We start from the raw sequence: 107,354 nt of genomic DNA on the forward strand, positions 1-107,354 counted from the left end.
GTGGAGTTCAGCCTCGAGCCGGTGGCATGGCTCAAATCGGACCTCCCGATCCCGCAGCGCCGGGCGGCCGCCGCCCTGCTCGAGCTGCTACTTTTCCATGCTGCCAAGTATCGCCTGGCAGCCAACCTGCACCTTACCGCCACCGAAGCAAACTACCAGGAGCTGCAGCAACAGCATGCGGCGCTGCAGGCTTCGGAAGCACGCTATCGCTTACTCTCCGAATCGCTGCAGGAGCGAGTCGATAGCCAGGTGAGGACGATCCGGGAATCGCAGCAAAAGCTCTACGAGAGCGCCCGGCTGCGTGCTGTCGGCCAATTGGCGGCCGGGATGGCCCATGAAATCAACACTCCCATCGGCTTCATCAGCAGCAATCTGCGCACGGCACAGGAGTATCTTGGCGAAATCACCGAGTCCGCCGAGGCGGAGTCCAACCTCGGGGAACTCATCGAAGACTTTCACAGCCTCCTGGAGGAATCCCTCGACGGGGCCAATCGCATTTCGGGACTCATCCGGGACATCCGACTGTTCGCCAATATCGATCAGACCGATCACCGTCACTTTGACCTCAACGCCCTGATCGAGACGACACTGCGCCTGCTGCAGCCCGATCTGGCAACGCCAGATACCGTTACGCTACGACTCGACCGCCTGCCTCGGATTCCCGGCTATCCCGCCAAGATCGGCCAGGCGATCCACAACGCGCTCACCAATGCGCTGCGCTCACTGGGTGACGAGGGCAAGGTCGTCGTCACCACACGCCCCGTCGACGACATGATCGAACTGACCGTACAGGACAATGGGCATGGCATGAGCCAGGAGGTACGCGAGCGCGCTTTCGAGCCCTTCTACACGACTCGCGAAGTCGGCATGGGGAGTGGACTCGGATTGCCCGTTATCCTCGATGTCGTAACCGCCCATCATGGTCGTCTCAATCTCACCAGCGAAGTAGGGCAAGGCACCTGTCTGACGCTCTGGCTACCGATTGCAGGGCAAGCGTCTTGACACGCCGCTACGGCCCCTTGTTCATGGACGCTTCTCCCCCATCGAGCGAGGGGACCAAGCAGCCAGCCAGGCCCTACCGTCTGCTATTCGTCGACGACGACCCACACATCCTTTCTGCCTTGCGCCGGGTCTTCCATCGAGAGAACTACGAGCTTCGCTTCGCTGAAAACGCCGAAGCGGCGCTGGCCATCCTGGAGTTCGAGGCGGTGGAAGTCGTCATCAGCGATTTCAAGATGCCAGGAATGGATGGGAATGCGTTGCTGCAGCGCGTGCGCGAGCGCTGGCCGCAAATCCTGCGCATCATGGTCACCGGCTACGCCAACTCCGAGGTGGTACTGGGTTCGATGAGAGATGGTGCCGTCTTTCGCTTCAATCTCAAGCCTTGGAATGACGACGATCTGCGCCTGACAGTGGCCATGGCGCTGGAACAGTACGAGGCGCGCCAACGCAGGAACGGTTCGAAACGGACCGCCACACCCACCGAGATGCCGCTGCCCCTGGAAGAGATCGACGTCGCCGAACGCAATGCGCTACCGCGCTTCCTGCATGACCGGGGCTGGCTCAACGCCCGTCAACTGCAACGGCTGCATGGTCAGATGCAGACCTCTCGCCTGCCGGCGGTTCAGCATCTCGTTCGTAATGAGTGGGTCGACCAAGAGCGCCTCTATGCCCTGCTGCGCGACGAGAAGCTGTGTGAAGAGATCGATCTGCGCGAGAGCGAGTTGGATTCGGCACTGTTTTCGTATCTGCCGCTTGCGGCCTGCGAGCGTCATTGGATGCTGCCTTGCCGTCTAGAAAACGGACGGCTGGACCTGGCCATGGCCGACCCGCTCGACACCGGGCTGATCGATAGCCTGGCGGCAGCCACCGGGAACCGAGTGCGCCCCCTGCTATGCCGCATCGATCAACTCCAGGGCAAGCTGAAGGAAGCGACAGAGCTGCATGGCGCCAATGCTGCGGACACACCGGCTCAGGCGGACGAGCCGCCTTACGACGACATCGAGATCGTACTCGATGTCCCCGGGGATACCGAGACGCTTCACGAGATCCTATCCCATTCTGTCGATCCCCCCGCTGTTCGCCTGATCAACGGCTTGCTGCTGGAGGCTATCAACCGGGGAGCTCGGGAGATTCTCATCCAGCCACGGCTCGATACCGTCGCCGTGCGCTACCGCCTTGACGGCACGATGCAGGACATCCTGCAGGTGCCCACCAGCCTACTCATGGCGGTGGTATCGCGGTTCAAGGTCATGACCGACCTGGATGTTACCGAGCGACAAGCCCCCCAGCAGGGCCACATTACGGTCAAAACCTCCATGAGGCTCGTGGACATGGCCATTTCCACGCTGCCGACGACCCATGGCGAGCAGATCCACATCCGGCTCGCTCCGCGTCATACACCGGTTCTTCCCCTCATGGAGCTCGGGCTTTCCGGGGAAGATCTCGAACGGTTGCAACATGCCTTCGCCCAGCCTGGCAGCCTAATTGTCGCCGCCGGTCCGGCCGACAGCGGCCGCTCCATGCTGCTGCACGCCTTGCTCAAGTCCAGCCGCACGACGGACCATCATGTCTCGCTAGAGCGGTCCGTACAGTATGCCAACGATACGGTGGCACAAGTGCAGTTGCCACACGCCCTTCCCATCACAACCGATATGCTGGAAGCGGCCTATGCCCAGCAACCCGAGGCCGTGCTGATCGATGATGATCATCACGATGCCGAGACCATTTGCAACGCGTTACGTACAACAGCTAACGCCAGCCGGTTGCTCACTGCGCTTACGGCAATGTCGATCGCCGATGTCTTCTCGCAACTGTTGGGCACCCCGTTCGATATTCTCGAGATGTCGTCAAGCCTCGGTGCCCTGGTGAGGCAACGCCTGGTACGCCGCCTGTGCATCCACTGCCGTCGACCGGCCCCGCCCGATCCGACCTTGTGCCAGGTACTGGGTGGCCCTTTCATTGAGACGCCGAAGCAGGCCTGGGAAGCCGTGGGCTGTCCCCGATGTCGTCAAGGCTATCAAGGACGAATCGGACTCTACGAAGTCATTGTTATGGACAATGCATTACGCAATGCGATCGTCAGCGGGCGTACCCCCTGGGAGCTGCAATCCTTGATCCGCAAGAACCTGCCGACAGGTTTGCTCGGCGACGCCCATGCCAAGGTAACGCAAGGCTTGACCACACTCGCGGAAGTGCAGAGGGCTCTCGGCCATGGCGAGACACCCATCGAGTAAGAAAAAAACGATCCGATGCCTCTTTTCCCTCAAGCCGCCTCCCGGGGAGCCGATATGTAGAGTCGGCACCTATCGTTTCGCGAGGGAACCGCTGACAGGCAACGGATCCGCGTGATGTCAGCCTGCTAACCGCGCCATGTCGGAAAATACCATGAGCCATACGAAACATTTGCTTCAGGACCTTGCCGAGGTCGACTCGCAATTACTCCAGTCCGAGAAGATGGCCGCCATTGGTCAGCTCGCCGCGGGTGTCGCGCACGAGATCAACAACCCGATCGGCTACGTTTTTTCCAATCTCAAGACCTTGGCGGGTTATGTCGACGACCTGATCGCTATTATTGATGCCACCGACAAGGTGGCCAGCCTGGATGAGCTCAGAAAGGTCAAGGAAAAACTCGAATATCACTATATCCGCGAGGATGTACAAGCGCTGATCAGCGAGTCCGAGGAAGGCATCGGTCGGGTCAAGACGATCATTACTGCGCTCAAGGATTTTTCGCATATCGATGAGGAAACTTTCCGCCCCGCCGACTTGCATCGCGGCCTCGACTCGACTTTGAACCTGGTCGGCAACGAGCTGAAATACAAAGCCAAGGTAGTAAAGGCTTATGGCGATCTGCCGGAAATCGAATGTATACCCTCGCAGCTCAACCAGGTGGCGCTTAACCTGCTGACCAATGCCGCTCACGCGATCGAGAATCAGGGGGTGATCCACTTGAGCACGGGGTGCAAGGATGGCATGGTCTGGTTCGAGGTGCGCGACAACGGCTACGGTATCAAGCCGGAGCATCTCGGTCGCCTGTTCGAGCCATTCTTCACCACCAAGGCGGTAGGAGAAGGCACTGGGCTGGGTCTCGCCTTATCGTCGAGTATCGTGCAAAAGCATGGCGGACGCATCGAAGTGGAAAGCGAAGAGGGACAGGGAAGCCGCTTTCGCGTATGGCTCCCCATCCGCCAATCCGTGTAACCGAGGCGATACAGGGCCAGGCCAGCATGTGTATAGAAACAGCAGAGAACTCAACCGTGGACAGCGCCGATATCAGCGTGCTGCTGGTCGATGATGAACCGAACATACTCCGAGCCCTTCGCCGTGTGTTGCGACGCGAAGATTACCGGTTGCTGACAGCCAATAACGGCGAGGAAGCGCTGGTTGTCATGCAAACCGAGCCCGTCGATCTCGTGGTATCGGATTCGCGTATGCCGGGCATGGATGGGGCCGAGCTGCTCAGCCGAATCCAGCAACACTGGCCTGAATGCCGCCGTTTAATGCTGACAGGCCACGCCGACCTGACCTCGACCATTCGCGCCATCAACGAAGGCCAGATCTATCGTTACATCACCAAGCCATGGAGTGACGACGATTTGCGCCTGACCCTGCGTCAGGCACTGGAGCATCAACAGGCGGAACGTGAGCGACGTCGGCTCGAGGCCCTGACCCAGGAACAGAACCGTGAGCTGGCCCTGCTCAATGCCCACCTCGAGGAGCGTGTACAGGCGCGCACCCGTGAACTTCAGCAGGTGGCCGATATGCTGGAGTTGGCTTACGGCGAGCTGAAGCGCAGCTATGTCACCGCTACCCAGGTCTTCTCCGCCCTGATCAGTCAGCGGCTACCGCGCAACCTGCAGACCAATACCCAGGTGCGCGACTTGGTCAAAGCCTACGCTGACACCCACCACTTCGATGAGGAGCTCAAGCAGAGCCTGATGATGGCCGCGTCGCTCTATAACCTGGGCAAGATGACGTGGAACGATCAACTGCTGGCCACCCCTTCGGACAGGCTCTCGACCCAGGATCGCGAGACGTACCAACGCTATCCGGTAGCCGGCGAAGGCCTGTTGATGGCGCTTGATTACCTGGAAGATACAGCCAGCATTATTCGTCATCATCGTGAACGCTGGAACGGAAGCGGCTATCCCGATCGGCTCAAGGGTGAGGAGATTCCCTATGGAGCACGCTTGCTCGGGTTGGCCGTCGATTTCATCGAACTCCAGCGCGGTTTGGTTCTGCAGCGCCGTCTGCCGCGGGATGATGCCTTGAAGCTGCTCCGCAAGCTAAGCGGCCGAGTCTACGAGCCCGAGATGTGTGAAGCGTTCATTACGTTATGCATCGAACAGGCTCCGGATCTCGGCATGGGAGGCGACCAGGTACGGTCGCTCGACACCCGCCGTCTCGAACCGGGCATGATCCTGGTTCGGGACCTGCACTCGGAGAGCGGCATGTTACTGCTCAATGAGGGTAAGCAGCTGACGCGCGATCTGATCGAGCGGCTGGTTCGTTTCGAGGAAACAGAAGGTACGCGTTACGTGCTGTGGGTGAAGCTGCCTGACGGAGATCCTGAATGACAGCAATCACCACCGATGAGGCCGTAAACAATATGAAGCGGCTCGCCTTGGCGCAACGCGCCTTCATCGTGCTGCTGATGCTCAGTTGCCTCGTGGTGGGCAGCCTTGGCCTGGTTGAGAGCGAATTCTTCCAGGCAAGCTCTCCTGGAACCCAAGTCCTGACACCGCTTAACGCCCTGTCGCTCTTGCTGTTTGGCCTGGCCCTGCTGAGCCGGCTGAACGGAGACACTGGCTGGGGACGTCTGTGGAGTTTATTGCTATTCCTGGCGGGCACGTCCGGCCTGCTTCATACCCTTCCTGCCGACACTACGGGTGCATTCGCCAATACGGCACAGGGCCTGGCCAGCCATATGGCGATCATCTATATGCTCCAGGCGCTTGCCCTTTTCTTGGGCAGCCTGCGCAACCCCATTGCGCGGGGAACGACCATACTGCTGGGTCTGGCGTTGATCGGAGCCGGCACGCTGATTTTCGTTATCGGTTGGCAATCGAACAACACGACTTTACTGCACCATATCTCTCATCATTTTGCGCATCACATGACCAGCAGTGCGGCGAGCCTCTACATCATCGCCTCGGGTCTGGCACTTTTGATGCAACTGCGGCCCCAACCAAGTTACGTTGAAATTCCCGGCCGGCTCACTCTACCTATCGGCATGATAGGTATAATACTCACCTGCTGCGGATGGCTTTTATATACTCAGCAGAGTCTTCAACATTTAGCCAAGGCCAGCGAGGAACACCTTGTTCAGATCCGGTCATTTGTGGAGCGTGAGTTAACCGATCATACCCAACTACTCGAACGACAGGCCAAGCGATGGAGCGCATTGGATACGTTGCCGCCTAATGCCTTATGGCAGCAGGAAGTTGAGAGTTATTTGACCCATTTCCCGGCCATTAACCTAATCGGAGTCTTCGATAACAGTCTTGAGCCCATCGTTCTTCTGTCCCGACAGGACACCTCCTACCGGCTCAACCACTTCTTTTCGCTGGCTGGCGGCTCGGGATGGCTGGGAGAGCTAGGCAACGCTGCGCAAGCCAAGTTAAGCCCCGTTCTCAGACTCGGGGAAAGGCACGCCCTGCTACTTGCCTTTCCTCTGCATTTTACTTCGGGGGCGTCTTACTGGCTTATGGCCAATCTCGACCTGACGACGTTGATGGCGCAGCATGAACATGGCGACAACCCTCTCCAGGTGAAGATATTGCAGGGGAATCAACTGATACATTCTTTTGGCCCTTCTCTAGCCCCGGACGAAGCATCCGAAATTCCCCTAAGTATCGGCCAAGTCGAGCTGCCCAACGGCAGCACCTGGGGCTTGATTGGCCGACTCGACCTGCGGTACGTACAGGCGCACGCCACGCTCCCTCTCCTTCTGCTCATTGCTGGGCTTCTGTTCAGCTACCTCCTCATGGTCAGTCTCAGCTTGCTGAGCCAGACCGAGCGCCGTCGCCGCCGGCTAATCGAGAGCCAGGAGACAACGCAGGCCGCAATGCACCAACGCGATCAGTTCTTTACCCTCTCCCTGGAGCTCTTTTGCCGGGTCGATCTCGATGGACGATTTCTGCAGGTCAACCCCACCTTCGAGCGCTTGCTGGGCTATCCTGTCGACCGTCTCGTCGGGTCTCATTACGGCGACTTGATAAAGCCGGACGACCATGCCGCCTTCGAGAATGCCATCGCCCAGCTGCAGCATGGCCAGGTAATTCGGGGACTGGAAATACAAGCTCGGGACAGTGAAGGGCGCGAGCATTGGCTCGAGGTCAACGCGGCACTTGGCGAAGAGCACGTCATTTATGTAGTGGCGCGCAATGTCACCGAACGCAAGCGCAACGAGGAAGCACTACGGCATAATCAACATCTGTTTCGTATCGTCGGCGAGACTGCGCTCATCGGTGGCTGGTATGTGGACCTTACCGACGGGCGGGCCGTATGGTCCAGCGAAGTAAACTCGATCCATGACGAGCCTGCCGATTTCCAACCGACCCTGGCACAAGCCATCGACTATTATCCGGCCCATTGCCGGGATCGCCTGAAACAGCGACTCGATGCGTGTATTCACCATGGGGTGCCATTCGACGAAGAGTTCGAGGTCGTCACGGGCCGCGGCAGGAAGATCGTGGTGCGGGTGTTGGGACAGGCCGTCAAGGACGATTCCGGCCGTGTCGTCCGCATCCACGGCTCAACCCAGGACATTACCGAGCAGAAGCGTCTGCATGAAGAGGTCTCCCGGCTAACCTCTCGCCTTGCCCGCACCCTGGAAACGATGACGGTAGCTTTTGTCACGCTAGATAAACACTGGCGTTTCAGTTACCTGAATGCAGAAGCTGAGCATTTGCTGGAGAGTTCACGCGATGAGCTTCTGGGCTGCAATATCTGGGAAGTGTTTCCCGAAGCGCAAGGCACCCGCTTCGAGGTAGAGTATCGTCGAGCCCTCGCACAGAATGAACCGGTCACATTCGAAGAGCGTTTCGCGCGGCTCCAGGCTTGGTTCGAAGTCAGCGCCTATCCCTCCGAGGAGGGCCTGGCCATCTATTTTCAGAACATCAGCATGCGCAAGCGCGTCGAGAACCAGTTGCGCCTGCTTGAGCGCAGTGTCGATTCCAGTGTCAATGGCGTGGTTATCGTCGACGCTACCCAGCCCGACCTGCCCATCGTCTACGTCAATCCCGCCTTCGAGCGTATCACGGGATACCGTCGCGATGAGGTACTGGGATTCAATTGCCGCCTGTTACAGGGAGAGGAAACCACCCAGAGCACGCGCGAGGCGCTACGTCACGGTATTGCCGCACACAGCGATGTGCATGTGGTGATCCGAAACTATCGCCGCGACGGCACGCCCTTCTGGAATGATCTCTATATATCCCCCGTACGCGACGAATCCGGAGCCGTGACCCATTTCGTCGGGGTACAGAACGATATCACCACCCAACGAGAGTCCCAGGCACAGCTGGCTCACAGCGCCACGCATGATGCTTTGACCGAACTGCCGAACCGCATCCAGATCGAGAACGCCATTCGCCAGGGTTGCCAGGTCTCCGCTCAAGCGCAACGCTACCTAGCCGTCTTGATTCTCGACCTGGACGATTTCAAACCGATCAACAACACCCTAGGGCATGACACCGGTGACCAGGTACTGATCGAAGTCGCACGCCGCCTGGAGAGGCAGCTTCGCCCTGGCGATAGTGCGGGCCGCTTCGGTGGCGACGAGTTCGTCGTCACCCTGCCGGGCCTGACCGGTACGCAGGAGTGTGTCACCATCATCGAATCACTGCTGGCCGAGATCGCGCTTCCCTACCATATCGAGGTCAACGAACTCTATCTCACCGGTAGCATCGGCGTATCGATCTTCAACGGCGATCTCGACAGCGAAATCGAACCGCAGACGCTGCTGCAGCAGGCCGACTTGGCGATGTACCAGGCCAAGCGACTAGGGCGCAATACCTACCAGTTCTTCACTCCCGACCTCAATGAGAAAGTACGTCACCATTTGGCGCTGCGCAATGAGCTCCAGCGGGCCATCGAGGAGGGGCAGTTCGAATTGCATTACCAACCCCAAGTTCATGGACCCAGTGCCCGCATAATCGGCTTCGAGGCGCTGCTGCGCTGGAAGCATCCCGAGCGGGGCTATGTCTCGCCCGCCGACTTTATCGGCGTGGCCGAGAATACGGGGCAGATCGTACCCATCAGCGACTGGGTATTGGCCACCGCCTGCCGCGACAGCCTGCGGCTGAACGAGCTGGGGCTGGGGCAGTATGTCATGTCGGTCAACGTCTCCCCGCTGCAGTTTCAGCGCAACTGCTTCTTGCCGGATCTGCTGGAAGTGTTGACGAATACCGGGCTCGACCCTTCGTTGCTCGAGCTCGAGCTGACCGAAAACATCTTGATGGGCAATACCGAGACCGTCATCGAGACCCTGCGGGAGATCCGCTCCCATGGTATCGGCATCGCCATTGATGACTTCGGTACCGGTTTCTCCAGCTTGAGCTATCTCAAATACCTGCCTATCACCAAGATCAAGATCGACCGTTCGTTCATTCAGGAAGTGATCAGCGATCACCGCGACGCCGCTATCACGCACGGAATCACCTCGATCGCCAACCAGCTGCAGCTGCAGGTGGTCGCCGAGGGCGTCGAAACGCAAGCCCAATATGCCTATCTGCAGAAACATCTTTGCGAGAGCTTTCAGGGCTATCTCTTCGCCCGCCCGATGCCATTGAAGGAGTTGGCCGACTTCCTCGGCGAACACCACCAGGCCCAGGCCCTCGACCGCGAGCGGCGCGAGGGGGGGCGGGGTGGCCAGACACTCCTGCTACTCGACGACGAGGCCAATATCCTGCGTGCGCTGAAGCGATTGTTGCGCCGGGATGGTTACCATGTACTCACGACGACCAGCGCGCAGGAAGCCTTCGAACTGCTGGCCACCCATGACGTGCAAGTCATCATCAGCGACCAGCGCATGCCCGAGATGAGCGGCACCGAATTTCTGCGCCGTGCCAAGGATCTCTACCCCGGCATGATCCAGATCGTGCTGTCGGGCTATACCGATCTCAAGACCGTGACCGAGGCAATCAACGAAAGCGCCATCTACAAATTCCTAACCAAGCCATGGGACGACGACGAGCTGCGCCTAGTAGTGCAACAGGCCTTTCGTCAATTCGCCAAACAGCAGGTGCAGCGCCGAAATCAGGACGCTTAACTCGTTCTTGTCGCGACGGCCTAGCCGTCGCCATGCCCCGTCTCGTTGCGCTTGCCAGCCGATGCCGAGCGTTTACCTTGAAGACAACGCCCTTCAAGGAGGATCTCTCTCATGGCACGTACCATTACGACCGCCACGCTCGGCTTCGCCACTGTCGCCTTGTCCCTGTCTCCGCTCGCCTTGGCACAATCCAAGGAGTCCGTTCAGACCGAGGCCGGCGCCTTGAGCATCGAAACCGTCGTGGACGGGCTCGTGCATCCGTGGGGAATGGCATTCCTTCCCGACGGACGCATGCTGATTACCGAACGCGAGGGGCGGCTGCGGCTCCTCTCGCAGGATGAGACGCTTTCCGACCCGCTCGAAGGCGTACCCGACGTATTCAACGAGGGCCAGGGAGGGCTGCTGGATGTCGCCCTGCACCCCGATTTCGACTCCAATCGCCAGGTCTACCTCTCCTTCTCCGAGCCCGGCGACGGGGGCGCCACCACCGCGCTGGGTCGCGGTCGCCTGGCAGACGACCGGCTGGAAGATTTCGAGGTGATCTTCCGCATGGAGCCGAGGGTCGAGCACGAGAACCACTTCGGCGGCCGCATCGTCTTCTCCGATGACGAGACGCTCTTTCTCACCTTGGCCGAGCGCTTTCAGTTCGACCCGGCCCAGGACCCAACCAACCATCTGGGTACCATCGTGCGGCTCAAGCACGACGGCACGGCGGCGGATGACAATCCGTTCCTCGGTGACGAAGAGGCCCGCGACGAGATCTGGTCCTACGGCCACCGCAATATCGAGAGCGCAGCCATCCATCCCGAGACGGGCGAGTTGTGGGTGGCCGAGATGGGTCCGATGGGCGGCGACGAGCTCAATCGGCCCGAGGCGGGACGCAACTACGGCTGGCCCGAGGTGAGCTGGGGGCAACACTACGACGGCGAGGACATCCCCGACCCCAGCGACAGCGATGACTATGCCGGTTCGGTGAAGCAGTGGACGCCGGTCATCTCCCCTTCCGGCATGATCTTCTATACCGGCGACACCCTGCCGGAGTGGCAAAGCAGCATGTTGATCGGTGGACTCTCGGAGCAGGGCCTGGTGCGCATTACCCTGGAAGGCAACGAGGTTACCGACGACGAGCGCATCCCGCTTGGCGCTCGCATCCGCGACGTCGAACAGGGACCGGATGGCCTGGTCTACGTCCTCACCGACGAGGCAGACGGCAAATTGATGCGCCTCGAGCCGCTCGAAGACGCCGATGCTTGATACCTGCAGCACAAGGTCACATAAAGCAACCGATGAAAACCGCGCATTGCCCATAGTATTGCTACGTTGAAGTAGCCAGACAATGGAATGACTTGCCAAGCGAAAAGGAGGACACATGAAGATCGAAAGCCCCAAGGACCTGTTTATCCGCCTGCTCTCCGAGGCCAACAGTGCCGAAAAGCAGATGACCCGTTCGCTGCCCAAGATGGCGCGCGCGGCCGACGACGAAAAGCTGGTCGAAGCCTTCAAGGAGCACTTGGAAGAGACGCGTGCCCAGGTCGAGCGCATCGAACAGGTAGTCGACTCAGATGACAGTATCCGCCTCAGGCGCATCAAGAACTACGGGATGGAGAGCCTGATCGACGAGGCACAGGAGTTGATCGACAACAGTGAAAAAGGCCCCGTTCGTGACGCCGGCCTGATCGGCGCCGCCCAGAAGGTCGAGCACCTCGAGATCGCCGCCTATGGCACCCTGGCCACCCTGGCCGACCAGTTGGGCTTCACCCAGGCCAAGCAGTTGCTCGCCGAAACGCTGCAGGAAGAGAAATCCGCCGACGAAAAACTCACCAAACTGGCCAAGAACGACGTGAACCGCAAGGCCGGCTAAGCAAAGTACGCGCTCTCAAGGCAGGCTGGAAGGAACTGGCCTGCCTTCTTCACGCTATCCCGGAATCGGGACCGCTAGTCCTTCACGCCGAAGACGTGTTTGAGATAGCTCACATAGCTCTCGTCGCGTGACATGGTCTTTCCCGGCGAATCCGAAATCTTGGCCACCGGCTGGCCGTTGCACGACACCATCTTGATGACGATATTCATGGGCTTCACTCCCGGCACGTCACAGGTCAGGTTGGTGCCAATGCCGAAGCTGGTCCGGATCCGCCCTTCCAGCGCCGTCTTGATCCGCATGGCCTTGTCGAACGTCAGGCTGTCGCTGAAGATCAGTGTCTTGGTCATCGGGTCGATCCCCAACGCCTCGTAGTGACGAATGCACTTCTCCGAGAACCACAGCGGGTCGCCGCTGTCGTGGCGCAGCCCATCGAAGAGCTTGGCGAAGTAGAGGTCGAAATCGCGCAGGAAGGCGTCGAGGGTAACCGTATCGGTCAGCGCGATACCCAGGTAGCCGCGGTACTCCTGCACCCAGGCCTCCAGTGCGGCCCGCTGGCTGTCCACCAGGCGGCTGCCCAGTTGCTGGTGCGCCATGACCCATTCGTGAGCCATGGTGCCCATCGGGCTGATGTCGTGACGCCGCGCGATGTCTACATTGCTGGTGCCGACGAAATTGCCTGGAAACTCCTCCTCCATGACCGTAACGATTGCCTCCTGCACCGGCTGAGAGAGGCGCCGGCGCGTGCCGAAGTCGGCCAGATTGAAGCTCGCCAGTTGCTCGGATGTATAGGCCTCGCGCAGGTTATCGAGCTTGTGTCGCAGTTGGGCCAGGGCCTGGTCGATCTCGACTTCGGGGTAGAGGGTGCGATTGCGCACCTCGCTGATGATGGCGAGTATCACGATCTCGAACAGGATGCTGTGCGACCACGGCCCGTCGATGACGATACACAGCTCGCTGCCCTGCATGCCGATCTGGACGTATTCCGGCCGGAAGCGGAACAGCTCCAGGAAGCGGATGAAATCAGGTGACATGTAGGCGAAGCTCGCCAGATAGTCCGACTCCTCGCGCGTCAGCTGCAGCGTGGCCAGCCGGTCGATCTGCTCGCGAATCTCGGGGATGTAGCGCTCTAGGGGCTCGGCATCGCGACAGCGGAACTCCCAGGTCACGCTGGCATTGGGGTACTGGTGATGCACCCCCTGCATCATGGTCAGCTTGTACCAGTCGGTATCCAGCAGGGAGCGGATAATCGGCCCTTCGCGGTAGGTCTCGTCCATGTCGCCTTCCGTTTGTGATCGGTAAGCTTGCCTCTGTCTGTCAGGCTAGCGCCCGCTGCCCTTCTCCACCAGCGCCGGCCGCTGCTGGCTTTGGGAGACGGCGGCCAGGAACGAGTCCGCTGCGGCATGAGGCGGCCGGCTCGCCAGGCTGACACCGACGAAGGTAAGGCTCGCGACGATGACGCCCCACACCCCCGCCGGCAGCCCCAGAAAGCGATTGCCGATGGCATAGACGAACAGCACGAAGGCGCTCGTCACCACGACACTCGCCAGCGCACCGGCAGCCGTGCCGCGACGCCAGAAGAAAGCCCCTACCATGGCCGGCACTGCGGCGACGAGCCCGGCCGATGCGGCCACCGAGAGCACCGCAATCAGGCTCAGTTGCAGCTCGGCGAAGCCCAGCGCCAGCAATGCAATGACCGGAATGACCCACTTGCCGACCGCGAGCTGACGTGCCTCGCTGCTGCCCGGTTTCAGGTTGGCGTAAACGTCGCGGGCCACCATCGAGGAAAGCGTCAGCATGATCGAATCGATGGTGGAAACGGCCGCTGCCAGGATGCCGATCATCACGATTACGCCCAGCAGGGGCGGCACGTGCCCGGAGGTCAGCAGCAATGGCGTGGCCAGGTCGGCGTTGTCGAGGCCGGGGAAGGCGACGACAGCCGAGAGCCCCCACAGCACCGACACCAGGGTATAGACGAAGCCGAAAACCAGGAAGCCAAGCAGCATTTGGCGCATCGCCGAGAGTGACGCCGGCATGAACAGACGCTGGCTGACCTGAGGATTGGAAAGACTGAAGAAGAACCACGGCACGGTCAGGCCCAGGAAAGTGGTGAAGGTGAACATCCCCTCGCCCGGCACCACCAGCATCTCGGGGCGCTCCGTAGCCAGCGTGTCGAACAACGCCTGTAAGCCGCCCAGCCCGCGAATGACCAGAAAGGTCACCAGCGTGGAGGCCACGATCATCATGATTGCCTGCAGCGAGTCGGTCCACATCACTGAGCGGATGCCCGCGATGTAGGAAAAGAACAATGCCAGCGCCGTGGCGAGCAGCACGCCGGCGGTGAAAGGCACCGCGCCTTGGGTGGTGCCCTGCAGCAGGTAGCCGATGCCGGCGAGCTGCACCGCGGCGTAGGGAATCAGAAACAGGCAGTTGGAAAGCGCCACCACGATCGCCACCGCCCGGCTGTCGTAGCGCCGGCCCAGCATCTCGCTGGGCGTGACGAAACCGAACGCCTTGCCCACTGCCCAGAAGCGCGGCCCGAATACCGCCACCAGCGAGACCCCGGCGAAGTAGACGATCTCGAACCCCAGCGCACCCACGCCACCGGCGTAGGTCAGCCCCGCCAACCCCACCATCATGAAGGCGCTGTAGGTGGTCGCGCTGTAGCTGAGCGCAGAAACGAAGCCGTTCATCTGCCGGTTGCCGAGAAAATAGCCCGACATGTCCTGCGACTTGCCCTGGCGCGACAGGATGGCAATGACGATGGCAATCAGCAGGTAGCCCGCGATGGCCCACCACACGAGAGAGACGGTCATGTCACCGCCCCTTGAAGCCGCGTGTAATGAAGACGTTCAGCGCAATCACGGCCAGCCCCGCCAGCGTCCAGAACAGAAAACTGCCGTACCACCGCGCCACGTCTGTGAGCAGCGTGTAGGGCACCGCATAGCACAGCACGACCAGGGCCCAGACCAGCCATATCCCTTTGCCCTTCGTTCCCTTGACCTTTCGCATAGGCCTCCCTTCCGCTTCGAATCGGCATCCACATCTTCAGCCTAGATAACGGAGAGCGGTGCGTTCAGAAGTCTCCGGTAAGGTCTAGTGTCATATCGACGGCAGATCGCGCGACGAGGGAGTACGCAGTTTTCGTGTCGCTCACCGGATTCACCCGTCATTCGACACGCCACAGGACCCACCGGATCAGGAAATCAACCGTGGTTCGGACAATCGCAAGCAACAACGCTTCGAACAGCTTCTAGCCAAGCATGGCGTTGAGGTCTTCGTTTCCTCGACTGCGTTTATCGAGTCGATTCCTATGCCGGTTTGAAAACTGTCCTGGTGTTCTGTCAACGTCCTTGCGCACCTCGGCGAAGCCAATCATGTACGAAGGCCAGTTTCTCTAGCGCGGTTTCCGATAGCACGAAAGGATAGAGATCCGAAAGTCCCATGGAGCGATTGACGTGATTGACCCCTACCGCAAGAGAGGCCGCGACATGAATCAGGCGCATAGCATCCGGTTCCGAATAAGGAGCCCATCCCGGGTTCGGCAACTCTGGCGAAGACAACCCCGCCGCTACGAAGCTATCCGTGATATCGGTTAGATGCATCAGGTGCGCCGCAGTCTCGGCCCAGTCTTCGTGCGGATGTGCGGAGGCGTAGGTCGTCAGGTAGCGCTGCCTCCAGTCGGGCGGCGGGCCATCCTGATAATGCCGCTGGAGCGCGGTGGGATAATCCTCGCGTTCATCGCCGAACATGGCACGGAAAGCGTCGAGGAAATCGTCGCGAAGGCTGAGCCGCCACCAGAGCATATGCGAGATTTCGTGGCGCATGTGGCCGATCATGGTGCGGTAGGGTTCGTCCAATGCCTGGCGCCGGGTTGCGCTCAGCACCGGGTCCGCCTCGGCCACGCTGATGGTTACTTTACCGGCAACATGGCCCATGAGCACGGGGGTCGGACCTTCGGCGAGCAGATGGAAAACGGGGCGTGCGCCGGGATCTTCCGGACGGAACCAGTGCCAGCGGCCGAGGTTGTCGATAGCCCAGCGCTTGGCGGCCTCGGTTTGCGCCCAGTTGGAGATGGCACCGGGTATAGAGGGATCCGGGGCCAGCTCCGTCATAGCACAGGACCGACAGAAAGCCCCCTGTTCAGGAGCGATCCAGTTGCAGCCGATGACCTCCCGGTTGGCGCAGAAGGGCGGCATGGGCAGGAAAGCCCGCGCCTGCGGGTCGTAGGCAACGGGGGTGCCGTCGGCGGTGGCTAGATTGTCGAACCACAGCGAACCGGAACCCACTGGGTTGGCAAAGACGCGCATAATTAATGACCTCCGTAACATGCTTCACTGAACGGCAGATAAAATAAATGTCGCCCTCTTTAAGCCGATCGTCAAATTTACTACCCCCTCGCTCCCAAGTTGCTGAAAAACAAGAAAAGCCCGGCTCAAGAAAACTTGGACCGGGCTCTCTATCGCTATGTATCCTTACTTTCAATCACGAGCATCCTGCTCATGCATCCTTGGAAACTTAGAGCCGTCCATGCTCACTCTTCCTTAGAAAGCGTCCTTTGCTCCACATTAGTATAATGACACGCATGCACCGCTTTAGATATGATTTATCCTTATTTATTTTTACAGATACGGAGTCATCAAAGCATGGTTAATTTCTCCAATTATAATAAGCAATGCTTTTATCGCTCAAAAACAAACAGAAAATCCAAGAAAGATTCTCATAGCAAGAGCCCAACTTACGGATATACCTGTTTCATCGTCATGGGCTGGGGATTCGGCAGAGCCAATGCCAGATGGTGCCAGGCGCCATCGAGCGGTACACGGACTTTTCCCGCATCGCACGCAATCATCTCTCCATCCAAGTGGGTTTGCGGGGTGGCAAGGTGACGTTCAGGCGCTTGCATGACATGGATGGTGTAATGGGTGGAAGCCACTTCGATGGTCGCCTCGAAACCCGGCCAGGCGGCGGGTAGACAGGGGGCAATGATCAGGAAGGCGCCTTCGCGGCGAATGCCCAGAATACCTTCGAGTCCCGCCCGATACATCCAGCCGGCCGCTCCCGTGTACCAGGTCCAGCCGCCCCGCCCGGCATGCGGGGCCACGGAGTACACATCGGCAGCAGCGACATAAGGCTCAACCTTGTAGCGCGTAGCTTCGTTCAGCGTGCGGGCATGATTGATGGGATTGAGCAGCGAGAACAGGTCGACGGCTTTATCGCCCTCTCCCAGTTGGGTAAATGCCAGGATGGCCCACATCGCGGCATGACTGTACTGGCCGCCATTTTCGCGAAGCCCGGGAGGGTAACCGCTGATATAACCAGGATCGCGCGCGGGCTGGTCGAAGGGGGGCCAGAACAACAGGGCCAGCCCGGGATCCGCGCGAATTAATTCGCGCTCCAGCGAGCGCATGGCAATTGCGGCCCGCTGCGGATCTGCCGCACCGGAGAGTACCGCCCACGACTGCGCGATTGAGTCGATACGACATTCTGCGCTCTCACGGGTGCCGAGCCAACTGCCGTCATCGTAGGTCGCCCGCCGGTACCACTGGCCATCCCAGGCATGCTGTTCGAGTGACTCTCGCAGCGAGACTGCGTGGGCTCGCCAGCGGTCGGCACGGGCATCTTCGCCGCCGCGCCGTTCGGCGAACGGTACGAACAGATCCAGGGTACGTACCAACAGCCAGCCCAACCACACGCTTTCTCCCTTCCCGGCTTCACCGACCCGGTTCATGCCATCGTTCCAGTCGCCGCCGCCGATCAGCGGCAGGCCATGCTCACCCGTCAATGCCAGGCACTGGTCCAAGCCACGCGCGCAGTGGTCAAACAGCGAGCCGATGTCGTCAGCGATCATCGGTTGGAAAAAGGCATCGTGCTCATCGTCGCCGAGCAAAGCGCCTTCCAGAAAGCTCACCGGCTCATCCAGCACATCGGTGTCTCCCGAGGCGGCAATGTAGAGCGCACTCGCATAGGCCAGCCAGACCCGGTCGTCGGAAATACGAGTCCGCACACCCTGGCCGGAATGGGGAAGCCACCAGTGTTGCACGTCCCCTTCCACGAATTGACGAGAGGCGGCACGCAGCAGATGGTGTCGCGTCGTCTCGGGGCTGGCGAAGGTCAGGGCCATGCCATCCTGTAATTGATCGCGGAATCCGTAGGCGCCACTGGCCTGGTAGAAGGCAGAACGGGCCGTGATCCGGCAGGCCAGGGTCTGGTAGAGCAGCCAGCCGTTGAGCATGATGTCCATGGCGCGATCGGGGGTAGTGACTTGTACGGCACCTAACTGCTTCTGCCAATAGGACGAGACGGCAGCGAGCTCGGCGTCAAGATCGGCCCCGCGATAATGAGCGATGAGATCTCTGGCTTCGTCGGCGGAGCGGCACTGACCGATGAACGCGACAACTTCTATTGTCTCATCGACCGCCAGCTCAACGGTGCACTGCAAGGCTGAACAGGGGTCTAGGCCGGCACCGGTGGCCCCCGAAAGCGGGGTACGGCCGGCCAGGCAAGCGGGAGCTGCATGGCTACCGCCGAGGCCGAGAAATTCAGTACGATCTGCCGTCCAGGTCGTTTGCAGGCCACCCAGGTCGGCGAAGGCAACGCGTCCGGGAAAAGCCATGTTCCAAGGGTTTCGTACCAGCATTGCGCCAGAACCCTCATCCCGATGCGTTATCAGGAACGGACCTGACGAACTTCGAGACAAGCCAAGCGACCATTCCACGTAGCCGGTGACGGAAAGCCGACGAGGTCGCCCCGAGCGGTTCTTGAGAAGCAATCGAGAGATCCGGATGGGATCGTCGAGTGGCACGAAGTGCAGCAGCTCGAGAGCGATGCCGTGAACCTCGTGCTCGAAGCGGCTATAGCCGAAGCCGTGCCGGGCGATATATCGCCCCTCGTTACGAATCGGAAGTGCCGTAGCCGTCCAAACCGTCGAGGTCTCTTCGTCGCGCACATAGATCGCGTCGCTGCTGGGATCCATCACGGGATCGTTCGACCAGGGCGTAAGCGGATTCTCGCGGCTGTTATCGGCCCATAGATAGCCCGAGCCTTCCGCTGATACCTGGAAACCGAACCCGGCGTTGGCCACCACGTTGATCCAAGGGGCCGGCGTGGAACATCCGGCCTCGAGTATCGTCACATACTCCCTCCCCTGCTTGTCGAAGCCTCCCAAGCCATTGAAGAATTCGAGAGCCGGCGGCGCCTCAGCATCCATCGACTCATACCCCTCCCCGAGCTGACTTGCCTCCTTTGGGGCCGGCTCAGGTGGCGAGTGGTGAAGCGCGGGCGGTATCAGCAAGAGCTGATCGGCAATCGGCCCACGGTGTGCCACCAGTGCCACACGGGCGACCGACTGCAGCAGAATACGTGCGTCGAGGCTCATCAAGTCGGCACGCAAGGTGATGACCGAGCCTTGGGCATGGCCCTCGTGCATACGCGGCCGCGACTGGCTACTATGCACCGCGGTCTCGATGGCCTGTTGGAGATCCTGCACATAGGAAGAGGCACGCTCGTTGACGATCACCAGGTCGACGCCGAGACGCTTCATGCGCCAGTAATCATGCGCCCGCAGCAGTTGGCGCACCTGAGCCATGTCCTCGATCGAATCGATGCGCAGCAGGACGATCGGCAGGTCGCCGGAAATGGCGTGCGGCCACAGTACCGATTGCAGGCCCGCACCGCGCGCGATGGCATCACGCGGAGCCCTGAAGCGGGAGTCGGCATACAAGATGGGGGCCGCCAGGCGCTGGAAATCCGCCGCTTCCTCGGGCGTGATGGCCAAGTGGCGAAGCTGAACTTGCGCTTGGGTCCAGGCCAACGTCTTGGCTCGCTCAAAGGCGCTGCGGTCTTGATGCTTGTCGATCAGGTCCAGCAGTGCCTCGCGAGTCTCTGCCACGACGGTCCAGAAAGCGACACGGGTGACTTTGCCCGGGGCGACCCTGAGGCGATAGCGTAATGCAAAGACCGGATCGAGCACCGTGCCGGTGGTATTCGTCAGCGGCTGTTCTCCGGTCAGGGCGGCAGCTGTCGTCAACGTGCGCCCCCGACCGATGAAACGGGCACGATCGGTCTCGTATTGCATTTCGCCCATGCCTTCGCCTTCCACCACAGCGAAGTGGGCGGCCCAGATCTGAGCTTCGTCCGGCCCACGCCGCCGCCGGGTGGCGATTAGCGCATCGAATTCCTCAAGATACTCGGTGACGACGAACAGCTTCGCGAAGGCGGGGTGAGCATTGTCAGTAGCCGGCGAGGTCAGCACCAGTTCCGAATAGGAGGTCACGTCGATACTCCGCTCCCGCCGTCCGCTGCTGGTCAGCGACATGCGCCGCACCTCGCTGTCGTCCTCGCCCGAGACAAGCACATCGAGGTAGGTGACCAGGTCGCCACGGCGATGCGTGAAGCGAGCATAATCTTCGGCAAAGAGCACCTCGTGGCGGCTCTCCTCGGCATCCATTGCTTCACCGGGCATAGGGCCGCTGGCCGACCAGCCATCGGAATTGTGGCTGTCGCGCAAAAAAATGAAGCTGCCCCAGTGATCGCGAGTGGCATCCTCTTGCCAGCGGCTGATGGCCATATGTCCCCAGCGGCTGTACCCCGCTCCCCTCGCCGTCAGCATGACCGAGTAACGTCCGTTCGACAGCAGATGGGTCACCGGTGCCCCTTCGGCCGTTGCCGTGGTACGACGAACCGACTGGCTCTGATTGAACGCCTCGTTCGGTGCCGACTTCACTTCTTCGGCGCGGGGGTGGGCGATGGCCACGTCACGCGGGATGCGTTCCTGCAGCAGGAGTTCGCTGGCATGAATGATCGGCTCACGATGGAAGCGTTCACGCATCTGACCGTCATGCAACGTATTGGCGATCGCCACGAGGGTCATGCCCTGATGGTGGGCCATGAAACTACGCACGATAGCGACGCTCTCCCCCGCAGGAACTCGCGACCGGGTGAAATCAAGCGCTTCGTAGAAACCATAGCGTCCCAGCGCCCCCAGGTCGGCAAGCCGTGCGAAGTTACGACGCGCACTTAGTGGATCGACCATGGTCGCCAGACCGGTTGCATAGGGAGCCACCACGAGGTCGGCAGAGAGACCTCGCTTCAATCCCAGGCCTGGCACGCCGAAGTTGGAATACTGATACGTAAATTCCCTATCGCGAGCATTGTAGGCGGATTCGGAGAGCCCCCAGGGGACCCCCAGCGAAGCGGCGTATCCCACTTGACGCTTGACTACATGGCGATTGCTTTGCTCGAGCAGGCTGCCCGCGGGGGCGCGCATCACCAGCGACGGCATCAAATATTCGAACATCGAACCCGACCAGGAAATCAGCGCCGAGCCACGCTCCAACGGCGTAGCCGTACGTCCGAGGCGAAACCAGTGACGCGTCGGCACATCGCCCTTGGCAATCGCCAATAAACTGGCCAGTCGCGCTTCAGAGGCGAGCAGGTCGTAGCAACTGCTATCCAGGGTGTTGTCTTCCAAGGAGTAACCGATCGACAGTAGCTGGCGTTCGGGAACGAAAAGGAAGGCGAAATCCATCTCCAGCGCCATTCGGCGCGCGGTGTCGCTAATCTGTCCGAATCGGGCCAGGAGACGGTTGCGTGAGTCGACTCTGGCGTTCTGCTTTCGGTCTTGGCAATGCTCGGCTACCGACTGGCGCAAGGCCCCCACCCAGAACAGCACCTCTTCGGCCCAAGGGTTTTCGATGTCCCGCAGGGCATCATGAGCCCTACTCGTGGTTTGATCACTAAGCCGTTTGAGCGCCGGCAACCACGTCTCTCGCGTCGGCTCGACCTGCAGATGCGCCTCTATCCCATCCAGGCCGGCCTTGAGCGATGCGACTTGCGCGCCATGAGCCGTGGGTGTCGCCTGGAAGGCTTCGCGCAACAGATGGAGATGATCCGCAATACCCGGACGAGGATCGCGCAACGGCTCGGTTTCCAACCAGAGTTCACAGGCGTTGGCGACAACCAATAGATGGCCTGCGAGATTGCCACTATCGACCGAGGAGACGTACTTGGGATCCAACGGACAAAGATCCTGGGTGTCGTACCAATTGAAGAAGTGCCCTCGATAGCGCGGCAGGGTCTGCATGACCCTCAGCGTGGCTTCAAGACGCTCGGCACTATTCAAAGCGCCTAGCCAACCAAAATCGCGAGCGGCCAGGATCGATAGAAGATAAAGCCCCATATTGGTCGGAGAGGTACGCCGGGCAATAACGGGTTCGGGCGTTTCTTGGAAGTTGTCCGGAGGCAACCAGTTATCTCGAGCTGTGACGTAAGTCTCGAAGAAGCGCCAGGTACGTCGCGCGATCAGCCGCAGCTCACGCGCCTCGGCTATCGATAGAGAGTGTTGCGGCTCGAGACTCCTAGGCTGACTCACCCGAGCGGCGATAGCCGGCGCGGCCAACCAGAGTAACGCGAAGGGCAACACCACCGGCCAGGCCCTAGGTGCGTAGCCCACCACACCCAACGACACCAACAGCGCCAAGGTGGTCCCCGGCGCCATGCTCCGGTAGAAGCCTGTCAGCAACAGCCTCGGGCGCCCCATCGACTGTGCGGCGGTCGTCCACTCGAGCAAGTGGCGGCGGGTGATCAATACGCGTGTCAGGGTCCTGAGGATGGCGTCCAGCATCCGCCAGGTCTGGTCGGGCAGGAAGGCAACCCACAGCAGGGTCTGGGCCAAGGCCTGCTTCAGTTCGGAAACCCATTGGTGAAAATAGTGGCGCAGGTTGACGCCCGCTCGAGACGGAACCAGCGACGTCAATAGAGGCAACAATGTGGGCGTGGCGATGACCGTAATGACAAACAGCGTGCCTGCCAGAGCCGCCGGCAGCGGCAACAGCCAACTGACAACGAAACAGGCCAGCAGTAACGGTGCCAATAGCGAGCGCCGCAAGTTACCCAGCAGCTTCACGCGCCCGGTCCAGGGCATGGTGCGCGCGAAAATCCATGGCAGCAATTGCCAGTCTCCGCGTGTCCAGCGATGTTGGCGCTTGGCCGCGACATCGTAGCGGGAGGGAAATTCCTCGATGACCTCCACATCCGACGCCAGACCGGCGCGAGCGAAAACCCCTTCGAACAGATCGTGGCTGAGCACGCTGTTCTCTGGGATGCGTCCGCTGAGCGAGGCCTCGAACGCATCGATATGGTAGATGCCCTTGCCGGCGAAGGAGCCCTCTCCGAGAAGATCCTGATAGAGATCCGAGATAGCCGCGGCATAGGGATCGATGCCCCCGGGTGCGGAGAACAGACGTTGATAGATCGAGCCCTGTTGGCCCAGCGGTAGCGAGGGTGTTACACGCGGCTGGAGAATGGCGTACCCCTCCACGACGCGCTGGCGGCTTTCATCGAACCTGGGTTGATTCAGCGGGTGAGCCATTTTACCGATCAAGCGGCTGGCCGCCCCACGAGGCAGGCGGGTATCCGCATCCAGCGTGATGACATAGCGCACATCGCTCGGCAGAGTGGCTGGGTTCCGGAACGTGGTGTCGCGGGCGCCGCGGAGCAGGCGGTTGAGTTCGTGCAGCTTGCCGCGTTTACGTTCCCACCCCATCCAGCAATTTTCACTGTGGTTGAACACCCGCCGACGATGCAGCAGAAAAAAACGCTCGCCCCCCTCATCGGTGCCATAGCGATGATTCAACTGGGCGATTGCCGTGCCAGCAGCCGCGAGCAACGGAACATCCTCGGCGATTTTCTCGTGCTTGGCATCGACCCCGTCGGTCAGCAGAGCGTATACGATAGCGCCATCGCCACTGGCCAGGTGATGGACTTCCAGCCGCTCGATCTGCTCTTGAAGGTCGGCCTTGTTGGTCAATAAGGTCGGTACGGCAACCATTGTACGAAGTGTGGGCGGAACGCCTTCGGAAAGATCGAGGCTCGGCAGGGGCTGCGCATGGACGGTGTAGATGACGAGGCGATTGACCAGTAACGTCGCCAATTCGGTGGCAGGCAGAAGCCCCAGGATGCCCAGAAGCCACAGCCATCCCAAGGGAGATTCCCCTGCGGAAAGCGACAGAGACCATAACGTTCCTATTGCCAGTACCATCAGCCCGGCGGTAACGAGTGCTATCAGCCCGACATAACCGCGCATGCCGAACTTCAGGCAGGTCTGCCGCAAGCGCTCTCGCAGTGAAGGCCGAAAACCGATCGTTTGCTCCAGCAAAGGCCGGCCTGTCGCAATCAGAAAATAGCCGGGATCGCTCACTCGGGCCGTTTCGACGGGCCCGACAGCGTCCTCCATCGCTTCACGTGACGCGGCCAGGGCATATTCCACGACGTCGAGTTCTTCATGCTCAGAGCCCCGGGCCAGTTGTTCCACGGCACTGCGGTAACTATTGCGAGTCGGGAAATCCAGTGTCGCGAATTGGCTACTCTGGTTGAGTCGTGCGTCGACCAGGCTGACGCTTTCGAATAGCTCCGCCCAGTCGATACTCGATACGAAGCGCATGCTGGTAATGACGTTGCGCACGGTGACGTTAGCCGCCCCTTGACGCTGCTGAGCCTGCTGCACCATGCCATCGATGGAGTCGCCTTGGGCAGTGACTCGCTCTTCCAACCAGCCCACCATCGGGTTGGTTCGCGAATCCAGACCTCGCAAGCGCTTGGCCAGTTGGGCGACGAAGGGCTCCGCCAACGGCTTCGTGTAACGGGGTGGTGCTCCGCTGTCCAACGTGGCGCGATGCCCCCCCGGAACGAGCCAACGAGTCGCCAGGGAATCAGCCTCGTTGCGCGCCGCCTGTTCGCTGACGATCTGATCGGCAAGTCGCCTAAGATTCTCGACGAGTACGATTCGCAGCGTAATCGCCACCGCCCATAACTCGCCGATGGAAAGCGGTTGAACACGCTGATAGGCAGCAATGAAGCCGCGCAGGTTATCGAGATCGAGATGACTGTCGGTATGGGCGACAAAGGCCCAGGCCAGCCCGAAGACGCGTGGGTAGCCGACAAACGGCCCATCGGCCAGTTTCGGGAGCTGCCGATAATAGCCGGGAGGCAGATCGCTACGGATCTCGCGGATCTGGGCTTCGATGAGATGATAATTGTCGAGCAACCAGGCCGCGGCTGGCACGATATCGCGTCCCTCGGCTACCTCAACGGCACTGGCGCGATAGGCACTCAGCAGAACCTTGGCATTGTCCTTGAGCCGACTTGCCAGCGGCAAGACACTAGGCGGTTGGTCCGTGACACGCTGAGCCAGCGCGAGGCTGCTGGCATGCTGTTCAAGCCGCTCGACACTGAACAGCTCTTCCCGCACCGGGGCAGTGTCATGCCAAGGTGTCGGCGAAGCCCCGAATGCAATACGGTGAAGAAAGGCCACAAGCACTATCCTGGTCGATGCGCGTTACCCACTGGGGCAAGCGATATTTCATTACCAGTATCATGAGGAAAATTTCCGAATTTGTCGGTTCGCTGGCGCACACTCACACTTGCTGAATCAGGACGGAAAAAAGGCGCTTAAGCGCGCTAGCGCACCGAACTTCCGGACAAGTTGGGGCAATGTTGTTGCGTCGCCGTCATGCATTCGCGGATGACGTCACCGAGGCCATCCCCATGAAAAATCCAATTTATCAGCGCATTACCACCAGCACCCCAAGGGATTTACGCCCCCTCATCTCGCGTCGTCTCGACCGCGATCCGGTCGCTTTCAGTACGTTCAAGTATCTTCATATCGCCCCCTGCGCTGGCCAGAGTATGTCATTGCAAGCGGCTCGTGGGGACGATGAGCTCATGAGCATGGATCCCAACCTAACCCAAGCTTGAAGGACCTGGCGGGTCTATGCCCGCCATTTTCGCCGGAAACGTTGCTTGGATCAGGGCGTGACCCTGCTATAAGGCATTAGGCGATCGCTCTCCTTCTTGACCACGGCGTAACACTCGCAGCTGAGCTGCTCCAATCGAGCCCTGTCGAGTACTGTAATGTGCCCGCGTCGATATTTGATCACACCCAGCTTGTGCAGCTTGCCGGCCGCCTCGGTGACCCCCTCGCGACGCACCCCCAGCATGTTGGCGATCAGTTCCTGGGTCATGTCCAGCTGGTTGCCTGGCAGCCGGTCCAGGGATAGCAGCAGCCAGCGACACAGCTGCTGATCGATCGAGTGGTGACGGTTGCATACCGCCGTTTGTGCCATTTGCGTGATCAGTGCCTGGGTATAGCACAACAGCAAGTGAAGCATTTCCCCATGACGATTGAACTCCTTCTTGAGCTGACTCACCGGCAACCGCAGTGCATGGCCAGCGCCCTGTACGATCGCCCGGCTGGTGGTGCTTTCTCCGCCCATAAAGACGGCGATACCCACCAGACCTTCGTTACCTACTACAGCGATCTCCGCAGATGCTCCGCTCTCGGTCACGTAGAGCAGCGATACGATGGAGTCGATGGGAAAATAGACATGGCTCAGCGCACCGCCCGCCTCGTGCAGTACCTGGCCCAAGGATAAGTGCACCGGCTCAAGGAGCGAGGCTAGCCGTTGCTTGACCTCCCCTGGTAGAGCAGCCAGCAAATGATTTTGCACATGAGAAAGATTCTCCACGCACTTCCCCTTCGACAGTGGCTCCATACAGTACCACCTCCAAGCCTCCTCGATAGTTGCTTATCCAAATATTGGTCGTTTAATTCGCCGTCAGTGCCATTCCCCCAAGCTCAAGGCTATCTGTCAAGCCATCAAGACCCTCCGTCAGCTGCGGGGAAAGCACGACTCATTGAGGATAGCCCACCGACGGCATGCGTCGAGTGATTCGACATAAAAATGAATACGTAACCAAACCTACTACCAAAGTATATTTTCTTTTTTATCATCGAGTTAGAAACGGAATATTGAAGCGATTCAACCCATATGCTTGCATACGTATGCATAGAACTCTACAAAGTTCTATGCATGCGCTGTACGACCTCGACAAACGGCTTCCGCCATCCGTTTCGATGGTACGAGTCGATGGAACAAGGACAAGACGGTCAACGATTTGTTGGCAACGAACTCAGGAGTCACCATGAAAGAATTGCAGCTCGGGAAATTCACGCTTACCACCATCGCCACGTCAGTTGGATTCGCTGTCTCCGCAGGAGCCTTGGCACAAGCCGAGCAAATCATCGACGTGAGCCTTCCCCTTGGCCCTGAATCTCAACAAGGTATCGGGGTGCTCAAGTTCGGAGAGGAGCTGGAACGTCTTTCTGATGGTCGCCTGACGATCGAACCCCATTACGACAATGCCCTAGGTGCCGAGCGTGAGGTCATAGAAAGCATGGGATTCGGTATCATCGATGCCGGCATCGCCTCCACTGGCCCGATGGGCGGCTTTGTCGATCAGTTCCTGCTTTTCGACCTGCCCTACATTTTCGAAAACCACGAACACGCCTACGCCTTTCTGGATAGCGAACACGGCGAACAGCTGGCCCAGTTGGCTGAAGAGCAGATGAACGTCAAGTTCCTGGCGTGGATGGAGAACGGCTTTCGCCACAACACCAACTCGGTGCGCCCACTTGAGCATCCCGGCGACCTGGAAGGCATCAATCATCGTACACAGGAGAGTCGGGTCCAGGTCGACACGTGGGAAGCGCTGGGCGCCAATGCCACACCCATGGCTTGGACCGAAGTGTACACTGCACTCCAGCAGGGCGTGATGGACAGCCAGGAGAATCCTCTAGCCACCATCTACGACGTCAACTTCTACGAGGTTCAGGACTACCTGAACATGACCCAGCACGTCTACTCGCCGGCGCCGCTGATGATGAGCCTGGATCTCTTCAATTCTTTCAGTGAAGAGGACCAGGCCATCATCATGGAAGCGGCCCAGATCGCTCTGCCCGTTCAGCGAGAAGCCAGCCAAGAACTCGAGCAACGCTACCTCGGGGAGCTCGAAGAGCTGGGTATGACGGTGACCCACCCCGACCTGGAACCCTTCCGCGAAGCGGTACGTCCCGTCATCGACGAATGGGGCCCCATCGTCGGTGAAGACCTGGTCGACGCTGCCATCAACTTCGAGTACTGAGCTCCCGTCACCCGCAGGCGGCGAGGCCTCTGCGGGTGCGACGCTGACGCATGAGGCAGCCATGAAAACATACCTATCCCTGGCCAACAGGGCCATCGACCAGTTCAACCGATTGATAGGCTGGGGACTGGCCGCACTCCTGCTGGTGATGACCGTGCTCATTTTCTGGCAAGTCTTCGCCCGATTCGTGGTAGGCAAACCGTTGTTCTTCTCCGACGAGATCGCCCGTTTCGCCATGCTCTGGCTCACCTTCGTCGGGGCCGGCTACGCCTACCGCAAGGGAACGCTGATCTCGGTGGACATCGTGCTGGAGTATGCCGGCAGCAAGTTCGCCTGCCTGCTGCGCATCGCCATCATCCTCTGCTCGGCTCTCTTCGCCTTCATCATGGTCAAGTACGGTCTTGATTTGGTGGAGCGCGTCTCTCGCCAGACCGCACCCAGCACCCGAATCTCGATGATGTGGCCTTACCTGGCGGTACCCGCTGGCGGCATCGTCATCCTGGTCAATAGCCTGGGGCTGCTGCTCGATGAAGCGCTCGGCAAGCCGCCCGTCCCGAAACAGGAGGCGAGCTGATCATGGCCCTGCTTCTGTTCCTGCTGTTGATCTCACTGTTCATCGTTGGTGTTCCCATCGCCTTCTCGCTTGGCCTGGCCTCCGCCGTCACCGTCTGGCATGGCGATCTGATGCCGATGCTGGTCATTGCCCAGCAACTCATCGCCTCGGTGAATTCGTTCCCGCTCATGGCGATTCCCTTCTTCATTCTGGCGGGCTATCTGATGCAGGGAGGCGGCATTTCACAGCGCCTGGTCGACTTCTCCAATACCCTGGTCGGCAGCATGACGGGAGGCCTGGCGATGGTGGCTATCGTCACTTCGCTGTTCTTCGCGGCCATTTCAGGCTCAGGTGCCGCCACCACCGCGGCGATCGGTTCCATTCTGATTCCTGCCATGCTAACCAAGGGTTACCCCGGCAGCTACGCAGCTGCCAACCAAGCCGCCTCCGGGGCTCTTGGCGTGATTATTCCACCCAGTATCCCGCTGATTCTGTATGGCATCGCGGCCAATGTCTCCGTGGGCGACATGTTCATCGCCGGCATTCTGCCCGGCATTCTCGTCACCTTGACCTTGCTGGTCTTCGCCTATTTTTTCGCCAAGGCCAATGGCCTGGGCGGCAACGAAAAGAGTACCTGGAAAGAGGTATTCCAGGCAGGACGCAAGGCCATCTTGGCCATTCTCATGCCGGTCATCATCCTCGGCGGCATCTACGGCGGCGTCTTCACCCCCACCGAAGCTGCGGTCATCGCGGTCGCCTACTCTTTCCTGGTGGGATTCGTGATCTATCGGGAAATCAAGCTGGCCAGCCTGGTCGACATCTTCAAGCAGGCCGCGGTCACCACGGCCGTGGTGCTAAGCATCATCGGCGCCGCTGGGCTCTACGGCCGTATTCTGCAAAGGCTGAGGGTGCCGGACATGATCTCGCAATTCGTGATCTCGGCGATCGACAGCCCGCTGCTGTTCATCGTCCTGGCCAACCTCTTGCTGTTGTTTGCCGGTATGTTCATCGAAGCCGCCGCCGCCATTTTGATCTTCGTGCCGATCCTGCTGCCCATCGCCGTCAGCTTCGGCTTCGACCCCGTTCACTTCGGCATCATTATGGTGGTGAACCTGGCCATGGGTATGTTCACCCCACCGGTCGGCCTCAATCTTTTCGTGGCCTCGCAGATCACTCACATCGGTATCGCGCGCCTCACTTGGGCCGTCCTGCCCTTCGTAGGCATCGTGATGATCAACCTGTTGATCATCAGCCTGCTGCCCTTCCTGTCCACTTGGCTGCCTTCGCTGTAAGTCCTTTTCAAGCCTTTCAAGGAGAGAACCCATGAGTGTCGTAGAAAGCCTGTCGCCACGCCCAGGTCTCCGCGTGCTGGTCACCGCCGGCGCCAATGGCATCGGTTTAGCCATCGCCCGGGCCTTCCAGGAAGCGGGCGCTCGCGTGCATGTCTGCGATATCGATACCCAGGCATTGGCTGTGTTGCCCGACGGCATCACTCACACCGTCGCCGATGTCAGCCGGGAAGCGGACGTCGTACGGCTCTTTCAGGAGGCTGTCCGCCTGGGTGGGCTCGACGTGGTGGTGAATAACGCCGGCATCGCCGGTCCCACCGCCGGCATCGACGAAATCGACGACAAGACCTGGGCCCACACCATCGACATCAACCTCAACGGCCAGTATCGGGTCGCCCACCGCGCCGCACCGCTGCTGCGTGACAGCCAGGGGCTGCTGCTCAACCTGGCCTCGGTGGCCGGCCGCCTGGGCTTCGCCTACCGCACCCCCTACGCCGCCAGCAAGTGGGGCGTGGTGGGCTTGACCAAGAGCCTCGCCTGTGAGCTCGGCCCCGAAGGGGTGCGGGTCAATGCCATTCTGCCCGGCATCGTGCGAGGACCGCGCATCGAGAAGGTCATCGAGGATCGCGCCGCCAAACGCGGGATAAGCTATGCCGAAATGGAGCAGGAAAACCTCGCCAAGGTTTCCATGCGACGCATGGTCGAGCCTACTGATATCGCGGCCATGGCGTTGTTCCTGTCCGCTCCGGGCGGCGCCAACATCTCGGGGCAGGCGCTGAGCGTATGCGCCAATGTCGAGTCCCTGTGACCGGAATAGGAGTGCTCCATGTCAACCAAGATAGGTATCGTCGGCGCCGGCCTGATCGGCCGCGCTTGGGCCATCGTCTTCGCCCGGGCCGGCATGGCCGTTTCCCTCTACGATGTAGACGCCGGTGCCTTGGATAAGGCCCGCGAGGCCATCCGCCAGTCGCTCGTTGATCTAAAGCAGGCCGACCTGATTGAGGACATGGAAGCCACTCTGGCGCTTATCCAGACGGAGAGCGATCTAGCGCAGGCCATGGCAGGCGCAGTGTACGTTCAGGAATGCGGCCCAGAGAATACCGAGGCCAAGCGGCGCATCTATTCCGCCCTGGAGGGGGTAGTGGCCGAAGATAGCGTGCTGGCCAGTTCCACCTCGGGCATCGCGGCCTCGCGCTTTACCGATCACCTGCGCCACCCGGAACGCTGCCTGGTCGCCCATCCGGTCAACCCGCCCTACCTGATCCCGCTGGTTGAGGTTGCCCCCACACCGTTCACCTCGGAGGCGGCCGTGAGCCGCACCGTGCACACCATGCATCAGGCCCAACAGGTACCGATCCTGGTTCGCAAGGAGATTCAGGGGTTTATCCTCAACCGCCTGCAAGGTGCCCTGCTCAACGAGGCGCTGCGCCTGTTTCGCGATGGCTACGTCTCCGCCGAGGACCTGGACAAGACCGTCAGGCACGGGCTGGGGCTGCGCTGGTCTTTCATGGGGCCCTTCGAGACCATCGACCTTAATGCGCCATCGGGCGTGGTCGACTACGGCCAACGCTACGGCCCCCTGTACCGCGACGTCGACCGTCAACGCGGTGACGACGATCCCTGGGATGAGGCGACGCTGACCGCCCTGGATCGGGAGCGCCGCGAGCGGCTCCCCTCCTCCGATCTCGCCGAGCGCCAAGCCTGGCGCGATCGCCGGCTCATGGCGCTGATGGCCCATCAGCGCACTTTTTTCTCTTCCTGAATTCAATCCACTCAGAGAGATTCCCATGGCTACCCAACGCAAAGTCATTATCACCTGCGCCGTGACCGGCGCTATCCACACTCCCTCCATGTCCCCGCACCTGCCGGTCACGCCGGAAGAGATCGCCGAGGCCGGCATCGCCGCCGCCGAGGCGGGTGCCGCCATCTTGCATCTCCACGCCCGCGATCCGAACAACGGCAAGCCCACCCAGGATCCCGCCGTCTTCGAGCGTTTCCTCCCCCGCCTCAAGGCCTCGACCGACGCGATCATCAACCTCACGACCGGGGGCAGCCCGCACATGACCGTGGAGGAGCGCATGCGGCCGGCCATGGAGTTCAAGCCGGAGCTCGCCTCGATGAACATGGGCTCGATCAACTTCGGCCTGTTCCCCATGCTAAACCGCTACGATAGCTTCCAGCACGAGTGGGAGCGTGCCCACCTCGAGAACAGCCGCGACCTGGTGTTCAAAAACACGTTCGCCGACATCGAAACGGCCATGACCCTCGGGGCCAAGAACGGTACCCGCTTCGAATGCGAATGCTACGACATCGGCCATCTCTACAACCTTCGCAATCTGATGGATCGCGGTATCGTAGGTGGGCGTGTGTTCGTGCAGAGCGTGTTCGGCATCCTCGGTGGGATCGGCCCCCATCCGGAGGACGTGGTGCACATGCGCCGCACCGCCGACCGGCTGTTTGGCGATGCTTACGAATGGTCAGTGCTCGGTGCCGGCAGCAACCAGATGCGCATTGCCGCGCAGTCCGCAGCCATGGGCGGCCATGTCCGAGTGGGCCTAGAGGATTCCCTGTGGCTCGCACCGGGCAAGCTAGCCGAGAGCAATGCCAGCCAGGTGGCCAAAGTACGTGACATTCTCGAAGGTCTCTCCTTAGAGATTGCGACCCCCGATGAAGCACGTGACATGTTGCAGCTGAAAGGCGCCGACAAGGTCGGCTTCTAAGGCAAAGATCTATTTGAAACGTGAGGTCACCGTTTGGCCGGGTGCGGTGCTGCGCGGCGACAATGATCCGATCACCGTAGGCGAAGGCAGCCCTTCAGCATGACTGTGTCGTGGATGCCCGCCCAAGTCAGGGATCACCGACGAGAAAGCCCGGTCGGCGCTGGACAACAGCCGCGTCTATGTGAAGAGATCGCCAAGTATCGCTCCCTGGAGCGGATCGAGCCGACATCCTAGACACTACCCAGCCAACTCGACGCTACGAGAATCGATGAAAAGAAAATCCGTTACCTCACGCGATGTCGCCAAGCTGGCCGGCGTCTCGCAATCCGCTGTCAGCCGCACCTTCTCTCCTAACGCCAAGGTCTCGGAGAGGACACGCAAGAAGGTAATGGACGCCTCCCGCGAGCTGGGCTATCGACCGAATACGATAGCCCGCTCGCTCATTACCCGCTCGAGCCGCACCATCGCCGTGGTGACGTATAGTCTGCAGAACCCTTTCTACAGCTCCATGCTGGAGCAGGCCTCACGCTTCTTTCAGCAACAGGGCTACCATCTGCTGCTGTTCTTCGCTCCATCGAGTGGCGACTTCGATGCGGTACTCGACGACATCATCAGAAGCCAGGTGGAGGGCGTGCTCATGCTAGCCCTCACCATGAACGAACAGCAGGCACACCTGGTGGCCGACTTCGGCATTCCCATGGTCATTATCAATCGCACCGTCAACGACTCGGGCATCAGTCAGGTCAGCAGCGACAACTTCCAGGGCGGATACTGGGCCGGCAGATACCTGACTTCGCTGGGGCATCGTCGCATCGCCTATCTGGCAGGGCTGCCTGACTCCTCGACCGAGAAGCAGCGTCGCTCCGGTTTTCTCGAAGGGCTGGCCTCGATGCAAGCCTCATGTCATGCAGTTGACGTTGGCAATTACCGCTACGAGGATGCTTGCCAGGCCACACGTCGGTTGTTCGCCGATTCGCATCCTCCCGACGCCCTCTTCGCGGCTAACGACCTCATGGCTATCGCTGCCATGGAGATCCTCCGCCACGAATACTGCATGAAGATTCCTGAGGACGTTTCGATCATCGGGTTTGACGACGTCCCCATGGCCTCCTGGCCGAGCCACTCCCTTACCACTCTGCAACAGCCCGTGGACACCATGGTCATGCGTGCCACCGAGTTGCTGCTGGAACAGATCGCCCAGCCAGGCACGCCGCCGGAGCACATCACGCTGCCCGTTACGCCAATACTACGTAACAGCACGAGGCGCCAGAGCGATCCCCGGCGATGAAAGGACCAGAGCGCGGCCTGGCTCGCCAGGCCGCCAGCGTACTGCTATGGATTACGGTGACGACTCTAGGGAGGACTGTGCGATGACCCGGCATGAAAGAACCGTGATGGCCTTCGACGAACAAGGCCGCGAGTACATGATCGATATGTTCGTCAACCCCCGCGAGCTCAGCGAAGTGCAGCATGAGGGCGCCGTTCAAGGCACATCCGCCTTACGTACCCACGATGGCCACGACGTAACCTACCTTGGCAACGGCGAGTTCATGGTCATGGTGCCCGGCGAGGAAGGCGGCGTTACCGTCAGGACCGACGATTCCGAGTTCGCTTGAGGCGACATCTACCCGGCCAACGTTATGACCAGGGGCGCTTCAGCGGCGGGAACCGCGCAGCACAGCAGCACCTCGCCTTCCGCGGCCGCCGCCAGCGGCGGCACGGGGTAGTGCACCTCACCGGACACCAGGCGCAGCGCGCAGCTCCCACAACGCCCTACCCGGCAGCTGGACAACGGCGCAAGCCCTGCCTGCTCGGCCAGATCCAGCAAGGTGCCTTGCGTTGGCGTCCATTCGACGACGGCCTGCGCCAGGTGTGATTCATCCTGTCTCGTGGAGGCCGATATAAACGTGACCCGGGCATGCGAAGGCAACGCTTGCTGCGCAGCCGCGGCCAGTGCCTGCGCCTCGGTGGACTCAAGCGAACCGCGCCCGAAGAACTCATGGTGCAGGTACTCACGGGGCATACCGAGCGCCAGCAATGCCGCATACTGTGCTCGCATGAACCCCTCCGACCCACAGAGGTAGACCTGGCTGCGGGTCATGTCCGGCAACCAGGCCGAGAGCGATGCCAGCGTCAATCGTCCTCGCGAATGATACGTCTTGCCCAATACATCCTCCGGCGTGGGGCGCGTGTAGACGATATGCAGGCGCAGCCAGGGATACCTGTCAGCCCACGCCTTCAGCACCTCCGCGAAGGCCTGTTCCCGTCCGGTGCGCGCGCTGTGGATAAAGAACACCTCATCAGGCGGCGCCTCTCCGGCGTCGGCACGCTGCACGATGGTTTCCAGCATGGCGATCATCGGGGTGATGCCCACGCCGGACGACACCAACACGATGGCATTCGAGCGCTCGCGCAGCGTGAAGTCTCCCGCCGGCGGTAGCGCCTCGAGCACATCCCCCACCGTGTACTCGTCATGCAGGAGGCGGGAGACCGTTCCGTACTCTTCGCGCTTGACCGAGATCCGGTAACGCGACGCCCGCTCATGCCATGCGGCGGAGAGGCTGTAACTGCGCGTCAGCTTGGCCTGCCCCGATGGCGAATGCCCGGCCCGGGAGGCAAGGCGCACGGTGAGAAACTGCCCGGCCGTATAGGGCACCAGCGGAAGGTCATCCGTGGCCAGTGGCTCGAGATAGAAAGAGGTAATGACGTCACTCTCCCTGACCTTGTCGGCAATCCGCAGGCGGCGGTAGGCGTTCCCGGGCGCCTCCTTGGGCCAGTTGCCCGTCTGCGCCAGCGAGGGAGAGCGCTCGATCAGCCGCCCTCGCGTGGGCAGGGCGTTTTCGACATACCAGACCTGCTCCGGCACGACATCCACGATGCGCTCGGCCCCCTCGACCAGCGACGCGCGCCGAGGGTCCCAGTCGATCCGCCCGCGGCCTTGCAGCACCAGGGCTTGCCCGGTCTCGAAGTCGGGAATGAAAAGGCTGACCCGCGGGTCCTGCTCGATGTTGCCCAAGGTATTGAAGAAACGATTCCCCCGAAAATCCGGAAACGACAGGCTTCCGTCCGCGTTCAAGTGCAAGAAACCCGGCTTGCCACCGCGATGGGAGATATCCACGCCATGGTGGGAATCCCCCAGTTCGCCTGCCCGGGTGGCGATGAAGAAGGTATCGGCCTGGACCAGCATGGCCCGGCTGGCACGGGAGGCGATCGATACCTGCCGGGCAATGGGAGGCGCATCCTGCCCCGCCTGCCAGTCCACCTCGCGCAGCTGTATGTACTGTGGGCAGTTGCCGAAACTCTGATCGACCGAGACCCGTATGCCCTTGGCATCACGGGAACGCACCGTGCCATTCAACCGATTACGGCGACGGCTGGTCATCTCGAGCCCAAGCAGCCCCAGCCTTGCCCCGGGCTCCAGTGAAAGCTCCAGGGCATCCGCCAGCGGTGGCACTTGGCGAATCAGCAGTTCGCTGGGCGTCGCCGTACACAGCTGCCCCGGGGCACCGAAGGTCACCGCCGCCCACGGCCAGCCCTGCCGGTCCAGCGCCCCCATAAACAGCACCGGCAGCGTGTTAAAGAACTCGACGTGCTGATCGGGCATTGCAGCACGTACGAAGGCAGACACCCGCTGCACATAGGCGTCAGGCACGCCGGCACGCTGCTGTACCCTGCGCTCGCCTTCATGAAAAACCTGCCGGTTCGCTGTCATGGGGTTTTCCTCCAGTCGTCGCCGTTCGGTCAGGCCAGTGCCGGGCTGCGCACCATGCCGACGAAACCGGGCTGCGCCTCGATGCGCTCGAGCCAGGCGAGAATGGCCGGATATTCCTTCAGGCTGACCCCACCCTCCGGGGCGTGGGCGATATAGCTGTAGCCCGCCACGTCCGCCAGGGTGATCGCGCTCCCGGCCAGGTATTCTTGCCCGCCGAGGTGTTTTTCCATGACCGAGAAGAGCGCATGCGCGCGGGCAATCGCCTGCTCGTGATCCAGCGGCACGTTGAAGAGCGTTACCAGGCGAGCGGCACAGGGCCCCGCGGCAATCTCGCCAGCGGCGACGGACAACCAGCGCTGTACCTGCGCGGCCGCGAGCGGCTCCGTGGGCAGCCAGCGGTCGTGCGCGTCATACCGCCGGGCCAGATAAACCAGAATGGCGTTGGAATCGCTGAGAAACTCGCCGTTGTCCTCGATCGCGGGCACCTGGCCGAACGGGCTGATTTTTAGGAACTTGGCCGACTTGTGCGCGCCGTTGGCCATATCGACATCGACCGTCTCATAGGGCAGCTCGAGCAGCGCAAGCATCAGTTCGACGCGATGGCAATGGCCGGACTTGGGGTTGCGAAACAGGCGGATCGGTGCGGCGTCACGTGGAAAGCGCGCATTTACGGTAGTGGGCGTTGGCATCGCAAGACTCCTGCTGGCAATGGCATGACGTGTCGTGAAGAGCCACGACGGCGGAACGTCACCAGACTAATCTTTGCGCCTTTTCACTAGAATCCTCGTGATTTGCAATTCATTATTCCATCAAATGTCACCAATCGACGCCGATCGGAAATCCCTTCATGGACCGCCTCCAGACCCTGCAAGTCTTCGTCGCCGTGGCCGATGCCGGCAGCTTTGCCGCCGGAGGGCGCGCCATCGGCCTGAGCGCCCCCTCGGTGACCCGTGGCATCAATGCGCTGGAAGCACGGCTCGGGGTTCGCCTCTTCACGCGTACCACGCGGCGAGTTCGTCTGACGGAGATCGGAACGCGCTACCTGGAAGACACGCGGCGCATCCTCCAGGAACTGCAGGCGGCCGACGATGCCGTCAGCGGTGCGGCGGCACACCCCACCGGGCTGCTGCGTATCAACTGCCCCAATGAGTTCGGCCGCATCCACGTCATGCCGATCCTGCTGGAATATCTCGACCGCTATCCGGAAATGCGCGCGGAAATCGTAATGGTGGATCGCGTGGTCAACATCATTGAGGAGGGTTTCGACATCGCGGTGCGCATCGGCCCACTGCCCTCCTCCGGCCTTTCCGCCATCAGGGCGGGGAGCGTGCGCCGAGTGGTCTGCGCAGCGCCCGACTATCTCGCCCGGCATGGCACGCCCACTACCCTGGAAGACTTAACGGCGCATCGCATTCTCGCCACCACGACACTGAGCGCCAACAAGGAGTGGCGCTTCGGTAGCGACTACGATCAAGTGGTACGTATCCACCCCCGAGCGACGGTCAGCAGTATCGCGGCCTGTATCGAGGCCGTACGCAACGGCTGGGGCATCACCCGGGTGCTTTCCTACCAAGTCGGGGCGGATCTCGAAGCAGGACGGCTAGAGGCCGTGCTGGAAGCCTACGAACCCCCGCCGTTACCCATTCACCTGGTGCACAGCGAAGGCCGCGGCGCCGTCGCCAAGATACGCACCTTCCTCGATCTGGCAGCGCAGCGTTTGAGAGCCTCGGCGATACTTAATCCTAGCCAGGTGAGCTCCTGACCCAGGCACTCGACAGTTGACAAAGCGATGTTCCTTTTATAGAACGTTCACTATAAGGAACAACGCGAGACCACCTCTCTTGGACAAGCTCTCACTCGGCACCCTGGGCCAGCACTTGCAGACTCTACGCCAAGCGCAAGGCTGGTCACTGTCACAGCTGGCCGCCGCGGCTGGCATCGCCAAGTCGAACCTGTCGCGCCTGGAGCAGGGCAACGGCAACCCCACCCTGGATACCATCTGGCGCCTGGCGGTGCAGCTGAAGGTACCCTTCGGCACTCTGGTGGCGCCTATCGCCGTGCCCTTGGGCGAGGATGGCGTGGAGGTACGCCTACTCGACCAGGGCAAGGACCATCCGCAGATCGACGCCTACTGGATGCGCTGCGCGCCGCATACCTTGCGTCTTGCCGAACCCCACACCCCGGGCGCCCGGGAATCGCTCATATTGATCAGCGGCACCCTGGAGGCCGGGCCGGAGGACAACACCCGTACCCTCTCGGCTGGCGAAACCCTCACTTTCGCCGCCGATCGCCCCCATCTTTACCGCACCGGAGAAGCCTGGGCCACGCTGCTGCTCAGCATCATCTACCACGAGGAACCCACGCCGTGACCCTGCAAGCCGCCTCTTCGCCGACCCGCCCATGGTTGACCGGGATGAGCGAGGCCATCCCGCTACTCGGGGGCTATGTGCCGGTGGCCATCTCCTTCGGATTGATCGCGACCCAGGCCGGTTTCAGCGCCTGGGAGGCCGTCGTTATCTCGACGCTGATTTATGCCGGTGCCTCGCAGTTCCTGTTCGTCGGCATGGTGGCCACCGGCGCACCGCTATGGCTGGTGGTGGCCATGACGCTGTTGATCAACCTGCGCCATGTGGTCTACGCCCCTAATCTGGCCCCTTGGCTGACCTCCAGCCGCCTGTGGCCCTGGTTGATGCACGGCCTCACCGATCAGGTCTTCGCTCTGGCTCACGCCCGCCTGCCCCAACTGCCCGCTGCACAGCGCATCGGCTGGTTCGGCGGCGCCGCCCTTCTGGCCTGGTTGAGTTGGATCGGCGGCACAGCCCTGGGAGCGTTTGCCGGTGGCGAACTGGTCGCCCGCTGGGCCCTGATGGGTGAGATCCTGCCCTTCGCCCTGCCCGCTCTCTTCCTGGTGCTGATAGCGCCCCGCTTCACCTCGCGGCGCTGGAGCCTGGCCCTCGGCCTGACCATCCTGGCCGCCCTGGCGCTGACCGTGACGGGCCTGACCAACCTGGCGATTCCTCTTGCCGCCGCCTGCGGCGCCCTGTGCTTCCAGGTCGTCAAGTTCGGCCACACCCCAAAAAGCGAACACGCGCAAGGAGAACGCCATGAGTAGCGCCCTGTGGTTCGCCGTTTTCGCCTCGGCGCTGGGCACCCTCTTGATACGCGTGCTGCCGCTGTTCTGGATGCAGCGCCGCCTCGAGCGGCAAGGCAACGACGACAACCTGGAAGCAATGCCCCAGTGGCTGAGCTTGCTCGGGCCGGTAATGATCGCCGCCGTGTTCGGCGTATCGCTGATGCCAGTGACGCCCAGCGCCAGCTCATGGCTGGCCACCCTCATCGGCATTCTCGCGACCCTGGCCGTGTGGTGGTACAAGCGCACCCTGGGCTGGCCGGTGGCGGCCGGCGTGGCGGCCTATGGTGTGGTGGTGATGCTGCTTGGGTGAGCCAACGCCCCGGAGTGGGACGGGCTATCCGCCTACCATGGGGCGCTGAAATAATTCGCCATTGGACGATGCTAGCCAGATTCGACCAAATGGCGCGCCTGAGCCTGCTTGAACCTTCGTGGGAAAACCAAACCCTAGTATCCAAGGCGTTGGAACCGACCTCGCGCAACACGTTGAATTACTTGCCATTTGTCGCGAATTCCGGCAGTGCGTTGAAGAAGCGGTTCCTTTAAGTAGCGAACCTAAAACCAGGGGTAATGCAACGCCCTTCAGCCACGTTAAGCCGAACGAACGCAGTTGAAAATCATTCGCATAAAGCTTTTTTCATGCTAGAACACCAAGCTTTGTTCAGGTAGCAAAGATAAATCTTCTTATACCTTAGTCGCATCAATAACTCATTAGCTAACTACAAGAGCCGCGCGGGGCGAGGCTTTGCGCTCGATAGTTCAGTTTTTCTGATTAATTGATCGAATAAAAGCCGTTGTAATTTATCAATCCCATGACTTAAATCAAGGACGGAACACGGAATGAGCCTCAGGCATAAAGAACAAAACGCTGGAGCGAAAATGCAACTCTACATGTCAGCAAATTCTCCGTATGCACGAAAAGCGAGGGTAGTCGCTCATGAGCTTGCCTTGCATAACAGCGTCGAGATGATAGAGGTCAATCCCCGCAACCCATCCACGGGATTCTGGGACATCAATCCTCTCGCCAAGATCCCTGCCCTCGTGACGAACAACGGCGATATCATTTATGACTCACCTGTCATCTGCGAGTACCTGAACGAAGTCGAGGGTGATGGCCACCTGTTGTCACAAGACATTCGAGAGCGTTGGAGAACCCGTACGCTAGTGGCATTGGTAGATGGCATTCTGGATGCAGGTATGGCGGTACGCCTGGAGAACATGCGTCCAGAAGAGGAACGATCTGCGGCCTGGATCGAGAAGCAGTTAGCTACCGCCTGCCGTGGAATGGACACGCTTGAGAAAAACGTCCCCGAGTTCGACAACAAAGTAGATTTGGGAACTATCGGCGTCGCGTGTGCAATCGCTTGGTTGCAACTCCGCCATGGTGATCACGACTGGCTGGGCAAGCGCCCTCAATTGAATGATTGGTACGAACAATTCACGAAGAGAGATTCTTTCCAGGAAACACTGCCTGACCAAACTCGCTAGCGATATGGGAGATCGAATCATCGCTAAATGCATCATCTAGCATACAGACAATAACCAATAATTATATCCCCTAAGCAATTGGAGACGAGACAATGACAAAGAAACAAATGGTTTTAGTCATCAGTTCAGCAACGATATTTGCCACCGGCATGGGAGTCTCACAAGCCCAGGAATCTGTAACGCTATCCATGGTCCATGGTAGTCCCGAGAGCCATGTGATAACCAAACAAGGCGTAGAGCCCTGGATGGCATGCGTCAGTGAAGAAACCGACGACCAGGTTAGCTTCGATTATTACCCTGGCGGGCAAATATCGAAAACGCCTGAGCTGCTGCGCGCCATCCATAGCGGAATTGCTGACATAGCGCCGGTCCCCATTGGTTACGTTAGTGACGAACTCCCTCTGAATGGAGTTTCGATGCTCCCGGGCCTAGGCAGCTCCGCCATGGAAATCGTCACCGGCTACTCCAGCGCCTTGAAAGAGGGCATTCTGAAAGAGGAGTTTACCTCAAGCAACCTAATGCCTCTTATGGTAATGGCCTATCCTCCTTACCAGATAGTGTCCATGGGCGAAAAGATCGATAGCGCCGCTGACTTCGAAGGAAAAGTGCTTCGTTCCGCCGGGGGGGCCATGAATCTGGCCGTTTCCGAATTGGGTGCATCGCCCGCCGAGATCCCGATCGGCGATACCTATATCGCACTTGAGCGTGGCACGGCAGACGGCACTATCTCCGCTTTTGCCAGCATCAAGCCTTTCAGCCTTCACGAACTCATGAAAAGCATGAGCAGCAATGGCGCATTCGGCACGTTTACCAATGTACTCAGCATGTCACTGGACGATTTAAACGCCATGTCGAGTGATCTTCAGGAGACGCTCATTAGCTGTGGCTCACGCACTGAAGAAGCCATGGCCAGCTACTTGGATGCAGAGGTCGAAGAACTGTCACAAGAATTCACCGAACTCGGTATTGATGTCTATGAGTTTTCACCAGACGAACTCGACAAGATAAATGACAAGCTCGCTAAAGTTCAGGAAGATTGGGTACAACGTCTGGATAGCCGAGGGCTGGCGGCCGCTCAGGGCCTGGAAGAATACAATAGTGCGTTGAATGGCCAGTAAAGAAGCCTGGGCAAACGAGGAGGGGGAGAGGCATGTTTTTTTCACTACATGAGCGTATCGATCGTGCGCTGAGCTGGATAGAGAACGTTGCTGCCATCATTGCAGGGTGTGCCGCATTAATTACCATGGTGCTGGTAACCTTCGATGCCGTTTTGCGTCATCTGTTCAGCTCACCTCTCACCTTCCAACATCACCTGACGCAGTATTACCTGCTGGTGATGGTGACCATGCTAGCTCTGTCCTGGGGCTACCGCACCGGAGGGGCTATCCAGATCCAGCTGCTTATTGACCGGCTGCCTGCAGCAGTAGTTGGCCCCCTGGTTCGCATCGGGCTGCTTGCCTCCGCGGGTTACATCGCCGCCATGACCTGGCGTAGCTATATCGAATTCCTAGATGCCTGGGAAAAGGGAAAGCTGATCATGGGCGTCATCGATTGGCCGGTTGCCTGGTCCTGGGTCTGGATTCCGCTCGGCTGTGGCTTACTCGCACTACGCCTGCTACTCGATGCGACCGCCCCCCGTCTGCGTGCCATTGGTTCCTCTCACTGATCTCATCCTGGATGCGACGCAATGGATATTTTGCTCGGAATAGGGCTACTGCTCCTATTGATTGTGGTTGGCGTGCCAGTCGGTTTTGCCCTCGGCCTCGCCGGGACTCTCAGCCTGACCTTGATCATAAACCCGTCCATCGTTGCCGGCCTGCTTGGCCAGGTCGTTCATCATACGGCATCGAATTATGTACTGCTGACCATACCGATGTTCGTGTTGATGGCGGAGTTTCTCGGCGCCAGCGGCATTGCCAAGGACATGATGATTTCATGCAGCCGCCTGATGCATCGGGTCAAGGGTGGCTTGGCCATGGCCTGTGTACTGGCCGGCTCCATTCTCGCCTCGGCTTCGGGTAGCAGTACCGCCTCGGTCGCTTCGATCTCGAGCGCAGCTTTTCCCACGATGAAAACGTTGGGATACAACGAAGGCTTCTCTATCGGCACCATGGCGATTGCCGGCACTTTGGCCATCATGATTCCGCCATCGATTGCGTTCATCGTCTACGGCATCATTACCGAGGAGTCGATCGGTAGATTGTTCATGGCCGGTCTGATTCCCGGCGTCCTGACGGCGCTAGGCTACATTGCGACAATTGCTATTGCAGTGCGCGTATGGCCAAGCTGGGCGCCGGACCCCAAGCTGGTTAAATCTCAAATTCTTCAAGCTGATAGTAATAGCGCAGCGGCGGGTGAACTTCGCCAGTCTGGTCGCGTTTGGCCGGTACTCGCGCTGGTTTTCATCGTCCTGGGTGCCCTCTACTCAGGCATCGCCACCCCGACCGAAGTCGGTGCTATCGGGGCTTTCGGAGCGTTGGTCATCAGCCTCATGTTGCGTCGCATGACGTGGGGTTCCTTTTACATGGCTGTCGGCAAGACGCTGCGCACCACCGCCATGATCGTGGCCATTATCTTTGGGGCGCTACTGTTCGGTTATTTCATGGCATACACCAAAGTGACCACCAGTATGATCGAATGGATCGCACTCGCGGATCTGTCGCCATATACGGTATTACTCCTGGTGGTATTCATTTATCTCATTCTCGGTATGTTCATGGATCAGTTTGCCATTATCGTACTGACCGTACCTATTACCTATGCAGTCCTGACAGGCCTGGGATTCGATGGCATCTGGCTAGGTATCGTTCTCGTAAAGACCGCGGAGATCGGCCTGGTCTCACCCCCGCTGGGATTGAATATTTATATCGCGTCGGGATCGACAGGAGTCAGCACGAAGCAGGGCTTTACCGGTGTCGCACCGTTCCTGGTCGTCGAAATGCTGATTCTCGGTTTGATCATTGCCTTCCCCTCCATGTCTCTATTCCTCCCGAATCTTCTGGGTTGAGAGTTACGAGATATCTGATCACTCGGACAATGAACAAGCCAGATTGAAGGAGCAAGGAATGAAATTGATTACCTACACGGCGCAAGGCACACAGCGCCTGGGCACGCTGCAGGACAGTGGCCAAGTCATCGATCTACGCAGCGCGGTGGAGGCGCTGATGGCTCGCCGGGGCCAAGCCGATGCCGTCGAGCAAGCGGCGTTCATGGTTCCTTCTGACATGGCTGTGCTGCTTGAGCGTGCCAAGGGCGACCTGGCGCTGCTGAGCGAAGCGTCGGCCACCGCCGGGAGCGAATCGGCAGTGGAGCGGGAAGGCATAGTCTTGCAGGCACCGATAACGCGCCCCGGTAAAGTCCTGGGGGTCGGCCGAAATTATGGAGCCCATGCCGGAGAAGGCGGCCTGCTGGCTCAAGCCGAGCCCCGCATCTTTGCCAAGGTGCCATCCTCGGTGATCGGTACGGGCGCCCCTATCCCCTGCCCCGCGTCGGTGACCAAACTGGACTGGGAAGTGGAACTTGCCGTGGTCATCGGCCGGCACATGAAGGAGATCCCTGAGTCGCAGGCGCTGGAATATATCGCTGGATATACGATCGTCAATGACGTTTCCGCACGCGAATTCCAGTTCGATGTGAAGCCACCGCAAACCACCTTCGCCAAGAGCATGGATGGTTTTACGCCCATGGGCCCTGTGCTGCTTACCGCCGATGAGCTGACCGATCCCAGCGACGTCGCGTTGCGCTGCTGGGTCAATGACACGTTGATGCAGGAAGGCAACACCAGCGACATGATTTTCCCGGTGGCTTACATCCTGTCCTACCTCAGCCGCTTCATGACGTTGGAACCTGGTGATGTCATTGCGACCGGCACGCCATCCGGGGTGGGTTGTTTCAGGGACCCCCCGGTATACCTCACCCACGGCGATCAAGTACGCATGGAAATCCCCCCTATCGGCGTACTTGCCAATGACATCACATGATCTGCTTGTCCTTAGGAAAGAAAATTCAGGAGAAATAGCTATGTCTACACTCAATATCAAATCCAGCGGAAAGATCCTCGGAGCAACGGTTGAAGGTCTGGATTTATCTCAGCCTCTGGATCAAGCCAGCTTTGATAGCATCATCGACGCATTAGGTGAATATGGCGTACTGTGCTTTCACGGTCAGGATCTGGACGAAGCAAGCCTAAAGCACTTCAGCAGCCGTTTCGGCACGCTCGAAATCAACGTTGCCAACACGTTCAAGGATCCCAATCATCCTGAAGTGATGATTCTGTCCAATATCGTCGAGGACGGTAAACCCATCGGCATTGCCGATGCCGGCCAGGACTGGCACACCGACATGTCCTACAGCAGCACCATTGCCTTCGCCAATGTGTTGTATGCGATCAAGGTGCCGCGTCGCGAGGGCAAAGCCCTCGGTTGTACCAGCTTCGCCAATATGCACGCTGCCTACGAAGATTTGCCCGACGATGTAAAACAGAAGTTGGCCACCGCCACGGCTACCCACGACTTCAACAAGTTCTGGGAAATGATGCGCCGCGAGAAAGGCAGCACGCGCCCCCCGCTGACTCCCGAGCAGCGCAAGGCAAAGCCACCGGTGTCTCATCCGGTATTTCTTACCCACCCCATCACCGGGCGCAAGGTGCTGTACGCCAATCCCGGCTATACGGTATGCATCGATGGCTGGCCAGAGAAGGAGAGCGAAGAGATGCTGGAGTTCCTTTTCAAGCATCAGCTCGACCCGAAATACCAATATACCCATGAGTGGAACGAGCATGACGTCCTCATGTGGGAGAACATCGGCACTCTGCACAACGCCGTCGCCGACTATGCACCCGATGAGCCCCGCTTGATCAAGCGTTGCCAGATCATGGCCGACTGGATCTTCGACTCGCCCCAGGCACAGGCGCTTGGTGCCGATCGCGAACCCAGGTAATCGTTCACCCAGGAGTCTAGTCTGCATGTTCTACGAACCGTCGGCGGGCCATGGTCTTGCGTACGATCCGTTCAAGGCCATTATCGCCCCCAGGCCCATCGGCTGGATTTCGACGTTATCCGATGAAGGGCTGCCCAACTTGGCGCCGTACAGCTTCTTCAATGCCATGTCGAGCCGACCTCCCATGGTCGGCTTTACCAGCGAAGGCATGAAGGACTCCCCAAGAAATGCGCAGGCGACCCGCGAGTTCGTTTACAACCTGGCCACCATGCCCTTGTCGCAGGCCATGAGCGAGAGTTCGGTCAGCCTGCCGCATGGCGAGAATGAGTTTGACTATGCAGGCCTGGAAATGGCGCCCTCTCGCTTGGTCAAGCCGCCTCGTGTCGCCAGGGCCCCAGCCGCCCTGGAGTGCCGTACGGTGCACTTCAGCGAACTGCTGGATCTGGACGGAAAGCCGACGGATCGGTATCTGGTGATAGGTCAGGTTATCGGCGTGTACATCGATGAGGCGTATATCCGCGACGGGCGGTTCGACACGGTCGCAGCCCAGTCACTAGCCCGTTGCGGCTATCGCGATTATGCCGCTGTCGATCGGGTATTCGAACTGCTACGCCCCGATGAGCGCTAAGGACTTCATTATGATGCGCCATGGGATCGAACCGCCACGTAGCGGCCAGAAAGATGGAGAATGCCGTTGAATCCCGAAACGTTTTCTCCTGCATTTTTTCGCCGCCTGGAGACTTTCATCGCCGTTGCCGAAACGCTCAGCTTTCGACGCGCCGCTGAGATGATCGGTCGCTCCCAGCCCGCGGTGACATCGCAGATCAACCAGCTTGAAGACGCGCTCGGGGTGAAGCTGCTGGTTCGCTCAACCCGCCAGGTACGGCTGACGACGGCGGGGGCCGAGCTGCTCGAGCGAGGCAGGCGGCTGCTGGCGGAATCCGAGCGGCTCGTGCGCGACATCCACGCCCAGGCAGGTCTGCTGACTGGCCAGGTGGTGGTTTCCTTCTCGCCCACCATCGCCATGAGCCTTGCGCCTAAGGTACTGGCCACGTTTGAAAGCGAGCATCCCGGCATCCGCGTCCTGCTTCGTGAGGAGCTGGCACCCCAAATGCTGGAAGCGATTCTCAACGGAAGTGTCGACGTCGGGATTGGGCCATATCAACCGACCACGGACAAGCTGGCCTTCAACCCTATCTTCGATCAGGAATTCTCGCTGGTAATTCGCGAAGACCATCCCCTTGCCATTCGCGGACACGCCCGAATACGGGATCTCGCGAACATCAATCTCCTCTGCTCCTCGGTGGGCACCACCGCACGCGAGGTGCTGGAAAACGCCGCCAAGGCAGAGGGGATCACCATCATGCCCAAGTACGAAGCCCTGCAGTATCCCACGCTCTTCGCGCTGGCAGCGGCAGGCTTTGGCGGTACGGTCATGCCCGCGGTCAACACCAACATATTGAGTGCCATGGGATTATGCGCCGTGCCGTTTCGCGGCAAGTGCCTGGTGCGGCCTATCGGGATCATCACTCGGCGTGACGAGGCGTTGGCGCCGGGACCACAGGCCTTCGTACGCCTGTTGCTACTGACGGCGGAACAGGAAAGCCAACACCTGGCTGGCCAAGGCTGAGTGCCCAGAACAAGGAGAAGAGTATGGCGGACGAACAGCAGATTCTGCTGGTGACGGGGGGTTCGCGGGGCATCGGCCGCGCCATCTGCCGCATGGCCGCGGTGCAAGGGTTTCGGCTCGTCTTCACTTACCGCAGCGACACGTCAGCGGCCGAACGCCTCGTCGCCGAAATCGAACAGGCGGGGGGCAGCGCCCTTGCGGTACGCAGCGACGTCAGCAACCCGGACGACGTCACACGGCTGTTCGAAACCGTCGATGCGCAACCCGGTCGCCTCGCCGCCCTGGTGAACAATGCCGGCATCACCGGGCAGCGGGGCCGGTTCACGGAGACCTCCATGGACACCGTGCGTCAGGTCTTCGACGTCAATGTCTTCGGCCTCATGGAATGTAGCCGCCAAGCCGTACAGCGCCTCTCGATCCTCAGGGGCGGCGCCGGCGGCTCGATCGTCAACCTCTCTTCAGGCGCAGCCCAACAGGGCGCGGCCGGCACCTACGTCTGGTATGGCGCGTCGAAGGCGGCGGTGGAAACGTTCACCCTGGGGCTTGCCAAGGAAGTGGCCGGCGAAGGAATTCGCGTAAACGCGCTCTCCCCCGGCGTTACCGACACCGAGATTCATGCCGCATCCGGCACCGCACCCGACCCGCAAGCATTGGCGAAGACGATTCCCCTTGGGCGCATGGGCAGCCCGGAAGAGATCGCCGCCCCCGCTCTATGGCTTCTGTCAGACGCGGCCGCCTATGTGACCGGCGCCGTTTTGAGAGTCAGCGGAGGACGCTGAGTCGCCACCGGAATTTGTCAGGAGAAACATCATGCAGGTCTACCATCTACTTCCCGGCCAAGGCCTCGATGGCCTGGTGCTACGACAGGCCGACACTCCCCGACCGGGACCGGGCCAGGTACTGGTCAAGATGCGAGCCGCCTCCCTGAACTACCGTGACTTGCGCGTGGCCGAAGGCCAGTACGCGCTGGGTAGCGTACCGGAGAACCTGGTGCCGCTTTCCGACGGTGCCGGAGACGTGGTCGACATCGGCCCGGAGGTGACACGAGTGCAGCCCGGCGATCGCGTTGCCGCTTTGTTCCTCCAGCACTGGCTGGGGGGTGAATTCGAGGAAGCCTTTGGAATATCCGCCCTGGGCGGGTCGTGCCATGGCGTGCTGTCGGAATACGCCGTGTTCGACCAGAACGGGCTCGTCCAGTTGCCGGCGCACCTGTCTTACGAAGAAGGCGCCACGCTGCCCTGCGCGGGAACGACGGCATGGAACGCTCTGTTCGGCGGCCCCGCCGTCAAACCCGGCGAGACCGTACTGACATTGGGTACGGGCGGGGTGTCGCTGTTCGCCCTGCAGTTCGCCAAGATGGCGGGCGCCCGGGTGATCGCCACCTCCTCGAATCCTGCGAAGCTCGACTACGCGTTGCAGTTGGGCGCCGACGAAGGCATCGACTATACCGCCTCGCCGGAGTGGCACGAGCAGGTCATGGCGCTGACCGGCTGGCGCGGTGTCGATCATGTGGTCGAAGTCGTTGGCGGTGAGAACGTGGGGCAATCTGTCGAAGCCACGCGCAATGGCGGCACCGTTCATCTCATCGGTGCCCAGGCGGGAGGCCTGATCGACCCCACGCGCGTACGCCGCCGCAACGTGACCCTGAGAGGGTTGTACGTTGGCTCGAGAGCGCATTTCGAAGCTATGAATCGTGCCATGGCTCAGCATGCGCTGAAGCCGGTCATTGATCGGGTTTTCCCCTTCGACGAAGCGAAAGCCGCTTACCGTCACCTGGCGGCGCGGGCCCACATGGGGAAAGTGGTGATCACGCTGGGAGATAAAGCGTGAACCGACGCTACCACCAGCAAGGGATTCGTCTTACCGTCCTGTTCCTGCTGTGTGTGGCGGCGGGATTCGTCGCGAACATGCTTCAAGCGCCGCTGGCCTGGATGATCGGCCCGATGTGCGCCGCAACCGCCCTAAGCCTCAGCGGCCACGCGCCCTACTTGCACCATTCCGCCCGCGGCCTGGGCCAGCTGATCGTGGCTGCCGCCGTCGGGCTATATTTCACGCCAAGCGCATTGGCGCAAGCCATTAGCCATCTTCCGGCCATGGTAGGGGTGGCGCTGTTAGCCACATTGGCCGGTTGCGTAACAGCTTACTTCCTGATTCGGATTACCGCGAGCGACCTGGCGACCGTGCTGTTCTCCAGCATACCCGGGGGGCCGGGCGAAATGGCGCAATTGGCCGCGCAGCAGGGAGGCAGCTCGCCCCTGGTCGCCATCGCGCAGAGCCTGCGCATCGCCATGGTGGTCACCATCATTCCCCTTTCCCTGGCCGCAGTGGGGGTGGGTACCGAATCGCTCGGCAGTGGCATCGATCTCGCCGTGGTGGGGCCGCTTCGCCTGCTAGAGGTGCTCGCAATCGCCACGCTTGCCGCTTTTCTTTTCCATCGTTGCGGCATCGTCAGCCCCATGTTCATGGGACCGCTTGCCGCCTCGGCGATCCTGGCCGGCATGGGAGTCTATGACTTTGCCTTTCCCCGCTTCGTGCTCTATGCCGGCCAGTTGCTGCTGGGCGCATCGTTGGGGCTCAGCTTTACCCGCGATATCTTTCGTCGCGCGCCACGGTTCCTATTAGCCAGCACGTTGCTGACAGGCCTGCTCATGGCGGTCTGCGCGGCAATGGGCTACGTGACGGCTCAGCTCACCGCATGGGATCTCCCCACCATGATGCTGGCCACGGCCCCCGGGAGCGTGTCCGAGATGTCGATTACCGCGGAAACCCTGGGCTTAGGCGTGGCAGGGGTCGCCGCGTTTCAGATCGTGCGGCTATTCATCATGGTGCCGCTTACGCCCCTGCTCTACCGACTGGCAAGTTCACGCGCACGCCTACGCGACAGGGCAAACTGAATCGGGAGAAACGAATGAAAGCGACCTATTTCATGCAAACCGGCGGCCCCGAAGTGCTCCAGTACGGCGAGCTTCCGGATCCCGAGCCGGGGGCCGGCGAAATCGTGGTCGACATCCAAGCGGCCAGCGTGAACGGCGTGGACTGGAAGATTCGAAGCGGACGATACAAGGAAATCACCCGATTTCCCTATGTGCTGGGACGCGATTTCTCCGGCGTCGTGGCGGCGTTGGGCGAAGGAGTCGAAGGCTTGCCGGTCGGCACCCCCGTATTCGGTGTCTGCGAAACGACGGACGACGGCGCCTACGCGGAGAAAATCGCCATCAACGCAACGAACGTCGCCCGCAAGCCGGACAGCGTTAGCCATGTCGAAGCGGCCGCCCTGGCCCTGGCCGGGCTCACCGCAATCGTCAGTATCGAACATACCCTCAACATACAGTCGGGCGAGCATGTCCTGATCCAGGGCGGAGCCGGAGGGGTCGGCAGTTTTGCGATCCAGCTCGCCCGACATCTAGGTGCCAAGGTCACCACTACGGCTAGCGCGGCAAACCACGACTACCTGCTGAGCCTGGGAGCGCAGCAAGCCATCGACTACAGGACACAGGACTTTACTCGCTGTGTCAGTGCCTGCGATGCCGTACTCGACACTATCGGCGGCGAAGTGGCCGAACGCTCCTTCAGAGTACTGCGTTCGGGGGGGCGCGCCGCCTTTATCGCCTCTGGCCCCAAGGCACCCACTCCGGCACGTTCCGATGTCCAAGCCCTGCGGCCCCAGGTCAACCGCGACTCGGCATATCTGGAGCGCATTATGGCGCTGCTCGAGTCCCGCGCTATTCAAGTTCCTGAAATCACTACGTTTGCACTCGAAGACGCCGCAAAGGCGCATTGCGTGAGCGAATCTCGCCACTTGAGGGGCAAGCTGGTCTTGGAAGTAAAACGCTAACAATCGCCAGAAAGAACAAGGAATCCCCATGTCTAAGGTGGATAAGCTACACAGCATTGAAGACCTGAGAAAATTGGCTAAACGCCGTCTGCCACGCGCCATCTTCGATTTTTTCGATGGCGGGGCCGAGGATGAGACGACGCTTGTGGCGAACCGGGAGGCCTTCAAGCGGATTCGCCTTGCGCCTCGCTGCCTGATGGACGTGTCGAAGGTAGACACCTCGCTGGAGCTCCTAGGCACACGCTCGCCGCTGCCATTGGTCGTGGCCCCTACGGGCGCTGTCGGCTTCGGCCGCAGAGGAGGCGATATCGCCATCGCTCAAGCGGCGGCCGAAATGGGCATTGCCTACACGTTATCGACGTCAGCCACAGCGTCAATCGAGCAAATCGCCGAGGCGGCCCCGGGCAGGCACTGGTTTCAGGCCTATATCCTGCAGAACCGCCAGTTGCTGGATTCGCTCATTGCCCGGGCCTATGCCGCGGACTACGAAGCGCTGATGATAACTGTGGACCTGCCGGTAGGCGGCAAGCGTGAGCGCGACTACCGCAACCATCTGTCTTTTCCTTTCCGCTATACGGCAAAAAACCTGCTGGACTTCGCGAGCCGCCCAGCCTGGGCGCTCGATATCGTGCGCCATGGCTTGCCCAAGATGGAAAATCTGGTGGAATTGGAGAAACCCTCTGCGAGCACGGCCAAGCTGGCTTCGTCCGTGGGGCGCAGCTACGACCCATCATTCGATTGGACGCGCCTGCAGGCGTTACGCGATTCCTGGTCGCGGAAGTTGATCGTCAAGGGCGTCATGCGTGCCGACGATGCGGATCGGCTGGTGCGGCTCGGCTGCGATGCCATCGTCGTATCGAATCATGGCGGACGGCAACTGGATGGGGCTGTCGCCACGATGGAGGCGTTGCCAGCGATACTCCATGCCGTGGCAGGCCGAATCCCAGTGTTCGTGGATGGCGGGGTGCGCCGCGGAGTCGATATCTTGAAAGCCCGCGCGCGTGGCGCCGAGGGGGTACTGATCGGGCGGGCGACCTTGTGGGGAGCGGTGGCGGCTGGCAGGCCGGGGGCCGAGCGTGCCTTGACGATACTTGCCGATGAGCTTCAGCGAAGCATGCAATTATGTGGCGCAAGGAATATAGAAGAGATAGCAGAGAACCTCTGCTTTCCCTCGCTGGAAAAACATATATCTGAATACAAGCAATAAGGCTGATATCTGCGTCTTCCAAGACACCTGAGTACTCCCCAGGACCCACAGTGCCGGTTATCGTTAGCCGATTCGCTTCCTGGGGCAGTCGTCCTCCTCCCTTGGTTTAGGTCCGCCAATTACCCAGCAAGCCTCCCCCCTGCATACAAACGGCTCGGCATACGCCACGCGTGGATATCCCAGCTAACTGTACGGCCTGAAGATCTGTCGGTGTGCTTTCTAGCATCCGCTTCGATTACGAGCGTATTGCTGCTGTGTCGGCTCAATCCAATCAAGCATGCTCATCGCGACCTTTGATGGGGCGGCTGGCATGACACCACAAGCGATGAAGCGAAAGGCCCACAACAACACCCGCCATGCCCACCATATCGAACCATAGCCCGGGGGTAACCATGACGACGGCACCGGCTCCTACCATGAGCCGAGGCAGCAGTCTCATGCTCTCCCCCAGTTGGCCAATGGCTGCCACCGACAGAAAACCGATGCCTATCAACGCGCTGAGCATGGCAAATACAATGGCCAATGGATCACCGGCCAGGGTCAGTTCAGGGTTGAGGATGAACAGGAACGGCAGCAGGAAAAGGCTGCAGGCCAATGTCAGCGCATAGCGGGCGGTGCCGAGAAAGGTTCCTCCGCTGATCGCGATAGCGGCGAAGATTCCTGCCGCCACCGGCGGAGTGATCGCCGAAACGCTAGCGAAGAAGTACAGGAAAAGGTGAGACGGCAAGCGATCGAAGCCTAGATTCAGCAAGGGCGGAGCCAGCACCGCGGCTCCCACCGCATAAGCCGCCGGGGTCGGCATTCCCATGCCGAGCACGATTGCCAACGCCATGGTCAGCAGCAGCGAGACAATCAGGTAATCGCCACCGATGGAAAGAATCACCTGCGACAGCGTGACCCCAAGCCCCGTCAGGTTGATCACCGAGACCATCACCTGAGCGGCGGCGATGATCATCGCAATGTACACCACGCTGAGCGAAGCGTTGTAGAGCCCATCATAGGTGGCACGTAGTAACTCGGCCACGCGTCCTCGCACCGATGCTTTCTTTCGCCGTGGCGCCGGCGCCTCGAGGCCTACCAGATCAAGCGAGCGATCGCTTGCTTCGGCAACATTCTTGCGTTGCGGCAGCAGCGAGCTGATGGCCATCATAATGAGGATCGACATCAGCGACCAGAACACCGCAGTCTGAATGGTATAATGCTGCAGAATGAAAAACAGCAGCACCCCGATCGGTATCAGTAGGTTGGCCATGGCCCATGGTTCGAAGGCCTCCCTGCGCGACGGGATCAACTGCGGCGGCAGCGCCTCGAGTCCATAGCGACGGGCCATTAGATAGACCCCCAGTAGCAACGCAGTAAAGAATAGCACCGATGGTACCAGGGCGGCCTTCACCACCTCTAAATAGGGGATTCCCAGCAATTCTGCCATCAAGAAGGCGCCCGGCCCCATGATGGGTGGCATAATCTGTCCGCCAGTGGAAGCGACAGCCTCAATAGAGCCAGCCAGGTTGCGATTGAATCCCAGCCGTCGCATCAGTGGGATGGTCAGTACGCCGGTACTGGTCACGTTCGCCACTGTACTTCCGTTGATCATGCCCATAAAGGCGCTCCCGATAACCGCCACCATGCCCGCCCCGCCACGTAAACGCCCTCCCAGACGCATGGCAATGCGAATGAAGGTATCGCCTGCCCCGCTGACGTTGAGTAGTGCGCCTAGAATCAGGAACAGCGCCACCACTGTGGCAGAAATCCCCATGAGCGTGCCCAGCAACCCGTTGTTGCCCAGATAGAAAACGTAAACCATCCGCTCGAGCGACAGACCTCTGTGACCGAACGGATCCGGAAGATACGGTCCAAAGTAGGCATAACAGCAAAATACCGTGATCAGCCCGACAAACATCCAACCCAGAGTGCGCCGCACCGCCTCAAGCAGCAGCAGGAACAGCGACACGCCAAAGATCTTTTCGATCGCCTCGTTCACGTACCAGTTGCTCATGACGATGGCATCATAATTGACGAACACGTAACCCAGCAGAACCACACAGGCACAGGCGCAAGGCAGATCGATTACGAATAGCTGCAGGCGCGGAAAACGGGGGCGCCCCTGGTAGAGCAGAAACACAAAGAACAGCGCCCCGCCCAGATGGACGGCGCGTTGCTGATAATTGGGAAGCGTGCCCACACCGGCCGTCACGACATGAAACAGAATCCAGGCCAATGCCAGGCTTCCGACCAGCCAGCCTGCCACTCCGCTAAAGCGGCGCAAATGCGTGACGCGTTCATCTGAACTCATAGAAGAAGCCCCGACATCCCGAACTCACGATCGGCAAGCGGAGCAGAGCCCTAGGCCCTACTCCGACTACCTGCGACGTTGAAGAATCTGCCAAACCGGTAATTACTCGGCATATTCGGGCGGAATCAGCCGCTCGGGAACGTCGTGCCCCTGTTCCTCGAGATAGCGCACCACGCCTGCATGTAGCGGTGCCACGCTTGCATTGAGTGTCAGCTGCAGCGGATCGATATCAGCGGCAGGCGCATAGCCATCGGCCGCTGCCTTGATGCCGGCCTCGGAGAAGGCACGCGCTATAATGCCGTAGGCGATCTCCTCGCTGAGCTCGCTGGTAGTGTTGATACCGATGCCGGTCTGAATCGTAATCTGTGGGTTTTGCTGTTCGCCGTAATGATCCTGGGCATCGATCTCGCCGACGCTGAAGTAGGCACGTTCGCCTGCGACCTTCTCCGCCTGCTCCCGAGTCATCGACAGCAGACGAACAGGGCGTGACGAATGCGCCTGCTGGATGTAACCGTCAGGATGCAAACCAGCCTTGACGAAGGCATCCAAGCGCCGGTTTTGGTAAGCGTCCAGAGCATCGCTGGCTCCGGCGCGGTAGTATTCGGGCTCGATACCTAGAATCTCGAGCACCGTCTCGGTCTGTCCTTCAGTCGCGGTACCCCGCCCGCCCGAGTTGAAATCCTGGCCCTCCAGTTCCTCAAGCGTCTGAATGTCGGTATCTTCCGACACGACCCAGTTCAGGGGCAGCGGCGCGAAAAAATACAAGGTGCGCAGATTTTCCGCTGGCGATTCAAATTCCCCCTCCCCCTGCATGGCCTGATAGTCGGAAGACGTCACCGCGATGCCCATATCGACTTCGCCTCTCAGCAGTCCTTGGGTCGAAGCCGAAGCCCCCCCTAACTCCTGGATGCTCAGGTTGACGCCGTCGACGTTATCGTTCCAATCGGAGACGACGGCCACCTGGTACGAATAGAACGCCGAACCACTATGGGTACCGCCCATGGCCAGACGTGCCTGGGCTTCCGATTCCAGCGGCACTAGGCCGAGCGCAAAAATGCCCGCGGCGGTGAGCGTCAAGGCGTTGAGGCGAAAGGGAGATCCATGCTTTATGGTAGGCATTGTTGTTGTCCTCTTTGGCGTGTCGTGGTGCGTTGTCTTTCTTGCTTGGAAATGTCGTCCTTCCTTGGATGTCATGGTTTGCCGGAGCGCAAGCTCTCGCAACCTGCAGCCGGCTCGTTTATCTGTTTAGTACAAACCTAGCAGCTTTTCATGCATGTGTAATACTATTCAGCAAATCGAATAAGATAAAAGGACCGTCTGATCGAATTTCGCAAAGGCTTGCGCATCAAGTACCCTTTCGAGATCGCGAGGAAGCGATCAGTCGCCAGGCATCGTTCGGCGGGGCCTCAAGAGCAATGGACGAGTCACTATGAAGCAATCCTCTAGCGTCAGCACCGGCGTTGGCCAGAAAGCCCCTTCCCGGCCCGAAAGCGTCAAGACGGCAGCCCGTACCCTGAGCCTCTTCGAATCCTTCGCCGAAGCCCAGACCCCCCTCTCGTTGACGGATCTTGCCAAGCGCATCGACGCCCCGGTCAGCAGTTGCCACGCCCTGGTCAAGACCCTGCAGAGCCTGGGTTACGTCTACGTATTGGAGCAAAAGAAGCGCGTCTACCCGACCAAGCGGCTGCTGCAGATCGCCCAGTCGATCGCCTCGCATGACCCGCTGCTCGAAAGTGTCTCGCCCGTGCTGCAGGACCTTCGGGATGCGCTCGGTGAAACCGTGATTCTCGGGAAGCGCCAGGACTACAGCGTGGTGTATCTCGACATCATTGAAGGCACCCATACCGTGCGCTACGCCGCGAACCCGGGTGACGCCAAACCATTGCACTCCAGCGCCATCGGCAAGGCCATGCTCGGCGAGGAAAGCGGCGTGCGGTTGCAGAGTCTGCTGGAGCGTCTTCCTCTGCCCAGCGTGACATCGAGCACCATTACCGACCGCGACCAACTGCTGGATGACATCCTCAATGGTCAGCGACGCGGCTACTTCGTCACTCGCGGCGAGAATGTCGATGACGTGATGGCGCTCGCTATCGCCCGACCGGTATTCGGTGAAACATTAGGACTGGCCATTGCCGGGCCAATGGAGCGTATGTCCCGTCACTATGAACGGTACCGCGAGACCCTGATCCGTCATGGTGACCGGCTGGCCTCGCTCTGAGGAGACGTCTCCGATTCCCGAATCGCGCGGCGCAGACAGAAAAGCGCCATTAGCGATGCCAAACCCGGAAGTAGGAAGCCGACGGAATAGTTACCTCCCAGCGAGACGATGACACTAAACAGCGCGGGTCCAGTCAGCACACCCATGTAGGTCAGCACCAGTACCGCGGCAGTGGCCTCACTCACCTCGACCTGGGGGCTGCGCCGCGCCACCTCCGAAAGATACACGCCGTTCCAGCCTATCGCGGTGACCCCGGCCGCACTCAGCAGTCCTATCACCAGCCAGACCGGAGTGCCTGGCCCCAACAGTGAGACCGCGACGAACAACACCAACATGGCAATGGCCAGGCCGCACAATACGGGCACGCTCCTTCCCAAGCGGTCGGCCAGCATCCCCCAGCCAACTCGGCCAACGACCCCCGAAGCGTGAACGACCGACATGATCACCCCGGCCGTGATCAGGGTAATCAGCAGCTCTTCCACCATGAACGCCACGGTAAAACTCAGCAGCGACAACTGAGCCGCAGCCAGACAGAACCCGGCCATTCCCAGCCACAGAATCGGCGGGCGTCGATAGAGGACGGCGAGGCTGCCGGAGCCCCGCAGCAGCGTGGCGGGCGCGCGGTCACTGTCCCACTCGCGGCGCCGCAGCTGCAATGCCAAAGTAGTGAACAGCGCGGCCAGGCTCAAGACAAAAAACGCGGCGTGCCAGCTCCAGGCTTGGGCAAGCGATGGTGCCAGGGAGCCCGATAGCACACCGCCCAGCGGCACACCGGACTGCTTGATCGAATAGAGCAGGTTGCGATGGCGCAGCGGCGTATAACGCGCCAGGAGCTGTGCGGCCGCGGGGTTGGTCAACCCGTAGGCAACGCCGAGAAGCAGCGTGGTAAGCAGCAGCGCGGCCGGCGTACTACCCCCTGCTACCGCGCAGCCCACCATCACTAGCGCCATGGCCACCTGACTAGAGCGACAGGCACCGAGGCGCCGAGCCAACGATCCCGCCTGCAACGACACCAGCATGGCAATCCCATACAGCAAGCTCACCTGCAACCCCACCAGGCCAGTGGGAATGCTGAAGTCGGCCGCGATCTGTGGTGCCAATACGGGTACCAGCAGCATGGCGGCACTGGTCAATGCCTGCACCCAAGTGGTGGACACCACCACGATCCAAATCTCCCGTCTAGAAGTGAGGGAAGGGTCGGGTGGCGTGATGAGCCGTGGGGACTTTGGCATGCCATGCCTCCTTACGCATCGGTGTGCTCCCCAAACGTGATGTGGTGCTTAACTTGACATATAATTTCACATATAAGTATGTTTATTCATAATACGGAAATAAACAACGCCAACATTTTCCGTCGGAGCGCCCCCATGGCCGAACACCTCCTTGTCGATGCGCAAGGCCCTCTGCTGAGGGTGACCATCCATCGTCCCGAGAAGCGAAACGCTCTATCTCGTGCTGTGCTCAATGGGCTCGCCGATGTCTTCACTGAGCAAGCCGCCGATCCCCGATGGAAAGTGGTCGTGCTGATCGGTGCCGGCGACAAGAGCTTCGCCGCTGGAGGCGATCTTCGGGATCTCGCTCAGGTGCGCAGCGAAGAGCAGGCCACCGCCATGAGCCACGAGGCAAGGCGCGCGCTCGATGCGGTGAGCCGGTTTCCGGTTCCCGTCATAGCCGCTCTCAATGGCGATGCCATTGGCGGTGGCGCGGAACTTGCCGTGGCTTGCGATTTCATCATCGCCCCACCCACCAGCCGCATTGGCTTTATACAGGGCAGGCTCAACATCACGACCGCCTGGGGCGGCGGCGCTCGCCTGCTGAGTCGCCTTCCGGCACCGCTGGCATTGCGCTTGCTGACCCGCTCCGAGCTACTCGACGCCCATGCCGCACAGCGCATCGGCTTGATTGACCACGTGGCCGAGGCGGGTCAGACGCTCGAGCAGTGTGTCGAGCAGTTCACCAAGCCCATGCTTGCCCAGGCACCTCAGGTTCTGCGGGGCTTCAAGGCCCTGGCGCTGAGCCATGCCGACGGTCTGACGAAAGCGGAACTTGCCAAGATCGAGACCCACCATCTCGTCGCCACCTGGACGCATGACGATCACTGGGAAGCCGCCGACAAGGTTCTGAAGACGAGGAAATCTTCATGAGCGATTCCGAAAGCCGCACACCGCCTATTCCCGAGCCGCGCACCGCCTCCGGTATCGAGATTCCCGAGCGAATCACCCCCGACATGCTCCGCCACCCCGACCCAGGCACCCCCGGCGAGCCCCCCTACACACGCGGCATCTTCCCTAACGGCTACCGCGGGCGGCTATGGACGTTTCGCCAATACTCCGGCTTCGGCACCGCAGAGGATACCAACGCACGCTATCGCTTCTTGCTGGAAAGCGGCCAGACCGGCCTGTCGGTGGCCCTCGATCTGCCCACCCAATGCGGCTTCGATCCCAACGACCCCATGGCGCGCTCCGAAGTGGGCAAGGTGGGTGTCTCGTTATCCAGCCTCGCCGAAGCGGAGATCCTCTTCGATGGCATCGACCTGAGCGGTATTTCCACTTCCTTCACCATCAATGGTACCGCCGCCATCGTCTATGCCATGTACTGTGCGGTGGCTGACAAACAAGGAGTGCCGCGCGAAAAACTCACCGGCACCATCCAGAACGACATTCTCAAGGAGTACGTGGCCCGCGGCACCTGGATCTTTCCTGTGCGTCCCTCCATGCGCCTGATCTCGGACACAATCCTGTTCTCCAACCGCGAAACCCCGCGTTTCAACCCGATCAGTATCGCCGGCGCCCACGTGCGCGACGCTGGCGCTACTGCTGTCGAGGAACTGGGCTATACCCTGGCCAATGGCCTGGCCTACGTGGAAGAACTGATTCGTCGTGGCGGCGATGCCGCCAAGTTCGCCAACCGGCTGAGCTTCTTCTTTTACGTCCACATGGATTTCTTCGAGGAAATCTGCAAATTCCGCGCGGCACGTCGCCTTTGGGCAGCACTGCTGGAGGAGCGCTTCGACATCACCGACCCGAAGGCGCAGCGCTTCCGTTTCGGGGTGGTCTGCGGGGGTTCCTCGCTGACCGCCGCCCAGCCTTACAACAACATCGTGCGCGTAGGCATCGAGACGCTGGCAGCCACCCTGGGCGGCGCGCAGTCGATCTTCACCTGCGCCTACGACGAGGCTTTCCAGATTCCTACCGAGTTCAGCGCCGAGATTGCCCTGCGCACCCAGCAGATCATCGCCTACGAGAGCGGCATCTCGAAGATCGTGGACCCCTTGGGGGGGAGCCACTATGTGGAATGGCTGACCGACAAGATGGAAGAGGAGACGCGCCGGGTCATTGAGGAAATTGACGAATACGGCGGCGTGGAGAAGGCGATCGAGGATGGCTACCTGCAGGCGCGCATCGCCGAGCGTGCCCATGAGCGCAAACAGATGGTCGACAAGGGAGAGACCGTCATCGTCGGGCAAAACTACTTCCGTCGCGACGATCAGACCGACGACTTCGGGGAAGTGTTCAAGGTTGATCCGCAGGCTGCCCAGCGGGTCCAGGAGAAGTATCAGCGCGTCATGGCCGAGCGAGACTCAGCCAAGGTGGAGCAGACGCTGAAAGCGCTGGAACGGGCCGCAGCGAAGGATGATGAAAATCTCATGCCATACCTGATCGACTGCTGCCACGCCTATGCCACGGTGGGCGAGATGGTCGCCACGCTCAAATTGCAATGGGGCGAATTTCAGGAACCCATTCGTCTATGAGCCGGCCCTCACCCATTCCCAGTGGAGACACCCCATGAGCTTGAAAGGCAAGAGAATACTGATCGCCAAGCCCGGCCTGGACGGCCATGACGTGGGCGCTAAGGTCATCGCCCTGGCGCTTCGTGATGCCGGTGCTGACGTCATCTACACCGGGCTGCGTAAAAGCTCGGCATATATCGCCAAGGTGGCGGTGGATGAGGACGTGGACGTAGTGGGCCTGAGCATGCTGTCCGGCAGCCACATGGCGCTGGTCAGCGACACCATACGCTGCCTGGAAGAGTACGACGCCAGCGACATCAAGATCTTCGTGGGCGGTACCATCCCCGAGAAGGACCGCGCGGCCCTGATCGAAGCTGGGGTATGCGGCGTATTCACCGCCGACATGCCATTGGAAGACGTCATACGCGCCATCGAGAGGGAGCTATCATGAACCATACTGCCGCTCCCTCTGGCCCGCTCAGCGGAATCCGTATCCTCGAGGTGAGCCACATGCTGGCGGGCCCCTACTGCGGCATGTTGCTTGCCGACCTGGGTGCCGAGGTGATCAAAATCGAGGCTCCTGGTAAGGGCGACATCGGCCGCCAGATCAGCCCCCACTTCATCGGCCCTCACAACGCCTATTTCGCCAGCCTCAACCGCAACAAGCGCAGCGTCAGTCTGGACCTGAGCAATGAGGCGGGACAGCAGCGCCTAGGCGAACTGGCAGTCAATTCACACGCTCTTCTCACCAATGTGCGGCCCGCGGCAGTGCGCAAGCTGGGGCTGACCTATGAGGCCCTGCGCAAGCACAACGACAAGATCGTCTGTCTTGCATTGACAGGCTTCGGTCTTGAAGGCCCTTTCGCCGAGAAACCCGCCTATGACTACGTCATTCAAGCCTTGGCCGGTGTCATGGCCATGACCGGCGATCCGAATGGCCCGCCAGTGAAGACCGGCTACTCCGTGGTCGACAACTCCGCCGGGATCATGGGCGCCTTGGGGCTTACCGCCAAGCTGGTCGAGGGCAAGGGCGGCCAGGTGGATGTTTCCCTCTACGACACCATGCTCTCGCAACTCAACTACCTGGCAGGGGGTTACCTCAACGCCGGACAAAAGGCACAGCGCTATCCCGGCGGCGGACACCCCTATATCGTCCCGGCCCAGATCTTTCCTACCCTGGATGGTCACTTGGCACTGTTCATCACGCATGACGGTTTCTGGGCGGACTTCTGCCGTGAAATCGGTTGCGAAGCCTGGATCACCGATACGCGCTACGCCACGATGGCCGCACGCACCGCGAATCGCGAGGCGGTAATCGCCGATGTACAGGCGGTGCTGGCCACGGGCTCCACCGACAGCTGGGTCGAACGACTCGCCCCCCTAGGCGTGGTCGTAGCCGGGGTCCAGAGCCTCGAGGATGCCTTAGAGTCTGAGTTGACGCGCTCACGCCAGATGGTCGTCTCGGTGCCCACGCCACATGGTGAGATCCGCATGGTGGGAAATCCCATCAAGCTCCAAGGCCAGCCGCCCCACTACGGCCCGCCGCCACTGCTTGACGAAGATGCTGGGGAGCTAGAAGAACTGGATGGGCAGAGTCACGTTTCGTACAACGCTAGCGGAGGCTGACATGAGTGGTCTTGCCCCTCGTTCGCGCCGCGCGCTTGGCCGCGAGCTGACCCGCCTGGCCCAGGCGTCGGTGGCGGAGAGCCTGGCACACAGTGCTCAGCGCCCCGAACCTTCCATGGAGACGGCACGTATCGGTTTTACCGGCGCACCTGGCGCCGGCAAGAGTACCCTGATCAGTCGGCTCGCCAGGCTTCGGTTGGCCGCCTGCCGCGACCAAGGCGGCGTCGCCATCCTCGGCATCGATCCCACCAGCCCACTGACCGGTGGTTCGATTCTCGGCGACCGCATCCGCATGGATGCCATCGCCAACGAACCAGAACTCTACATTCGCTCGCTGGCTAGCCGCAGTTCCAACGACGGTCTGGCAGACAACGTCCTGGATCTACTGGTAACCGTAGAGAGTTACGGATTTCGTGAAGTGCTGCTGGAAACGGTAGGCGTGGGCCAGGCCGAGCACGCCATTCGCCACTCGGTGGACACCTTGGTGATGGTCCTGCAGCCCAACGCCGGCGATGCCATCCAGGCGATGAAATCAGGGGTTCTCGAACTGGCCGATATCTACGTCATCAACAAGGCCGACCTTCCCGGCGCCAAGAAGAGTGCGTCGGAAATCCGCGGCATCGTTCAGCGCTCTCAGGCAGCGTGGCGCGCCCCAGTGATCGAGATCAGCCAGCAACACGGAGAGGGGCTGGCCAAGCTGGATTCGGCCATCAGTGAACATCTCGCCTGGCAGGCAGAGCACCGCAATGCCAGCGAAACGTTGCGCCGACGCCGTCATTATCACGTCCAATCGTTGATCGTGCGCCGGGTCGCCGAGCTGCTGGATCACCGGCCCCAACTGCTCGATACGACGAATCTGGCAGAGAGCTATGCCGAAATCCTTCAGTTACTCGCCAGTGATGCCAAGCGATACTCCCGGCAGGAGGAAACGGGATGGTAAAACTCAACAAAATCTATACCCGCACCGGCGACAAGGGACAGACTGGCCTCGGCGACGGCACTCGGGTCGCAAAACATGATCTGCGAGTGGCAGCCTACGGAAGCAAGAAGCCCCGCCCAGCAGTGAACGACGCCCACGAGTAGGGCGATTCATTCAGAAACTGGCACTTAAGGCCTGAGCCCTGTACAGCATGGGGCTCAGGCCCTTTCGTTCCAGACTATTACACTCGTGGTTGTGGTATTGAATGTAACGGCTGATACGTTGCCCTCAGTGTCAGGCTTAATGTCATGCCCTCTGATACCCTGTTCTTATAGACCGACCAAGAGGCAATGCCCTCGGCGTGCTGGTGGCGCTCGGCGCGCTGGCGGGACTTCAGGTAGATGGGTCAGCCACATACAGTCTCCTACTCGAGAGCGTGGGTGTCTCGAGAGTATGGCGAATGATCTCTCCCTTTGCCGTTAGCAAATCCTCTTCGCGGTCTACTCCAGACCCTAAATCCTTCCTAGCTTTGTGCGGTATTCGCTAGCGCTGCCCTATGGCCGCCTGGATTTGGTGGGCCCAGCTGGACTCGAACCAGCGACCAAGGGATTATGAGTTCGCTTTTAAAACAATAAGTTACTGACAAAAAAGGAAAAGCAACCGTAATCAAGCGAAAGGTACAGTCCTTTAGAATCAGTAACTTAGCGAAAGTTGAGGATAGCATAGGAAGCTGGCGTGTGTACCGGTGGTGTACCGGTGCGCTCGATTGTAATCTACCATACGGTCAATATGGATTTTGGTAGGAATTCAGCATGACGTTAGGAAAACTCTGGGCTGGCCGGGCTTACGGCACAAACACAGGCAACGTATTTGTCAAGCTGAATGGTGATGATGAAGCCCTGACCGGGACGCTTCATCTGAACGAGCCTGGTGTTGGGCTTGTAGTTTACTCAATCCAAGGCGCATTTGACGGTCACCAACTGACACTTACTGGCGAGCCTCAGACACAGATTGAGGGAGTAGCTTTTGGACAGCTCTCAGCAACAGCCAGCTTAGACGCAAGGGGCGAGCTCAATGGCGAGTGGAGCACTAGCATAGGCTCCGCTGGAACCTTCATCCTATTCCCCCATGACCAAGCCCAAGATATCGAAGCCGATTCAGGAAAATTTCCGGATCAACTTCACACAGCACGGCATCAGTTTGGGGCTGTGGCAATCGATCGAGAGCAAATCACGACCCTTGCCGGGGAAATTCAGCGCGACTTCAAAAGAAGTCAAGTGGTTGTCACTGTTGTAGCTGGTACCGAGCAGTCTCGCTTCCTATCGGACTTCAAGACTACCGAATTCAACGCTGATCGAGCCGCGATCATCAGGTTGTTTGTGCAAGAGCCAGAGGGTAACGGGGTAAACCGAGTCGTTCAGGTAGAATTTGGTCCACAAGTGAATACGGCAATGAGCCAGGGTGGCGAAGAATCTTGGGTTCTCGGAACGCTTGAGAAACTGAAGCGCAGCATCCGGCCTCTCGAGCGGACCTACACTACCAATTTTAAGAAGATGGGATTCGGTATCAACCAGCTCCTGTTCATCGGTGCGATTGTTTTCCTTCCCAGTCTTGGAAGCTTCTTGGACCGTACAATTCTAATGGTCGGTGTGCTGGCTATCATTTACGGGGTGATTTGGCTGCACAATCGATATCTACCTTTTGCTGCCATCTATCTTGGACAAAAGCCTAAAGGGATACTCGAACGGCTCGCCCCAAGTGTGATTTCGTGGCTTATAGCCGTTACTGCAGGCCTCGCTGCCACCCTACTTGGTGCCTACCTCCAGGGCTTGTTCCCAGCTCTGTCTATAGGCCAATAGGAGGAGCCAATGGCCCGTAAGCGTGAAATTGACGCGAGGGAAGCGTCACTATGGTTGGGCGTACTGCTCGATGCAACGTTTGATCCAACTAGCCAAGTGATCCACCTAGACACCCAAGCCGATGCAATGAATCGGGAGCTTCCTAGCCCCCCAGATGGGGGATGGTCGGCTCAAATTGGGCGCTCTGAACTCCTGTCGATTGCTAAGGATATGACCGATGCCCCCGACGACTATCCGCCATCCAGGGCCGCCGATGTTCTACTTCGATGGGCTAACCGATGGGTGACCACTAACGATTGGTCACGACTAAAGGCAAGGGTAAGGAAGCGCCGTCAAAGGATGGACAGACAAGCTCCCTTTTAATCCCTATTCTACGACATGCGCAGGTCACCCAGTATCGTATAAATATTATTCCCCCTCTGCTCTTTTCCTTTAATAATCACCTCTTCAACTCGATGTACGTGTATCAATATGTGATTTATCAAAAGATCGATACCAGGCCGAATACGGTTTTTTTGCAACCCTGTTCTGTCACGAAGGGTTTCATGGGTTATCTTTACATCCCTGGTTGGATTAGGTCGCGACGCCAAGAGATAAATATAAATTTTCAACGCCGATAACGAAGCATCACCTCTATTTGGAAACCTACAAAGGGACTGCCTCAACCGATCATAAGGGACCTTAGCCCACCCCATGTCACTGCTGGAGTAGACAAGCCGGTAAACATTTTTGTTTTCTCCCCTCGATACAGCGATGATCTTTTCTTCTTCGAGCTTCCGTACCGCTCTGATTACCATGGGCCGCGACAGACCTGTAATGGCCTCTAGGTCAGTATACGAAACCCTGATCGCTTGATTCGAAAAATCAGACAGAACGATCCCTAGCAAGCATTTAAGAGCAGCGATGCTTCCACCGCTGCTTTTACCCCCTGTAAAGCGCTTCAACCCTACCTCGTCCCGCACCCACCAGACGGGTAGCTGTCTGAACCCAGTCATTTGTCACGCTCCTTGTCCACCAAGCGGCCGATGACACGTATGCACTGATAGGCCACGCCGAGCCCTGATATGGCCACCAAAGCGACCAGCAGAGAGGGGGAGGCCCCGCTAAGCAACACCACTAACTCTTTGATAGTTCCCATAAGTAAGCCCTCCAAGCCTTCGATTTTTGAATTTTGAAGGCTCTCAATTCCTCTTTCTAGAAGGAGGGATAGGGAAATACCGCAAAATTTTATAAAATATCCTTACATATCAAATGTTTAATGACAAACATCTCAGTCAATAAGAATACCTGAAATAGTAAATGGGAGCAATTATACGTGATAATGTCACGCATTCACAAAGATCATGCTGAAGCTAGCGCTCGTCCTCCAGTTTGTGTTCACGCTCGCTAGGGCGCTGGGTCTGGTACCGTTTCTGGAGCTGTGCAGCCACCTTCTCCTGGAATTCGTGGCGCTCGGTCTTCATCAGCGGCATGGAGTCCACAAAAGCCGCGACGTGCTTGGCCAGCTCCTGGTCTTCGGGGGCGCGGCTCTGGGCCATGTCCTTGGCCGCCGTCAGCCAGGCCTTGCGGACATAGGTCTGGCGCTCCTTGATACGATCCTCCCAGGGCCGCGGCTTCGGGGCTTTTCCTGTCCGCTGGTCGCGGAAGTCTTCAAGGACCTCCCGGACCTTCGCCTGGTCCACCTGTGGCGTCTGGCCTTTCTCGCGAATGTGGTGCACCACTTGGCTAACGCCCTTCTTGATCACGCCACGGGTGGCACGCGGTGTGGCCTCGGCCTCTACCCCTCGGCGCTCAAGCTCAGTGGCGAATGCCTCTCGCCACTTCTGCGGGTCGCCCTTCTTCACGTTCAACCGACGGCCGTCATAGCCCAGGCTCTTCACCGTCAGGTGGACATGCGGGCTGTCAGTGTCGGTATGCAGCGCCATGACGTACTGATTACTCTGGCCAAACTGTCGTTTGGCGAATGCACGGACGGCATCTTTCACGTCACGCGGCTCAGTGCCGGCCGGCATGGACATGATGATGTTGGTGGTGTCGCGGGTGTTCTTCCGGCGCTTGCCCTGATCCTGCGACCAGTCCTTGGCCAGGGCCCGTACCTCGTCTTTCCCATGGATCACGTCGCCGCGCTCGTCTTCAAGCTCCAGCTTGCCGTTGCGGCTGATGTAGTCCAGGTGGGACTGGACATGATCGGCTCCCTTGGCATTACCAGTGATCTTCACCATGACCTCTGGCACTCGACTTGCTATGCGGCGCGCACGCGCCCGATTAGCGGCCCGGTTGCTCTTATGCTTTACAGGGCCTCCCAACAAGTCGGCAATGGTGTCATCAGCCAGACTACCCATTCTTCCTCCTTCGGGTGGCCTTTAATGTGGCTTTCGCTTCCACCCCGTGCCGTTCCAACTCGGCCGCAAAAGCCTCACGCCACTCCTGCGGATCGCCCTTCTTCACATGCAACCGGCGCCCATCATGGCCAAGATTCCGCACCGTAAGTTGGACATGCGGATTGTCGGTGTCCGTGTGCAGGGCCATGGCATACTGATAATTCTGACCAAATTGCCGCTTGGCGAACGCCTGGGATGCCCTTTTTAGCGCCTGCGGGTCGGTTCCGGCCGGCATCGACAGAACGATATTGGTGGTATAACGAGAGTTCTTGCGCTGCAGACCTTGAAACCTCGACCAGTCTCTAGCCAAGTCACGGACCATATCTTCCGTGAAGGAGAACTGGCCGCTTTCGTCCTCAAGCTCCACGGCTCCGTTCTTACTGATGCGAAGCAAATCGCTCTCTACTTGGTCCGCATCGTATGCATTACTGACGATCCGGACGACGACTTCCGGCTTATCCATCATCCCTCCACCGATTCATGTTCTTGGACAGCAGACTGGCCACCTTGTCCTTGTGCTGCTCAATTCGCTCTGCCAGCGCCTCGATGGCCTCCCGCTTGAGCTTGTCGCTCTCACGGAATTCGACATTCAAGACCTTGGTGATCTGGTTAAGGTTTTTCCCTATTGCACGTAATTCCCTGTTTGACTCCCGCAAGACAGCCACCTCGTCGTCCGTCAGTACGGGCTCTTGATGCAACTCAGCCAGAACCATCGCAGTGACCCAACTGGTACGGCTGGGATAGCCCTCCTCTTGAGCACGTTGTGCTAGCCAGCGTTCCTGAGTGGGTGATAGGCGGATGGTGAGCTTTCGGGACCTAGCTTCGTCCTCTTGGTCGTCCGCCATTACAGTCGCAGCTCTGCCGGCAACGCGCTGAATCATTCGCCGCAGCATGTCCGACTCGCGCAGGCCATTGGCATTGCAGAACTGCGCCCAGGCGTTCTTCTCGATTTCTGTTAGGCGTGCTTCAACTCTCGGCATAGTCCAGTTTTCTCCACCGCTGAGAGGTGGGCTAGGCAAGTTTGCCGGCATACGCCAGCACTTGCCGAATCCTGCCCTAGCCTCAAACCCATTGAATTTTTTCGTACGTAAGAAAAATGGCTGCTTCTCGGGCGAGGCTATCAAGCACAGGAATACGCGTTAGGCTTCGCCATTAGTAATACGGACGGACCTGTCTCAAACCTCCTCGTCGCCTGGGGCTGAACCAGAAGCTTCGCCATTAGACATAGGGGAAGGACTTTGAACACTCTCGGTTGATCCGGCTCCCGATGGTGAAGCTTCGGTTTCAGCACGCTCGCGCCGGCGCCTGGCCAGCTCACTCTTCATCCACTGCCCGGCGGCGCGCATCTCGTTGCGCAAGTCTTCTATCTCCTGAGGTGTCAAACGGCGATAGCTCATGATTGTTTCTCCTGAGACGCATCTCGCCGAAGCTGCGGGTAGATCGCCGTGCGCCATCGCCATTGAAAAACGCACACGGCAATTCCCGCCGTGCAGACAAGCAGTGTTTTGATCGCATGGATATCACCCGCCAATGCATTCGAGACCACCCCAGGGAGTGCAGGTATCAAGGCCACAACCAGCAAGGCACCAATGAGTAACAGCACGCCAGATAGCCCTAGTTCTCCGAGACGTTTGATGCGCATCCAACGCGCACGCCAGGTGGCAAACCATTGTGATGGCATGTTCATCCCCCGGTTATCACGTTGCCGGCACCAAAGCGCTTCTGATACGCACGATAAGCCGATTTGGCGCCACGATACGGTGCTGCTGCAGCATTACCTGCGATACGCGTATCACGCTGGATACCACGGTACTGACGCCTGATCGCTGAGGGACGCATCGCGCTCATGGCCGAGCCAAGGGCCCCTTGAGTTGCCAATGCCACACCACCGCCCAATGCAGAAGCAATGGCCGGCACCTGCTTCAGCACCAGGATGCCCAGGGCAAAAAAAGCAATCAGATAGGCACTTGTGGTCATACTGGCCATGCTGCTTGCCGAGGACTCCACGATGTTCATGAACGCTTCGCTGACATCGATGACCATGCGTCCAATGGCTGAACCCAAAACTAGCAGCATGCCGAAATTGATCACCATGCCCAGCCAGCTCTCGAAAAAGCGTTGGGTGCTGTTAAAAAGCAGGCCGATGATGAAGAGTGGGCCGATCGCCAGCAGCACCGTCGTCGCCACCTTGCTGGCCAGCAGGAGAAACGCCACTACGATGGCAACACCACCACCAAACACCATGATCAGAATCGCCACCAGATACATGCCGAAATCACCACTCATGACCCCCGCTTTATCCCAGGCCTGATCAGCTACGGCGAGAACGCGGGAGAACAGGCTATCCAAAATGGCCGCTGCACCTCCATTGGAACCCGTGATGACTGCTGCTACCTTTTCCGGGCCGTGAGCCAGCACGTCCACCACGACGCCCATATAGGTACCGACCGTCAGCCCCAGCGTCATGATGAAGCCGATGCGAAGGATGCGAAAAACACCCTCCTGCAAGGGCTCACTGACCTTGCCAAACATCATCAAATAGCCCCAGATAGCAATCCAGACGATCAACATGCTGGTAAACATTGGAGTGATGTAAGCGATGAGGTCGGTAGCCGTGTTGATGATGTACTGGTCCAGTGCCTGATCAACGACGGAGAACATGCCTTCAAACAGGTTCATGAGTTCTCCTCGCTCTTGAGGCTAGACAAGTCGAGCTCGAAGGGCTCACCGCTAGACAGTGCCCGTTCCGCCTGGAGTGCATTAATGCAATTCGGCGTATCCTGGAGTGCGCCAGGGTTGTTGCCGCACGTCTCCAGTGTCACCTTGCGCTCGTCGTCATGCGCTTTGTACCAGTCCACGGTCTGCACCGGGCCAGTATCCGGGGTGTCATCAAAGCACCCGGTCTGCGCAACGCTGACTAGCACCACAACGGCAATATTTCGTGAGCACGAAATTTTCCTGGTACTCATAAAGCTTCCTTACCAATCAAGCTCGAAAGGTTCCCCTGATGACGCGACACGCATCTGTTGAACCCGCTGAGCGTGAAGCGCCTGGTTGGCCACGGCCTGAGAGCGGAGCATGGTCAGCTTGGCCATTTCGTTCTCCAGCATGACTTCCTCGGCGCCGATGCGCGCCTGTAGGTCCAGAATGTCTTTCTGGTCCGGACTGTTGTTGACCTGGGCTATCAGGCCGGTCAGGTCTTGGAACCGCTCCTGGGCCTGCTCCAGGGACTTTTCCGACTGAGCTAACCAAGTCGCAGCGTTCACATTGCTGCTGTCGTACAGGTCGGCCACGTCCCCGCTCAGGCCATAGTCGCTACCACTGTGGATACCGTAGCGATCCAGTACCTCCTGTGGATCCACGTCCAAGGCTGTGTCGTAAGCTGAGTCGATGACGTTGGCTAACCCCCGTGAGCCACTAATGCTGGCCAGCTCTTTGTTAGCCGTTTCGAGCTGGCTTTTCAGTTGCTCGATTTGGCTAAGCATGTGCTGAACCTGCAAAAGTTGCTGGGTCAGGTTGGACACGTCGATGACCGGAATCCCGCCCGCCATTGCAGGCTGGGACAAACCGATGGTGGCCGCGATAGCGACGCTGGCCATTTTTCGTGCGCACGAAATTCTGATGCTCATGGTTAGGCTTCCTTTTGGCTATTCTGGTGGACCGCCTTGGCCTCCAGACGGCGTTTCGTCCTCTTGAGCGTGAGCGATCGTTTTTCAAAATCCAGGCTTTTCAGGTCGATGGACTCCATCACCTCTTTCATCTCCTCGATGCAGCTGAAGAAGTCCTCAGGAAGGGCTTCCAACCCTTCAGTCAGAAAGTCCCGAGCGTAACCAGCGATGATCATCAGAGTTTGAATCTCACTCCCGATGGCGTGCCGTTCAATCGCTTGGGATCGGCACAGCCGAGCTAGCTCGCTGTCCGTAAAAATAGGTGTGTTATATTGATCGTTAGCCATAATTGCCTCCTATACAGGCAGTTGTGGTTAGGCGCGGCCGGGGCCGTCATCCCCGTACCGCGCCGTTTGAATCGCCTTTAGCAGCTCACTCAGCGCCTGGTGTTCCTCGTCAGTTAGCCAGAATGCGCGTTGCCGGCGCCCCAACTTATTTTGTCTTCCGACATAATCACGTTGTCGCTGGGCGCCCGTCTTTGGGTCGCTTTTCATTCCGATTTTAAGCTCAAAAAAACGCCAACTTTGAAAGAAAAGTATAGAGAATGTCACTAATGACGCAATAGTACCGCTACTGTATTAAATTAATAGAATGAAGTGTTTTCACTATCTATAAACGTAAATAGATAATGATCATATCCCCATTTCGTGCGCACGAAATTTTCGCTTCCGATTTGATGTTTTTTTGGTTTTGGATTGTACAATCCAAAAATAAAGAGCTAGATGTACTCGGAATAGAAGGAGCTTCTTGACGAAGCGAGCGTGGTGATCCTAGTAGGGAGGAACAGCGCGCCATGTGCGGATGTTGTGGCAGCACCCGAGGATATTCTTCGGGGAGAAGGATAAACTAGGAACGCATGCCTCTCCTCGTAACGAGAGCGTTAACTCGGCAGTATCATTGCTCGCATTTTGCTCAGCGCGGCATCGCCAACCTTACCGCTACCCAAGCTCCTGGCCAACGCCATTGCTTGTTCCTGCCCCCGCTTCTCAGCCCTCTGAACCAGAGTGAGAGGTTTGTCAGTGCCTAGCAGCTCTCGCTCGGTCAATCGTTGTCCATTCATCACACGGTTGACCAAGGCGAGATATTCTTGGCTAAAACGCTCTCGAATACTGCCCATTTCCCGTTGCCCGGAGTGCATAATGCTCCAGGTTACCTTTCGGGCTGCGAGACGCACAGCAAGGTGACTCCAAGAGTGATTAGCGGGGGAGTGAGCTTTTTCACATACTTCAGCCCAGGCCAGCTCCACATTAGGCATACCGAGGTCCTCTGGGCGTGGTTCACAAAGAACAGCGAATTCGGCAGGCTGTGGTGGCCAAGCTTCACCCCCTTGCCGCACAGACGCTCGGAGCCTTTCCCGGCAGCAACGATAGCCGAGTTTAAGATGTGCGACGCTTAAATGGGCTAATTCAGCAAGCCACAGGCCCTTTTCATCGTAAAGCCCCCACTGGCTGATAAACTTATTTCCATAGAGGTTCTTAAGGGCATCAAACAGTGCATCGACATCGTGTTCAGTCACTGCCTGGGCATTTGAGGCTTCTCCAGAGTTAACCTTCAAGCTATCGAACTCTTCGGGCCCGGTCTCGAGCTTCTGCAGCTGAGATACGACGTGATGGAGAGTGTCCATAGCAGCTTTCATTGTCATACCCCTCTCGTGAATTCATGAGATTATTTTCAGTTCCTTTCTGGCTCATTCGATTCTCATAAACCCAACGAGCCAGTCGGTCATGCCAGCCTTGCTCAGTGAAAGCCCGATTTGTCTCCGAGTAATAGCCAACAAAATCCGCAAGCTCAGCCTGGCTAGGACGAGCACCATCCGGCATGTCTCGACGCTGACAAGCCAATCCGAAGACATTGAGATCAGGCTGCCACCCATAGGTCATCAAGAACTGCTTGCAGCGTCTCTCGCTCAGCTCGTCTACACGTGTGTGTGAGTTAGAGTTGGTTAAGGACGGTTCGGGTGCAGATTCTGCACCCCGTGCTGCAGTAATCCGCACCCCGTTATTGTGACGAGGTGCGGTATCTGCACCCCGTGCAATGTTGCGGGGTGCAGATATTGCATCCCGTTGATCGTAACTGCTGACCTCATCTTCATCACCGACTCCGCTGCCATCCCTTCCAAGTTCCATTCGCAGGTCATATACCACTGGCCGCCGATCAGCACGTTCAATAATGGCCTCTGCGACACGCTGATTTCCTCTCTGAATCGCACCGACTTCTCGCAAGAGCTTGAGCTTCTCCTGAACCGTTCGACGCTTAAGCCCTGTATATCTGGACAATAATTCGACGCTTGGGAAAGCATAACGGCCTTCCTCGTCGGCGTGATTAGCCAAGCCAATAAGCACATGACGAGCACCAGGATCTGTTACAACCTGTTGATGCAAGGCCCAGGCAATTGCTTGTACGCTCATCAGTCTTCCAAACTCAGCGCTTCCTTTACCTGAAGCGTGCGAAAATACACACGACGCCCTACCCTCACCATTGTAGGTTTCAGCTTTCGGGATACATCTGTATCCGTATAAAGGGATACTCGCACTCCATCAGGTGATCGCCCTAACAGATCGGCCAGGTCAGATATGCTCATCAATAAACCAAAGCGGTTTATCAGATATTCTTCGGCGGTCATCACTGCACCTCATCAACAACGAATGGTGTGAAGGCAGTGTTAAGCGCGAGAAAAAAAGGTGCAAATTTTTAAGGTTAAAGAAGAAAATCACAGCTCATCAAAATATGGTATTTTGATTTTCAAGATAACGTAGCTTGATTTTTAATCCAGTATATTTTGATTTTAGCTAAGAAAATTAGCTGGAAATTCAGTAAGTTAAATGTGAAAATCTGTTTTCCTCCAGCAACAAAATTCTACAAATATCCAGGCATTACACATCGGCTCTCAGGTTTGAATCAGGCGACTGGGAACGGGCATCTAGCTAGGTTGATACGAGTTTCATACCTAATTCCATTCATCTGCTATCGGCCAAGAGCGACGTTCAAGTGGCTCTGATATAACGTGCCGCTAAGCCGCGCTGCCGCCGGTAAAGCGGACACATTACAGCGTGACGGCAAATATGCTCAGCGCGGCCAACGGTCGGATTCGAATGGCCTCGCACCTTGCGCTCCCCCTACCACAAGCACAGTCAGTAGACTGCGGTCTTTCAGCCAATAGCCCCATCCGTGAGCATAGGAGCGCCGACGTGTGCGGGAAGCTCAGCTGCTTGGCTACATGTGGTGTCATCTGTAGAAGAGCTCGCACCTTTGCGTGTTGCCGCTTCAAGAGTTGCGGTGCCAGTTACGCACGAACCCCGCTTCACAGCGTGGACCCGGTTTTCAATCTTGCCTAGTTGCTTCCAAATACGTCTACGCCTGAGGGGATCCAGAACAAAAAGGAATTCGTCGTCGGTGCCATGTACTCGAGCGTACCCGATTGACTTTTTACGTGTCCGCCGGATTCGGTAGGCATCTGGATAGAGGTCGGCGATCTGCGCAAATGCGCCATTGGAGATAATTGCCACCGCCCCACGCTCCGCGGCACGACGGGCGGAATGAGCGAGCCGCACTTGGTCAGACCAGTTGAAGACGGTCGCTCCATAGCGATCGAACTGCGACTTCGTGACGTCGCTGTACGTCGGGTCGCAGAACACTACGTCGCCGTCCCTGGCTCGGTCCACTATTGGTTCAAAGTCCTGGCAGCGCAAGGCAACATCCTGCCCAAGCACCTCAGAGCATCGATCAAGGATGCCGTCAGTCCATAAAGCATCGGGACGCCGGCTTCCACCACCATAAGGCGTGTTGAAATGTCCGAGGCGATTGGTCCGGTGGATGCCTCCGTAGCATGTCCTGTTGAGGTAAACAAAGCGTGCAGCCGCAACAACACCTGTGACGTCGCATTGGGACCTTATTTGATAGTAGGTCTCAGCACTTACCTCCCAAGACGAAACAATTTCTGCTAACAGTGCCGGATCCCGGCGGACCCAATGGTAGGCGTTGATCAGATCCTCGTTGATGTCACTCAACTCCGCTCGTTGTGGCGCCACCGCAAAAAAAACGGCTCCGGACCCAAGAAAGGGCTCGAAGTAGGTCCCTTTGCTTCGTTTCAGAATCCCCGCGATCAAAGGTGCGAGGTCGGGCGCCAGCCAGCGTTTCCCACCGGCCCAGCGCAAAAAAGGGATTACCCCTTCAGTCGTACTAGTCACCCGGGTCACGCCGTAGCTCCCGCCATCTGTGTTAAGTAATCATCAAGGATACCCGCGGATGGTCTATCGCTGAGACTGACAGCGCTGTTGGCCAACACAAGCGGCAAGATCGCGTTATCGGGCTTTGTGCTGGTGAGACGACTTAGGGCTCTTATACAGTTCCCCAGGGCCGACATATCCGCCGGCTTTGGCTCGAGCGGGCCGCCTTCATCGAGCGTCGAGGTCGGCAACTGAAGCGCGACCATATGTGTCGGCGACAGACGGACGCCGAGACGCGAACCAAATGAAACCCGGTTGCGATACTTTCCCGGATCGAAGGACCGGCCCTGCACCTGTTCAACAACAAATTTTCGGCTGGGCAGAAAATAATCACCAGGCTCTGGCAGTTGTTTCTCAAAGTCCTGAATGAATTCGGCAAAGTCGCCTGTCTTCTCAACGCCAACGAGGTTGAGACAGTGCCCGCGCGCGTAGAGCCACTCCACGAACTCCCGAACACCATCGACAATCCGGTAGCCTTCAGCACGAAGCATCAGTGGACCGTCCTTGATGAGAAGTATCTCCCTCAGGCGCTCGAGCTTCCGTGCCTTGCAAAGCTTCATCGGGAGCAAAAACAATGCAAGAAGCTCGACGGTCGCCATCACCATCGAAGCCAATTGCTCCCGTCCATTGTCCTCGGTCTCGGTGGTCAAACCGAGATAGTCCGATAGGTAGTGGTCGAAGCCGCAGTGAGGGCAAGAAAAGGTGCGCTGCTTAGGAAGGGAGAACACCCGCCGGCACTGTACGCAGTCCATCGACCTATCAGGCATGGGTGACGTAGGCCCTAGCCAGCCACGCCATAGCAAAAATTCCAAGACGTCGTAGAGCCCTGTCCAAGGCGGTGAGAGTATTGCGTTCAATATCTCGCGGTTGCTATCGCGCAACGTTCGTCCCGGCCTGCGTACGCCCGAAAGGGGGACAATCGAGGGGTAGCGGTCGATACGTTTGAGGTACGCGTTAAGCCGGCGGGGATCCATGAAGATGTCCTCGGCAATGCGATCAAGATCTTCTAAAGACAGCAGCATGATCCCGACTTGGATGAAGGCGACACGCTTTTCCCGTCGCTTCGGGTTCGGGATGGTCGTCATGCCTCCATCGACTGTTACCACTGTCGAAATTTCGTGTGGCTTTGACAGGTCGACTGTGCCGGTCTTCAAAAATCCTGGCGGCACTGTGGCCGGGGTGTCGCTACGTAGGCCTTGCAGGATCTCTGCAAGCGCGGGATCCCGAATCACCTCCATATGGGCGATCTTCGAGGCAGCTTCGAACGGATATTTCCCCTTATTGTAGGCCATCGTCTACTATGCTCCGCTATCGTTCGAAACGGATATCGCTTGGCTGATTGGCGCCCCCTCAAACTTGCGGATCTGGACTGGCAGAGCAAAGGGTAGCGACACAGTAGCCATGCGCACGTAGCCCTTGCTGGTAATACGCTCGACGTCAGCCGCAATGTCCCGAAAGGCACGCTTGTGCTCAAGTTCCTTTACTTCGCGATCATCGTCGAGATGAGTGACGATGAAGTTCTCAGTGTTCTTCATCAGATCTGGGGACAGCGTCGAGATAGACTGCGTCGCATAGACCATCGAGATATGGAACTTGGCGCCTTCCTTCGCGAGCTTGTTATAGACGTCGGTATCGACTTCCTTGTCAGATTTTGGAAACAGGTTGTGGGCCTCCTCGAAGTAGAGAACGACAAACCGGTTGCCGAGCTTGTTCTCGTTGAAGAGCTGCATTTGAGAGGTCAGAAGCGACTTGGAGACCCGGTCAGCAAGGGCTTTCCTTACACGCTCATCTCCCATCGACAGGTCAACGAAGACAGTCATTCCCTTCTGAGCAGACTCAACGATTTCCTTGAAGACATCAGAGCCCTGGACCGAGTGGTACGGTTTGAACCTTGAAAACTTTCTGGCACCAGTCCCAACGGTACCCGACAGGATCTTCAGCAGGCCTTCCTCCGTAGTGCTGAAATATGGCTCACCCGTCGTCTTCGACGCAGGAAAGAGATTAGGGTTTTCCTGCAGGAGCTGATAGACCTTCTTCAGCAAGGCGGGAACCACAGCAATTGGCTGCTTCTCCGACATTTTTCCGCCATTCGTCGTAAGAGATGGACCAAGATGTTGGTCTGCCATAAGACGATCTTTCACGGCCCCCGGGAAATTGATATACACATTCATGCTTGGAGGTGTCTGGAACCCGGCCTCTTTTAGTATGCCGTACCAGATCGACATGGTCCGCCAATAATGGGCGTACCCGCTCCTATCTGTCGCCTGATTAGGGCTAGCAGCAAGCGGAAGAGGCTCCCAACCTTGGGCTGGCACTATGTAGTCAGGGACCCGTCCCAACTCTCCTTCCCAGAGGCTGAAAATGATGCTGTGGCCAACATCGGGCTGCTCGTAGAAGTTCACCAGCAAGCTCTCCGGCTCCTGTAGCCCCTGAGCATGCTCCTTGGGATGGGCTCGAGGCTTCAGGCTGAAGCGTCGACACCGCCCAGCATAGCGAATGGCCAGGCAGCCATGGTCCTGCTCGTTCCAATAGGTGTACTCGCCGCTCGGATCGAAAATGATCTGTCCAGCTGCGTTGCGTGCAAGGATCGTATCCGCAACCACTTTCATGGTATTGGACTTGCCGAACCGTGTCTTACCGAAGAGTGCCGTGCGGTGACCATAGCTCTTACCGACAAAATCGGAAGGGTCGACTTTCACCGGCACTGCATTTTTTTCTACCACTGGCGGGGTTTCGGTGTAGCGCAGGTCGCCGATCTCAAGCGGGTTAGGATCTTCACTGAAGGCATTCACCAGAACTTCCAGGTGCTCACTGCTCGGCACGTAAACTTCGTAGTAATGCGGCGAAAAGAATGTGTCGACGTCGAGGCCAAAGCGAATCTCGGCCTTGCCACTGTCCACATCCTTGTCATAGTAGGTTCCGACGATCTTCCCTTTCAGGGCAGACCACTGAAATTCTTTATTGGTAATCGGGTCAACGGCCGCCTGAGCTTTGTGAATCTGGAAGATTGCTTGTTGCACATCGGCGTCGACCGGGGTCGGAATGCTCTCAGTGATGCGCACCATGATTAGCCGGTCACAAGATGCTGACTCTGCATCGCTAACCATTGCTGGAGACAGGCGGATCAGGACAAGTGAATTGCGAGGAACGCCACCACACTGGCGTTTCCAAGGGTCACAGGTGACGATCTTGACCTCCTCGTACGAGAGGTGGAGCACGAAGCCGAGCAAGCGCTCGGGCATGTGGGGCGCTGGCAAGTCAAGATCCGAAACGTAATGCCGCGCAATCTGTGCTACCGGGCCCTCAGCGGACACGATATTCGCTGTGTCGGGTGCTCCATCAGAACTAGTTACGAGTTCATCCAAATGAGTCGACGTATGTGTGTTCATTGTTATCTACTGTCCCTATCGGAGCGTACTACCCGCATGGGAGAATGAATGTCTCAGTCTCCCCCCGCAGTGACTGGTGGGTGCTGCACCCTCTCACCAGACGCGACGCAGTGGTTTCATCCAGGGGGAACCCCCTGGGCGCTTAATCGCTTCTGCGCTACTGCAAATTACGTATCATGTTTGCCAACCATATTAGACTTCACTCAGCCTATCCAGCTTCTCCACCAAATCCTCCGCCCTCAGGTGCGTATACCGCCTCAGCATCTGCATGGACTTGTGACCACTGATTGCGGCGACCTCCTGGTCAGAAAGCCCTGCTTCTACTAATCGGCTGACCGCCTCATGTCTTAAGTCGTGGAAGCGAAAATCAATGAGCCCAGCCTTCTTTTTCGCCTGGTTCCAGAGCTTGGTGTAGGCGTAGGGGCCGCGCTTTCCATACTTTCCAGGCTCACCAAAGAACACCAGATCACAGTCAAGCGGGCGCACCGGGTTGTTCAGCGCCTGCTTGAACACCTCCATGGCGGCCTGAGTCAGCGGCACCAGGCGGGCTTCGTTGTTCTTGGTGTCTGTGAGGCGCACCACGCGGCGTTTCACGTCGACCTGGGAGCGAGTGAGGGTCAGGATCTCTGAGGAGCGCATGCCCGTCTCTAGGGCGATTCTGGCAATCCAGGCCAGCATGGGGTTGCTGTGCTGCCGTAGCACGGCGAACAGGCGCTTCTCCTCGTCGGGGCTCAGGCGCCTGTCGCGGCCTTCTCCAGGGCTGGGTTTGCGGATGTTCTGGACGGGGTTGTAGGTCAGGCCGAGGCCCCATTCCTGGATGGCCACGGTGTAGAGATGGCCAAGCAGAGCGAGCTCCAGCCGCACGGTATTGGCGCTGATGGGCTGCCCCCGGCGCCCCAGGCTGTTGAGCCGCGTGTCGCGGAAGTTGGCGATCAGTTCCGGCGTCAGGGCCGCGAGGGAGTACTTGCCCAGGTGCTCGATCAGCGTGTTGGCCTTGTGGCGTTCGCTCTTTTGGGTGCTGGGCTTCTTGGTGGGGGTGACGTCGGCCAGATAGCGCTTGAGTGCCGCTTCCAGCGTCATCCGCTCCGAGGCGCTGCGCTGGATGTAGACGCCACGCACCATTTCGTCTTCGGTGCGGCGTGCCCAGTCCTGGGCGTCACGCTTGGTGCGGAAGGTCTTGGCGGTGGTGGGCCAGCCGGTCTTGCGGATGACGGCTTTCCAGCTGCCGGCAGGGGTCTTGACGATGGTGGCCATGAAAAACTCCAGGGGGCTGAAGGATCGGCACTGTACCGAAACTGTACCCTTGGACTATGGGACTCACCACAGAAAATTCTTAAATGGCTGATTTGAATGGTGGGCCCAGCTGGACTCGAACCAGCGACCAAGGGATTATGAGTCCCCTGCTCTAACCAACTGAGCTATAGGCCCTGCATTGCGCCGCCGTATGATAGCGAAAGCTGAAGGGCGAGACCAGAGGCTCGCAGGTTGGATGTGTCGCGACTCGTTGCTCGGGCCGGGCACTTACCCGCGTTTGGCGTGTCTCGGGAAGAGTGCCCATCGCCAGGAGACGCTCGGCCCATGAAACGCCTTTTCTCATCTTTATCACTGACTGCCCTGGGCGCCTCCGCCCTGCTGTTCGCCCTGCCGATAGGGGCCTGGGAACTCGAGCCGGAGCGCTCGCGGGTGTCGGCCACGGTGATGCAGATTACCCCCGACGGCCCCATGCCCCGCCAGCACGAGGTGCGTCGGTTGGTCGGCAGTGCCGATGAAGACGGCACCCTGCGCCTGCCGCTGAGTCTCAACCAGAGCGACGTGGTCGAGCGGCTCGGGCCGTTGCCACCATGGCTTTCGGGCCTGACCCAACGCCCCCTGGCCACGCTGACGACCCGGTTCCCGCCGGAGCGGCTGGAACGCCTGGTGGTGGGCGATTCGCTGGTAGAAACCCTGAGGCTGAAGGTGCAATCGGGCAATGCCGTGCGCGAGGAGTCGCTTCCCGTCCGCTTTACCAAGACGGCGGAAAATCAGGTGCACGTCACCAATGCCGAGCGCGTGGCGCTGGACGGCCAGACGCTGATGGCCGACCCCACTCTTCGCTCGGTGCTGCTGTTGCTCGGCTACGAGCAGATCGGTGACGAGGTGCCGGTCACGCTCGACGCGCTGCTGGTTCAACCAGAAGACTCATAATCTTTTTGTGGCAACGTCACCCCTACTCAGACAATCGCCTCGCCCTCCTCCAGCGCCCCGGTCTGCACCTTCCACTGGGCGGCGTAGCGGCCGCCCTTCTCGAGCAGTTCGCCGTGGGTGCCACGTTCGGCAACCCGACCACCTTCGATCACCACGATCTGGTCGGCATGCACGATGGTAGAGAGCCGGTGAGCGATCATGATGACCGTGCGACCGTGGCCGATTTTCGCCAGCGAGCGCTGGATGGCCGCCTCGGTCTCGTTGTCCACGGCGCTGGTGGCCTCATCGAGCACCAGGATCGGCGGATCCTTGAGCAGCGCCCTCGCCAGCGAGAGGCGCTGGCGCTGGCCGCCGGAGAGTCGCACGCCGCGCTCCCCCACCTGGGTGTCGAGCCCTTGGGGTAGTGCCTGGATGAATTCCCACGCCTCGGCGGTGCGTGCCGCCGCGACCACTTCCGCCTCGCTCGCCTCCGGTCGGCCGTAGGCGATGTTGTCGCGCACCGTGCCCTCGAAGAGATAGACGTCCTGGCTCACCAGGCCGATGGCCTGACGCAGGGAGTGCAGGCTCACCTCGGCGATCGGCTGGCCGTCGATGCGGACCTGCCCGGCCTCGGGGTCGTAGAAGCGCAGCAGCAGCTTCATCAGGGTCGACTTGCCGGACCCGGTGGCTCCCACCAGCGCCAGGGTGTTGCCGGCGGGTACCGTCAGGCTCACCCCATCGACGCCCACGGCACTGGCGTCGTAATGAAAGCTCACGTCCTCGAAGCTCACCTCGCCGCGTACCGGACCGGCGAGCGGCCGGTCGCTCCGATCACGCACGGTGATCGGCACCGCCAGCAGGTCGAGGATGCGCCGGGTACTGGCCATGGCGCGCTCGAACAGGTCGATCACCTCGGCCAGCCCCGTAAGCGGCCACAGCAGGCGCTGGGTGAGGAACACCAGTACGCCGTAGGCGCCGACGTTGAGGTCGCCGCGCAGCGCCATCATGCCGCCCACCGTGAAGGTGGCGAGAAAGCCGGCCAGGATCGCCATGCGAATCACCGGAATGAACGCCGAGCTGACGCGAATGGCGCGGCGGTTGGCCTCCACGTAGGCCTCGCTGACCTGACGCAGGCGCTCGGCCTCGCGCGCCTCGCTGGTGAAGCTCTTGATGGTGGCGATGCCGGAGAGATTGTTGGAGAGCCGGCTGGCGAGATCGCCCACTTTCTCGCGCACGTCGGCGTAGAGCGGCCCCGCCTTGCGCTGGAAGTAGAAGGCGCCCCAGACGATCAGCGGGATCGGAGTGAAAGCGAGCAGCGCGATCAGCGGCGAGATGAAGAAGAACACGGCCCCTACCGCAACCACGGTCACGCCGACCTGCACCAGCGAATTGGCGCCGCCGTCGAGGAAACGCTCGAGCTGGTTCACGTCGTCGTTCATGGTCGCCACGAGCTGCCCCGAGCTCTTCGACTCGAAGTAGGCCATGTCGAGGCGCTGGGCGTGCTCGTAGGTGTCCAGGCGCATATCGGCCTGCAGGCGCTGGGCCAGGTTGCGCCACAGGACCTGGTAGAGGTATTCGAACAGCGACTCGCCGGCCCAGATGAAGAAGGTCAGCACCGCCAGGACGAATATCTGCTCCTGAGCGGTCTCGAAGCCCGCCCGGGCGACGAAGCTGCGCTCCTGGTTGACCACCACGTCGATCGCCACGCCGATGAGGATCTCGGGGGCGATATCGAAGAGCTTGTTGATGATCGAGCAGGTCGTCGCCGCGACGATACGGCGGCGATAGCCACGTGCGTAGCGCAGCAGGCGCACCAGTGCCTGGAAACTGTTGGCGGAAGCGTTGGCTGACATATGAGGATTCCTTTCGAACAAGTGTCGCAGCTTACCGGGTCAGGCCGCGGACACCAAGGCGAAGCCGGGCCGCCCGAGGTTATCGGGGGCCCGGCTCGAGTCGTGCTGTTCCGCCAGCAAGCTTGATCAGAAGGCCACGTTAAGACTCAACCACAGGCGACGACCGTCCTCCACGTAGCCGTATTCGTCATAGGTAATCGCTTCGTCGAAGAGATTGTAGATCCCGGCATTGACCTTGGTGGTGGGCGTCAGTTGGAAGCCGATGCCGGCATCCACAAAGGTGTAGGACGGCGCCACGATGTCGCTTTGGGAAGGGCCGGTGTTGGGCTGGCTCTCCTCGCCGCGATAGGTCACCTTGGTCCACTGGCGGAGACGGGCCGACACCTGCCAGTCGAGCGACAGCGAGGCCTGGTGCCGGGGCAACTGGGTCAGCGGCTCGCCCTTGTACTCGCCGCTCTTCTGCTCGGAGTCGGTGAAGGTGTAGCTGCCGGTCAAGTCGAGCGCATCGCCCAGCGGCGTGGTCAACGAAAGCTCGACGCCTCGGGTCACCGCTTCGTCGACGTTGATCCGATACGTGGGGTCGCTGCCGAACTGGTTGGGTCCAGCGTCGCAGATATCGATGGGACACGCCACGCGGGTGATCTTGTCCTTGAAATCGTTGTGGAACAGAGTCATGCCACCGTTCAGGCCGCTGGCATCGCCATACAGCAGAGCCAACTCCTTGTTGAGCGAGGTCTCCGGTTCGAGATCCGGGTTACCGTAGACGTCGCCGCCGCGGCTGACCTGGCCCCAGTCCGTGGTGATCTCGCGTAGGTTGGGTGAGCGGAAGCCGGTCGAGACACCGCCCTTGAGGGTCCATTCGGGCGACAGATTCCATACGCTATAGAGGCGCGGACTGACATGGCTGCCATAGTTCTCGTCGTCGTCCAGACGCACCCCGCCGGTCAGCGACCAGACTGGGGTCAGCCACCATTCATCCTCGGCGAACAATGCCCATTGGCTATTCTCCACGTGGGAGCGCTCGGAGATCTGATTGGTGGTGGCGTCGTCGAGCGATTCCTCTTCGTAGTCCGCCCCCAGGGTCAGCATATGGTCGCCCAACGGAAGCACGATGCTGGTCCGGGCCGTGGTATTGGTGATCTCGATCTCACGCGCCCGGTTCTCGCTCACTTCGCGCTGCAGGTAGGTTTCGCTGGTGCCCACGCGCCAGCGGCCGGTGTGGGAAAACGCGAGCTGCTCGTGAGTGTATTCGCCGAAACTGTCGGAACAGCCGCCGCGACAGCCCTCGGTCGGTGCCGTCCGGCCCATCAGCGAGCGGCGCTCCTGTTGGGTACGCCCGGCCTCGAGGGCGATGTCGTGGCTGTCGTTCGGCGTGAAGGTCAGGCGCCCGGTCAGGCTCTGCAACTGCTTGTCCTCGTAGCCGTTGAGGATGTCGTCCTCGTCGCGCTGCGAGGCGCGGCCATAGAGCTGTAGCCCCAGGCGGTCCTGCACCAGCGGACCGCTGAGGTAGAAATTGCCCTGGCGACTGTCGCCGGAATCGTCACTCAGCTGCAGCACCGTGTCGAGTTGTACCTCACCATGCCACGACTGCGCGACCTTACGCGTAATGACGTTGATGACCCCACCGATGGCATCGGAGCCGTACAGCGTCGACATGGGGCCACGGATCACCTCGATGCGCTCGATCGAGGCAAGCGGTGGCATCCAGTCCTGCTCGAAGCCGGCACTGCCGTTGGGGCGCGTCTCGCGGGTATTGCGCACGCGGCCATCGACCATCATCAGCGTGTACTGGGAGGGCATGCCGCGAATGGTGATATCGGCGCCGTTATCCCCCGCCCCGCCACCGGTCACGATCACGCCCGGCACATCGCGCAGGGCATCGGTCACGTCCTGATAGTGGCGAGCCTGCAACTGCTCGCGAGTGATCACGCTGATCGAAGCGGGGGCATTTTGCTGCTGTTGCTCAAAGCCCGCCGCGGTCACCACGACGGTACCAAGCTGCTGGGCTTCCTGTGCGAAGCTCGCGGTGGCGGCGAAGGAGAACAGGGTGCCGACGACAAGGGGGCGGCAGGACGGGGGCGCTACGAGGCGATGCGACAACACGGGGTTCTCCTCTCACTCGACAACAATGATAATGAATCTCATTGTTACACGAGACATGACCTCATGTTCGGAACGGTGCGTTGCGCTTCAGGCAACGACGCGACCGGTTGCTTCCACGACCCTGGATTCAGGACAATACCCGTTCACCTCATCAAGGAAGTGCGATGCTCGCCGAACTCTTCGCCGTCATGGCGCCGGTGCTGTCAGGCGCCGGGCTCGGTTTCACCTGGATCCGCCTGGGTCATCCTTATCCCGTCGAGTTCGTCACCCGCCTGGTTTTCAACATCGGCACCCCGGCTCTGGTGCTGGCTTCGCTGGCCGGCGCCGAGATCGATGCCGGCAGCTTCGGGCGCACCATGTTGGCCACCGCGCTGGTGATCCTCAGCATGGCCGCCGCCACCTTCGTCGTGTCTCGCCTGTTACGTCGCGATTGGCGCGTCCTGCTGGCCCCCATGATGTATCCCAACACCGGCAACATGGGGCTTCCCGTGGTGCTGTACGCCTTCGGCAGCGCCGGTTTCGCCTATGGCATCACCGTGATGGTCACCGTTTCGCTGTTCCAGTTCACCCTCGGCGCCATCATGGCCAGCAGCGGCACCCCTCTTCGCACCCTGGTCAGAACCCCAACGGTTTACGCTATCCTGATAGCGTTGATCCTGCTGCTGACCGAGACCGAGCTGCCGCTCTGGCTGGCCAACAGCGTCGACCTGATCTCCGGTTTCACCGTACCGCTGATGCTGATCACACTGGGTGTGTCACTGGCCAGCATTCAGGTAAAGAATCTACGGTCGGGAATCGGCTTCAGTCTGCTGCGCACGCCGGTGGCGGTGCTACTGGCATGGGGGATTGGGGCCTTGCTGGACCTGCCCCCCCTGGCGCACGGCATTCTCATCCTGCAGATGAGCATGCCAGTCGCCGTGTTCAACTATTTGTTCGCGCAGCGCGCCAGGCGGGAACCGGCGTATGTCGCCAGCCTGGTCTTCTGTTCGACGCTGTTGGCATTGATCTATCTACCGGTCCTGCTGGCCGTGTTGATGTAGCATTGACTGATGCAGCGTGAGCTGAAGTCGCGAGGGTTCGAGCGCACCGGCGGGTGACAGGAACACCCCGACCGCAAGCGGGTCACAACCTGGGGCGGATCGCAAAGCAAGGGAGGAGCAAATGGACGTTGCAAGCAAGCGGCTGGCGGTGTCGCTGCCGGCTCGTGTCGCCTGGGTCGTGGCAGGTCTCGGCGGTTCGTCTACCGGCGCCTACTCGGCGGAGATAGTGGAAGAACGCATTGCCACCGAGCATCTCGACCTGCGCCTGGAGCGCATCGCCTCCGGGTTGGAACACCCTTGGTCCATGGCGATGCTGCCCGATGGCCGCTTTCTGGTCAGCGAGCGTCCCGGCCGGCTGGCCCTGGTCGGCCCCAATGGCGACCTGACCCATCTGGAGGGCGTTCCCGAGGTCAGTGCCCAGACGCAGGGAGGGCTGCTCGATGTCAGCCTTCATCCCCGCTATGGCGATGGCGAACACGACTGGATCTACTTCACCTGGAGCAAGCCCGGCGATGACGGCACCGCCACGGCCCTGAGCCGTGCCCGGCTCGGTGACGGTCGGCTGGAAGACGTTGAGACGCTGTTCGAGCAGAACCGCTATTTCGATCCGGGCCGTCATTACGGTTCACGCCTCACCTGGCTGCAGGACGGCACTCTGGCGATGAGCATCGGCGACCGCGGCGACAGCGAGCGCGCCCAGCACGGCGGGGACCACGCCGGCAGCGTGCTGCGTCTGAACGATGACGGCGAAGTGCCGGACGACAACCCTTTCGTCGACGACGATGCCGTTGCCGATGAAATCTATTCCATGGGCAACCGAAACCCCCAGGGATTGACGGTCGCCAGCGACGGCATCCTCTGGGCGACGGAACACGGCCCTCGCACCGGCGACGAACTCAACCGCATCGAGCCCGGAGAGAACTACGGCTGGCCGGAAGTCTCGTTGGGATTCGCCTATTCGAGCGACCGACGCATGGGACGCGACAGCGCACCGGGCATGCGCGATCCCGCCTACGTGTTCGAGGGCCGTTTCGCTCCTTCCGGCTTGACTCAGATCACTTCCACGGCTTTCACGGGCTGGCAGGGCGACCTGCTGGCGGGCGGGTTGCGGAGCGAACGGCTCCTGCGCCTGATTCTCGACGAGGGCCGGGTAGTCGATAGCGAAGTCATCCTGGAAGGAGGCATTGGCCGCATACGCGATGTTCGGCAAGGCCGGGACGACGCCATTTACCTGCTCAGCGACGATTCCCAGGGCAGCCTCTATCGGCTGAGTCCGATGCCATGAACCAGGGGCGGCGCCGGCCTGCCCGGCGCCGCTACCGTCAAACGCCGTCCGCGAGCTGCCATGCGCCTACGCAACCTGATACTCACGACCGTCATCGCTCCGCTGTTCCTCGTGCTGCTGGTCTTCAGCCTGGTCGCCATCAAGTCGCTCGAGGACAACGTGCGCTCCCGGCTGGAGCGGGAGGTGCAGGTCATCACCAATGTGATCGGCACCACCCTGAGCCATGCGCTGACCCGCAACGCCACCGAGCCGCTGGAGGAGTCGCTCTACTCCGCCTTCTCTTTTCACCGGATCTACGGCGCATACGTCTTCGACGCTCAGGGCCGCGAGATCTACGGCCTCGGACTCGGACAGGCGCTGTTCAGCCCCGAGACCATTCGCGAGGTGGCCGAACATGGCGAGATGCGCGCCGCTTATCGGGAGCATGACGGCTGGCACTATTACTCGGCCTTGAAGCCACTCACCTCGGCGACCGGCGAGGTGCAGGGTGTACTCCAGGTCAACCGGCTCAATACCGGCATCGAGAAATACACCGGTTTTCTCAGCCTGTTGGCACTGCTCGCCTTCGTCGTCGCGGCCGCCGGTATCGTATTGGGAATCTGGTGGGGATTCCGTCGCCATATCGAGCGGCCGCTGGAACGCCTGCTTGCCGTCATGCAGCGCGTCGAGGCCGGCGACCGCGGCCAGCGGGCCGAGGCACAGGGCCCCCAGGAATACGAACGCCTGGCCGTAGCGCTCAATGGCATGCTCGACGCCATGGCCGAGAAGGATGCGGACATCGAAGCGCGCCGGCGCAAGGAGATCGAGTTGGAAAAGCGGTTGCGCAAGTCCAAGAAACTGGCCGAGCTGGGTGTGCTGGCCGCCGGAGTGGCGCACGAGATCGGCGCACCGCTCACCGTGATCAATGGTCAGGCCCAGCGCCTGGCCCGTCGCGACACGCTCAGTGACGACGATCGCGCCAGGCTGGGGCGGATCCGAGGCGAAGTGGAACGCATCGTTGAAATCGTACGCCAGTTGATGGAGCTGGGGCGACGCCACAATGTGGAGAAGGAGCCCCTGGACCTGCACGAGCTCCTGGAGACCGCACGCGAGCTGGTCGAAGAGGATCTCGAGCAACGCGCCATTCGCGTGGAGCTCGACCTGCCCTCCTCGGCCTCGCCACTGTTGGCCAACGGTCAGCAGTTGATACAGGTGCTGACCAATCTCATGCGCAATGCCGCTCAGGCCGAGGGGGTCGGTCGGGTACGGATCCGGGCTCGCGAAAGCGAGGGTTGGCTGTCGCTGTGGGTGGAAGACGACGGCTCGGGTATCAGCGATGCGGACAAACCAAAGGTCTTTGATCCTTTTTTCACCACCAAGCCCGTGGGCCAGGGCAGCGGCCTTGGGCTATCCATGGTTCACCGAATCATCAACGATCACGGCGGTACCGTTGGGGTGTTCGACAGCGAGCTGGGCGGTGCCGGCTTCGAAATCGGACTCCCCCTACGAGATACCGACGAAGGAGGGACTGCCACGTGACAGGAAGCCACTTTGACTCATTGCCGATATTGATCGTCGAGGATGATGCCGCCATTCTGGAGCTGCTGGAGGAGGAGCTTCAGGAAGCCGGATATCGAACCTTGGGAACCAGCAGCGCTGAGGATGCCGTCGCCACGCTGAGCCATAGCGAAGTCTCCCTGATCATCAGCGATGTTCGCTTGCCTGGCATGAGCGGCATGCAGCTGCTGGAGCAATTGCGCAGCGAAGGCAATCATGTGGGGTTCATCGTCATCACCGCCTTCGGCACCATCGACCAGGCGGTCGAAGCCCTCAAGATCGGCGCCGACGATTTTTTAACCAAGCCGCTGGATCTGGAGGGAGTGAGAGAGGCGGTCTTTCGAGTCCTGGAGAACCGCCGCCTGGCCGAACGCTTCCAGCAGGCGTCGCCGACCGGCCACTTCCATGGCATCGTCGGTAGGAGCGAAGTCATGCAGGCGCTGTTCCACGATGCAGCAAGGCTCGCCAAGAGCGACGCCCCGATACTGATTCTGGGCGAGAGCGGTACCGGCAAGGAGCTTCTGGCCCGCGCCATTCATGCCGAGAGCCCCCGCGCCAAGCATCCCTTCGTGGCCATCAACTGCGCCAGCATTCCCTCCGAATTGATGGAAAGCGAATTCTTCGGCCACGTGAAGGGCGCCTTTACCGGTGCCAGCGAATCGCGCCAGGGGCTGTTCCAGGCTGCTAACGGCGGCAGCCTGTTCCTCGACGAAATCGGTGAGATGTCCCCGGGATTGCAGGCCAAGCTGCTGCGCGCCCTGCAGGAGAAAAGGGTCAAGGCGGTGGGGGCCGAGAAGGAAGAAGCGGTCGATGTTCGTATCATCGCCGCGACGCATCGCGACCTGGAACAGGAGATTGAAAGCGGTAACTTTCGTAGCGACCTCTTCTATCGGCTGGAGACCTTCTCGCTGCGGATCCCGCCACTGCGTGAACGACAGGGTGACATCGAGCGGCTGATCTCGGCCATGATCGATAAGCACGCCGGCAGCCAGGGGAAGAGCATTGAACGCATCGAACCGACGGCGCTCCAGGCCCTGCTCGACTATTCCTATCCCGGCAACGTTCGCGAACTGGAGAACGCCATCATGCGCGCCGTGACCCTTGCAGAGGACGGTTTGCTCAGTCATGCCGACCTGCCCGAACGCATCCGTCAGCATGGTCAGGAACAACGAAGCATGCCCCGCCCGACCGAGGGCAACGCCATGGTCGCGCCGACGCAGCAGAGCTGGCCAAGCCTGGAGGAGGTCGAAAAGCGCTACATTCAGAAAGTGCTGGAAGCGACAGGAGGCAACAAGCGTCGTACCGCCGATATCCTGGGTATCGCCAGGCGTACGCTATACCGACGCCTCGAGGAGGATTGAGTCGTGCACCGCTTCGCTCTCTGCTACGAACCCCATGGGCACGAAAAAAGCCCCCGTGGGAGCGTGGGGGCCAAGTACGCCATGCAATTCACTAACGGAGCAAGGGGGAGGGTGGCGGCCGCCAGCGAATTGCCGCGTCATGCCAAGAGTGCGCTTCCTTGCGCGACGATTCACTGGCCCCGGTTGGCCGGGGCCAGCGGACGACGAGTTACGACTCGCCGTTATCTTCTTCCGGATAATCCCACTCTTCTTCCTCGTTCTCGTACTCTTCGCCCGGCATGGGCTCGGGGCTATCACCAAAACCGGGTTCGCCGTCAGCCTCCGCTCCCGGGGTGCCCGGCTGTGGCTCGGCGCCGGGCGAGAAGGCGCCCTCTTCGTCTGTCGTAGCGTCTAAGCCGGGTGCAGCCGGATCATTGGAGCCCGGAGTGGCCTCGTGACCCGGCGCTGCTTCAGTCTCGGCTTCGGAACCGCTGCCAGGCTGGGTAGCCCCCGGGGCAGTCTCCATCCCTTGCGAAGTATCGGCCCCCGGTGAATTCTGCACACCGCCTGTATCGTCTGCCGGATCAAGGGCGTCATCGGTAGTACCATCGGTAGTACCGTTCATGCCGGGTGCGGTAGTCCCGGGGGCAGTCTCCATCCCTTGAGAAGTGTCGGCACCCGGTGAATTCTGAACACCGCCTGTATCGGCTGCCGGATCAAGGGAATCATCGGTAGCACCGTTCACGCCAGGCGACGCTTCGGGCATGGTCTCCGACGTGTTCGACTCGTACTGATACTCGTCCTGCTGCGTCTGCTGGGCCAGGACCAACGGGCTGGCGGTCAGCCCCATGGTCACACCAAGTACACCAAGCGTCTTCAGAAATTCCTTGGACATCATAAGTTCCACCTCCTGGGGTTCTCGTCTTGCGACGAATGTAGCGGGCTTCCTGCCCTCGCCTGTCGCCGCCTCGCGGCGACAGCGTCAGATCGATCAAAGCGGATCAGTTACCGCTCTGCTCCGCATCTTCCTCGTCGGTCAATGCACCCGTATCCGACGCACTGCCTTCCTCATCGCCTTCCATGGTGTTCTGCTGACCTTCCGGTACCGGCTCCTGCTCGGCTTCGGGGAGCGACTCCTCCTGTTCGGTCAGTGCGTCCCCTTCCGGGGCCTCTTCAACACCGCTAACGGGCTCAGCCGCACCATCGCCGCTCGCCGTGCCGGTCTGGTCGATGCCAGGGTCGGTTGTCGCATCTTCCATGGGCGACGTTTGCTCTTCCGTGACGGGCCGCTCTTCTTCCACTGGGGGAAGGTCCTCTTCGTCATCGCCGCATCCGGCAAGCGACAACGTACCCAGCGCAAGAGCCACTGCAGAGGCCAGAACCGTCAGCCTCCGTGCCGAACCGGAATGTGCATGCTTATCATGGCTCATGTGGAGTCTCCCTGTAGGTGATTCATCCTTTCCTTTATCCCACAGCATAGCCTGTGCCAGCTCCGAGAGTAGAAGAAAAAAATATTTCCTAACAGGAACTTATACTGATGATGCAAACAGAATAGGGAGACGGGATTCGCGGGTTTGACGTGGTGCAATCTGACACATGGGCCGCTCTGCCACAGCATTTCAGCACCGGCTCCGGCCAGAAAGACACAGGGAGGCATGCCTGATGTTCCCCTGCGACAGGGCCCCTGTCGAAGCTAACCTGGACTGACTCCCCGCAGGCGCTCACTGCGTCGACGCAATAGCTCCAGCGTTGTCAGCAGCAGCATCGAGAGCAGGACCAGCAGGGTGGCCACGGCCAGAATCGTCGGGCTGATCTGTTCGCGGATGCCCGACCACATCTGTATCGGCATGGTGCGCTGCTCAGGCCCGGCCAGGAACAGTACCACCACCACCTCGTCGAAGGAGGTAATGAAGGCGAACAGCGCCCCGGAAACGACGCCGGGCGTCACCAGCGGCAGCACGACCTTGAAGAAGGTACGCGCGGGGTTGGCGCCCAAGCTGTGGGCAGCCCGGATCAGGGTGGTGTCGAAGCTTGACAATGTGGCGGTCACGGTAATCACCACGAAGGGAATACCGAGCACCGTATGGGCCAGCACCACGCCCAGGTAGGTCTGGGCCAGATTGACCTTGGAGAAGAAAAAGAACATGGCCGCGGCGGAAATGATCAGCGGCACGATCATGGGCGAGATCAGCAGCGCCATGATCGCGCTGCGTGCCGGCATGTGACGGCTCGACAGCCCCAGAGCCGCTACGGTCCCCAGTATCGTGGCCAGAATGGTCGAGGCAATGCCGACGATGAAGCTGTTCTTGATCGCGTTGAGCCAGGCGCTCGAGGTGAAGAAGTCTTCATACCAGCGCAGCGAATACCCGGCCGGATCGAGCGCCAGCATCTCCTGGGAAAAGGTGAAATAAGGCTGGGCATTGAACGATAGCGGAATGATGACCAGCAGCGGCCCCACCAGAAACAGGAAAATGAGCGCGCATAGGCCGAGGAAGACGTAGTGCCAGATGCGTTCGCCGCGGGTGGCGTAGGAGGGTGTGGCCATCGGTTACCCCAGCTTGACCTTGTCGACGCCGATCAGGCGGTTGAATACGAGATAGCAGACCACGACCACGAACAGCAGGATCGAGGCGATGGCGGCCGCCAGCCCCCAGTTCAGCGATGTCTGCATGTGATAGGCGATAGTGTTGGTAATGAAGCGCCCCGACTGCCCGCCCACCAGTGCCGGCGTGATGTAGTAGCCGATGGAGAGGATGAAGACCAGGATGCCGCCGGCGGCAATGCCGGGAAGGGTCAGCGGGAAGTAGACGCGACGGAAACAGAGGAAGGGCCGCCCGCCCAGCGAGCGGGCCGCTCGCATGTAGCTCGGTGAAATGGTCTTCATCACCGAGTAGAGCGGCAGGATCATGAACGGCAGCAGGATATGGGTCATGGCCACGATGGTGCCGGTCTTGTTGTGGATCATCTGCCAGCGCGCGTCGTCGGCGATGACACCGAGAGCAACCATCAAGTCGTTGAGTATGCCCTGTGACTGAAGAATGGCGATCCAGGTCGTGGTGCGCACCAGCAGCGAGGTCCAGAACGGCAAGAGCACCAGGATCAACAGAAGGTTGGAGTATCGCAGCGGCAGACTGGCCAGCAGAAAGGCGATCGGATAGCCGAGCAGCAGCGTCAGCGCCGTGATGACCAGGCTCATCCACAGCGTGCGCCAGAACAGGGAGACATGGATCTCGAGATGCGCCGGCACCTTGACGATATCACCCGCCGGAGACAGCTGACGGTCCACCGCGGCCAGGTAGTAGGAGAGCGTCCATGGCGAAGTCTCGCGCTGAAGGATCTGCCAGGTATCCCGTTCGCCCCAGGTAGTGTTGGCCGCGATCAACGCTTCCTTGTATGGCGGATCCAGGGTGCGCAGGCCGCGCGCCGTGCGGTTGATGGTCGAGCGCATGCCCGACTTCTCGTAGTTGAGGCGGCTCGACAGCAATCCCAGGTTGCGCGCCTCCTGGCCGACGCGGAGGTCCTCGGCCAGGGCCGCGAATACCTCTTCACCGGGCAGCGACTCGCCGTCCCATCCTTCGAGCGCGGCAGCCGTACGCGAAAGCTGGGTCGAAACCTCGGGATTGTCGACGCTGCGCCACAGCATGTCGGCGATGGGCATGACGAAAGCCACAACCAGGAACAGCAACAGCGGCGATACCAGCAGGAAGGCCCTGATTCGCGAACGTCGCACGGCTCGCCGCAGGCTGGTCTTCAACGGTATGCCATCGGCGGTGGTCAAGGGAATGGCGGAAGACTCGGACACGCGACCTCTCCATGCAGCGACCGGATAGTGCGGTAGGCTAAGCGGAAGGCCGCCACCCGGTATCTCCGGGTGGCGGTCGGCCCGTTACTGGGCCAACCAGGCGTCGAAACGCTGCGTCAGCTCGTCGTTGTAGTCGGCCCAGAATTCATCATCTTTGGGAATCGCCGTGGCGAAGTTGGGCTCGTAGGTCGGCATGTGCTCTTCCATCTCGATACCGGTCTCGGCATGGGTCGACACCATGGGCGATGAGGAAACGCGAGCCGGACCATAGGAGATGTATTGGGCTTGATCGGCGAGCCGCTGGGTGTCGGTAGCGAAATAGAGGTAGTCACGCACCTTGTCGAGCTTGCCGGTGGGTACCACCCAGCCGTCCAGCTCGAAGACTTGAGCGTCCCAGATGATCTCGAAGGGCTGGTCCTCGGTCACCATGGCATTGAAGATCCGTCCATTGTAGGCCGAGGCGAAGGCGACTTCCCGGTCCGCCAGCAGCTGCGGCGGCTGGGCGCCCTCCTCCCACCAGATCACGTGATCCTTGATGGTATCGAGCTTGGCGAAGGCGCGCTGAATCCCCTCCTCCGTCTCGAGCACATCGTAGACGTCCTCCGGCGCCACGCCGTCGGCGACCAGGGCCCATTCCAGGTTATTGATCGGCTTACGTATCAGGGCACGCTTGCCGGGGTAGTTCTCGAGATCGAAGACGTCGTGAATAGTGCCGGGCTGAGCGTCGTCAGGGAACATCTCGGAATTGTAAGCGACGATGTTCGAATAGACGATGGAAGCCACGAAGCATTCCCCCAGCGCGCCGTCGACGAAGTCCTCGCTCGGCGGCGTGCCGTCGGGCGCATCGGCCAGCAGCTCATCGTGATCCAGCGGCTCGATCAGGCCCTCGGCGCAGGCGATCATGGCATCGGCCGGCAGCATGTCGACCAGATCCCAGGTCACGTTGCCGGCCTGGGACTGAGCGCGCAGACCGGCCAGGGCGTTACCGCTGCGGTCGATATTGACGATCTCGTCGCCCGTCTGCGCCATCCATGGCTCGTGGTACGCCTTTTGCTGGCTCATGCTGTAGGCACCGCCCCAGGAGACGATATTGAGCGTCTGCTGTGCCTGGGCCAGACTCGACAGCCCCACCAGCGAAACGCCTGCCACGGCGCAGGCGACCAGCCCGCGCCCCCCGCTCTTCCCTGCACGATTGTCGTTATAAGGCATGGTTCTTCTCCGTTCGTTGTGCTTGTTGGTATGACGGCGGTATCGGCTGTCAGGCGTCCAAAGCCCGGCAGTCGCGACTGGACCAGCCGACTTCAACGGTCTGGCCCGGCCTTAGCGAAGGAAATCCCTTCGCATTGGGCGTCTTGATGATGAACTCGTCATTTCCGCACACCTCGAGACGGGTTCGCAGATGGTCCCCGAGATAAATCACTTCCCTCACCTCGGCCTGAAATCGGTTGTCGAACGCCGCCTCGTCGCCCTCGCCCACGATTCCAACTCGCTCGGGGCGCAGCGAGAGCGTCGTGCGCGCACCGATACCGCCGGCCGCCACCGGCCGGGCAGCGACCGTCTCGCCGCTGTCGAGACGGACCTCGCAGCGATCGCCGATCGACTCGATCACCTCTCCGTGAAGCCGATTGTTCTCACCGATGAAATTGGCGACAAAGGCATTCTCGGGCGCTTCGTAGAGCGTTTCGGGACTGGCGAGCTGCTGCACCACGCCATCGTTGAACACAGCGATACGATCCGACATGGTCAACGCTTCGGTCTGGTCATGGGTCACGTAGATCATGGTCACGCCCAGTTCGGCGTGGATACGCTTTATCTCGTACTGCATCTCCTCGCGCAGGTTCTTGTCGAGCGCTCCCAACGGCTCGTCCATCAGCACCAGTTCCGGCTCGAAGACCAATGCACGCGCCAGCGCCACGCGCTGCTGCTGACCGCCCGATAGCTGTGCCGGGCGGCGATCGCCAAAGTCATCGAGTCGCACCATGGCCAACGCCCGCGCCACCTGCCGCTTGATTTCCTCTTTTGGGAGATGGCGAACCTGAAGGGGAAAGGCGAGATTTTCAGCTACCGACATGTGCGGAAAGAGGGCGTAATTCTGGAATACCATACCGATGCCGCGCTTGTGCGGAGGCAGGTCGTCGATCGGTTCGCCCTGGAGCAGAATCTGACCATGGGTGGGGGTCTCGAACCCCGCCATCATCATCAGGCAGGTGGTCTTGCCGGAACCGGAGGGGCCCAGCAGTGTCACGAACTCGCCGCGTCGAACGTCCAGGTTGAACCCCTTCACGACCAGCTCGACACCGTCATAGCTCTTCTGGACGTCGATGAAGCGCGCGAAGCAGGCGTCCGCTACGGCTGTCGCCTCACCTGCGTCGTCTTGTTTTTCTCGTTGCAGGCTAACGTTCATTCAGCGTTCCCATGTCGACCAGAGAGTGGCGAGGCGAGGCTTGCCTGCCCCGTCTCAAAGCGAACCGGCCGTATTTCTTGTCAGTATGTAAAGACCGTATCCCTACGCAACCAGGGCTGCAATCCTCGCTGAGTTCAAATATCGTTGAATGAAAAATAGACAGCAAAGGAAAACAACATTACGCCCTGTTACAGACTCGGCGGCTAACGCCTCGCTGGCAATGCATCGACGCGACCGCCGGAGCGGCTCGGCAGTTTGGTTCATTTCGTGTACAATGCTTGTTCATCATTCAGGCCGGGGGCAAACCTCCCGGCCTGAACCGTTACGCTGGCATGATCCACCAAAGTCGCCACACTTCTAGTGGAAACGCGATCGTAGGGAAGGATGAGCGATAGGGACGTGCAATCCGGCCTTTCGATGATCGTGAGATTCACGCGAAGAAGGAGAGCACGACATGTACAAGAAGCTCATGGTACCCGTGGACCTGGCCCATATCGGTGTGCTCGAGCCCGCGCTGCAGGTAACGGCCGATTTGGCCCGGCATTATGACGCCGAAGTCTGCTACGTGGGAGTCACCTCAACGACACCCAGTAACGTGGCCAGGACCCCCGAGGCGTATCGGCAAAAGCTCGACGACTTTGCTCGGCAGCAGGCCGCAGAGCATGGACGCCCCGTCAGCACGCGAACCTTGAGCAGTGCGGATCCGGCTGCCGATCTCGATGACCTGTTGCTACAGGCGATCGAGGACGTCGATGCCGACTTGGTGGTCATGGCCACGCATCCCCCGAAACATCTGGGCGCCATCCTGCCGTCCCATGGCGGCAAGATCGCCACGCATACCGATGTTTCGGTCTTTCTTATCAGGCCCGCCTAGGCCTGACCGAACCCACACCGCGACAAAAAACGTCACACAATGGGAGAGCGCAACGTGGAAAACGATCCTCGCGACGAGCGCCCTGGGGAGACCGATACCTCCTCTGAAGGCGTGCCGGCCCCAGAGGGACCGGCCAACCTGATCGATACCGACTACGTCATCGGGCAGGACAACCTGGCCACCAGCAAGCTGGGGTTCAGCATCGACCTGCACGGCAAGGTCTTCACCATCTCGGCCCTGGTCACGGTCTTTTTCGTGGTTCTCACTCTCGCCCTACAGGCCGAAGTGGAGCCGCTGTTCAACGCCCTGCGCGATTGGCTGACCGGCAATCTTTCCTGGTTCTTCCTGCTCGCCGGCAACATTTTCGTCCTGCTCTGCCTGGGGCTGATCGTGTCGCCGCTGGGTAAGGTGCGTATCGGCGGCATGCATGCCAAGCCGGACTTCAGCTATTCCGGCTGGTTCGCCATGTTGTTCGCTGCAGGCATGGGTATTGGCCTGATGTTCTACGGCGTCTCGGAGCCGATGTCGCACTTCGGCGCGGCGCTGGGGGGCACTTCCGTCGAGGATGGCGTGCGTACCGATTGGGCACCGCTGGGCGCCGCCGAAGGCGATACGGAAGCGGCTGCACGCCTGGGCATGGCCGCTACCATCTATCATTGGGGGCTGCACCCCTGGGCCATCTACGCCGTGGTCGCGCTGGCCCTCGCCATTTTCTCGTTCAACAAAGGCCTGCCGCTGACCATGCGCTCGATCTTCTACCCGCTGCTTGGCGAGCGTGTATGGGGTTGGCCGGGGCATGTCGTCGATATCCTGGCGGTGTTCGCCACCCTCTTCGGCCTGGCCACCTCACTGGGCCTCGGAGCGTCCCAGGCGGCGGCCGGATTGGCCTACCTATTCGGCGTTCCCGAGGCAGATGTCACCATGGTGCTGTTGATCTTGGGCATCACTGCGGTGGCCATCGTGTCGATCCTCGCCGGGGTGGACAAAGGCGTACGCCGGCTCTCGGAAATCAACATGGGACTGGCGGTACTGCTGCTGCTGTTCGTCATTCTGGTCGGCCCGACCCTGCTGATCCTGACCGGCTTCTTCCAGAACCTGGGGAATTATCTGGTCAACCTTCCCGCGCTGTCGAATCCCTTCGGCCGCGAGGATGCCAACTTTTCCCAGGGCTGGACCGCCTTTTACTGGGCTTGGTGGATCTCGTGGTCGCCCTTCGTCGGCATGTTCATCGCACGGGTGAGCCGCGGACGCAGCGTGCGCGAGTTCCTGGTTGCCGTCCTGCTGGTGCCGTCGCTGGTCTCGGTGCTGTGGATGACCGCCTTCGGCGGCACCGCGATCGATCAGTTCGTCAACGCTGACTTCGAGGGAGTGCGCGACGCGGCGCTCGAATTGCAGCTGTTCGTCATGCTCGGCGAGCTGCCGCTCACGGCCATTACCTCATTCGTGGGCATCGTGCTGGTCGTGGTATTCTTCATTACCTCGTCTGACTCCGGCTCACTGGTCATCGACACCATTACCGCAGGTGGCAAAGTCGATGCTCCCAAGCCGCAGCGCGTGTTCTGGGCCATCATCGAGGGTGTCATCGCCATCGCCCTGTTGCTGGGCGGCGGGCTGACCGCCCTGCAGGCCATGGCCGTCTCTACCGGTCTGCCTTTCACGTTGGTATTGCTGGTCGGCTGCTATGCCATCATCAAGGGCCTGATGAGCGAGCCACGCGGCTGACACCGCTCCCATCCGGCCAGGCGGCGCTTGCGCCGCCTGGTTGCTTTCCAGCCACTCATGCGGGGCGACTTGGCTCGCCCAGAACCCTGGGCGAAAGTCATTTTTTTGTATTCGTCAAGTCCTTTTCCATGACGACGGGCCACTAGCAACGTGCGGTCGCTTCGGGCATATTCCCTGAAGCTCACTATAACTATGCTTAAGGAGCCGTTCTCCGCCCATGATGGCCCCCGAAGACGCCTTTCGTCTGCTCGCCGATGGCTTGGGCAAGGCCGGCACCCCCCAAGCGCTCGATCATCTGGTCGAACGCCTTGCGTCGATATTCGAAGGGGACCATGTGCTGGTCGGCAAGTTGTTGTCAGACAACGCCTCCATCCGCACCGTTGCCTTCTGGTCGCGCGGTTCTCTCCAACCCACTTCGGTCTATGAGCTTGCCGGCACGCCATGCGAGCATGTACTGAACGACCAGGTTTGCGAGTTTTCCGAAAGCGTTCGTCAACGTTTTCCCCACAGTGAGCTGTTGCAGGAATTGGGAGCGGAGAGCTATGTGGGCATCCCGCTGCATGCTCCCGAAGGACGTCTCGTCGGCCTGCTGGCGGTTCTTTCGGGGCATACGTTGCACATGGCGGATTACGCCCCCGAAGTGCTGCGTATCGCCGCTGTCCAGGCGGGAGCCGAGATGGCTCGCCGAGCAGAGGAAGAAAAGCGCCGCAGCAGCGATTATCGCATTCAGCAACTGATCTACTGGGATAGTGTCACCGGGTTGCCCAATCGGCGTTACTTCATGGAACGCCTGGAGGAAGCCTGCGAGCAGGCCCGACTGCGCGACAACTGCCTCGGTTTGCTATATCTCGACCTGCAGCGCTTCCGTCAGATCAACGATACCCAGGGACACGAGCTCGGCGATATGATGCTGGCCGAGATCGCCGGGCGCTTCGGTGCCCAGACCGAGCCGGGGGAGTTCGTCGCCCGTCTGGGCGGTGATGAATTCATGGTTCTGCTGACCGATACCCGGCCGGCCGCCATGGCCCATGCCATCGAGCGCTACCGCAACAGCCTCCTGCCACCGATCCAGCTCGCCGAGCGAAGTTTTTCCGTTTCAGCCAGTGTCGGCGCCGCGCTGTTTCCCCGCGATGCCGATACCGCCCAATCGTTGTTTCAGCACGCCAGCATCGCTCTCAATCATGCCAAGCGTGACAACAGCCGCACCCGCTTCTTCAATGCGACAATGGCCGATGAGCTGCAACAGCACGAGGTGCTGGAAGTTCGCTTTAGCGAAGCCTTGGCCCAAGGACGGCTATCGCTTGCTTTCCAGCCCCAGTTCAGCCTCAAGACCGGCAAGCTGATCGGCGCGGAGGCGCTGTGCCGTTGGCATGATGATATCCTCGGCCACGTCAGCCCCGGTATTTTCATTCCCCTGGCAGAGGAGCAGGGGCTGATACGTCAACTGGGCGAATGGGTGCTGGATGCCGCCTGCCAGCAACTGCAGACCTGGGAGCACCGGGGCAAGCCATTCCCGGGGCGGCTATCCGTCAACGTTTCGGCCCAGCAGATGGACGATCCGCGCCTGGCGGAACACATCCAGCGCATCGCCACCCGCATCCCTCCCGGCAAGCTCGGCCTGGAGCTCACCGAGAGCGGCCTGATGCGCAATCCCGAACAGACCGTGCGCATCACCCGCGCTCTGTGCAACGCGGGCTTCAGTCTGGCGATCGATGATTTCGGAACTGGCTACTCGTCACTCACCTACCTGAAGCGCTTTGCCGCCGACACCCTCAAGATCGACATGTCGTTCGTCAAGGATATGCTCAAGAGCAGCCACGACCATGCCATCGTCGCCACGATCATTGCCATGGCCCAGACGCTAGGCATGCTGACCGTGGCCGAAGGGGTCGAGGAAGCCGAACAGGCCGAGGCCCTGCGTGCACTGGGCTGCACCGGTGTGCAGGGCTTCCATTTCGGCCGTCCGGTGGATGGGGACACCTTCGCCGGCCTCTGGCTCTAGACCGTACGTCTCCTCACGCGACTGAGTGGGGACACGCGGCTCGCGACCCTGCCTAGCTCCACAACTCATGCACGGGCATCGATAGGCGGTAGTGATGCGCTATTTGTGCCTGGAGCAGTTCCGCCGTGGCCAGCGCATCGACCAGAGCATGGTGCCCATGGTAATCCGGCAGGCCATAGCGTCGTCGGGAGTCAGGCAAGCGTATCGACACGGGTGGCCGGCGCATCCAGCGACGCAGGCGTGCCCAGGGCGAAAGACGATGTCGGCGTGCCTCCAGAGACATGGTATCGATCATCGGGAAGCGCGCCCCCTCGCCCAGTCGAGCCCTAATTGCCGCGTCAAGGAAGGGTCGCTCGATATGGCGGTAGTGCACCACCACCAGTCGGCCAGCCAAGGTTTTCAGCAGCTCCGGTAGGATCTCAGCCAGATCCGGCGCCGCCTCGACTTCGGTATGGGTGATGCGATGCAAGGTAATGGATTGACCCGACAGCGGCCGCGTTGGCCGCACAATCCAGTGGCGTCGTCGCGCCAAGGGTATGCGCGCCAGCGTGAAGGGCACTGCTCCAATACTGACGATGGCATGACGCTGCACGTCCAACCCGGTGGTTTCGAGGTCCAGTGCCACCAGGGGCGCTTCGCCAATGGGAGTATCCGGGGCCGGGCAGCCGGCAGCGAAGAAACGCTGGAGCAAAGGACTTTGCGTCTCGGTCGCTCGCTGCTCCAGGTACGTCGGCCATTCCCGTGCCTCGGCTCGCCGCGATAGCCGATGCGACAGCATGGATTCAGCGCTCCCGGCTGCTATGCGGCGGGATCGGGTAGCGGTACTTGAGGAACTTCTGGGCGTGGCTCAGTACCTGGAAGGCATCCTTGAGATGGTGCCGTTCACTGTCGGCGACGTTCTCCGGCTCAATATTGTTGTCGGGGGTGTGTTCATGCTGGATATCGTAGACCTGATGGCGAATCCTCACCATCGACAGCAGCTCCATGGCATAGCGAAGCTTGTCGCCTGCGCCCGGGGCCAGCAGTTGGGTCCTGTCGATGTCGTCCAGTCGCTCGAAGCTGTTCTGGGCGCTCGAGCCACAAGCGAGGGCATGGATGCGAATCAGATCGACCATGGGCGCGGTGCCCCGGCGCTTGATGTTGATCGAGTTGTTATGCTTGCCGTCCTTTTCCATCACGAAAGTACGAAACACTCCCAGAGGAGGCTTGCGATTCAGGGCATTGCGCGCCATGGCCGCCAGGAACCGAGGGTTTTGCGGCGCCTTGCGCGCGATCTGATCCTGAAGCTGCTCAACGTAGGCCTCTTCGCCATAAGCGCTATCGAGATCGAAGAAGATGGAACTGTGTAATAGACGCTCCGGAGTGGGCGTCTCGATCCACTCGTCGAAGTAGCGCTTCCACACCGACAGAGGCTGGCGCCAACGAGGGTTCGTGGCCATCACCTCGCCCTTGCAGTAAGCATAGCCGCAGGCGTCCAGGCCATCGCAGACGCGCTGGGCCAGTTCGGCGAAATAGGCGTCATGGCGCGTCGGTTCGAAATCGTCGGAAAGGATCAGCGCATTGTCCTGGTCGGTGACGACGGTTTGCTCGTTGCGCGCCATGGAGCCGTTGACCATGAAGCAATAGCCCACCGGCGGCGGCCCCAGCGCCTCTTCCGCCAGCTCCAGCAAACGGCGCACGAAGCTGCGTCCGACGGTCGACAGCGCACTGCCGACCATCTGCGAGTTGGCCCCCTCTTCCACCATGCGCACGAAAGCGGCACGTACGTCCGGCGCCAGGCGAGCCAACCCCTCGACGCTCGACTGGCTGAAGATGTTGCTGACCAGGTACAGGCTGCTGTGGGTCTCGTAGCGAATAATGTCGGAGAGGTGCAGGACCCCCACCGGCCGCCGACGGTAGAGCACCGGAAGATGGTGGATATTATTGCGCAGCATGCACAGCATCGCTTCGTGCACCGATTCATCCGATTGTATGGTGATCGGCCGTTTGCCGATCAGTTCTCCCACCGGCGTGTCGGGCGGCAGGCCTTCGGCCACGATGCGCGTACGAAAGTCGCTATCGGTGAGAATGCCGCGCAATCGCCAGGCGCGCTTCTCGCTGTCGATAAAGGTGTGGCGGGGATCGCCGTCGGACGCATCGAGAATCAACGCCGCCGTGGCCTGTGCCTCACTGATCTGACGTGCCGCTTGCTGCACCGTAGTGGAGGCTTCGAGCATGACCGGGTAACGCGTCAGCAGCTTGCGCACCCGGGTAATGATCATGTCGTTGGCCTTCCGGTGCTCTTCCACCGCCGCTTCCAGGCGCGGCCGCTCCAGCTCCACGAAGTCGGCAAAGTGTTCATCGGCCTCGCAAAGACGCAGGAAGACATCCTCGGGGATGAAATAAAGCAAGGTGTCTTCGAGGGCAATGGCGGGAAAGCGCACCCGGTTGTTTCGCAGCAGGCTGAACTGACCGAAGATATCGCCCTCACCCAGGCGGTTGTAGAGCTCCCCCGTACGGCGCCGGATCTCTACGGCACCGCTGCGGATATAGCACAGCTCGTGCAGTTCCTGATCGAGGCGGAGAATGTCGGTGCCGGCCTGAAAGTAGCTGACCTCGACCCGACCGGCCACTTCGTCGAGCAGCGCGTCATCGAGGACATCGAAGGGCGGAAAGCGCCCCATGTGCTGGCGTATTTCGAGTATTTCCGTGTCCATGCGCTGTCCGGGTTCCCTTAAGTCCTTGCCAGTGTGTAAACGCCAGGGGACGATGTAAAGTGCGTCGCATGTTCCAACATGAACAGGGGCCACCCGAAGGCGGCCCCTGTGAGACGTTACGTTGCCGAAAGCCGGATCAGGAAGATTGCTCGGCCATCTGCTGCACGCGTTGCATCAGTTCCGGATCCTGCTGGATGGCATGTCCGATGGCATTGAAGGTATCCACGTCGAGGCCATTTTCCTCGACCACTTCGACCATCTTGTCATTGGCCTCCATGCGCACTTCCTGTTGGCTCTGCTCATCTTCCGCCGCATGCAGGCGCTCGGTATATTCCTGGGAAATCACGGCAATGTCCTGGGAGGCATCCGCAAACTGCTGCAGCTGATCGTCGGAGAAATCCTGAGCAGGTGCCTGCGCCTGTGGCTGACCGGCTGCCGGGTCCTGAGCGGAATCTTGCTGGGCATAGGCTTGTCCAGCGACCAGGCCGGCCGTCAGCAGGGCAGCCGAGAACAGAGCAGTCATCCGTTGCATGAAATACCTCCAAGGGTGTTGCAGTGTATGTACGAAGTCTGACGAGGGGCTGCCGATTGAGTTCAGTTTTTTATGTTACGGAATGTAGTTCCGTATGGAAGAATGAACCTTGCAAGAATGTTATCCTGCTAGCGTTTGCCCGCTCGCAAGCGGTATCGTCGATAACTCGCCCTGAATAAGGACATCCCTCTGATGACGACCACTACCACTTCCCGTCTCGACGCCGTGCTGCTGGCCAGTATGCCGGTACTGTTCGTGGCGCTGTGGAGTACCGGTTTCATCGGTGCCAAGTTCGGCCTTCCTCATGCCGAACCGTTCACCTTTCTCTTCGTGCGCTTCGTCTTGACCCTGGCACTCCTGTTCCCGCTAGTGAAACTGCTGGGTAGCGGCTGGCCCCAGGGGAACGCGCTGCGGGCGCATATTGCGGTATCGGGCCTGCTGGTGCATGGCGCCTACCTGGGCGGAGTCTTCTACAGCATCTCACTCGGCATGCCCGCCGGTCTTGCCGCCCTGTTGGTCGGTCTTCAGCCGTTGTTGACCGCCACCTTGGCGGGTCCTTTGCTGGGCGAACGCATCACCCCGATCCAATGGCTCGGGTTGGCGCTGGGACTGGCCGGTATTGCCCTGGTACTTGGCAGCAAGCTCGACCCGGGCACGAGCCTGTTCCAGGGCTTTGGCCTTGGCGCGCTCGCCTGCGTGCTGGTCGCCCTGGCCGGCATCACCCTGGGCACGCTCTATCAGAAGCGCTTCTGCACCGGCATGCCGCTGCTCTCGGGCACGGCAGTGCAGTATCTCGCGGCAGGCGTTCTGCTCGGCCTCGGCGCGCTGCTGTTCGAGGATCGCCATATCGAGTGGACGCCGACCTTCATCCTGACGCTGGCTTGGCTGGTGCTGGTGCTCTCGATTGCCGCGATCCTGTTGCTCATGGCCTTGATTCGGCGCGGCGAGGCGTCCCGCGTGGCGAGTCTGTTCTATCTGGTGCCGCCGGTCACGGCATTGCAGGCGTGGTGGCTATTCGACGAGCGCTTGCCACTGGCGGCGCTGATCGGCATGGCCGTGACCATCGTCGGTGTGGTCATGGCGGCACGCGGCCAGGCTCGAGGCTGATGCCGCCGGCTCATTCGGCGCCCAGTCGCTCGAGATAGCGGGCGCCGCCGAGATTGCGCATCTGTTGTCGTATCCATTGGCTGCGCCGTTCGACGTGAGGGCCCGGGCGGGTCGCGTCCCAATGGCGCGGATTTGGCAGGATCGCCGCCAGCCGGCTGGCATGGACCTCGCTCAGTCGGTCGGCCGACACGCCGAAGTAGTGCTGCCCCGCTGCCTCCAGACCGAACACGCCATGATCCCACTCGACGATATTGAGGTAGACTTCGAGAATGCGCTGCTTGGGCCATAGCGCCTCGATCAGCACGGTGAACCAAGCCTCGAACCCCTTGCGCAGCCAGCTGCGCCCGGTCCAGAGGAACAGGTTCTTGGCCGTCTGCTGGCTGATCGTGCTGGCCCCCCGCAGCTTCGCCCCGTTTCGGCTCGCCTCCCAGGCGCGACGCATCTCATCCACGTCGAACCCGCGATGCACGGGGAAACGCTGATCCTCGGCGGCAATCACCGCCAGCTTGGCATGGTCGGAGAGTTCGGCCCACGGTCGCCATTGGTGGTGTATGGGTAACGCTTCGCCAGCCAGCCAGGCCTCGACCTTTCGCTCGAGCATGACCGTCGACCCGTAGACGGGCACATGGCGCAACAGCATCACCAGCAGGATCGAGACAATGACGAAGGCGGCCCCGACCAGGGCCGCCCAGCGTAGTGCGCGATGAAGCCAGAAGCGGATCATTCGCCTCCTTGTCAGAGGGTTCGCTCAGTGCTTGAAGAGGTGCTCGGCATGATAGCGAAGATGGTCCTCGATGAAGCTGGCGATGAAAAAATAACTGTGATCATACCCCGGCTGGCGACGCAGCGTCAGGGGGTGATCATGCTCACGGCATACCGCCTCCAACCGTTCGGGCTTGAGTTGCTCCTCGAGAAAATCGTCGGCCTCGCCTTGATCGACGAACAGATGCTGGCTCGAGGCACCCTTGGCCACCAGCTCGCAGGCATCGTACTGCGTCCACTCCCCCGGATCATCGCCCAGATAACCGCGGAAGGCCTTGCGCCCCCATGGGCACTGGCTGGGGTTGACGATCGGCGAGAAGGCCGACACCGAGCGGTAGTGGCCGGGGCGACGAAGCGCTAAGGTCAGCGCGCCATGGCCGCCCATGGAGTGGCCGCTGATCGACTCCCGTCCGTTGACGGGGAAGTGCTGGCGTACCACCGACGGCAATTCCTCCGCCACGTAGTCGTACATGCGGTAATGCCGCTTCCAGGGTTCTTGGGTGGCATTGACATAGAAACCGGCGCCGGAGCCGAAATCGTAGCTGTCATGCTCCCCCGGCAGGTCAGTGCCTCGTGGGCTGGTATCGGGGCACACGATGGCGATACCCAGCTCGGCGGCGATACGCTGGGCCCCCGCCTTCTGCATGAAGTTCTCGTCGCTACAGGTCAGGCCCGACAGCCACCAAAGCAGGGGCACTCGCTCGGTTTCGGCCTGGGGCGGCAGATAGATGGCAAAGATCATCTCGCAGTCGAGCGCCCGCGAACGGTGCCGATAGCGCTTGTGCCAGCCGCCAAAGCTCTTGTTGGCCGAAACCGGCTCGAGATGTTCGGTCATGGTCATGGGTGCTTCTCCCTCGATCCCTGGGCAGCGGCGCGCCGACCGCCGGTGGAAACATTATGGCTGACTTCGCGCCGCGCGTCGGTCGTGGACCGCCCCTTCGCGTGCTGACTTTTCATAACGCAAAGAAGGGGCGCGTCTCACTTGCGCGGGTCCGGGCGCCTATCAATCAATAGTGCAGCACGGTGCGGATGCTCTTGCCCGCATGCAGCAGCTCGAACGCCTCGTTGATCCGCTCGAATGGCATATCGTGGGTAATGAACTCGTCGATCTTGATCTCGCCGTTCATGTAACGCTCCACGTAGCCGGGCAGCTCGCTGCGCCCCTTCACCCCACCGAACGCCGAGCCGCGCCACACGCGCCCCGTGA

Annotated in this window: 91 protein-coding genes, 1 tRNA gene and 1 pseudogene (1 of these 93 only partly in view); 49 read left to right on the plus strand and 44 right to left on the minus strand. The window is 60.1% G+C overall.

The window, feature by feature from the left end:
* From F0A17_RS19190 to F0A17_RS19220, 7 genes are all read left to right on the plus strand, one after another.
* Window positions 1-1,002, plus strand: the 3' portion of a protein-coding gene (locus F0A17_RS19190; RefSeq protein WP_149329975.1) for a sensor histidine kinase. The gene continues 138 nt to the left of window position 1, outside the view; the window shows 1,002 of its 1,140 coding nt (coding positions 139-1,140); its start codon lies beyond the left edge, outside the window; the stop codon is at window positions 1,000-1,002.
* Window positions 999-3,236, plus strand: coding sequence for an ATPase, T2SS/T4P/T4SS family (locus F0A17_RS19195; RefSeq protein ID WP_149329976.1), 2,238 nt, complete (start codon window positions 999-1,001; stop codon window positions 3,234-3,236). The genes F0A17_RS19190 and F0A17_RS19195 overlap by 4 nt, the downstream gene beginning before the upstream one ends.
* Before the next feature lie 151 nt (window positions 3,237-3,387).
* Window positions 3,388-4,203 carry an ATP-binding protein gene (locus tag F0A17_RS19200; RefSeq protein ID WP_228716970.1) on the plus strand — a complete coding sequence of 272 codons (816 nt, stop codon included), beginning with the start codon at window positions 3,388-3,390 and terminating at the stop codon, window positions 4,201-4,203.
* Window positions 4,204-4,259: 56 nt separating this feature from the next.
* Window positions 4,260-5,579: an HD domain-containing phosphohydrolase gene (locus F0A17_RS19205; RefSeq protein ID WP_228716971.1), complete on the plus strand. Its 1,320-nt coding sequence runs from the start codon at window positions 4,260-4,262 to the stop codon at window positions 5,577-5,579.
* Window positions 5,576-10,276 carry an EAL domain-containing protein gene (locus F0A17_RS19210; RefSeq protein ID WP_228716972.1) on the plus strand — a complete coding sequence of 1,567 codons (4,701 nt, stop codon included), beginning with the start codon at window positions 5,576-5,578 and terminating at the stop codon, window positions 10,274-10,276. The genes F0A17_RS19205 and F0A17_RS19210 overlap by 4 nt, the downstream gene beginning before the upstream one ends.
* A gap of 111 nt (window positions 10,277-10,387) precedes the next feature.
* Entirely contained in the window at window positions 10,388-11,530 is a 1,143-nt protein-coding gene (locus F0A17_RS19215; protein ID WP_149329979.1) for a PQQ-dependent sugar dehydrogenase, read from the plus strand.
* Between the two features lie 115 nt (window positions 11,531-11,645).
* Window positions 11,646-12,137, plus strand: coding sequence for a YciE/YciF ferroxidase family protein (locus F0A17_RS19220; protein ID WP_149329980.1), 492 nt, complete (start codon window positions 11,646-11,648; stop codon window positions 12,135-12,137).
* A gap of 74 nt (window positions 12,138-12,211) precedes the next feature.
* Here F0A17_RS19220 and pncB read toward each other — a convergent pair whose 3' ends face one another.
* The 6 genes from pncB to F0A17_RS19250 all read right to left on the minus strand — a co-directional run bounded on the left by pncB (window position 12,212) and on the right by F0A17_RS19250 (window position 26,560).
* On the minus strand, window positions 12,212-13,411 hold the full coding sequence (gene pncB, locus F0A17_RS19225) for a nicotinate phosphoribosyltransferase (protein WP_149329981.1): 1,200 nt from the start codon (window positions 13,409-13,411) through the stop codon (window positions 12,212-12,214).
* A gap of 45 nt (window positions 13,412-13,456) precedes the next feature.
* On the minus strand, window positions 13,457-14,950 hold the full coding sequence (locus F0A17_RS19230; protein WP_149329982.1) for a sodium:solute symporter family protein: 1,494 nt from the start codon (window positions 14,948-14,950) through the stop codon (window positions 13,457-13,459).
* Between the two features lies 1 nt (window position 14,951).
* Window positions 14,952-15,146 carry a hypothetical protein gene (locus F0A17_RS19235; RefSeq protein ID WP_149329983.1) on the minus strand — a complete coding sequence of 65 codons (195 nt, stop codon included), beginning with the start codon at window positions 15,144-15,146 and terminating at the stop codon, window positions 14,952-14,954.
* Between the two features lie 332 nt (window positions 15,147-15,478).
* Window positions 15,479-16,444 (minus strand): zinc-binding metallopeptidase family protein, encoded by a 966-nt coding sequence (locus F0A17_RS19240; protein WP_149329984.1) that lies wholly within the window; start codon window positions 16,442-16,444, stop codon window positions 15,479-15,481.
* A 428-nt stretch (window positions 16,445-16,872) separates the two neighbouring features.
* The gene (locus F0A17_RS19245) at window positions 16,873-25,446 is read right to left on the minus strand and encodes a GH36-type glycosyl hydrolase domain-containing protein (RefSeq protein WP_187774743.1); all 8,574 of its coding nucleotides are present in this window, start codon (window positions 25,444-25,446) and stop codon (window positions 16,873-16,875) included.
* 493 nt (window positions 25,447-25,939) lie between these two features.
* On the minus strand, window positions 25,940-26,560 hold the full coding sequence (locus F0A17_RS19250) for a Crp/Fnr family transcriptional regulator (RefSeq protein ID WP_228716973.1): 621 nt from the start codon (window positions 26,558-26,560) through the stop codon (window positions 25,940-25,942).
* 556 nt (window positions 26,561-27,116) lie between these two features.
* On the opposite strand from F0A17_RS19250, the gene F0A17_RS19255 reads away from it, so the two are divergent.
* The 8 genes from F0A17_RS19255 to F0A17_RS19295 all read left to right on the plus strand — a co-directional run bounded on the left by F0A17_RS19255 (window position 27,117) and on the right by F0A17_RS19295 (window position 34,293).
* A complete protein-coding gene (locus F0A17_RS19255; protein WP_149329987.1) occupies window positions 27,117-28,115 on the plus strand; it encodes a TRAP transporter substrate-binding protein in 999 nt (332 codons plus the stop codon).
* Between the two features lie 61 nt (window positions 28,116-28,176).
* Complete coding sequence (locus tag F0A17_RS19260) at window positions 28,177-28,689, plus strand: TRAP transporter small permease (protein ID WP_149329988.1); 513 nt, start codon at window positions 28,177-28,179, stop codon at window positions 28,687-28,689.
* 2 nt (window positions 28,690-28,691) lie between these two features.
* Window positions 28,692-29,960: a TRAP transporter large permease gene (locus F0A17_RS19265; protein ID WP_149329989.1), complete on the plus strand. Its 1,269-nt coding sequence runs from the start codon at window positions 28,692-28,694 to the stop codon at window positions 29,958-29,960.
* A 31-nt stretch (window positions 29,961-29,991) separates the two neighbouring features.
* Window positions 29,992-30,765 carry an SDR family oxidoreductase gene (locus F0A17_RS19270; protein ID WP_149329990.1) on the plus strand — a complete coding sequence of 258 codons (774 nt, stop codon included), beginning with the start codon at window positions 29,992-29,994 and terminating at the stop codon, window positions 30,763-30,765.
* Between the two features lie 18 nt (window positions 30,766-30,783).
* Window positions 30,784-31,719, plus strand: coding sequence for a 3-hydroxyacyl-CoA dehydrogenase (locus F0A17_RS19275; RefSeq protein ID WP_149329991.1), 936 nt, complete (start codon window positions 30,784-30,786; stop codon window positions 31,717-31,719).
* Window positions 31,720-31,744: 25 nt separating this feature from the next.
* On the plus strand, window positions 31,745-32,677 hold the full coding sequence (locus F0A17_RS19280; protein WP_149329992.1) for a beta-keto acid cleavage family enzyme: 933 nt from the start codon (window positions 31,745-31,747) through the stop codon (window positions 32,675-32,677).
* 268 nt (window positions 32,678-32,945) lie between these two features.
* Complete coding sequence (locus F0A17_RS19290) at window positions 32,946-33,965, plus strand: LacI family DNA-binding transcriptional regulator (RefSeq protein WP_149329993.1); 1,020 nt, start codon at window positions 32,946-32,948, stop codon at window positions 33,963-33,965.
* A gap of 82 nt (window positions 33,966-34,047) precedes the next feature.
* On the plus strand, window positions 34,048-34,293 hold the full coding sequence (locus F0A17_RS19295; protein WP_149329994.1) for a hypothetical protein: 246 nt from the start codon (window positions 34,048-34,050) through the stop codon (window positions 34,291-34,293).
* Between the two features lie 8 nt (window positions 34,294-34,301).
* Here F0A17_RS19295 and F0A17_RS19300 read toward each other — a convergent pair whose 3' ends face one another.
* Window positions 34,302-36,389, minus strand: coding sequence for a 2Fe-2S iron-sulfur cluster-binding protein (locus F0A17_RS19300; protein ID WP_149329995.1), 2,088 nt, complete (start codon window positions 36,387-36,389; stop codon window positions 34,302-34,304).
* A 29-nt stretch (window positions 36,390-36,418) separates the two neighbouring features.
* Window positions 36,419-37,078 (minus strand): glutathione S-transferase family protein, encoded by a 660-nt coding sequence (locus F0A17_RS19305; RefSeq protein WP_149329996.1) that lies wholly within the window; start codon window positions 37,076-37,078, stop codon window positions 36,419-36,421.
* 158 nt (window positions 37,079-37,236) lie between these two features.
* On the opposite strand from F0A17_RS19305, the gene F0A17_RS19310 reads away from it, so the two are divergent.
* From F0A17_RS19310 to F0A17_RS19390, 17 genes are all read left to right on the plus strand, one after another.
* Window positions 37,237-38,151, plus strand: coding sequence for a LysR substrate-binding domain-containing protein (locus tag F0A17_RS19310; RefSeq protein WP_149329997.1), 915 nt, complete (start codon window positions 37,237-37,239; stop codon window positions 38,149-38,151).
* 79 nt (window positions 38,152-38,230) lie between these two features.
* Window positions 38,231-38,758: a helix-turn-helix domain-containing protein gene (locus F0A17_RS19315; protein ID WP_149329998.1), complete on the plus strand. Its 528-nt coding sequence runs from the start codon at window positions 38,231-38,233 to the stop codon at window positions 38,756-38,758.
* A 44-nt stretch (window positions 38,759-38,802) separates the two neighbouring features.
* Window positions 38,803-39,501: an AzlC family ABC transporter permease gene (locus F0A17_RS19320; protein WP_422671173.1), complete on the plus strand. Its 699-nt coding sequence runs from the start codon at window positions 38,803-38,805 to the stop codon at window positions 39,499-39,501.
* Complete coding sequence (locus F0A17_RS19325) at window positions 39,494-39,832, plus strand: AzlD domain-containing protein (protein WP_149330000.1); 339 nt, start codon at window positions 39,494-39,496, stop codon at window positions 39,830-39,832. The genes F0A17_RS19320 and F0A17_RS19325 overlap by 8 nt, the downstream gene beginning before the upstream one ends.
* A 527-nt stretch (window positions 39,833-40,359) precedes the next feature.
* Window positions 40,360-41,007, plus strand: a complete 648-nt coding sequence (locus F0A17_RS19330; protein ID WP_149330001.1) for a glutathione S-transferase N-terminal domain-containing protein — start codon at window positions 40,360-40,362, stop codon at window positions 41,005-41,007.
* Between the two features lie 92 nt (window positions 41,008-41,099).
* The gene (locus F0A17_RS19335; protein WP_149330002.1) at window positions 41,100-42,125 is read left to right on the plus strand and encodes a TRAP transporter substrate-binding protein; all 1,026 of its coding nucleotides are present in this window, start codon (window positions 41,100-41,102) and stop codon (window positions 42,123-42,125) included.
* Between the two features lie 32 nt (window positions 42,126-42,157).
* Entirely contained in the window at window positions 42,158-42,673 is a 516-nt protein-coding gene (locus F0A17_RS19340) for a TRAP transporter small permease (protein WP_149330003.1), read from the plus strand.
* A 21-nt stretch (window positions 42,674-42,694) separates the two neighbouring features.
* Window positions 42,695-44,014 (plus strand): TRAP transporter large permease, encoded by a 1,320-nt coding sequence (locus tag F0A17_RS19345; protein WP_149330004.1) that lies wholly within the window; start codon window positions 42,695-42,697, stop codon window positions 44,012-44,014.
* Window positions 44,015-44,072: 58 nt separating this feature from the next.
* Window positions 44,073-44,987: a fumarylacetoacetate hydrolase family protein gene (locus tag F0A17_RS19350; protein WP_223111579.1), complete on the plus strand. Its 915-nt coding sequence runs from the start codon at window positions 44,073-44,075 to the stop codon at window positions 44,985-44,987.
* A gap of 40 nt (window positions 44,988-45,027) precedes the next feature.
* Window positions 45,028-45,945, plus strand: coding sequence for a TauD/TfdA dioxygenase family protein (locus F0A17_RS19355; protein WP_149330005.1), 918 nt, complete (start codon window positions 45,028-45,030; stop codon window positions 45,943-45,945).
* Between the two features lie 25 nt (window positions 45,946-45,970).
* Complete coding sequence (locus tag F0A17_RS19360) at window positions 45,971-46,573, plus strand: flavin reductase family protein (RefSeq protein WP_149330006.1); 603 nt, start codon at window positions 45,971-45,973, stop codon at window positions 46,571-46,573.
* A 60-nt stretch (window positions 46,574-46,633) separates the two neighbouring features.
* Window positions 46,634-47,575: a LysR family transcriptional regulator gene (locus F0A17_RS19365; RefSeq protein ID WP_149330007.1), complete on the plus strand. Its 942-nt coding sequence runs from the start codon at window positions 46,634-46,636 to the stop codon at window positions 47,573-47,575.
* A gap of 23 nt (window positions 47,576-47,598) precedes the next feature.
* Complete coding sequence (locus tag F0A17_RS19370) at window positions 47,599-48,354, plus strand: SDR family NAD(P)-dependent oxidoreductase (RefSeq protein WP_149330008.1); 756 nt, start codon at window positions 47,599-47,601, stop codon at window positions 48,352-48,354.
* A gap of 31 nt (window positions 48,355-48,385) precedes the next feature.
* Window positions 48,386-49,405 carry a zinc-dependent alcohol dehydrogenase family protein gene (locus tag F0A17_RS19375; protein WP_149330009.1) on the plus strand — a complete coding sequence of 340 codons (1,020 nt, stop codon included), beginning with the start codon at window positions 48,386-48,388 and terminating at the stop codon, window positions 49,403-49,405.
* The gene (locus F0A17_RS19380) at window positions 49,402-50,469 is read left to right on the plus strand and encodes an AbrB family transcriptional regulator (RefSeq protein WP_149330010.1); all 1,068 of its coding nucleotides are present in this window, start codon (window positions 49,402-49,404) and stop codon (window positions 50,467-50,469) included. Before F0A17_RS19375 ends, F0A17_RS19380 begins: the two co-directional genes overlap by 4 nt.
* 14 nt (window positions 50,470-50,483) lie before the next feature.
* Window positions 50,484-51,410 carry an NADP-dependent oxidoreductase gene (locus F0A17_RS19385; protein ID WP_149330011.1) on the plus strand — a complete coding sequence of 309 codons (927 nt, stop codon included), beginning with the start codon at window positions 50,484-50,486 and terminating at the stop codon, window positions 51,408-51,410.
* A gap of 28 nt (window positions 51,411-51,438) precedes the next feature.
* A complete protein-coding gene (locus F0A17_RS19390) occupies window positions 51,439-52,617 on the plus strand; it encodes an alpha-hydroxy acid oxidase (RefSeq protein ID WP_149330012.1) in 1,179 nt (392 codons plus the stop codon).
* A 271-nt stretch (window positions 52,618-52,888) separates the two neighbouring features.
* On the opposite strand, the gene F0A17_RS19395 is transcribed toward F0A17_RS19390, so the two are convergent.
* Both F0A17_RS19395 and F0A17_RS19400 read right to left on the minus strand, forming a co-directional pair.
* The gene (locus F0A17_RS19395; protein WP_149330013.1) at window positions 52,889-54,910 is read right to left on the minus strand and encodes a TRAP transporter permease; all 2,022 of its coding nucleotides are present in this window, start codon (window positions 54,908-54,910) and stop codon (window positions 52,889-52,891) included.
* A 102-nt stretch (window positions 54,911-55,012) separates the two neighbouring features.
* Window positions 55,013-56,104 carry a TAXI family TRAP transporter solute-binding subunit gene (locus tag F0A17_RS19400; RefSeq protein WP_149330014.1) on the minus strand — a complete coding sequence of 364 codons (1,092 nt, stop codon included), beginning with the start codon at window positions 56,102-56,104 and terminating at the stop codon, window positions 55,013-55,015.
* 235 nt (window positions 56,105-56,339) lie between these two features.
* Here F0A17_RS19400 and F0A17_RS19405 point away from each other — a divergent pair, with 235 nt between their 5' ends.
* Entirely contained in the window at window positions 56,340-57,128 is a 789-nt protein-coding gene (locus tag F0A17_RS19405; protein WP_149330015.1) for an IclR family transcriptional regulator, read from the plus strand.
* Here F0A17_RS19405 and F0A17_RS19410 read toward each other — a convergent pair.
* Window positions 57,101-58,360 carry an MFS transporter gene (locus tag F0A17_RS19410; RefSeq protein WP_149330016.1) on the minus strand — a complete coding sequence of 420 codons (1,260 nt, stop codon included), beginning with the start codon at window positions 58,358-58,360 and terminating at the stop codon, window positions 57,101-57,103. The genes F0A17_RS19405 and F0A17_RS19410 overlap by 28 nt on opposite strands.
* A 135-nt stretch (window positions 58,361-58,495) precedes the next feature.
* Between F0A17_RS19410 and F0A17_RS19415 the strand changes: the two genes are divergently transcribed.
* The 6 genes from F0A17_RS19415 to F0A17_RS19440 are packed head-to-tail and all read left to right on the plus strand — an operon-like array spanning window position 58,496 to window position 63,567.
* Window positions 58,496-59,272: an enoyl-CoA hydratase/isomerase family protein gene (locus F0A17_RS19415; protein ID WP_187774744.1), complete on the plus strand. Its 777-nt coding sequence runs from the start codon at window positions 58,496-58,498 to the stop codon at window positions 59,270-59,272.
* Window positions 59,269-60,879: an acyl-CoA mutase large subunit family protein gene (locus F0A17_RS19420; protein ID WP_149330018.1), complete on the plus strand. Its 1,611-nt coding sequence runs from the start codon at window positions 59,269-59,271 to the stop codon at window positions 60,877-60,879. Before F0A17_RS19415 ends, F0A17_RS19420 begins: the two co-directional genes overlap by 4 nt.
* Before the next feature lie 34 nt (window positions 60,880-60,913).
* Window positions 60,914-61,309 carry a cobalamin-dependent protein gene (locus F0A17_RS19425; protein WP_149330019.1) on the plus strand — a complete coding sequence of 132 codons (396 nt, stop codon included), beginning with the start codon at window positions 60,914-60,916 and terminating at the stop codon, window positions 61,307-61,309.
* Entirely contained in the window at window positions 61,306-62,484 is a 1,179-nt protein-coding gene (locus F0A17_RS19430; protein ID WP_149330020.1) for a CaiB/BaiF CoA transferase family protein, read from the plus strand. Before F0A17_RS19425 ends, F0A17_RS19430 begins: the two co-directional genes overlap by 4 nt.
* Window position 62,485: 1 nt before the next feature.
* A complete protein-coding gene (locus F0A17_RS19435) occupies window positions 62,486-63,424 on the plus strand; it encodes an ArgK/MeaB family GTPase (protein WP_149330021.1) in 939 nt (312 codons plus the stop codon).
* Window positions 63,418-63,567 carry a hypothetical protein gene (locus F0A17_RS19440; RefSeq protein ID WP_422671159.1) on the plus strand — a complete coding sequence of 50 codons (150 nt, stop codon included), beginning with the start codon at window positions 63,418-63,420 and terminating at the stop codon, window positions 63,565-63,567. The genes F0A17_RS19435 and F0A17_RS19440 overlap by 7 nt, the downstream gene beginning before the upstream one ends.
* Window positions 63,568-63,577: 10 nt before the next feature.
* Here the strand turns inward: F0A17_RS19440 and F0A17_RS21045 are convergent, their stop codons facing one another.
* Entirely contained in the window at window positions 63,578-63,682 is a 105-nt protein-coding gene (locus F0A17_RS21045) for an IS3 family transposase (RefSeq protein WP_149330073.1), read from the minus strand.
* Between the two features lie 533 nt (window positions 63,683-64,215).
* Between F0A17_RS21045 and F0A17_RS19450 the strand changes: the two genes are divergently transcribed.
* The gene (locus tag F0A17_RS19450; protein WP_149330022.1) at window positions 64,216-65,262 is read left to right on the plus strand and encodes a hypothetical protein; all 1,047 of its coding nucleotides are present in this window, start codon (window positions 64,216-64,218) and stop codon (window positions 65,260-65,262) included.
* Between the two features lie 991 nt (window positions 65,263-66,253).
* On the opposite strand, the gene F0A17_RS20615 is transcribed toward F0A17_RS19450, so the two are convergent.
* The 18 genes from F0A17_RS20615 to F0A17_RS19545 all read right to left on the minus strand — a co-directional run bounded on the left by F0A17_RS20615 (window position 66,254) and on the right by F0A17_RS19545 (window position 80,354).
* Window positions 66,254-66,400, minus strand: coding sequence for a hypothetical protein (locus F0A17_RS20615; protein WP_187774745.1), 147 nt, complete (start codon window positions 66,398-66,400; stop codon window positions 66,254-66,256).
* 214 nt (window positions 66,401-66,614) lie between these two features.
* Window positions 66,615-67,484 carry a relaxase/mobilization nuclease domain-containing protein gene (locus tag F0A17_RS19460; RefSeq protein ID WP_228716974.1) on the minus strand — a complete coding sequence of 290 codons (870 nt, stop codon included), beginning with the start codon at window positions 67,482-67,484 and terminating at the stop codon, window positions 66,615-66,617.
* Between the two features lie 112 nt (window positions 67,485-67,596).
* Window positions 67,597-68,106 carry a relaxase/mobilization nuclease domain-containing protein gene (locus F0A17_RS19465; RefSeq protein ID WP_149330025.1) on the minus strand — a complete coding sequence of 170 codons (510 nt, stop codon included), beginning with the start codon at window positions 68,104-68,106 and terminating at the stop codon, window positions 67,597-67,599.
* Window positions 68,099-68,623 (minus strand): plasmid mobilization protein, encoded by a 525-nt coding sequence (locus F0A17_RS19470; protein WP_149330026.1) that lies wholly within the window; start codon window positions 68,621-68,623, stop codon window positions 68,099-68,101. The genes F0A17_RS19465 and F0A17_RS19470 overlap by 8 nt, the downstream gene beginning before the upstream one ends.
* Before the next feature lie 195 nt (window positions 68,624-68,818).
* The gene (locus tag F0A17_RS19475) at window positions 68,819-69,040 is read right to left on the minus strand and encodes a hypothetical protein (protein WP_149330027.1); all 222 of its coding nucleotides are present in this window, start codon (window positions 69,038-69,040) and stop codon (window positions 68,819-68,821) included.
* Window positions 69,037-69,324: a hypothetical protein gene (locus F0A17_RS19480; RefSeq protein WP_149330028.1), complete on the minus strand. Its 288-nt coding sequence runs from the start codon at window positions 69,322-69,324 to the stop codon at window positions 69,037-69,039. The genes F0A17_RS19475 and F0A17_RS19480 overlap by 4 nt, the downstream gene beginning before the upstream one ends.
* 2 nt (window positions 69,325-69,326) lie before the next feature.
* Window positions 69,327-70,322, minus strand: a complete 996-nt coding sequence (locus F0A17_RS19485; protein ID WP_149330029.1) for a TrbL/VirB6 family protein — start codon at window positions 70,320-70,322, stop codon at window positions 69,327-69,329.
* Window positions 70,319-70,612, minus strand: coding sequence for an EexN family lipoprotein (locus F0A17_RS19490; protein WP_149330030.1), 294 nt, complete (start codon window positions 70,610-70,612; stop codon window positions 70,319-70,321). Before F0A17_RS19490 ends, F0A17_RS19485 begins: the two co-directional genes overlap by 4 nt.
* Before the next feature lie 9 nt (window positions 70,613-70,621).
* Window positions 70,622-71,272, minus strand: a complete 651-nt coding sequence (locus F0A17_RS19495) for a type IV secretion system protein (protein WP_149330031.1) — start codon at window positions 71,270-71,272, stop codon at window positions 70,622-70,624.
* A 2-nt stretch (window positions 71,273-71,274) separates the two neighbouring features.
* A complete protein-coding gene (locus F0A17_RS19500; RefSeq protein WP_149330032.1) occupies window positions 71,275-71,598 on the minus strand; it encodes a hypothetical protein in 324 nt (107 codons plus the stop codon).
* A gap of 593 nt (window positions 71,599-72,191) precedes the next feature.
* The gene (locus tag F0A17_RS19510; RefSeq protein ID WP_187774746.1) at window positions 72,192-72,866 is read right to left on the minus strand and encodes a replication protein P; all 675 of its coding nucleotides are present in this window, start codon (window positions 72,864-72,866) and stop codon (window positions 72,192-72,194) included.
* A gap of 1 nt (window position 72,867) precedes the next feature.
* Entirely contained in the window at window positions 72,868-73,719 is an 852-nt protein-coding gene (locus F0A17_RS19515) for a helix-turn-helix domain-containing protein (RefSeq protein WP_149330035.1), read from the minus strand.
* Window positions 73,719-73,934, minus strand: coding sequence for a plasmid-related protein (locus F0A17_RS19520; RefSeq protein WP_149330036.1), 216 nt, complete (start codon window positions 73,932-73,934; stop codon window positions 73,719-73,721). Before F0A17_RS19520 ends, F0A17_RS19515 begins: the two co-directional genes overlap by 1 nt.
* A 526-nt stretch (window positions 73,935-74,460) precedes the next feature.
* Window positions 74,461-75,507 (minus strand): DNA adenine methylase, encoded by a 1,047-nt coding sequence (locus F0A17_RS19525; protein WP_149330037.1) that lies wholly within the window; start codon window positions 75,505-75,507, stop codon window positions 74,461-74,463.
* A complete protein-coding gene (locus F0A17_RS19530) occupies window positions 75,504-76,829 on the minus strand; it encodes a hypothetical protein (protein ID WP_149330038.1) in 1,326 nt (441 codons plus the stop codon). Before F0A17_RS19530 ends, F0A17_RS19525 begins: the two co-directional genes overlap by 4 nt.
* 6 nt (window positions 76,830-76,835) lie before the next feature.
* Complete coding sequence (locus tag F0A17_RS19535) at window positions 76,836-78,779, minus strand: ATP-binding protein (RefSeq protein ID WP_187774747.1); 1,944 nt, start codon at window positions 78,777-78,779, stop codon at window positions 76,836-76,838.
* A 339-nt stretch (window positions 78,780-79,118) separates the two neighbouring features.
* On the minus strand, window positions 79,119-80,180 hold the full coding sequence (locus F0A17_RS19540; protein WP_149330040.1) for a tyrosine-type recombinase/integrase: 1,062 nt from the start codon (window positions 80,178-80,180) through the stop codon (window positions 79,119-79,121).
* 97 nt (window positions 80,181-80,277) lie between these two features.
* Window positions 80,278-80,354: transfer RNA gene (locus tag F0A17_RS19545), tRNA-Ile, on the minus strand.
* 150 nt (window positions 80,355-80,504) lie between these two features.
* On the opposite strand from F0A17_RS19545, the gene F0A17_RS19550 reads away from it, so the two are divergent.
* Complete coding sequence (locus F0A17_RS19550; protein WP_149330041.1) at window positions 80,505-81,110, plus strand: hypothetical protein; 606 nt, start codon at window positions 80,505-80,507, stop codon at window positions 81,108-81,110.
* A 26-nt stretch (window positions 81,111-81,136) separates the two neighbouring features.
* On the opposite strand, the gene F0A17_RS19555 is transcribed toward F0A17_RS19550, so the two are convergent.
* Window positions 81,137-82,942 (minus strand): ABC transporter ATP-binding protein, encoded by a 1,806-nt coding sequence (locus F0A17_RS19555; protein ID WP_149330042.1) that lies wholly within the window; start codon window positions 82,940-82,942, stop codon window positions 81,137-81,139.
* Window positions 82,943-83,068: 126 nt separating this feature from the next.
* Window positions 83,069-84,988, minus strand: a complete 1,920-nt coding sequence (locus F0A17_RS19560; protein ID WP_149330074.1) for a ligand-gated channel protein — start codon at window positions 84,986-84,988, stop codon at window positions 83,069-83,071.
* 221 nt (window positions 84,989-85,209) lie between these two features.
* On the opposite strand from F0A17_RS19560, the gene F0A17_RS19565 reads away from it, so the two are divergent.
* From F0A17_RS19565 to F0A17_RS19580, 4 genes are all read left to right on the plus strand, one after another.
* Entirely contained in the window at window positions 85,210-86,085 is an 876-nt protein-coding gene (locus F0A17_RS19565) for an AEC family transporter (RefSeq protein WP_149330043.1), read from the plus strand.
* 121 nt (window positions 86,086-86,206) lie between these two features.
* Window positions 86,207-87,370: a PQQ-dependent sugar dehydrogenase gene (locus F0A17_RS19570; RefSeq protein WP_149330044.1), complete on the plus strand. Its 1,164-nt coding sequence runs from the start codon at window positions 86,207-86,209 to the stop codon at window positions 87,368-87,370.
* A gap of 60 nt (window positions 87,371-87,430) precedes the next feature.
* On the plus strand, window positions 87,431-88,888 hold the full coding sequence (locus tag F0A17_RS19575; RefSeq protein ID WP_149330045.1) for a sensor histidine kinase: 1,458 nt from the start codon (window positions 87,431-87,433) through the stop codon (window positions 88,886-88,888).
* A complete protein-coding gene (locus F0A17_RS19580; protein ID WP_149330046.1) occupies window positions 88,885-90,267 on the plus strand; it encodes a sigma-54-dependent transcriptional regulator in 1,383 nt (460 codons plus the stop codon). The genes F0A17_RS19575 and F0A17_RS19580 overlap by 4 nt, the downstream gene beginning before the upstream one ends.
* 208 nt (window positions 90,268-90,475) lie before the next feature.
* Here F0A17_RS19580 and F0A17_RS19585 read toward each other — a convergent pair whose 3' ends face one another.
* The 6 genes from F0A17_RS19585 to F0A17_RS19610 all read right to left on the minus strand — a co-directional run bounded on the left by F0A17_RS19585 (window position 90,476) and on the right by F0A17_RS19610 (window position 96,452).
* Window positions 90,476-91,144, minus strand: a complete 669-nt coding sequence (locus tag F0A17_RS19585; RefSeq protein WP_149330047.1) for a hypothetical protein — start codon at window positions 91,142-91,144, stop codon at window positions 90,476-90,478.
* Between the two features lie 103 nt (window positions 91,145-91,247).
* Window positions 91,248-91,676 (minus strand): hypothetical protein, encoded by a 429-nt coding sequence (locus F0A17_RS19590; protein WP_149330048.1) that lies wholly within the window; start codon window positions 91,674-91,676, stop codon window positions 91,248-91,250.
* A gap of 263 nt (window positions 91,677-91,939) precedes the next feature.
* Window positions 91,940-92,791 (minus strand): ABC transporter permease, encoded by an 852-nt coding sequence (locus tag F0A17_RS19595; protein ID WP_149330049.1) that lies wholly within the window; start codon window positions 92,789-92,791, stop codon window positions 91,940-91,942.
* A gap of 3 nt (window positions 92,792-92,794) precedes the next feature.
* Window positions 92,795-94,048, minus strand: a complete 1,254-nt coding sequence (locus F0A17_RS19600; RefSeq protein WP_149330050.1) for an ABC transporter permease — start codon at window positions 94,046-94,048, stop codon at window positions 92,795-92,797.
* Window positions 94,049-94,132: 84 nt separating this feature from the next.
* On the minus strand, window positions 94,133-95,257 hold the full coding sequence (locus tag F0A17_RS19605; RefSeq protein ID WP_149330051.1) for an extracellular solute-binding protein: 1,125 nt from the start codon (window positions 95,255-95,257) through the stop codon (window positions 94,133-94,135).
* Between the two features lie 49 nt (window positions 95,258-95,306).
* Window positions 95,307-96,452 carry an ABC transporter ATP-binding protein gene (locus F0A17_RS19610; protein WP_149330052.1) on the minus strand — a complete coding sequence of 382 codons (1,146 nt, stop codon included), beginning with the start codon at window positions 96,450-96,452 and terminating at the stop codon, window positions 95,307-95,309.
* 454 nt (window positions 96,453-96,906) lie between these two features.
* Between F0A17_RS19610 and F0A17_RS19615 the strand changes: the two genes are divergently transcribed.
* From F0A17_RS19615 to F0A17_RS19625, 3 genes are all read left to right on the plus strand, one after another.
* A complete protein-coding gene (locus tag F0A17_RS19615; protein WP_149330053.1) occupies window positions 96,907-97,326 on the plus strand; it encodes a universal stress protein in 420 nt (139 codons plus the stop codon).
* Between the two features lie 39 nt (window positions 97,327-97,365).
* Window positions 97,366-99,048, plus strand: coding sequence for a BCCT family transporter (locus F0A17_RS19620; protein WP_149330054.1), 1,683 nt, complete (start codon window positions 97,366-97,368; stop codon window positions 99,046-99,048).
* 217 nt (window positions 99,049-99,265) lie between these two features.
* Window positions 99,266-101,050, plus strand: a complete 1,785-nt coding sequence (locus tag F0A17_RS19625) for a putative bifunctional diguanylate cyclase/phosphodiesterase (RefSeq protein WP_149330055.1) — start codon at window positions 99,266-99,268, stop codon at window positions 101,048-101,050.
* A 52-nt stretch (window positions 101,051-101,102) separates the two neighbouring features.
* On the opposite strand, the gene F0A17_RS19630 is transcribed toward F0A17_RS19625, so the two are convergent.
* The 3 genes from F0A17_RS19630 to F0A17_RS19640 all read right to left on the minus strand — a co-directional run bounded on the left by F0A17_RS19630 (window position 101,103) and on the right by F0A17_RS19640 (window position 104,278).
* Window positions 101,103-101,828 (minus strand): 3'-5' exonuclease, encoded by a 726-nt coding sequence (locus F0A17_RS19630; RefSeq protein WP_149330056.1) that lies wholly within the window; start codon window positions 101,826-101,828, stop codon window positions 101,103-101,105.
* Between the two features lie 4 nt (window positions 101,829-101,832).
* Window positions 101,833-103,746, minus strand: coding sequence for a DUF294 nucleotidyltransferase-like domain-containing protein (locus F0A17_RS19635; RefSeq protein WP_149330057.1), 1,914 nt, complete (start codon window positions 103,744-103,746; stop codon window positions 101,833-101,835).
* 136 nt (window positions 103,747-103,882) lie between these two features.
* Entirely contained in the window at window positions 103,883-104,278 is a 396-nt protein-coding gene (locus F0A17_RS19640) for a DUF4168 domain-containing protein (protein WP_149330058.1), read from the minus strand.
* Window positions 104,279-104,470: 192 nt separating this feature from the next.
* Between F0A17_RS19640 and F0A17_RS19645 the strand changes: the two genes are divergently transcribed.
* On the plus strand, window positions 104,471-105,385 hold the full coding sequence (locus F0A17_RS19645) for a DMT family transporter (RefSeq protein ID WP_149330059.1): 915 nt from the start codon (window positions 104,471-104,473) through the stop codon (window positions 105,383-105,385).
* Window positions 105,386-105,395: 10 nt separating this feature from the next.
* Here F0A17_RS19645 and mtgA read toward each other — a convergent pair whose 3' ends face one another.
* The 3 genes and pseudogenes from mtgA to F0A17_RS19660 form a co-directional block, all read right to left on the minus strand.
* Complete coding sequence (mtgA, locus tag F0A17_RS19650; protein WP_149330060.1) at window positions 105,396-106,109, minus strand: monofunctional biosynthetic peptidoglycan transglycosylase; 714 nt, start codon at window positions 106,107-106,109, stop codon at window positions 105,396-105,398.
* A 24-nt stretch (window positions 106,110-106,133) separates the two neighbouring features.
* Complete coding sequence (gene fghA, locus F0A17_RS19655; RefSeq protein WP_149330061.1) at window positions 106,134-106,988, minus strand: S-formylglutathione hydrolase; 855 nt, start codon at window positions 106,986-106,988, stop codon at window positions 106,134-106,136.
* A 166-nt stretch (window positions 106,989-107,154) separates the two neighbouring features.
* Window positions 107,155-107,354 (minus strand): annotated as a pseudogene (locus F0A17_RS19660) (S-(hydroxymethyl)glutathione dehydrogenase); the annotation flags it as partial.

It is taken from the genome of Billgrantia pellis, assembly GCF_008297955.1.
Classification (GTDB): Bacteria; Pseudomonadota; Gammaproteobacteria; order Pseudomonadales; family Halomonadaceae; genus Halomonas; species Halomonas pellis.

Excerpts from the sequence above, each read along its gene's own strand:
- F0A17_RS19200 (WP_228716970.1), top strand. The coding sequence starts at position 3,388 with ATGAGCCATACGAAACATTTGCTTCAGGACCTTGCCGAGGTCGACTCG.
- F0A17_RS19210 (WP_228716972.1), top strand. The coding sequence starts at position 5,576 with ATGACAGCAATCACCACCGATGAGGCCGTAAACAATATGAAGCGGCTC.
- F0A17_RS19215 (WP_149329979.1), top strand. The coding sequence starts at position 10,388 with ATGGCACGTACCATTACGACCGCCACGCTCGGCTTCGCCACTGTCGCC.
- F0A17_RS19220 (WP_149329980.1), top strand. The coding sequence starts at position 11,646 with ATGAAGATCGAAAGCCCCAAGGACCTGTTTATCCGCCTGCTCTCCGAG.
- pncB (WP_149329981.1), bottom strand. The coding sequence starts at position 13,411 with ATGGACGAGACCTACCGCGAAGGGCCGATTATCCGCTCCCTGCTGGAT.
- F0A17_RS19230 (WP_149329982.1), bottom strand. The coding sequence starts at position 14,950 with ATGACCGTCTCTCTCGTGTGGTGGGCCATCGCGGGCTACCTGCTGATT.
- F0A17_RS19235 (WP_149329983.1), bottom strand. The coding sequence starts at position 15,146 with ATGCGAAAGGTCAAGGGAACGAAGGGCAAAGGGATATGGCTGGTCTGG.
- F0A17_RS19240 (WP_149329984.1), bottom strand. The coding sequence starts at position 16,444 with ATGCGCGTCTTTGCCAACCCAGTGGGTTCCGGTTCGCTGTGGTTCGAC.
- F0A17_RS19255 (WP_149329987.1), top strand. The coding sequence starts at position 27,117 with ATGAAAGAATTGCAGCTCGGGAAATTCACGCTTACCACCATCGCCACG.
- F0A17_RS19260 (WP_149329988.1), top strand. The coding sequence starts at position 28,177 with ATGAAAACATACCTATCCCTGGCCAACAGGGCCATCGACCAGTTCAAC.
- F0A17_RS19265 (WP_149329989.1), top strand. The coding sequence starts at position 28,692 with ATGGCCCTGCTTCTGTTCCTGCTGTTGATCTCACTGTTCATCGTTGGT.
- F0A17_RS19270 (WP_149329990.1), top strand. The coding sequence starts at position 29,992 with ATGAGTGTCGTAGAAAGCCTGTCGCCACGCCCAGGTCTCCGCGTGCTG.
- F0A17_RS19275 (WP_149329991.1), top strand. The coding sequence starts at position 30,784 with ATGTCAACCAAGATAGGTATCGTCGGCGCCGGCCTGATCGGCCGCGCT.
- F0A17_RS19280 (WP_149329992.1), top strand. The coding sequence starts at position 31,745 with ATGGCTACCCAACGCAAAGTCATTATCACCTGCGCCGTGACCGGCGCT.
- F0A17_RS19290 (WP_149329993.1), top strand. The coding sequence starts at position 32,946 with ATGAAAAGAAAATCCGTTACCTCACGCGATGTCGCCAAGCTGGCCGGC.
- F0A17_RS19295 (WP_149329994.1), top strand. The coding sequence starts at position 34,048 with ATGACCCGGCATGAAAGAACCGTGATGGCCTTCGACGAACAAGGCCGC.
- F0A17_RS19300 (WP_149329995.1), bottom strand. The coding sequence starts at position 36,389 with ATGACAGCGAACCGGCAGGTTTTTCATGAAGGCGAGCGCAGGGTACAG.
- F0A17_RS19305 (WP_149329996.1), bottom strand. The coding sequence starts at position 37,078 with ATGCCAACGCCCACTACCGTAAATGCGCGCTTTCCACGTGACGCCGCA.
- F0A17_RS19310 (WP_149329997.1), top strand. The coding sequence starts at position 37,237 with ATGGACCGCCTCCAGACCCTGCAAGTCTTCGTCGCCGTGGCCGATGCC.
- F0A17_RS19320 (WP_422671173.1), top strand. The coding sequence starts at position 38,803 with ATGAGCGAGGCCATCCCGCTACTCGGGGGCTATGTGCCGGTGGCCATC.
- F0A17_RS19325 (WP_149330000.1), top strand. The coding sequence starts at position 39,494 with ATGAGTAGCGCCCTGTGGTTCGCCGTTTTCGCCTCGGCGCTGGGCACC.
- F0A17_RS19330 (WP_149330001.1), top strand. The coding sequence starts at position 40,360 with ATGAGCCTCAGGCATAAAGAACAAAACGCTGGAGCGAAAATGCAACTC.
- F0A17_RS19335 (WP_149330002.1), top strand. The coding sequence starts at position 41,100 with ATGACAAAGAAACAAATGGTTTTAGTCATCAGTTCAGCAACGATATTT.
- F0A17_RS19340 (WP_149330003.1), top strand. The coding sequence starts at position 42,158 with ATGTTTTTTTCACTACATGAGCGTATCGATCGTGCGCTGAGCTGGATA.
- F0A17_RS19345 (WP_149330004.1), top strand. The coding sequence starts at position 42,695 with ATGGATATTTTGCTCGGAATAGGGCTACTGCTCCTATTGATTGTGGTT.
- F0A17_RS19350 (WP_223111579.1), top strand. The coding sequence starts at position 44,073 with ATGAAATTGATTACCTACACGGCGCAAGGCACACAGCGCCTGGGCACG.
- F0A17_RS19355 (WP_149330005.1), top strand. The coding sequence starts at position 45,028 with ATGTCTACACTCAATATCAAATCCAGCGGAAAGATCCTCGGAGCAACG.
- F0A17_RS19360 (WP_149330006.1), top strand. The coding sequence starts at position 45,971 with ATGTTCTACGAACCGTCGGCGGGCCATGGTCTTGCGTACGATCCGTTC.
- F0A17_RS19365 (WP_149330007.1), top strand. The coding sequence starts at position 46,634 with ATGCCGTTGAATCCCGAAACGTTTTCTCCTGCATTTTTTCGCCGCCTG.
- F0A17_RS19370 (WP_149330008.1), top strand. The coding sequence starts at position 47,599 with ATGGCGGACGAACAGCAGATTCTGCTGGTGACGGGGGGTTCGCGGGGC.
- F0A17_RS19375 (WP_149330009.1), top strand. The coding sequence starts at position 48,386 with ATGCAGGTCTACCATCTACTTCCCGGCCAAGGCCTCGATGGCCTGGTG.
- F0A17_RS19385 (WP_149330011.1), top strand. The coding sequence starts at position 50,484 with ATGAAAGCGACCTATTTCATGCAAACCGGCGGCCCCGAAGTGCTCCAG.
- F0A17_RS19390 (WP_149330012.1), top strand. The coding sequence starts at position 51,439 with ATGTCTAAGGTGGATAAGCTACACAGCATTGAAGACCTGAGAAAATTG.
- F0A17_RS19395 (WP_149330013.1), bottom strand. The coding sequence starts at position 54,910 with ATGAGTTCAGATGAACGCGTCACGCATTTGCGCCGCTTTAGCGGAGTG.
- F0A17_RS19400 (WP_149330014.1), bottom strand. The coding sequence starts at position 56,104 with ATGACATCCAAGGAAGGACGACATTTCCAAGCAAGAAAGACAACGCAC.
- F0A17_RS19405 (WP_149330015.1), top strand. The coding sequence starts at position 56,340 with ATGAAGCAATCCTCTAGCGTCAGCACCGGCGTTGGCCAGAAAGCCCCT.
- F0A17_RS19410 (WP_149330016.1), bottom strand. The coding sequence starts at position 58,360 with ATGCCAAAGTCCCCACGGCTCATCACGCCACCCGACCCTTCCCTCACT.
- F0A17_RS19415 (WP_187774744.1), top strand. The coding sequence starts at position 58,496 with ATGGCCGAACACCTCCTTGTCGATGCGCAAGGCCCTCTGCTGAGGGTG.
- F0A17_RS19420 (WP_149330018.1), top strand. The coding sequence starts at position 59,269 with ATGAGCGATTCCGAAAGCCGCACACCGCCTATTCCCGAGCCGCGCACC.
- F0A17_RS19425 (WP_149330019.1), top strand. The coding sequence starts at position 60,914 with ATGAGCTTGAAAGGCAAGAGAATACTGATCGCCAAGCCCGGCCTGGAC.
- F0A17_RS19430 (WP_149330020.1), top strand. The coding sequence starts at position 61,306 with ATGAACCATACTGCCGCTCCCTCTGGCCCGCTCAGCGGAATCCGTATC.
- F0A17_RS19435 (WP_149330021.1), top strand. The coding sequence starts at position 62,486 with ATGAGTGGTCTTGCCCCTCGTTCGCGCCGCGCGCTTGGCCGCGAGCTG.
- F0A17_RS19440 (WP_422671159.1), top strand. The coding sequence starts at position 63,418 with ATGGTAAAACTCAACAAAATCTATACCCGCACCGGCGACAAGGGACAG.
- F0A17_RS19450 (WP_149330022.1), top strand. The coding sequence starts at position 64,216 with ATGACGTTAGGAAAACTCTGGGCTGGCCGGGCTTACGGCACAAACACA.
- F0A17_RS20615 (WP_187774745.1), bottom strand. The coding sequence starts at position 66,400 with ATGGGAACTATCAAAGAGTTAGTGGTGTTGCTTAGCGGGGCCTCCCCC.
- F0A17_RS19460 (WP_228716974.1), bottom strand. The coding sequence starts at position 67,484 with ATGGTGAAGATCACTGGTAATGCCAAGGGAGCCGATCATGTCCAGTCC.
- F0A17_RS19465 (WP_149330025.1), bottom strand. The coding sequence starts at position 68,106 with ATGGATAAGCCGGAAGTCGTCGTCCGGATCGTCAGTAATGCATACGAT.
- F0A17_RS19470 (WP_149330026.1), bottom strand. The coding sequence starts at position 68,623 with ATGCCGAGAGTTGAAGCACGCCTAACAGAAATCGAGAAGAACGCCTGG.
- F0A17_RS19475 (WP_149330027.1), bottom strand. The coding sequence starts at position 69,040 with ATGAGCTATCGCCGTTTGACACCTCAGGAGATAGAAGACTTGCGCAAC.
- F0A17_RS19480 (WP_149330028.1), bottom strand. The coding sequence starts at position 69,324 with ATGCCATCACAATGGTTTGCCACCTGGCGTGCGCGTTGGATGCGCATC.
- F0A17_RS19485 (WP_149330029.1), bottom strand. The coding sequence starts at position 70,322 with ATGAACCTGTTTGAAGGCATGTTCTCCGTCGTTGATCAGGCACTGGAC.
- F0A17_RS19490 (WP_149330030.1), bottom strand. The coding sequence starts at position 70,612 with ATGAGTACCAGGAAAATTTCGTGCTCACGAAATATTGCCGTTGTGGTG.
- F0A17_RS19495 (WP_149330031.1), bottom strand. The coding sequence starts at position 71,272 with ATGAGCATCAGAATTTCGTGCGCACGAAAAATGGCCAGCGTCGCTATC.
- F0A17_RS19500 (WP_149330032.1), bottom strand. The coding sequence starts at position 71,598 with ATGGCTAACGATCAATATAACACACCTATTTTTACGGACAGCGAGCTA.
- F0A17_RS19515 (WP_149330035.1), bottom strand. The coding sequence starts at position 73,719 with ATGAGCGTACAAGCAATTGCCTGGGCCTTGCATCAACAGGTTGTAACA.
- F0A17_RS19520 (WP_149330036.1), bottom strand. The coding sequence starts at position 73,934 with ATGACCGCCGAAGAATATCTGATAAACCGCTTTGGTTTATTGATGAGC.
- F0A17_RS19530 (WP_149330038.1), bottom strand. The coding sequence starts at position 76,829 with ATGGCCTACAATAAGGGGAAATATCCGTTCGAAGCTGCCTCGAAGATC.
- F0A17_RS19535 (WP_187774747.1), bottom strand. The coding sequence starts at position 78,779 with ATGCCCGAGCGCTTGCTCGGCTTCGTGCTCCACCTCTCGTACGAGGAG.
- F0A17_RS19540 (WP_149330040.1), bottom strand. The coding sequence starts at position 80,180 with ATGGCCACCATCGTCAAGACCCCTGCCGGCAGCTGGAAAGCCGTCATC.
- F0A17_RS19550 (WP_149330041.1), top strand. The coding sequence starts at position 80,505 with ATGAAACGCCTTTTCTCATCTTTATCACTGACTGCCCTGGGCGCCTCC.
- F0A17_RS19555 (WP_149330042.1), bottom strand. The coding sequence starts at position 82,942 with ATGTCAGCCAACGCTTCCGCCAACAGTTTCCAGGCACTGGTGCGCCTG.
- F0A17_RS19565 (WP_149330043.1), top strand. The coding sequence starts at position 85,210 with ATGCTCGCCGAACTCTTCGCCGTCATGGCGCCGGTGCTGTCAGGCGCC.
- F0A17_RS19570 (WP_149330044.1), top strand. The coding sequence starts at position 86,207 with ATGGACGTTGCAAGCAAGCGGCTGGCGGTGTCGCTGCCGGCTCGTGTC.
- F0A17_RS19575 (WP_149330045.1), top strand. The coding sequence starts at position 87,431 with ATGCGCCTACGCAACCTGATACTCACGACCGTCATCGCTCCGCTGTTC.
- F0A17_RS19585 (WP_149330047.1), bottom strand. The coding sequence starts at position 91,144 with ATGATGTCCAAGGAATTTCTGAAGACGCTTGGTGTACTTGGTGTGACC.
- F0A17_RS19590 (WP_149330048.1), bottom strand. The coding sequence starts at position 91,676 with ATGAGCCATGATAAGCATGCACATTCCGGTTCGGCACGGAGGCTGACG.
- F0A17_RS19595 (WP_149330049.1), bottom strand. The coding sequence starts at position 92,791 with ATGGCCACACCCTCCTACGCCACCCGCGGCGAACGCATCTGGCACTAC.
- F0A17_RS19605 (WP_149330051.1), bottom strand. The coding sequence starts at position 95,257 with ATGCCTTATAACGACAATCGTGCAGGGAAGAGCGGGGGGCGCGGGCTG.
- F0A17_RS19610 (WP_149330052.1), bottom strand. The coding sequence starts at position 96,452 with ATGAACGTTAGCCTGCAACGAGAAAAACAAGACGACGCAGGTGAGGCG.
- F0A17_RS19615 (WP_149330053.1), top strand. The coding sequence starts at position 96,907 with ATGTACAAGAAGCTCATGGTACCCGTGGACCTGGCCCATATCGGTGTG.
- F0A17_RS19620 (WP_149330054.1), top strand. The coding sequence starts at position 97,366 with ATGGGAGAGCGCAACGTGGAAAACGATCCTCGCGACGAGCGCCCTGGG.
- F0A17_RS19625 (WP_149330055.1), top strand. The coding sequence starts at position 99,266 with ATGATGGCCCCCGAAGACGCCTTTCGTCTGCTCGCCGATGGCTTGGGC.
- F0A17_RS19630 (WP_149330056.1), bottom strand. The coding sequence starts at position 101,828 with ATGCTGTCGCATCGGCTATCGCGGCGAGCCGAGGCACGGGAATGGCCG.
- F0A17_RS19635 (WP_149330057.1), bottom strand. The coding sequence starts at position 103,746 with ATGGACACGGAAATACTCGAAATACGCCAGCACATGGGGCGCTTTCCG.
- F0A17_RS19640 (WP_149330058.1), bottom strand. The coding sequence starts at position 104,278 with ATGCAACGGATGACTGCTCTGTTCTCGGCTGCCCTGCTGACGGCCGGC.
- F0A17_RS19645 (WP_149330059.1), top strand. The coding sequence starts at position 104,471 with ATGACGACCACTACCACTTCCCGTCTCGACGCCGTGCTGCTGGCCAGT.
- mtgA (WP_149330060.1), bottom strand. The coding sequence starts at position 106,109 with ATGATCCGCTTCTGGCTTCATCGCGCACTACGCTGGGCGGCCCTGGTC.
- fghA (WP_149330061.1), bottom strand. The coding sequence starts at position 106,988 with ATGACCATGACCGAACATCTCGAGCCGGTTTCGGCCAACAAGAGCTTT.